This window comes from Paraburkholderia sp. J69-1 (assembly GCF_905220255.1).
GTDB lineage: Bacteria > Pseudomonadota > Gammaproteobacteria > Burkholderiales > Burkholderiaceae > Paraburkholderia.
Genome location: NZ_CAJMZG010000001.1, coordinates 340,033 through 455,375, shown reverse-complemented (window position 1 = coordinate 455,375; position 115,343 = coordinate 340,033). Strand labels below are relative to the sequence as shown.

Here is a 115,343-nt window from a genome sequence, read left to right as displayed (position 1 = left end):
AGGCGCGCGTCTCGCCGCTTTGCTGAAAGCACACGGTTTCACGCCGCACGCGACACCGCTCTACAGCTGGATTGCCGACGCGCGCGCCGCGCAGTGGCAGGAAGCGCTCGCCGCACGCGCGGTCTGGACGCGCCGCTTCGACACGCCCGCGAGTCTGCGCTTCGGCCTGCCGGCATCGGAAGACGAATGGCAGCGCTTCGAAATCGCGCTTGCGCAAGCCGCAAAGGGACTCGGCCGATGATGCGCCGCCAGCTTACCGTTTGCGCCGCTGCGTTCTCGCTCAACCTCGCGCATGCAGCGCCCGTGAGCGCCATCGACGATGAAGGCACGACCGTCACGCTCGCCGCGCCCGCCCAGCGCGTCGTCAGCCTCGCGCCGCATGTCACCGAACTGGTCTACGCGGCAGGCGGCGGTGCGAAACTGGTGGGCGCCGTGAGCTACAGCGATTACCCGCCGCAGGCGCAAAGCGTGCCGCGCGTGGGCGACAATCGCGCGCTCGACCTCGAACGCATCGCGGCGCTCAAACCCGATCTGATCGTCGTCTGGCGTCACGGCAACGCGCAGCAACAACTCGACCGTCTGCGCGAACTGCACATTCCGCTGTTCTTCAGCGAGCCGCATCATCTCGACGATGTCGCGACATCGCTCACGCGTCTGGGCACGCTGTTCGGCACCGAAAAAACCGCGCAGGACGCCGCCAGCGCCTATCGCGGCAAGATCGCGCAGTTGCGCGCGACCTACGCGCAGCGCGCACCCGTGAGCGTGTTCTACGAAGTCTGGGATCGTCCGTTGATGACGATGAACGGCGAATCGATGATCTCCGACGTGATCGCCTTATGCGGCGGGCGCAATGTATTCGCCGCGCTGCGCCCGCTCGTGCCGACGCTGTCGACCGAAGCCGTGCTCGCCGCGAACCCCGACGCGATCGTCACCGCATCGCAAGGCGCCACCGAGCCGGACCAGCCGCTGCCCGCGCTGCAAAGCTGGCGTGCGTGGCCGCAGTTGAAGGCGGTCGCGCGCGGCAACCTCTACGCCATCGACGGCGATCTGCTCACGCGTCCCGGCCCGCGCATCGCGCAAGGCGCGCAGCAACTCTGCGAAGACCTGCAACGCGCCCGCCCGAAATAATCTGCAATCCCGATTAATTGCCGATTTGACTCAGGCGTTCCAGCGCGCCAGCATCCATTCGCCGCTCGCGGATTCCCGCTTCAGCACCACGATCGCCGCCATCTCCAGCGGCCAGCGCACACAACGCTCCAGCGGCGCACCCAGCGCGCGTGCCGCAATCGTGCGGATCACGCCCGCATGCGCGACCGCCCATATCGTTGCGCGCGCATCGTGTTGATCCGCGTCGAGCGATGCGAACCACGCCGATACACGCGCATCGAATTGCGCCACGCTCTCGCCGCCATGATCGCGCGCATGCAGAAAATCGGCGGCCCACGCGTCGATCTGCGAGCGCTCGATGCCGTCCCAGCGCTGCCGTTCCCACGCGCCGAAATCCATCTCCGCGAGACGCGCGTCGTCGTGCGGCACGAGCGCGCCGTGCCCGTCGGCGAGTTGATGGGCAAGCTCGCGCGCCACGCTCGCGCAGCGCGTGAGCGGACTCGTTTCGATACGCGCGGGCGCACGCACGCCCAGCGCATTCAGGCGCGCCAGGATCGAGGCCGCGCCGCTGGCGGCATCGGCGGCGAGCGGCACATCGGAACTTCCGTAGCAGATGCCCGGCTCGATCGCCACGGCCGGATGGCGAATCAGAACGAGATCCATGCAAGCCCCGTCAGATAGATGGCGATTTCGAAAATCTGCTGCGCGAAGCCGAGGCAATCGCCCGTATAACCGCCGATGCGCCGCACGAAGTACCGCGCCAACGCGAAGCGCAGCGCGCCGAGCACGGCGAGCGTCGCCACGCCCGCGCGCCAGTCCGGCCATGCGGGCCAGACAAGCCAAGGCAAGCCGATCGCCGCCGCGAACGCAAGCGCGAGCACGCCCAAGCGCTGCGCAACCGGCTTGGCTTTGCCTTCGGGCCGCACGTAGTCGAGCGACGCCAGATAGCTGATCGCGAACACGCGGCTCGCGGCGTGACCGGCGATCATCAAGGTCGCCGCACGCAGCGGCGGCAGCGACGCGAGCGTTTGCCACTTCAGCGCCAGCGCCACCACCAGCCCGATCGCGCCAAACGCACCGATGCGCGAATCGTGCATGATGCGCAGCACGTCTTCCTTCCTGTACGCGCCGCCAAAGGCATCGAGACAATCGGCGAGACCGTCTTCGTGAAACGCGCCCGTCACCAGCAAGGTCGCGGCCATCGACAGCAGCACCGCCACGCCCGCCGGAAAAACACGCAGCGCGCCCAGATAAACCAGCGCCGCCAGCGCGCCGATCAACAAACCGACCAGCGGAAAATACCGCGCCGCCGCGTTCAGCCAGGCCGGCTCGAAACCGACCCAGCGCGGCACCGGCACACGCGTGAAATAGCCGAGCGCCGTGAAGAAATAGCGCACCTCCATGAGCGGATTCATGGCGCGGGCCGGTTTATCGAAGTCGCTCAATGCCCACGCTCGCTGCGATCATCGACGCCTGCCGACTCGAAGCTCGCCATCTCGTTGAGGAACGCCACGGCCGCACGCAACAGCGGCACCGCCAGCGCCGCGCCGGTGCCTTCGCCCAGACGCAGATCGAGCGAGAGCAGTTCGCGCGCGCCGAAATGATCGAGCATGCGCCGATGCCCCGCTTCGTTCGACGCGTGCGCGAACACGCAGTAATCGCGCACGTGCGGCGAAAGCGCATCGGCGACCACGAGCGCCGACGACGCGATAAAGCCATCGACGAGAATCGCCATGCGCTGACGCGCCGCTTCGAGGTACGCGCCCGCCATCATCGCGATTTCGAAGCCGCCGAAGGTGGCCAGCACGTCGAGCGGTTCGCGCACGTTCGCGTGATGCGCGAGCGCCGCCGCCAGCACGTTGCGCTTCTTCGCGAGGCCCGCGTTGTCGAGACCCGTGCCGCGCCCGACGCATTCGTCGATCGGCACGTTGCACAGACGGCTCATCAAACAGGCCGCCGACGAGGTATTCGCGATGCCCATCTCGCCGAAGCCAATCACGTTCGTGCCGAGCGACGCGTGATGGCGCACGCGCGCCGCGCCCGCTGCGAGCGCGGCGATGGCCTGCTCGCGCGTCATCGCCGCTTCGGTGGCGAAGTTGCGCGTGCCTTGTGCGATCGGCACGGCAATCAGCTTCGCGGTATCGACGGGCGGCAGCGGCGTGGCCACGCCGGCATCGACGATTTCGAGTTCGATGCCGCCTACGCCGCTGAACGCGTTGATCGCCGCGCCGCCCGCGAGGAAGTTCGCGACCATCTGTGCGGTGACGGCCTGCGGATATGGGCTCACGCCTTCGTGCGCGATACCGTGATCGCCCGCGAACACGATCATCGCCGGACGCGTGATGCGCGGGCTGGTCGTGCGCTGGATCATGCCGAGCTGGCGTGCGAGCGCTTCGAGACGGCCGAGACTGCCGGGCGGTTTGGTCTTGGTATCGATGAGATGTTGCAGCGTGTCGCGCAGCGAGGTGTCGAGCGGTTCGACGGCGATCAGATCGGAAAGCGTGGTGGTCATGGCGTTCTTTGCTTACTGTGTTTTCGATGCGTTTTCTGTGTGTGTTGCTTGCGCGAAGGCGTTCTAGCTGTCGTGCGTGTCATCCGTTTGTGCGAGCGCCGGCCGGCACGAGCGCTTCGTGCGGGCCGTCGCGAATCAGCGCGAGCGGATGACCGAACGCTTCGCTCGCGCGCGCTGCCGTGAGCACGTCGCGCACTGGGCCCGCGTAACAGCCGCCGCGGCCATCGAGCAGCAAGGCGTGCGTGGCGTAGCGGCGCGCGAGATTGAGATCGTGACACGACAGCAGCACGGTACGCGCTGCGTCGCGCACCCATCGGCGTAAAGCTTCGAGGCAGGCGATCTGGTGATGCAGATCGAGGTGCGCGAGCGGTTCGTCGAGCAGCAGCAGCGGCGCCTGCTGACACAGTGCCGCCGCCAGCGCCACGCGCTGACGCTCGCCGCCCGAAAGCGACAGCACATCGCGCGCGGCGAAGTCTTCGAGATCCAGTTGCGCAAGCGCCGTGTGCGCGGCAATGCGATCGTCTTCGCTTTCCCAGCCCCAGCCCGCGAGATGCGGATAGCGGTTGAGCAGCACGATATCGAGCACGCTCGCGCTGAAGGCATCGCGCACGTCTTGCGGCATCAGCGCGCGGCGTTGCGCGAGATGCGTGGGCTTCCAGTCGCGCAGCGCGATGCCATCGACTTCGACATGGCCCGCAGCGGGCGCGCGCAAACCGGCAAGCGTGGCGATCAAGGTGGTTTTGCCCGCGCCGTTCGCGCCCGCGATGCACCAGATTTCGCCTGCGTTGAAGGACTGCGTGAGTGTATCGACGAGCGTGCGGGCGCCGACGCGCAACGTCAGCGCGCGCGTGGCGAGCAAGGGATTCGCCTGCGTGCTCATGACCCGCGCCTGCGCAGCAGCATCCACAAGAACACCGGCACGCCCGCGAGCGCGGTCACGACGCCGACGGGCAATTGCGTCGGCGCGGCCACGGTACGCGCGGCGAGATCGGCGGCCATTACGGCGAAGCCGCCCGCGAGCGCGGCTGCGGGCACGAGCATGCGCTGATCGTTACCGAACGCGAGCCGCACCATATGCGGCACGACCAGCCCGACGAAGCCGATGGTGCCGCCCGTCGTCACCGCTGCAGCGGCGGCAAGCGAAGCCGCGAGATACACGCCCACGCGCAGACGCAGCACCGGCACGCCCAGCGCCTGCGCCGCGGCGTCGCCGCGCAGCAGCACGTTCAAACGCGGCGCAACGCTCACGCCGAACACCAGCACGACGGCGAGCGCGAGCCACGCGGGCCACGCCGCGCCAATGCCGTCGAGGTCTCCCGTGAGCCAGAACAGCATGCCGCGCAAACGCGCATCGGGTGCGAGCGTCAGCAACAGCGTGATCAGCGCGCCCCACCCCGCCGCCGTCACCGCGCCCGTGAGCAGCAGACGCGGCGAGCTGTCCTGCGGTTCGCCCCGCCAGAGTTCGCGGCGCGCGAGACCCAGCACGAGCAGGATCGAGATAAACGCGCCCGCACAGGCGCTCGCCTGCACGGCCCACCAGGCGAGGCCGCCGATCATCGCCATCAGCGCGAATGCGGCCGCGCCGCCCGATACGCCCAGCACATACGGTTCGGCGAGCGGATTGCGCAAGAGCACCTGTAATAGCGCGCCGGCGAGCGCGAGCAAAGCTCCGCATGCGAAACCGCCGAGCGCACGCGGCAGGCGCAGTGTGCGCACGATGTCGCTCGCCATGTCGTGGATTCCCGCGTTGGGCCAGAGCGCGTGCAGCGCCTGCCCGAATGTGACCGGCACGCTGCCGATCACGAGCGACGCGAAAAACACCGCACACGCTGCGAGCGACAGCGCAAACCAGATCGACACGGCGCGGCGCGCGTGCATCGCCGGGCGCACCGAAGCGCGCGTCGACACGCCGGGCGTCGCTACGCCGGGCGTCGGGCGTGGCGGCGGCGCTTGTGCGTGGCGCGGTTCGTCGGGGCTTACGGTTCGCATCGTTGAAAGTGAAATCCGGCAGGTCGCAAAACAGGTGCCGCTATTGTCCTTTTTTTTCGCTGGAGAGACGAAAAGACCGCAAAACATGGGGACAAACGTGCTTGCGCAGCTTCTCAGTCTCGTTGCGCGGCACCATCTTTGCCCCTGTTTTCGTGTCGCCTGCGTGACCCGGCCCGGTGGGCGCGGGCACGTGCAGCAACGCGCGATTGCGAGCGTCAACACCGCGTCATTATTGCGCTGCACGCGCTGGCCAGCGCGTAAAAACGTCTCTTTAAAACGCCTCGAAGCACATCGGGCGAGTCAGCATTACCGGGCCGAAACTGCAAGATACTGGCAAGAAGTAGGGTTGTTACGTCTGGAAACGTCGCGGATGTCGGAATACGCGGCAATCCGCGCTAGAATGCCTGTCTTTAGAGGACGCAGCACATGCTCAACGAACTCGAAACACTCTCACAAAACATCGGGCGGCTGATCGAGATCAATCAGCGCCATCATGAAGCACGCGTGGCGCTCGAAGAGCAACTCGCACAATTGCACGCGCAATGCGAAGCGACGCGCGCCGAACTCGAACAGGTGCGTGAAGAACGCAACGCGCTGCAGGCCGAGCGCGATGGTCTCTCCGCCAAGATCGACGACGCGCAGGTTCGCCTCAACGCGATCCTCGAAAAGCTGCCGCGCGCTCGCGGCGGTGCAGACCGCGAGAACCAGCTCGATCTGCTCGAACCGCAGCAGGACGCCGCCGACGACAACGCCGCTCGCCACGGAGAAAATGCATGACGACCAAACAGATCGAAGCGACGATTCTCGGCCAGAGCTATCGCCTCGCCTGCTCGGCGGAAACCGAGGCGGCGCTGCTCGAAGCGGTCGCGCGCGTGGATGCGGAAATGTCGAAGATCCGCAATCACAGCACGGTGCGCGGTCAGGACCGTATCGCAGTCATGGCGGCGCTTTCGCTCGCCTCGGAACTGCTGCGTCTGCAGACCAGCGTGCGTCATGGGGAAGCATTCCCAGCCGAAGAAATCCGTCGTACAATGCGCCAAATGAACGATCAGCTTGGTGCAGTGATCCAGCAATACGGCGTACAGTAAGCACGAAACACGCACGGTGGTCGAAATACAGAATTCGATACACAGTGCTTAAAAGCTGCTGAAGAGTGCGTTAGAATGCAGTTCATCGGAGCGTACACAATACGTTTCGAAACAGGTTTTATCAGCTTCCCTGCCTGGTTCGCCAAGGTCATATATTCCTTGAACCAATGCCATGTGCACGGTTGCGGAAATTTGTAGCACGGGCGTGCGCGTCACTCGTCTGATGTACCCGAAGTGCTGCTAACTGCGACCAATTCTGAACCCTCGGTTCAGGATGCCGGCCTAGCGGCTAAGGCGGGGACCTATTCGAACGGCATCGGACATGTGTCCGGTGCCGTTTTTCATTGGTCCCCACTCTCCTCTCTCTTCCGACGTTCTTCTTCGACTCATGCGCTACTGGCTGATGAAGTCCGAACCCGACGAAGCAAGCATCGACGATCTCGCCAAGGCCCCGCAGCACACGCTGCCGTGGACGGGCGTGCGCAACTATCAGGCGCGCAACTTCATGCGCGACACCATGCAGATCGGCGACGGCGTGCTCTTCTATCATTCGAGTTGCCCGGAGCCTGGCATCGCGGGTCTCGCGCAAGTGTCGTCCACGCCTTACCCGGACCCCACGCAGTTCGATCCGAAAAGCCCTTACTACGACGCGAAATCGACGCAGGAAAACCCGCGCTGGATGCTCGTCGATGTCGTGTTCAAGAAGAAGTCGGCATTGATTGCGCTCGCGACGCTGCGCGAGCATGACGAACTCGCCGACATGCGCGTGCTCGCAAAAGGCAATCGGCTTTCGATCACGCCGGTCACCAAAAGCGAGTGGGACTTCATCACGAAGCGCCTGATGTAAAGCTTCAGGCGCACAGGCGCGGCAATCTGCAAAGATTGCAAAACGCCCTGCCCGCAGCGGGAACCGCGCCCGCTACCCAACGCTCCAAGAACACGCACGGCCGCACACAGCACAGACACGCAGCCGACACACCGCCGCGAACTTGCGCACAATCATGCGCTCGCGCGGCGCACATTCGTGTCGATGCCGAAGTGCCGGCCGCTCGCGATATCCGTTCTGCAAGGAGCCAAAATGAAGAGAACAACCGCCGTCACGCTCGCTGCCGCTTTCGCCGCTGCTGTCCCGCTGGCCATGACGCTCGCACCGCGCGCCGCGTATGCGCAAAGCGATGCGCGCTATCAACCTTCGGGCGTGCTCTCGCTGTCCTCGCAGGCGAGCGCCGAGGTGCCGCAGGACGTCGTCACCATCACGCTGTTCTACGAGCAGGAAGCGAATGATCCGGCCACGCTCACCAGCACGCTCAATCAACGTGCCGATACGGCCTTGCAAAAGGCCAAGGGCGTCGCGGGCGTGACCGCGCGTTCGGGCCAGTTCTCGATCTATCCGTCGACCGATCGCGACGGCCGCATTTCCGCCTGGCGCGGACGCACGGAAGTCGTGCTCGAATCGCATGATTTCGCGGCGGCGTCGAAACTCGCAGGCGATATCTCGTCGGTGATGCAGGTGGGCAACGTGCAGTTCTCGCTCTCGCCGGAAGCGCAACGTGCCGCCGAACAGAAACTCTCGACCCAGGCGATCGCATCGTTTCGCGACCAGGCATCGGCGGCAGCGCGCGCGTTCGGCTACAGCAGCTATTCGATTCGCGACGTGAACGTGGGCCACAACGGCGTCGCGCCGCGTCCGATGATGATGATGAGCGCACGCGCCGCCAGCGCCGACGCGAAGATGGCGCCCATGCCGCTCGAAGGCGGCACATCGACGGTGACGGTGAACGTTTCGGGTTCGGTGCAAATGAAGTAAAACGTACGCACCATAGAAAAAGCCACGGCAAAAACCGTGGCTTTTTTATTGGGCGCGTGCGGCGCAAGCGAATTAACGAACGCGCATTAACTCTTCGCGCCCACCGCCTGCGAAGCCGGGTTGCGCTTCGCGCGGCGATACGCCCAGATCATCAGCAGCACGCCCACGATGATCATCGGCAGCGAGAGCCATTGGCCCATCGACAGACCGAGTGCGAGCAGACCGAGGAAGTCGTCGGGTTCACGCGCGAATTCCACCGTGAAACGCGCGAGACCATAGCCGATCAGGAACAGCGCCGAGATCGCGCCAACCGGACGCGGCTTGCGCGAGAACAGGATCAGCACGATGAAGAGCGCGATGCCTTCGAGCGCGATTTCATAGAGTTCGGACGGATGGCGCGGCAGCAGGTGATACTGCATGAACACTTCGTTCAAATGCCACTTCGCGGCCAGCGCCGGATGCGTTTGCAGCCACGCGGCGTCGTCGTTGGCCGCGCCCGGGAACAGCATCGCCCACGGCGAATCGGGCGAAGTCACACGGCCCCACAACTCGCCGTTGATGAAGTTGCCCAGACGCCCGGCGGCCAGACCCGTCGGCACCATCGGCGCGACGAAATCGGTGACCTGCAGCCACGTGCGCCCGCGTTGCCACGCGAACAGCACCATCGCGAAAGTCACGCCGAGAAAGCCGCCGTGGAACGACATGCCGCCTTCCCAGACCTTGAAGATGTCGAGCGGATGCGCGAAATACCAGCTTGCCTTGTAGAACAGCACATAGCCCAGACGGCCGCCGAGGATGGTGCCGAGCACGCCGTAGAACAGCATGTCGTCGATGTCTTTTGCGGTCCAGCCTTGCGCGGCCACGAAGGGCAGACGCAGGCGCAGGCGGCCGATCACGATCGCGAGAATGAAGCCGACGAGATACATCAGGCCGTACCAGCGCACGGCGAGCGGCCCCAGATGGATGGCGACAGGGTCGAAATTCGGGTGAATGAGCATCGTGGAAAGCGTTCTTGTCGGCGGTGAGCTGTGTAAGCGGATTGCAGGATGCGCCGCGGTTCGCGACGCCGAAGGCAGACATTATCGCCGACGCGAGGGGGCGCGAACCATTTTGCACATCTCGGGCGCTGCGCGAAGTTTAAGGGCCGGATATGAATCCCGCATGCGCGCGCACGATCTCGATAAAGGCCGCCAGCACCGGGCTCACTTCCGCCGCGCGCCACACGAGGCCGGTTTCGATCGTCGGTACGGTTTCGGCCAGCGGCCGGTAGACCACGCCTGTGCGCCGCAAATGGCGCAGCGACTGCGGCACGAGCGCCACGCCCATGCCCGCCGAAACGAGACTCACGATCGTCTGCATCTGGATCGCCTCCTGCCCGACGCGCGGCGCGAGACCGGCCGCGCCGTAACAATCCATGATGGTGTCGTAGAAGCCCGGCGCGAGATGGCGCGGGAACACCACCAGCGGCGCCTCGGCGAGCTCGCGCAGACTCACGGGCGTGTCGCACCAGCCATCGTCCGTGGCGCTGCCGGTGCGCGCCGCCAGCGCTGTGGGCATGGCGATCACCAGCGGCTCGCGCGCCACGCTCAGATACGTCAGATGCGCGGCATGGCGCGGCGGCACGGGCGCGATCACGAGCCCCGCGTCGATGCGGCCGGCCACCAGTTCCTCGACCTGCACGTCGCTCGTGGCCTCGGTCAGTTGCAGGCGCACGCGCGGATAGCCCGCGCCGAACTCGCGCAGCAGCGCGGGCAGCAAACCGTAGTCGGCGGTCGATACGAAGGCCAGCGCGAGCACGCCCGCCTCGCCGCGCGCGAGACTCTGCGCGAGCGGGCGCAACGCTTCGGCGGCGGCCAGCAGACGGCGCACTTCGGGCAGCAGATCGGCGCCCACGGCGGTCAGTTCGACCGAGCGGCGCGTGCGGGCGAACAGATCGACGCCCAGCGTCTCCTCCAGCGCCCGGATCGCCTGCGAGAGCGTCGGCTGTGTCATCGACAGACGCGCGGCGGCGCGGCCGAAGTGCTGCTCCTCGGCCACGGCGACGAAGTAGCGCAACTGGCGCAGGTCGGGAATCGATGTACTCATGGCGTTATTGATACTTTTTACGACTCAATAAGCCGCGAATAATATATTGGACATTGCGCTCGCGACACACCATTCTGTTTTGCACGAGCCGTGCGTATCGTCCAGGTCGCCCAGGCCGCCCAGGTCGCCCAGGTCGCCAACGACACGTCTGCGCCCGGCTCACAAAACACACAACGGAGCGTCCCCATGTCCTACAACCGTCGTTCGAAGCACATCACGCAAGGCGTCGCGCGCTCGCCGAACCGCTCGATGTATTACGCGCTCGGCTACGAGAAGGCCGACTTCGACAAGCCGATGATCGGCGTCGCCAACGGTCATTCGACCATCACGCCCTGCAACGCCGGCCTGCAGCGCCTGGCCGATGCCGCCGTGGCCGCCATCAAGGGCACCGACGCCAATCCGCAGACCTTCGGCACGCCGACGATCTCCGACGGCATGTCGATGGGCACCGAGGGCATGAAGTACTCGCTGGTCTCGCGCGAAGTGATCGCCGATTGCATCGAGACCTGCGTGCAGGGCCAATGGATGGACGGCGTGGTGGTGATCGGCGGCTGCGACAAGAACATGCCAGGCGGCATGATCGCGCTCGCGCGCATCAACGTGCCGGGCATTTACGTGTATGGCGGCACGATCCGCCCGGGGCACTGGAAGGGCAAGGATCTGACCATCGTATCGGCGTTCGAGGCGGTGGGCGAATTCACGGCCGGGCGCATGACCGAAGAGGACTTCGAGGGCGTCGAGAAAAACGCCTGCCCGTCCACGGGTTCGTGCGGCGGCATGTACACGGCCAACACGATGAGTTCGTCGTTCGAGGCGCTGGGCATGTCCCTGCTCTATTCGTCGACGATGGCGAATCCCGATCAGGAGAAGGTCGATTCGGCGGCGGAATCGGCGCGCGTGCTGGTCGAGGCCGTGAAAAAAGACCTCAAGCCGCGCGACATCATCACGAAGAAGTCGATCGAAAACGCCGTGGCGCTGATCATGGCGACGGGCGGCTCGACCAATGCCGTGCTGCACTATCTGGCGATCGCGCACGCCGCGGAAATCGAATGGAACATCGACGACTTCGAGCGCATGCGCAAGCGAGTGCCGGTGATCTGCGACCTCAAGCCTTCCGGTCAATACGTGGCGACCGATCTGCATGAGGCGGGCGGCATTCCGCAGGTGCTCAAGCTGCTGCTCGACGCGGGCATGCTGCATGGCGACTGCATGACCATCACGGGCCGCACGATCGCGGAAGAACTCAAGGACGTGCCCTCGAGGCCGCGCGCCGACCAGAAGGTGATTTATCCGATCGACCAGGCGCTCTACAAGGAAGGCCATCTGGCGATCCTCAAGGGCAATCTCGCCACCGAAGGCGCCGTCGCCAAGATCACGGGGCTGAAGAATCCGGTCATCACCGGTCCGGCGCGGGTGTTCGACGACGAGCAGAGCGCGATGGACGCCATCCTCGCCGACAAGATCAAGGCCGGCGACGTCGTCGTGTTGCGCTATCTCGGGCCGAAGGGCGGGCCGGGCATGCCGGAGATGCTGGCGCCGACTTCGGCGATCATCGGCAAGGGGCTGGGCGAAACGGTCGGCCTGATCACCGACGGGCGTTTCTCGGGCGGCACGTGGGGCATGGTGGTCGGCCACGTCGCGCCGGAAGCGTTCGATGGCGGCACGATCGCGCTGGTGCAGGAAGGCGATTCGATCACCATCGACGCGCACAAGTTGCTGCTGCAACTGAATATCGACGACGCCGAACTCGCGCGCCGCCGCGCCGCGTGGAAGCAGCCCGCGCCGCGTTATACGCGCGGTGTGCTGGCGAAGTTCGCGGCGCTGACGCGACCCGCGAATCTGGGCGCGGTGACGGGCTAGGCGGCGGGCCGCAGCGGGCCTTGAGCGCTAACGCGCTGTTTCATCGGCTGAAATCGTCGGTTAGATCGACAGAAGCGAGACAAATGGGCGCGTAGCCTGGCTGCGCGCCCTTTGCTTCTATAATGCGACGACACAGCCGGCGACCACGCTGGCGGAGACCAGCATGAAACTGAAGTCGCAAGCGAAGAACAAGACAGCGACGCCGGCCGCCCCGCTGGCTCAGATTGCAACGGTAGTGAGATCGGCAGTATGGCTATGCGCGCTGGCAGGCAGCGCCGCCCATGCGCAGAACGGGCCGGCCGCGATGGTCGCCACCAGCGCTCCAGCCGCAACCAGCATGGCAAGCGGACTCGCGCTCGCCCAGCAGCAGAACTGCATGAGCTGTCATTCGGTGACGCGCACCTTCATGGGCCCGGCGCTACGCGATGTAGCGTCGAAGTACTCGGCCCGGCCCGAAGCGCAAACCTATCTCGCGCACAAGATCATGGAAGGCAGCAGCGGCGTGTGGGGCATGGTGCCCATGCCCGCCAACACGCAATTGAGCCCCGGTCAGGCGGCCATGCTGGCGAGCTGGATTCTTACGCTGAAATAACGCAGCAACTCAAACGCAGCAACTCAGGCCGATGGCGGCGTGCCATGCGTCGCGCGCGCGTCCAGTTCCTCGCGCACGGCGGCCTTGACCCAGCCCTTGAGTTCGGTTTCGAGCGCGAGGCCAATCTCGCGCGAGACCTGCCCCACGATCCAGTGCGAATGCTCCTGCATCGCGGCACTGCAGCGTTGCTCGATCACGCCACGGCCTTCGCCGGTCAGCCAACTGAGGGCGCGCCCGCGCAGACGCTCGACGAGTGCATCGGCGTCCTGTGCATAGAGCGCGTAGGTGTCCTGCTGTGCGGACTGAGGCTCGGGTTCCTGCGCGAGCGTCGGCTCGGGCACGGCATGCGCAGCCGCCATGGTTTCGGCAGACGCCGGCGTGGCAACGGGTTCCGGCGCGGCATCCTGCACAGGCTGCTCGACCGGAAGCGCCTGCGCCTCGTGCACCCGCTCGAACGGCGAGCGGGCACGCAACAGATTGCCCGGAACCATGATGTCGCTCAAAAGCGGGATCGGCGCCTCATCAAGATCATGCAACTCGGTCACGATCGCCTCCTTCGGATATCGATCAAACAGAAATCTCAGGCCAGCGGCGGCAAACCCTCACCGGCTGCGTTCAGCCGCCCTGCTTGTAGTTGTTCAGCGTATAACCGCGATCGCGATAGAAGCGATAACGCTCGCGGCCCGACGCCAGTTCCTCGGGCGCATCGCCGATCACTTCGAGCAGACGCTCGAAGCGCGCGAACTGCGGCGGCACCGCGGCGCCCAGATTGAGCAGCACGCGATGATGCGGCGCACGCTCGAGATCCGCAGCCAGCACGATAGGCGTTTGCGCGGCCAGCGCGTTATCGGCCATGCAGTGCGGTACGAACTCGAGCGGCGAGAACGTCCACAGCAGTTCGTCGAACGTGCGCAGGCGCGCCGGCTCGGCCAGCACGACAACCTGCTGGTCGGCCAGATACGCCTTGCGCACGAGACGGCATGCGTACATCAGCGCATCGCCCACATTGGTGTGGAAGTCGATGCGCGTCATGCTTTCACCACCATCGGGTTCAAACTCGATGTCATTGCGCCGCGCGATCGATCAGGAACTGCGCGAGCAAAGGCACCGGACGGCCCGTTGCGCCCTTCGCTGCGCCGCCCTTCCACGCGGTGCCCGCGATGTCGAGGTGGGCCCACGGATAGGCTTCGGTAAAGCGCGACAGGAAGCACGCCGCCGTGACCGCACCGCCCGGACGACCGCCGATATTGGCGATATCCGCGAAGTTCGACTTCAGCTGGTCCTGATACTCGTCGTCGAGCGGCAGGCGCCAGGCCGGGTCGCCGGCTTCGCGCGACGCGTCGAGCAGTTCGCCCGCGAGCGCATCGTCCTTCGAGAACAGACCGCTGTTGTGGTGACCCAGCGCAATGACGCAGGCGCCCGTCAGCGTGGCGATGTCGATCACCGCCGCCGGCTTGAAGCGTTCCACATACGTGAGCGCGTCGCACAGGATCAGACGGCCTTCGGCGTCGGTGTTCAGCACTTCGACCGTGAGACCCGCCATCGTCGTGACGACGTCGCCAGGCTTGGTGGCGTTACCGGCCGGCATGTTCTCGCAGGTGGGAATGACGCCGATCACATTGAGCTTGAGGCCCATTTCGGCCACCGCACGCATCGTGCCCAGCACCGAACCGGCGCCGCACATGTCGTACTTCATCTCGTCCATGCCTTCACCGGGCTTGAGCGAAATGCCGCCCGTGTCGAACGTGATGCCCTTGCCAACCAGCACGACCGGCGCGGCTTTCGCGCTGGCGCCCTGATAGTGCATGACGATGAATTGCGGCGGTTCGACCGAGCCCTTTGTTACAGAAAGAAACGAACCCATCTTGAGCGCTTCGATCTGACGCTGGCCCAGCACTTCGACCTTGAGCTTCCAGTCGCGCGCGAGCTTCTTGGCCGTGGCAGCCAGATAGGTCGGCGTGCAGACGTTGCCCGGCAGGTTGCCGAGGTCGCGCGTGAGATCCATGCCGTTGGCCAGCGCCACGGCCTGCTTGGCGGTGACCTTGGCGACCTTTTCTTCCGCGGCGTCCACGCTGAAGACGACGCGCTTGAGCGCGCGCTGCGTGACGTCCGGCTTGCTCTTCATCTGCGTGAAGCGGTAGGTCTCATTGCGCAGCGCGAGAATCGCGGCGCGCACGCCCCAGTCGCCGGTGCGTTCCTTGATGGGCAACTGCGCGAGCGAGAACGTCACCTGGGCGATGCGCGTGCCGAGAATCGCGCGCCATGCGGCCCGAACCGCTTCGCCATAGGCCTTCTGGCCGAATGCATCCTGCTTGCCGAGGCCGACCAGCAGCACCCGCGAGGCGCCGATACCGGTCACTTCCGGCAGGAACAAGGTCGAACCGGGCTTGCCGTCCATGTCACCGGCCTTGACGACGCGGGCGATCGTGCCGCCGAGTGCGCTGTCGATCACGAATGCCGGGCCGGAGAGGGTTTGCGCTTCGAAGACACCGACCACGACGCAATCCGACTTGCCGGTCAGGAAGGGGCCTTCCCCGCCTTTGCTCCAATCACAGGCTTTTATGCTAAAGTCCATCGCGCTTGTCCTCGGATAAAATCAGGGCTTAGGATGAAAGCCGCAATTATCCGCTATTTTTACCGCGGCGGCTCCTGGGCGGTAGCGCGAGCAGCGCGGCGCCCGGCGCAGGCCGCCCGCCCAGCCCATCTAGAATGATCTTCGAACGTTCCCTGCAGCGCGAACTCGCGTACACGGCTGGCGCCGTGTTCATGGTTCTGCTCACGATCATGCTGACGACGATGATGATCCGCATCGTCGGCTTTGCTGCGTCTGGCCAGATCGACCCGCGCGACGTGCTGGTCCTGATCGGCCTGACCGTGATCGGCTACCTCGCCGTCATGCTCATCGTCACGCTTTTCGTGTCGATCCTGTTTGTGCTCACGCGCTGGTACAAGGATTCTGAAATGGTCGTCTGGCTCGCCTCCGGGGTGAGCCTCACGCGCCTGATCAAGCCGATCGCCGTGTTCTCCACGCCGATCATCCTGTTGATCGTGTTCTTCGCGCTCGTTGGCTGGCCGTGGTCCAACGCGCAGAGCAAGCTGATCCGCGCACGCTTCCAGCAGCGCGACGAAGTCTCGCTGCTCGCGCCGGGCCAGTTCCGCGAATCGCCGACCACGCACCGCGTTTTCTTCATCGAAAGCATGAGCCCCGACCAGGGCCGCGTGGAGAACGTGTTCGTCACGAGCACGGAAAACGGCAAGGTCAACGTGATCGTCTCGAAAACCGGTCACACGGAAACCACCAAGAACGGCGATCGTTTCGTCGTGCTGGAAAACGGCCGCCGCTACGACGGCGAACCGGGCCACCCCGACTTCCGCATCACCGAATTCCAGCGTTACGGCGTGAAGGTCCAGAGCCAGCCCGTGGTCAATACGCCCACGTCTAGCACCACGTCCACGCCGGATCTCCTGCGCAACCCGACCAACGACAACCTCGGCGAATTCGCCTGGCGCGTGGGTCTGCCGCTGATCGCGATCAATCTGATGCTGCTGGCGATCCCGCTCGCGTACCAGAACCCGCGCCGCAGCCGCACCATCAACCTCGTGATGGCCGTGCTGATCTATCTGACCTATTCGAACCTGCTCAACGTCGTGCAGTCGCAGATCGAGCAAGGCAAGCTGTCGTTCGGCGTCGGCCTGGTGTCGCTGCACCTGATTGTGCTCGCGCTTGTCGCCTTTATTTTCTGGCTGCGTGTGCGCAACCGGCCGCTCTTTACCCGCGCGATGTTCCGCCGCGCGTCGCAGGGGAACTGACCGATGCGCATCTACGAGAAATACTTTGCGCGTCAGGTCTATCTGACGTTCATCTTCATTCTGTTCGCCTTCTCCGGCCTGTTCTTCTTCTTCGACCTGATCAACGAGCTGAACTCGGTCGGCCACGGCAACTACAAGTTCACCTACGCGGTGCTGCGCGTGGCGCTGCAGGCGCCCTCGCGGCTCTATGAAATCATTCCGGTCGCCGCGCTGATCGCCGCCATCTACGTGTTCGCGCAGATGGCCGCCAGCTCGGAATTCACCATCTTCCGCGTCTCCGGTCTCGCGACCGGCCAGGCGCTGCGCTCGCTGCTGAAGATCGGCGTGCCGCTCGTGCTGCTCACGTATCTGATCGGCGAAGTGGTCGGTCCTTACACCGATCAGCTTTCCGAGAAAGTCCGTCTGGAAGCGCTCGGTTCGGCGGTGTCGACCGACTTCAAGTCGGGCGTCTGGGTCAAGGACACGCTCACTACGCGCGCGGATGGCCAGCAGGCCACGCGCTTCGTCAACGTGGGCGAGTTGCAGCCGGACGCGACCATCACGAACGTGCGCATCTACGAATTCGATTCGCAGTTCCGCCTTTCGAACGTGCGCGTGGCCAAGAGCGGCAAGTTCCAGCCGCCGGGCCACTGGCTGCTCAAGGACGTGACCGATACCGAGCTGATCGGCGTGCCGCCGCCGCAGAACCAGCCGACCGATGCGCTCGCGCCGGTCTATCGCGCAACGCAGACTTCGACGCCCGAATATTCGCTGCGCTCGGAACTCACGCCGCAGATTCTTTCGGTGCTGCTGGTGTCGCCGGACCGCATGTCGATGTTCAACCTGTTCCGCTACATCCAGCATTTGACGGAAAACCATCAGGACACGCAGCGTTATGAAATCGCGCTGTGGCGCAAGCTGCTCTACCCGTTCGCGGTGTTCGTGATGCTGGTGCTGTCGCTGCCGTTCGCGTATCTGCATACGCGTGCGGGCGTGGTGGGCGTGAAGGTGTTCGGCGGGATCATGCTGGGGATGAGCTTCCAGCTCGTCAACACGCTGTTCTCGCACATCGGCAATCTGAATACCTGGCCCGCGCCGCTCACGGCGGCCACGCCCGGGCTGATCTATCTGGCGCTTGGGCTGCTGGGCTTGAAGTGGGTGGACCGGCACTAGCCGGGTTAGCGCAGACAGGCTCTTTGGGATCGCAAAGATGGCGATGCACGGCATGATTCTCTTCGGCCACGGCGCGCGCGACGCGCGCTGGAAAGAGCCGTTCACGCGTCTCGCGGCCAAGCTGGCCGCTTCGCGTGGCGCGGCCGGTCCCGTCGATCTCGCGTTTCTCGAACTGATGACGCCGGGCCTGCCCGAAGCCATCGACGCACAAGCCGCGCAAGGCTGCACGGTCATCACGGTGGTGCCGGTGTTCTTCGGCCAGGGCGGCCATATCCGCCGCGACCTGCCCGCGCTGATCGCGCAATGCCAGGCCGCGCATCCGCAAGTGCGGATCGATTGCGCAACGGCGGTGGGCGAAGACGATGGCGTGCTCGACGCGATCGTGCAGTACTGCCTCACGCACGAAGCCTGAAAAAACTCCGCCGTAAACGCAGAAGGGCCGCTTTTCAGCGGCCCTTCTGCTTTCTTATGGCACAACCCCCGTCTTGATTCTTTCCTGACGCAGCCTGCGTCTCTCAGGCGGCAACGAGACGGTCGTCGCTCAGATCGCCCTCGCCGGCCTGCTGCCCTGCCCGCTCGGCAAACGCCTCGCCGATCATCAGCAGACTCGGCTGCGCCGCATCGAGCCAGTCCTGCGCCTCGCCGGCCGCCAGCTTCGCCAGCGTCAGCGTCAGCGTGCGTTCGCGCGCCGTGCTGCAGGCCTCGACGATCGCCACTGGCGTGGCGCCCGGGCGACCCGCGTCGATCAACTGCTGCGCGATATCGGGCGCGCTGTCGCGGCCCATGTAGAACACCAGCGAATCGGCGTTGACGTGCTCGCGAATCTCTTCGCTGCCCGCCGCCCGCGAATACGTGGCCAGCGCCACGCTGCGCGAGACACCGCGCAACGTCAGCGAGCGTTGCAGCGTCGCCGCGCTCGCCAGTGCCGCCGTGATGCCCGGCACGATTTCATACTCGATGCCGGCCGCTTCGAGCGCGCGCATTTCTTCGTCGGCGCGACCGAACAGCATCGGATCGCCGCCCTTCAGACGCACGACGATGTCATGCTCGCGCGCCGCATCCACCAGTTGCTTGTTGATGAACTGCTGCGCCGTCGAGCGCTGGCCGCACCGCTTGCCGACCGCGATGAACTTCGCGTCTTGCGGCGCGTAGTCGAGCATCGCCGCCTCGACCAGCGCGTCGTGCAGGACGACCTGCGCCTGCCCGAGCAGGCGCGCGCCGCGCACCGTGATGAGATCCGCCGCGCCCGGTCCGGCGCCGATCAGATAAACCTTACCCATATTTCAGAACCCTGTATCGACCGGAGCGAGCGTGGAGGCGTCGGACGGTCAGGCCGTCAGCGCGCGGATCATGCCCGCAGCCACCGTATGATGCGTTGCCTCGTCGATGAGGACGAACGCGCCGGTGCCGGGGTGCACATCATACAGGTCCGCGACCAGCGGCTTTTGCAGCGTGAGCGAGACGCGGCCGATGTCGTTCATCGCGAGGTTCTGGCGATCGACGGCGTGCGACAGCGTATGCACGTCGAGCACTTCCTTGATCGCGCCGATCTTCGCGAACACCGTGCTGGTGGTCTGCTTGAGCAGGTACTTGCGCTGCGTCGAGAGCGGCTCTTCGTCGAACCAGCAGAGGTCCGCTTCGAGCTTCTTCGCCGGTTGCGTTTCGTCGTTGGCCGGCACGAAGGTGTCGCCGCGCGAAACGTCGACGTCTTCCGCCAGGCGGATCGTCACAGTCTGGCCTGCGAATGCGCGATCGACCTGCGCCGTGCCGCCCGGCACCGGTGCGATGATTTCCGCAACCGTTGCAGCGCGGCCAGCCGGCAGCACCGTGATGGTGTCGCCGAGCTTCACTTCGCCCGCTTCGACACGGCCCATGTAGCCGCGGAAGTCATCGGCGCTCGAACCGTCCTGGCGCGCGACCCACTGCACCGGGAAGCGCAGCGCTTCGCCGCTTGCCTGCGCAACCGGCAGTTGCTCGAGCACGTCGAGCAGCGGCTGGCCCGCGTACCACGGCATACGCTCGCTCAGGCCGACGATGTTGTCGCCCTTGAGCGCCGACACCGGCACGAAACGCACGTTGTCCAGACCGAGCTGGCGCGCGAGTTCGACATAGGCTTCGCGGATCAGGTTGAAGGTCGCTTCGCTGTAATCGACCAGATCCATCTTGTTGATCGCGACGATCACGTGTTGCAGGCCGAGCAGCTTGACGATGGCGCTATGGCGCTTCGTTTGCGGCAGCAGTTGCGTCACGCCGTTCTCGACCGTCACGCGCGTGGGGTCGATCAGGATGATCGCCGCGTGCGCCGTGGAAGCGCCCGTGACCATGTTGCGCGTGTACTGCTCGTGGCCGGGGGTATCGGCGATGATGAACTTGCGCTTCGCCGTCGCGAAGTAGCGGTACGCCACGTCGATCGTGATGCCCTGCTCGCGCTCGGCTTCGAGACCGTCCGTGAGCAGCGAGAGGTCGATTTCGTCGCCGACGGTGCGTTTGTTCTTCGCACGCGAAAGCGCCGAAAGCTGGTCGCTCAAAACGGCCTTGCTGTCGTACAGCAGGCGGCCGATCAGCGTGCTTTTGCCGTCGTCCACGCTGCCTGCGGTGATGAAGCGCAGCACGCCGAGGTCTTCAGGTTGGTGAGTCGTAACCATGTCTAATCTTTCCTCTGCGTGCTCTTAGAAATAACCTTGCTTCTTGCGCTGTTCCATCGCGGCTTCCGACGCCTGGTCGTCCATGCGCGTGGCGCCACGTTCCGTGATTTCGGTCACGGCCGTTTCAGCGATGATCTTCTCGATGTTGTCGGCATCGCTCGCCACCGGGCAGGTGCAGCTGATGTCGCCGACGGTGCGGAAACGCACCTGCGCCATTTCGCTGGTTTCGCCTTCCTTCATCGGCGTGAGCGGCGTGACCGGCACGAGCAGGCCGTTGCGGCGTACGATCTCGCGCTGGTGCGCGTAGTAGATCGACGGCAGTTCGAGCTTTTCGCGCTCGATGTATTGCCACACGTCGAGTTCGGTCCAGTTCGAGATCGGGAACACGCGCAGGTGTTCGCCGTTGTGCAGACGCGCGTTGTACAGGCTCCAGAGTTCCGGGCGCTGCGCCTTCGGGTCCCACTGGCCGAATTCGTCGCGGAACGAGAAGATGCGCTCTTTCGCGCGGGCCTTCTCTTCGTCGCGGCGCGCGCCGCCGATCATCGCCGTGTAGCCGTATTGTTCGATGGTTTCGAGCAGCGTGACCGCTTGCGCCGCATTGCGCGAGTCGGTTTCGCGGCGCAGGCGCACCGTGCCCTTCCTGATCGAATCTTCGACGTGACCGACCACGAGTTCCGCGCCGATTTCAGCCGCACGGCGATCGCGGAAGTCGATCACTTCTTCGTAGTTGTGGCCCGTGTCGATGTGCACGAGCGGGAACGGCAGCGAGGTCTTGCGGTTCGCGCCCAGGCCGAACGCCTTCAGGGCGAGCGCGAGCACGACCACCGAGTCCTTGCCGCCCGAGAACAGCAGCGCGGGCTTGCTGCACTCGGCAACGAGTTCGCGCAGGATGTGGATCGACTCGGCTTCGAGCCAGTCGAGATGGTCCATGCGGTTCGCCGTGACCTGAAGCGGCGCGTTCACTGCGGAGTCGAGCGTCGTGCTCATGTTCGGAATCCTTCGTCTGATCGCGCCCCCGTTCCGGGGAATCAGGGCGCGTTACTCTGTATTCGACTTCGCGGCCGTTCGATGTCCGTTAAAACATCGAAAGCGGCGCGAAAACTTCAATCTTAGCTCGCGTGTCCGATCGGCGAAACTTCCGGGGCAGCTTCGACCACCGGAATCGCGGAAACCGACGTGATGTGCAGCCCGCATTCCTTCGTATCGCGCGACTCCCACCACCAGCGGCCCGCACGGCTGTCTTCGCCGGGACGGATCGCACGCGTGCAGGGTTCGCAGCCGATGCTCGGGTAGCCGCGCGCATGCAGCGGGTTCACCGGCACCGCGAAGGCGCGCAGGTAATCCCAGACATCGGTTTCGGTCCAGTCCGCGAGCGGATTGAACTTGTCGATGTTGCGGGCTTCGTCGCGTTCTTCCTCGTGCAGCTCCGCGCGCGTGACCGACTGCTCGCGGCGCTGGCCCGTGACCCACGCCGACACGCCCGACAGCGCGCGATTGAGCGGCTCGACCTTGCGGATCTCGCAGCAGCGCTTGCGCAGATCGACGCTCTCGTAGAACGCATTCAGGCCATGCTGCGCGACGTATTCGTCGATGGCGTCCTGCTGCGGACGGAACTGCTCGATCTCGTAGCCGTAACGCTCGCGCACCGTGTCGATCATGCCCACGGTTTCCGCGTGCAGGCGGCCGGTGTTGAGCGAGAAGATGCCGATCTTCACGCCGCGCGAGAGGATCGCGTGGGTGAGCAGCATGTCTTCGGCGGCGAGGCTGCTGGCTAGCTTGACGTCGGCGTGACGTGCGGCGATCGAATCGAGCAGTGCGTCGAGGCGCTCGATCTTCGCTTGCAGGTCAGCGGTGACAACGGCTGCGGCGGTGCTCATGCTGCTGCGCCCGCTTGTGCTGCACGGCGGCGGAACAGCGGCGACGGCTCGTCGAACGCGCCCTGGTATTGCACCGTGAATTCGGTGAATGCCTTCAGTGCGTCGTTGATATCCTTGTCGGCGCGCAGTGCGTAGGCGTCGAAGCCGCAGCGCTCGTAAAAGCGCAGCTGGTCGCGCAGCACGTCGCCGATCGCACGGATCTCGCCCTTGTAGCCATAGCGCTCGCGCAGCAGACGCGCGATCGAATAGCCGCGGCCATCGCGGAACACCGGGAAGTCGATCGCGATCAGCGCGATGTTGTCGAATTCGGCGACCACGTCGGCCGGTTCGCTGTCCGGCGCGAGCCACACGCCCAGTTCGTCCTTGCCGCGCGCAGCGAGCGCTTCGCGGTTGGCCTGCCAGTACGCGAACGGAACCAGCACCTTGCCCGCCGGCAGCGCGGCCACATCGGGCAGCACGCCGTCTTCGGCGGCGCGCACGACCTGCCAGCTGTCTTCAACGATCTCGCGGTTTTTGATGATCAATGCCATTGCTTAACTCTCGTATCTCGTTGCGGGCGGATCAGGCGTGGGCCGGCTGGCGCGAGGCGTACACGCGCTCCTTGAACGGGGCCATGCCGATGCGGTCGTACGTGTCGATGAAACGCTCGCCGTCGATGCGGTTTTCGACAAACGTGTCGATCACCTTCTGCACCACGTCGGGCATCTCTTCCGCCGAGAACGACGGGCCGATCACGCGGCCAAGGCGCGCGCCGTTGGCGCCGGTGCCCTGCTCGCCGCCGAGCGTGACCTGATACCACTCCGAACCGTCCTTATCCACGCCCAGCACGCCGATATTGCCGACGTGGTGATGACCGCACGCATTGATGCAGCCCGAGATGTTGAAGGTCAGGTCGCCCAGGTCGTAGACGAAATCGAGGTTGTCGAAACGCTCCTGGATCGCCAGCGCGATGGGGATCGACTTCGCATTCGCGAGCGAGCAGAAGTCGCCGCCCGGGCACGCGATGATGTCGGTCAGCAGACCGATGTTCGCCGTCGCGAAACCTTGTTCCTTGGCCTTTTCCCACAGCGCGAACAGGTCGCGCTTCTTCACATCGGCGAGGATCAGGTTCTGTTCGTGCGAGACGCGGATCTGGCCGAACGAGTATTCGTCGGCCCAGTCGGCCACGGCTTCCATCTGCTTGTCGGTGGCGTCGCCCGGCGCGATGTTGCGCGGCTTGAGCGAGATCGTCACCGACGCATAACCCGGCACGCGATGCGGACGCGCATTGCGCTCGACCCAGCGCGCGAAGGCGCGGTTTTCGAGCAGATGCTTTTCGTAGGACGTATCCGTATCGGCGAGCTTTTCGTAGGCCGGCGGCACGAAGTACTGCGCCACGCGATCGACTTCAGCTTGCGTCAGCGTCGAAGGACCGTCTTTCAGGTGCTGCCACTCTTCTTCCACTTGCTGCGCGAACTTCTCGGGCGAAAGCGCCTTCACGAGAATCTTGATACGCGCCTTGTAGAGGTTGTCGCGGCGGCCGTAGCGGTTGTACACGCGCAGCACGGCTTCGCAGTAGGTCAGCAGATGCTGCCACGGCAGGTTGCGCTTGATGATCGCGCCGATGATCGGCGTGCGGCCCAGACCGCCACCCGCGAGGATGCTGGCGACCACTTCGCCCTGCTCGTTACGTTCGAGGTAGACGCCCAGATCGTGGATCTGCACGGCGGCGCGGTCTTCCTTCGAACCCGAAACGGCGATCTTGAACTTGCGCGGCAGCCACGCGAATTCGGGGTGGAACGTCGACCATTGACGCATGATCTCGGCCCACGGGCGCGGATCGACGACTTCGTCGGGCGTCACGCCCGCGAACTGGTCGGCGGTGATGTTGCGGATGCAGTTGCCCGACGTCTGGATGCCGTGCATCTGGACGGACGCGAGCTTGGCAAGGATTTCAGGCGTTTCTTCGAGCTTGATCCAGTTGTACTGGATGTTCGAACGCGTCGAGAAGTGGCCGTATTCGCGGTCGTGTTCGCGGGCGATCTGGCCGAGCATGCGCAGCTGATCGCTACGCAGATTGCCGTAAGGAATCGCGACGCGAAGCATGTAAGCGTGACGCTGGTAGTAGAGACCGTTTTGCAGACGCAGCGGGCGGAACTCTTCTTCGCTCAATTCGCCCGACAGGCGGCGGCGAACCTGGTCGCTGTATTGCGCGACGCGCTCGTCGACGATGGTCTGGTCGTACTGATCGTATTGGTACATTCGGGGACCCCAGGGTTGTATCAATCGCAGCGTTCCGGTTACGCCGCGTTCTCCGACTTCGACTTAGCTAGTTCTGGTCCTGCTTCCTGGCAACGGGCCGGCGCCTTCAAGTCGCCGGTCATTTGCTAATGACCAAAACAGATATCCATATTGGAAAAGTTGGGGAAATGGTAATAAACTCGCCTTATATTTCAAACGATCTAAAAATCAGGTTGATATGCCAAGGGGTTATATATGAACCTCCACCAGTTCCGCTTCGTGCGCGAGGCCGTGCGCCAGAACTTCAATCTCACCGAAGCGGCCAAGGCACTGTATACAAGCCAGCCAGGCGTTTCGAAGGCGATCATCGAGCTGGAGGACGAATTAGGGGTCGAAATCTTCACGCGCCACGGCAAGCGCGTGCGCTCGCTCACGGAACCGGGCCGGATCATCCTCGCCTCGGTGGAGCGTATTCTGCAGGAAGTGGAGAGCCTCAAGCGGGTTGGCAAGGACTACGCGGCCCAGGATCAAGGCAACCTCGTGATCGCCGCCACCCATACGCAGGCGCGCTACTCGCTGCCGGCGGCCATCGCCGAATTCAAGCGGCGCTTCCCGAAGGTGCATCTGTCGATCCTGCAAGGCAGCCCCACGCAGGTCGCGGAAATGGTGCTGCACGATCAGGCCGATCTCGCGATCGCAACCGAAGCCATCTCCAACTATAAGGAACTGGTTTCGCTGCCCTGCTTCACTTGGCACCACGTCGCGGTGATGCTGCCCGATCACCCGCTGCTCGAGCGCAAGCCGCTTTCGCTCGACGATCTGGCCCAATATCCGCTGATCACCTACGACAACGCGTTCGCGGGCCGCACCAAGATCAACGAGGCGTTCCGCCTGCGTGGTCTGTCCCCGGATATCGTGCTCGAAGCGATCGACGCCGACGTGATCAAGACCTACGTGGAACTGGGTCTGGGCGTAGGCATCATGGCCGACATCGCCTTCAACGCCGAGCGCGACCGCCATCTGCGCGCCGTTCCCGTGGGCCACCTGTTCGGCAGCAACGTGACGCGCGTGGCGCTCAAGCAGGGCGCGTATCTGCGCAGTTATGTCTACACGCTGGTCGAACTGCTCTCGCCGAGCCTGAACCGCAAGCTCATCGAGCAGGCGCTCAAGGGCGAGCACGAGAGCTACGAGCTTTAACAACAGTAAAAGCGCAGCCGGGCTTAGGCCCGGCTGCCGCCGCGCACCGTTCGATGCAGCCGATGTACCGCTAGATAACTAGAACACTTCTCGCTTTTTTCCTTCCTGGAGACCGCTGCATGAAGTCGTATCTGCGTCTGAGTTCGTCCCTGCGTCCGCTCGCCCTGGCCGCCGCCCTCGCGCTGGGCGCCGTCGCCCCCGCCGCGCACGCCGACCTGAAGGTGGGCATCGACCTGTCGAGCACCGGCCCCGCCGCCGCCATCGGCATCACCAGCAAGAATGCGATCCTGATGTGGCCCCCGACCATCGCCGGGCAAAAGGCCGATTACATCGTGCTCGACGACGGCTCCGATCCGGGCGCCGCCGTGCGCAACATCCACAAGCTGATCAACGAAGACCATGTGGATGTGATCGTCGGGCCGAACATCACGCCTGCGGCGCTGGCCGCGCTCGCCCCCATCGCCGAAAGCAAAACGCCGATGATCACGCTCGTGGGTTCGGCTTCCGTGGTCGAACCGCAACAAGGCGCGCGCGTCTGGGCCTTCAAGATGGCGCAGACCGATGCCGCGATGGCCGACGTCATGACGCGCTACATGGCCGCGCACGGCGTCAAGACCGTGGGCTTTATCGGCTTCGCGGACAGCTACGGCGATAGCTGGCTCAACGAATTCACGAAGTTCGCGAAGGAACGCAACATCCAGATCCTGGCGACCGAGCGCTTTAACCGCACCGACGCAAGCGTGACCGGCCAGATCCTCAAGCTGATCGCCGCCAGGCCCGACGCCGTGCTGATTGCCGGCGCGGGCACGCCAACGGTGCTGCCGCAGCGCACATTGGTGGAGCGCGGCTATAAGGGCGCGATCTACCAGACGCACGGCATCGCCACGCCCGAGTTCATCAAGCTGGGCGGCAAGGACGTCGAAGGCACGCTGTTCCCGACCCAGCCCGTTGTGGTCGCGCGCACCCTGCCCGCCGATCAACCGGCGCAGAAAGCCGCACTGGCTTTCGTGGACGCCTACGAGGCGAAGTACGGACCCGGCACGGTCACGCAGTTCGCCGGCGACGCGGCGGGCGTGTATCCGCGTTTGCAGGATGCGGTCACGCGCGCGCTCAAGACCGCGCAGCCGGGCACGGAGGCGTTTCGCGTGGCGCTGCGCAGCGAGCTCGAGCACGCGCACGAAGTGGTCGTACCCAACGGCATGGTCAACACCAGCGAAAAAGATCACGTGGGGCTCGACCAGCGCGCGAGCGTGATGGGCACGATCCGCGGCGGCAAGTTCGTTTATCTGGGGCAGTGAACGGGCTTCACCCCGGCTGACTGCGCGGCGCGCCTCGTGCAAACCGCGCCCCGCCGATCATGACGGGGCGCGTTTCGCTACGCGCCCCACGCCCGTTTGCGCCAAACCACGCCTCGTGCGCGGCCGTATCGACGCGAACCTGCACCACGGCGCTCGCGCCCATTCCCCAGCTTCGCCGCGTGATGGTGGACGCGGCGGCGAAATTCATCTGTATGACATTGGACATGCGGATTCCTTGCAGCGGGTTAAACACGCTGCCAGTTTCGCTGTCCGGCGCGCCGCGCGGTACTCATCCGAATGGCCAGTCGTGCGCCGCCCGATGCGCGTTTTCCCGTGCCGGCCGCAAGGCGCGCCGCAAAAACCCTTTGGTACAATCTCGCGGTTGCCTGGCACTGTTTTTATGCGACGTCGCGTCTGAATGGCGTCGCCAGCGCCGCGCCGGGCCCCTGCCCCGAATCCGCAAGAACCCAACGCCAAGTCACCATGAACATCGAAAAAGCGCGTTTCAACATGATCGAACAGCAGATCCGCCCCTGGGAGGTGCTCGACCAGGACGTGCTGAATCTGCTTTCGGTCGTCAAGCGTGAGCACTTCGTCCCCGCGGCCTACGCCGATCTCGCCTTCGCCGACCTTCAGGTGCCGCTGCCCAACGGCCAGCACATGATGCCGCCGCGCGTCGAGGCCCGCGTGCTGCAGGAACTCGCGGTGAAGAAGCACGAAAGCGTGCTGGAAATCGGCGCCGGTTCGGGCTACATGGCGGCTCTGCTCGCGCATCGCGCACAGAAGGTCGTGACGGTCGAGATCGACACCGAACTCGCCGAATTCGCCCGCGCGAACTTCGTCAAGAACGGCGTGCTGAACGCCGAAGTCGTGCAAGGCGACGGCGCACGCGGCTGGGCGGCGAATGCGCCCTTCGACGTGATCTGCGTCTCGGGCGGCCTGCCGGTCGTGCCGCAGGAACTGCTCGAACAACTGAAGGTGGGCGGCCGTCTGGCGGCGTTCGTCGGCAGCGCGCCGGTCATGGAAGCGCAGATCATCACGCGCATGGACGACAAGCAGTACCGCATCGCCAGCGTTTTCGAAACCTGGGTCGAAGCCCTCGAAAACGCCGTGCAGCCGTCGCGCTTCAAGTTCTAAAATCGGGTTTCACGCCCGCCGCGTCAACACTTCATCAGATTGAGTCTTTCATGCAGATCCTGACCGCCCCCGCCCTCGCCGAATGGCTCGCCGACTCGTCGCGCCCCGCGCCCATCCTGCTCGACGTGCGCGAGCCGTGGGAAATCGAAACGGCGAAGATCGACGGCATCGTCTCGATCCCGATGGCGCAGATTCCCGCGCGTAGCGAAGAACTGGACGACGAAGCCGAAGTCGTCTGCATCTGCCATCACGGCGCGCGCAGCGCCCAGGTCGCGATGTTCCTGGAATCGCGCGGCTTCACGAAGGTGTTCAATCTGCAAGGCGGCATCGACGCCTGGTCGCGTCAGGTCGACCCGAAAGTGCCGACTTACTGATCGCGGCACGATCCGCCGGATCACAACACGCAAAGGGCGCGGCTTGCACAGGCCGCGCCCTTTTTCATTGCGGGCGCGCCTTCAATCCACTTCGCGCAGCACCAGCGCGACGGTCGAAAAAATCTCCTCGATCTGCTTTTCGTCGACGATCAGCGGCGGCGAGAACGCCAGGATATCGCCCGTATAGCGGATCAGCACGCCCTTCTGATAACAGCGCACAAAGGTCTCGTAGGCGCGCGCGCCGGGCGCGCCTTCGCGCGGCTCCAGTTCCACGCCGCCCACCAGCCCCAGATTGCGCACGTCGATTACATGCGGTTCGCCGCGCAGCTTGTGGATCTCGCGCTCGAAGATCGGCGCACTCTGCGCGGCGCGGCCGAACAGACCTTCGCGCTCGTAGAGGTCGATGGTCGCGCAAGCTGCCGCCGCGGCAACCGGATGCCCCGAATACGTGTAGCCGTGAAATAGCTCGATGCCGCCAGGCGCCGCGCCCACGATCTGGTCGTGAATGCGCGCGCTCGCGGCCACGGCGCCCATCGGCACGGCGGCGTTGTTGGTGCCTTTGGCCATCGTCAGCAGATCGGGCGTGACGCCGAAGTAATTGGACGCGAACGGCGCGCCCAGACGGCCCCAGCCGGTGATGACTTCGTCGAAGATCAGCAGGATGTCGTGCTTGTCGCAGATCTCGCGCAGACGCTGCAGATAGCCTTGCGGCGGAATCAGCACGCCGGTCGAGCCCGCCACCGGTTCGACGATCACGGCGGCGATCGTCGAGGCGTCGTGCAGCGCGCACAGGCGTTCGAGATCGTCGGCGAGATGCGCGCCCCACACGGGCTGGCCCTTCGTAAAACCGGCCTCGCGAATATTGAGCGTATGCGGCAGATGATCGACCGAGGGCAGCAACTGCCCCGAGTACATCTTGCGATTGGGCGCGATGCCGCCCACCGAAATCCCGCCGAAGCCCACGCCGTGATAACCGCGCTCGCGCCCGATGAAACGCGTGCGCTGCCCTTCGCCGCGCGCGCGATGAAACGCCAGCGCGATCTTGAGCGCCGTATCCACCGCCTCCGATCCCGAGTTCGTGAAGAAGATGTGCTTGAGATCGCCGGGCGTGTGCTTCGCGATTTTCTCCGCCGCCTCGAAGGCGATCGGGTGGCCCATCTGGAAAGTCGGCGCGAAGTCCATTTCCTCGGCTTGCGCTTTCACCGCCGCGACGATTTCCTCGCGACAGTGTCCCGCGTTCACGCACCAGAGCCCGGCCGTGCCATCCAGCACTTGCCGGGCGTCGTGCGACGTGTAGTACATCCCCTTCGCGCCGACCAGCAGGCGCGGCGCCCTCTTGAACTGCCGGTTCGCGGTGAAGGGCATCCAGAACGCGGACAGATCGGGCAGGCTGGCATTCATCTGCATCTCCTTGGGTTCGGTGAGCCTGGCATTGCACGGCAACGTCGTCAGCGCTTCGCGGCTGCGTCAGACAGACAGCATCGACTTTCAGTGTAGGCAGACACCCGCGCACATGCACATGCACAACGAAGCAGCGCGTCTGCACACCCGCATAAGCACTACGCATCGTCATGCACCGCGGTGCTTTGCGATGGCGCACTGCAACGATGCAACGCGCCCGAACATGCGTCCCGCTGCACCAGATTCGCCCGCCTTTTTGCGCCGTGCAGCACGTCATGCACAGCGTCCATGCCTTGCTGCTGCCGGTGTCGCGCTGATTCAAGCGACTGGCACAACCCTTGCAGTAATAGCCCCGCAACGCTGCAACACAACAACGCAACACGCTGACTCGAACAGGCGGCGCATAACCAGATGCGCCACGACCATGACTTCACCCATAGGGGCAATGCAATGAAACGTCGCAGTCTGTTGAAATTCGGGACGATGTCGGGCGCACTCGCAGTCGCAGGGCGCGTGCCCTTCGCACACGCCGACACCGGCAGCGGCCCCATCAAGGTCGGCATTCTGCATTCGCTCTCGGGCACGATGGCGATCTCCGAGACCTCGCTCAAAGACACCGCGTTGATGACGATCTCCGACATCAACAAGAACGGCGGCGTGATGGGCCGCCAGATCCAGCCCGTGGTGGTGGACCCGGCGTCGAACTGGCCGCTGTTCGCCGAGAAAGCGCGCCAGTTGCTCACGCAGGACAAGGTCGCGTGCGTGTTCGGTTGCTGGACGTCGGTGTCGCGCAAATCGGTGCTGCCGGTGTTCGAAGAACTCAATGGCCTGCTCTATTACCCCGTGCAATACGAAGGCGAGGAAATGTCGCGCAACGTGTTCTACACCGGCGCAGCGCCCAATCAACAGGCCATTCCGGCGGTGGAATATCTGATGAGCGCCGAAGGCGGCAGCGCCAAGCGCTTCTTCCTGCTGGGCACCGACTATGTGTATCCGCGCACGACCAACAAGATCCTGCGCGCCTTCCTGCACTCGAAGGGCGTGAAGGACAGCGATATTCAGGAGGTCTACACGCCGTTCGGTCATAGCGACTATCAGACCATCGTCGCGAACATCAAGACCTTCTCGCAAGGCGGCAAGACCACGGTGATCTCGACCATCAACGGCGATTCGAATGTGCCCTTCTACAAGGAGCTCGGCAATCAGGGCATCAAGGCCACGGACGTGCCGGTGGTGGCGTTCTCGGTGGGCGAAGAAGAACTGCGCGGCATCGACACGAAGCCGCTCGTCGGCCATCTGGCGGCGTGGAATTACTTCATGTCGGTGAAGGGCGCGCAGAACACGAAGTTCAAGGATCAGTTCGAAGCCTGGGTGAAGACCAACAACCTGCCGGGCGGCGCGAAGCGCGTCACCAACGATCCGATGGAAGCGACGTTCGTCGGCATCCATATGTGGAAGCAGGCCGTGGAGAAGGCCAAGAGCACCGATGTCGACAAGGTTCGCACGGCGATGATCGGCCAGAGCGTGGCCGCGCCTTCGGGCTTCACGCTGACGATGGACGGCAATCACCATCTGCACAAGCCGGTGATGATCGGCGAAATTCGCGGCGACGGTCAGTTCAACGTGGTGTGGAAGACCAAAACGGCGATTCGCGCGCAGCCGTGGAGCCCGTTTATCGCCGGCAACGAAGGCAAGCCCGATGTCGTGACGCAAGACGTGCTGCCCGCATTCCTGCGCCGTTCGCGCACGGCATAACAAGCCGGCGATGTTCGATTGAAGCACCGGCGCTTCACGCATAGCGGCTTGCGTGACGCGCGTGATCTGCCCGACGGGACGCGCGGCATCGTACTTCGACTGCAGTTCGACTGCTGTTCGACTGCACATTGCCGCGCGCTCCGCATCAAGAAGAAAACATCATGGCTCTCTCAATCTCGAGGTTTGCCCGCACGGGGCTGCGCCATGCGCTCGCCGCCGCTGCGCTCTTTGCGATGTTTGGCGCAAGCGCGCATGCGCTCGAAGCCGCCGATGTCGCGCCGCTCGGCGCCGATGACTTCGACGCGAAATCCGCCGCCATCGACAAACTCATCGCCACGCACGACGCTGCTTCGCTCGCACTCCTGAAGGCTTTATCGGAAGACAACGTCACCGCGACGGACGCCGGCGAAGTGCTGGTTCAGGACGGCACGGATGGCCAAAGCGCGCGCGACGCGGCAACGGGCAAAGCCGTCGCCGCGAATGTGGCGGCCAGCGCGCAACCGATCACGCTCAACAACCAGTTGCGCTCCAAGGTCGCGGGCGCGCTTTCGGGCCTGCAACTCGCGGCGCCCGATGTGCAAACGCGCCGCGCCGCCATCGCCGAATTGCTGAAGAACCCCGATCCGTCGATGAAGCCGATGATCGACGCGGCCCGCGCGAAGGAAACCGATCCCGCGCTCAAGCGCCGCCTCGACACGCTCTGGGCCATGACGGCGCTGCACGACCCCGACACGGCGACGCGTCTCGAAGCCGCGAAGCTGGTCGCGGCGCGCCACGATCTGGACATGTACGAACTGCTGCGTCCGCTGGTTGCGAAGAACGCAAGCGGCGCCTTCAACGAACCCGATGCCGATGTGCGCGCCACCGCGCAGCAAGGCATCGAGGCGCTCGATTCGATCCAGCGCCGCAGCGAAATCTTCGGCACGCTGTTCGCGGGGCTGTCGCTTGGCAGCGTGCTGCTGCTCGCGGCGCTCGGTCTTGCCATCACCTATGGGCTGATCGGCGTCATCAATATGGCGCACGGCGAGTTCCTGATGATCGGTGCGTACGCAACGTATGTGGTGCAAACGCTGTTCCAGCGCTACGCCCCCGGCGCATTCGACTGGTATCCGCTGCTGGCGATTCCGGCTTCGTTCATCACGGCGGCGCTGATCGGCGCGGTGATCGAGCGGCTGGTGATCCGCCATCTTTATGGCCGTCCGCTGGAGACGCTGCTGACCACCTTCGGCATCAGCCTGATCCTGATTCAGGCCACGCGCATGCTGTTCGGCGCGCAGAACGTGCAGGTCGAAAACCCCGCCTGGATGAGCGGCGGCGTGACCGTGATGCAGAACCTCATCCTGCCGTACAACCGGCTCGCGATTCTGGCGTTCTCGCTGATCGTCGTGGGCATTGCGTGGACCGTGCTGACGAAGACGCGCCTGGGCCTCTTTGTGCGCGCCGTCACGCAGAATCGCCGCATGGCCGCCTGCGTGGGCGTGCGTACTGCACGCGTCGATGCGTGGGCGTTCGCGTTCGGCGCGGGCATCGCGGGTCTGGGCGGCTGCGCGCTGTCGCAGATCGGTAACGTCGGGCCGGACCTCGGCCAGAGCTACATCATCGATTCGTTCATGGCCGTGGTGCTGGGCGGCGTGGGGCAGATCGCGGGCACGGTGATCGGCGGTTTCGGCCTCGGGCTGGTGTCGAAGGCGATCGAGCCGTTCTGGGGCGCGGTGCTCGCGAAGATTGCCGTGCTCGTGCTGATCGTGCTGTTTATCCAGAAGCGTCCGCAGGGGCTGTTCGCCCTCAAGGGCCGTAGCGCGGAGGCTTGAACATGACTGTCGCCACTTCCACTTCGCCGCGTCATACGCTCGGCGCGCACGACAGCGCCGCCGAGACCTTCGCGCTCGGCCTGCCCGCGCGCCCCGCCCTGCTCTCGCGCCGCGCGTGGCTTGCGCTGATCGCGCTCATCAGCGCGATGGGCGTGGGCGTGCCGCTGTGCGCGCTGGTGCTGCCGCAATCGAGCGCGCTGCATCTTTCCGCCTACACGATGACGCTCGTGGGCAAGCTGATGTGCTACGCAATCGCGGCGCTCGCGCTCGATCTCGTCTGGGGTTATTGCGGCATTCTGAGCCTCGGCCATGGTCTTTTCTTCGCGCTGGGCGGCTACGCCATCGGCATGTATCTGATGCGCGAGATCGGCCACGACGGCAAATACGGCAGCGATCTGCCCGACTTCATGGTGTTTCTCGACTGGCATTCGCTGCCGTGGTACTGGCAGGGCACGCAGCACCTGGGCGTCGCGCTGCTGCTGGTCGTGCTGGTGCCCGCCGTGGTCGCGTGGGTGTTCGGCTTCTTCACGTTCCGCTCGCGCGTGAAAGGCGTGTATCTGTCGATCATCACGCAGGCCATGACCTTCGCCGCGATGCTGCTGTTCTATCGCAACGAAACGGGCTTCGGCGGCAATAACGGCTTCACCGATTTCAAACGCATCGCGGGCATGCCGATCACGCATCCGGGCACGCGTACCGTGCTGTTCCTGATGACCTTCGCGGTGCTCGTGCTCGCGTTTCTCGGCGCGCGCGCGATCGTCACCTCGAAGCTCGGCCGCGTGGTGACCGCCGTGCGCGATGGTGAGACTCGCCTCATGTTTCTGGGCTACAGCCCGCTCGGCTACAAGCTCTTTATCTGGACGCTTTCGGCCGTGCTGTGCGGGATTGCCGGTGCGCTTTACGTGCCGCAGGTCGGCATCATTAACCCGAGTGAAATGTCGCCGGGCAACTCGATCGAAATGGCGATCTGGGTGGCCGTGGGCGGACGCGGCACGCTGATCGGCCCGATCATCGGCGCCTTCGCGGTCAACGGCGCGAAGAGCTTTTTCACGGCCTATTTCGCCGAATACTGGCTGTTCTTTCTCGGCCTCATCTTCGTGCTAGTGCCGTTGTTGCTGCCCAACGGCATCATGGGCCTGATCGAAGCGGCGATGAAACGTCTCGGAGGCAAACGCACATGAACGGACACGTTTTGCTCAACGACCCGCTCAATCACAACCCGTTCGACGAAGCGGACACGCTCACCGTTTCGGGCGTGGCCAGCATGGGCCATGTGGTGGAGCCCGGCGCCATCGACATCTCGCACGGCACGATCCTCTATCTGGAAGACGTGACCGTGAGCTTCGACGGCTTTCGCGCGCTCAACCAGCTGTCGCTCGCCATCGACGCGGGCGAGTTGCGCTGCGTGATCGGCCCGAACGGCGCGGGCAAGACCACGATGATGGACGTCATCACCGGCAAGACTTCGCCCGATTCGGGCAAGGTCTTTCTCGGCCAGACGCTCGACCTCACGCGCATGAACGAACCGTCGATCGCGCGCGCGGGCATCGGCCGCAAGTTCCAGAAGCCGACCGTGTTCGAGCAGCATCCGGTGTGGGAAAACCTCGAACTGGCGATGAAGGCCGATAAAGGCTGGTTCGCCACCTTGCGCGCGCGGCTCGACCGCGACGCCCAGGCGAAGATCGAGCAGACGCTGGAAATCATCCGGCTGGAGAGCGATGCGCGGCGTCTGGCGGGCGAGCTTTCGCACGGACAGAAACAGCGGCTCGAAATCGGCATGTTGCTGATGCAAAAGCCGCAACTGCTGCTGCTCGACGAACCCGCCGCCGGCATGACCGACGACGAAACCATGGAACTCGCCGCCCTGCTCAACCGCCTGCGCGGCAGTTGCTCGATGATGGTGGTCGAGCACGACATGGAATTTGTCGCCGCGCTGGCAGGCGAGACCGGCCGCGTCACGGTGATGGCCGAGGGCCGCGTGCTCGCGCACGGCACGCTCGACGAAGTGAAACGCGACGAAACCGTGATCGAATCGTATCTGGGACGCTGAACGCGTCACCACCGGATATCAACGGATATCTTTAGCCATGCTGAATATCGAATCGCTGAACCAGTATTACGGCGGCAGCCACATCCTGCGCAATGTCTCGATGACGGTGCCGCAAGGCGAACTGACCGTGCTGCTCGGCCGCAACGGCGTGGGCAAGACCACGCTGCTGCGCTGCCTGATGGGCGTGGTGCCGACCAAAAGCGGCACGATCGCCTGGGGCGAGCATGCGCTGACGAAACTGCCGACGCATGCGCGTGTCGCGCAGGGGCTTGCGTATGTGCCGCAAGGCCGCGACATTTTTCCGCGCCTGAGCGTCGAAGAAAATCTGCTCGTGGGTGCGGCGAGCAAAAAGCGCATGCCTAAAGGCGTGCCCGAGCATATCTACACGCTCTTTCCCGTGCTCAAGGATATGAAGGCGCGACGCGGCGGCGATCTTTCCGGCGGGCAGCAGCAGCAACTCGCGATCGGCCGCGCGCTGATGAGCGATCCGAAACTGCTGATTCTCGATGAACCGACCGAAGGCATTCAACCGTCGATCATTCAGGATATCGGGCGCACGCTGCGCAGGCTGGTGGAAGAGATGAATCTCACCGTGCTGCTGGTGGAGCAGTATTACGACTTCGCGAAGGCGATTGCGGACCGCTACTGGGTGATGAGTCGCGGCGAGATTGTGGCCGGTGGTGAAGGCGCGCAGATGGACGCAAATGGCGTGCGCGAGTTGATTGCGGTTTGAGGGGCCAGCGAAAAAAGGACTGCTACGCGCGCGCCGGCTTCCCGGCGCCTGATTTTCGTCCGATCGGCGCCCACTGGCACGCGTGCTATCCTCGCCACCTGTCCTAGCTTTCGCACTTCATCGCGCATGTCGCTCCACGAAGATCACGCCGCGCTCGCCAACACCACGTTGCGCAACATCGCCCCGCCGGAATGGGTCGCGAAACTCGAACTCGGCTTCGAGCTGCAGAAGGAAGCGCGCACTGCGCTCACGCACCGGCTGCATGTCGGGCCGTTGCGCGTGCAACGACCGCTGTACCCCGAAGGCGATGCGATCTGCCACGCGGTCATCGTGCATCCGCCAGCCGGCATCGCGGGCGGCGACCGGCTCGATATCGACGTCAACGTCGGCGATGGCGCGCATGCGGTCGTCACCACGCCAGGCGCGACCAAGTGGTACAAATCGAACGGCCGCGTCGCACGCCAGCGCATCAACGTGCGCCTGGGCGCCGGCGCGAAACTCGACTGGCTGCCGCAGAACAATCTCGTCTTCGATCACGCCCACGCCGAACTGGACTTCGCGCTGACGCTCGGCGAAGGCGCCACCGCCATCGGCTGGGATGCCATGCAGCTTGGCCGCCAGGCGGCGGGCGAGCGCTGGTCGGCGGGCATGGTGCGCTCGCTCACGCGCGTCGTGCGCGCAGCCGCACCTGACGCGACGCCCGAAGCCGAAGAACAACTGCTCTGGTTCGAGCGCGCCTTGATCGACGCCGCCGATCCCCTGCGCGACGCACCACAAGGTCTCGCGGGCTACCCCGCTTTCGGCGTGCTGTGGGCGATAGGTCCCGCGTGCAACGACGCGCTCGCGCAAGACCTCGCCGCCACGCTGCCCTTCGACGATGCGCTGCGCTCGGGCGCGAGTTGTGTCGCGCCGGGCGTGCTGCTCGTGCGCGTGGTCGCACGCTCGATGGAACCGCTGCAGAACACGCTGGCGCAATGCTGGTCGCAACTGCGCCCGTTCGTGCATGGCGTCAAGAGTGCGCCGCTGCGTCTCTGGACGACGTAAGCCCCCACGCACCATCACGGCGCACATCCGCGCGCCGATGCACAACATCGCCTCAAAAAAACGCCATCACAGTGCGCCCCAGCACTGTAAATGGTGCATTCACGCTGTCCCCTTCATTGGCACAACCCTTGCTGTCAGCTTGCACTGATTCGCGCGTTTCACGTGCGAGGCTGCAAGCTGGCCGTAACCTGGCTCCCGTAAGCTGATCTGGCACAAATCCAGAGCGCGCGCGTATTCGCTTTGCATCAGCCTTGCCCGCCCGCGCGCGAGAAAAGCACACAGCGATACACAGCGAACACCCAAGACCCAGAACGATGAAGCTCACGCCACGCGAGAAAGACAAGCTCCTGATCTTCACCGCCGCGCTGCTCGCCGAAAGGCGCCGCGCCCGCGGCCTCAAGCTCAATTACCCCGAGGCGGTGGCCTTCATCAGCGCCGCGCTGATGGAAGCGGCCCGCGACGGCAAGACCGTCGCCGAGGTCATGCACTACGGCACCACGCTGCTCACGCGCGACGACGTGATGGACGGCGTGCCCGAGATGATCCCGGACATCCAGGTCGAAGCCACCTTCCCCGACGGCACCAAGCTCGTCACCGTTCACCATCCGATTCCCTGAGCCGCGAGGAACCCACCATGATCCCCGGCGAAATGCTGATCGACGATGGCGAAATCGAACTCAATGTGGGCCGCAAAACCGTGACCGTGACGGTTGCGAACACGGGCGATCGTCCCGTGCAGATCGGCTCGCATTTCCACTTCTACGAAGTCAACGACGCGCTGGCGTTCGATCGCGAGACCACGCGCGGCTTTCGCCTGAACATCGCGGCGGGCACCGCCGTGCGCTTCGAGCCCGGCCAGGAACGCACCGTCGAACTGGTTGCGCTCGCGGGCGATCGCGCCGTCTATGGCTTTAGCGGCAAGGTGATGGGCCCGCTCTGAGCGGCACGCCTGCATCACGTTTCGAATTCATCAGGAATCCGATATGACTTTGAAGATCGGCCGCCGCGCCTATGCGGAGATGTTCGGCCCCACGACCGGCGACCGCGTGCGTCTCGCCGACACCGACCTGCTCATCGAAATCGAGCGCGACTACACCGTCTATGGCGATGAAGTGAAATTCGGCGGCGGCAAGGTGATTCGCGACGGCATGGGCCAGTCGCAGCGCCTGCACGCCGAAGTGGCCGACACCGTCGTCACCAATGCCGTGATCCTCGATCACTGGGGCATCGTGAAAGCCGACATCGGCATCAAGGACGGCCGCGTCTGGCGCATCGGCAAGGCGGGCAATCCCGACGTGCAGCCGGGCGTGACGATTCCGATCGGCGCGTCGACGGAAGTAATCGCGGGCGAAGGCCAGATCGTCACGGCGGGCGGCATCGACACGCATATTCACTTCATCAGCCCGCAGCAGATCGACGAGGCGCTGGCGAGCGGCGTGACCACGATGCTCGGCGGCGGCACGGGCCCGGCGACGGGCACCAACGCCACCACCTGCACGCCGGGTCCGTGGCATATGGAGCGCATGCTGCAGGCCGCCGACGGCTGGCCGATCAATCTGGGCTTTCTCGGCAAGGGCAATGTGAGCCTGCCCAAGCCGGCGGAGGAACAGATCGCCGCGGGCGCCATCGGTCTCAAGCTGCACGAGGACTGGGGCTCGACGCCCGCGGCCATCGACAACTGCCTGACAGTTGCAGACGCAACCGATACGCAGGTGGCGATCCACACCGACACGCTCAACGAATCGGGCTTTCTCGAAGCCACCGTGGGCGCGTTCAAGGGCCGCACGATCCACACGTATCACACCGAAGGCGCGGGCGGCGGCCACGCACCGGACATCATCAAGGTGTGCGGCGAAGCGAACGTGCTGCCCTCCTCGACCAATCCCACGCGCCCTTACACCGTCAACACGCTCGACGAACACCTCGACATGCTGATGGTCTGCCATCACCTCGATCCGTCGATTGCCGAAGATATCGCCTTCGCCGAATCGCGCATCCGCCGCGAGACCATCGCTGCAGAAGACATCCTGCACGATCTTGGCGCGCTATCGATGCTTTCTTCGGATTCCCAGGCAATGGGCCGCGTGGGCGAAGTGATCATCCGCACGTGGCAGACCGCGCACAAGATGAAGGTGCAACGCGGCGCGCTGCCCCAGGACAGTTCGCGCAACGACAACTTCCGCGCGAAACGCTACGTCGCCAAGTACACGATCAATCCGGCGCTCACGCACGGCATCGCGCATGAGGTGGGTTCGATCGAGCCGGGCAAATGGGCCGATCTGGTGTTCTGGGACCCGGCGTTCTTCGGCATCAAACCGTCCCTCATTCTCAAGGGCGGCATGATCGCGCTCGCGCAGATGGGCGACCCGAACGCGTCGATTCCCACGCCGCAGCCGGTGCATTATCGCGAGATGTTCGGCACGCGCGGACGTGCGCTCACGCAGACCTCGCTGACCTTCGTTTCGCAGCTTTCGCTCGATCTGGGCATGCCCGAGCGCTACGGTCTGCAAAAGCGTATCGTGGCGGTACGCAACTGCCGCAACGTCACGAAAGCCGACATGATCCACAACGCGTGGCAGCCGTCGATCAGCGTCGATCCCGAGACCTATCAGGTCGTCGCCGATGGACAATTGCTCACCTGCGAACCCGCCACGGTCCTGCCGATGGCGCAACGCTATTTCCTGTTCTGACGATTTTGAAGTTCTGATATGCGCACGATCGACAAACGACTCACTGCAAAGCTCGCGAACGTGCTGGTCAAGCGCGCGCCCACGCTCACGCTGCCGTACGACATGCGCTGCAAGAGCCGCTTCGCGGCCACGCTCGATAGCGGCGAAGAAGTCGGCATCGTGCTGCCGCGCGGCACGATCCTGCGCGAAGGCGACATGCTGGTCGCCGACGATGGCGGTCTCGTGCGCGTGATCGCGGCCGCACAAAGCGTGCTGCGCGTGCGCGCGCACGAGCGCCTCACGCTCACGCGCGCCGCCTATCACCTGGGCAACCGCCACACGCCCGTGGAAGTGGGCACGGATGAACTGAAGCTCGAAGCCGATCCCGTGCTGGAAGACATGCTCAAGCGCCTGGGCGCGCAGGTCGAGCGCGCGGAGTTGCCGTTCCAGCCCGAAGCGGGCGCGTACGGCGGCGGTCATCGGCATGGCCACGACGAAACCTTTGCCGAAGACTACGCGCTCGCGCAGCGCGTGTTCGACGAGCATCACGGGCACGCGCACGATCACGCACACTCGCACGATCATTCGCACGACCACGCGCATGACCACGACTGCGGGCACGACCACGCGCACTGCGACGGCCACGCGCACGATCACAGCCATGAACATCGCTGAACTCACCGCGCTGCTGCATCTGGCCTCGCCGGCCCTACCGATTGGCGCGTTCAGCTACTCGCAGGGTCTGGAAGCGGCCATCGACATCGGCATGATCGCCAATGCCGACGATGCCGCGCACTGGATCGCCAACGGTCTCGCCAACGTGCTCGCGCCCGGCGAGTTGCCCTACCTCGCGCATCAGCTCGAACGCTGGCGCACGCACGATGCCGAAACCACCCAGGCGCTGATCGACGCCAACGCGGAATTCATCGCCAGCCGCGAGTCGGCGGAATTGCGTCGCGAGACCGCGCAGATGGGCTGGTCGCTGCGTCAGTTGTGCGCGCAACTGGAATGGAGCGATGCCACGCGGCGCGCCACGCTCGAACGCATGACGCCGATCGCGCAGCCCACCGCTTTCGCATTCGCGGCCTGGGCGCACGAGGCCTCCACCGAGGCGACGCTCGCGGCCTACGCCTTCAGCTGGGTCGAGAACCAGACGGCTGCGGCGCTAAAAGCCGTGCCGCTCGGCCAGCTTGCGGGCCAACGCATCGTGGTCGCGCTGCGGCCTCGCATCGAAGACGCCGTGGCCCGCGCGCTCGCCACGCCGCCCGCGTCGATCAATACCTTTGCGCCGCAACTCGGCATCCTGTCCGCGCGGCACGAATCGCAGTATTCGCGGCTATTCCGCTCCTGACCGCAACTGACGCACTGACGCAACCGACCTCATCCGCATCGCACGACTCATGAACAACACACGCACCAAGAAACTGCCGCCGCTGCGCGTCGGCGTCGGCGGCCCGGTGGGCTCCGGCAAGACCACGCTGCTCGAAATGCTCTGCAAGGCCATGCGCGAGCGTTACGACCTGGTCGCCATCACCAACGACATCTATACGAAGGAAGATCAGCGTCTGCTGACGGTCGCGGGCGCCCTGCCCGCCGAGCGCATCATGGGCGTGGAAACCGGCGGCTGCCCGCACACGGCGATCCGCGAAGATGCGTCGATCAACCTCGAAGCCGTCGACCAGATGCTCACGCGCTTTCCCGACGCCGATATCGTCTTTATCGAATCGGGCGGCGACAATCTCGCGGCCACGTTCAGCCCCGAGCTGTCGGACCTGACGATTTACGTGATCGACGTGGCGGGCGGCGAGAAAATTCCGCGCAAGGGCGGCCCCGGCATCACGAAATCGGATCTGCTGGTGATCAACAAGACCGATCTCGCGCCGATGGTGGGTGCGAATCTGGACGTGATGGCCTCGGATGCGCAGAAGATGCGCGGCGAGCGTCCGTTTGTGATGTGCAATCTCAAGGCGCTCGACGGCCTCGATCAGGTGATTGCCTTCATCGAGAAGAAGGGACTGCTGACGGCCTGAGTGTCGTCAGCAGTCTTTGCACCGTAGGCGCTCAAGGCGGCGCTTAAAGATCGAGCGCCGCCGAAGCGTGCTCGGGCAACAGCGTGGTGAGCACGTCCACCGTGCGCGCCGTCGCGCCACGGTGGCGCGCGGCAAACGCGGAGGCCGCCGCGCCCATCGTCACGCGGCGCGACTTGTCTTCGAACAGTTCGCGCAGCGCGCGCGCCAGATCGGCCGGGTCCTGCACCTGCAGCGCCGCGCCTGCGGCCACGGCATCGGCGGTGGCCTGGGTGAAGTTGAACACGTGCGGGCCGATCAGCACCGGCGTGCCCACCGCGCACGCTTCGATCAGATTCTGCCCGCCCAGCGGCAGCAGACTTCCGCCGATAAACGCCAGATCGGCGGCCGCGTAATACGCGCCCATTTCGCCCATCGAATCGCCAAGCAGCACGTTCACGTCCGGCGGCAACGCGCGCACATTCGTCTGCCCTTCCACCGAAGGCGCGGGCGCCCACTGCGAGCGCCGTTCCAGCTTGAAGTTCTTGCGCGTGACGAGGGCCGCGACTTCATCGAAACGCTGCGGATGGCGCGGCACGAGCAGCAGCAGCGCGTCCGGCACCTTGAGTGCGGCGAACGCCTCCAGCACGAGTTCCTCTTCGCCTTCGCGCGTGCTCGCCGCCACCCACACGGGCCGCGTGCCGATCGCCCGGCGCCAGTCGCGCCCGCGCGCGACGAGCGCAGGCGGGCTCGCCATATCGAACTTCAGATTGCCGAGCACCGCCACGTTGCGCGCGCCCAGCGTGCTCAGGCGCTCGGCATCGGCGGGACTTTGCGCCAGCACGCGCGTAAAGCCGCCGAACACTTCGCGCGCGCCCGCGCCAAACTTCGCCGCACGCTTGAACGAACGCGCCGACATGCGCGCGTTGGTCAGCACGAGCGGGACATCGGCGCGCTTGCATTCGTCGATGAGCGTGGGCCACACCTCGGTCTCCATCACGAGACCGAGCGAGGGACGCCAGGTGCGCAGAAAGCGCCGCACCGCATGCGGCATGTCGTACGGCAGATAGCAGCGCAGCACGCGATCGCCGAACAGTTGCTCGCCGGTCGCGCGCCCGCCCGGCGTCATGTGCGTGAGCAGGATGCGCGCATCGGGGCGCGCCGCCAGCAGCGCATCGACCAGCGGCTGCGCCGCGCGCGTCTCGCCGACCGAGACGGCATGCACCCAGATCAGCGGCGTGTCGTCCTCGGGCAGACGCCCGGCGCTATGACCGAAACGCTCGCAGACGTGCTCGCGATAGCCACGCTCGCGGCGCGAACGGATCATCAGCCGCAGCACCGCGAGCGGCGCGATCAGCCACCAGGCCGCGCGATAAATCGCCCTTAGCATCGGGCCTCCGCGCGGGCTTCGGGTGCGCTCGTACTCATCGTCGGCATCAAACCAGTTCCTTGCCCTTGAGGCGTTGCAGAATGCCCAGCGGCGCCCATTCGGGGTGCACCATGTCCTTCGCCGGCAGGAAGAAAGTCTGTTCCATCATGAACTGGCCGGACATGACCGCGTGCGAGGTGTGATCGGAGAAACACACCCAGACGCTGCCCGGCGGAAAGCCGATGGTCTCTTGCGGGCAGGCCTTCTGATAATCGAGATCGGCCTTCATGCCGTCGTGCAGATTGAGCATCAGATGGTCGTACTCGCTGCGCGGCGACTTGGTGATGTGCAGCAGGTTCTGCAGCCACGCCGAGCCCGGCATCTGCGCCTTGATATTCGGCAGGAAGCGCTTTGCCATGTCCTCGAACGGCTCGCCCACGCGCCACACGCGCGGCGCGCCGTTGGGATTGACGTTGGTGAACACGCGCAGGATGCGCTCGCCGTAGTTCGGGCGCGACGGGAACGCGTCCACGTGCAGGCGCGAATCGTCCTTGCGCCACGAGGTTTCGCGCGTTTCCACCTGATGCAGACGCAGGCTCGTGGGCGCCACGCGCAGCTTGCCGGTGTACTCGGGAAAGAGGCCGTCGACGAGCGAGCGCGCGCAGGCCTGATAACGCGCGACCAGCGCGCGCACGGCCGACTGCGTCACCGTATCGCCGAGCACGCCGTGCAGCGCGCCGCCGTTCGGATCGAGGCTGATGTTCTTGCGCTTGGGATCGGCGATGGCCGGATCGAGCAGCGCGCGCTCGCCGCCTTCGATCGCGAATTCCAGCTTGGGAAAATACAGCACCTTGCCCTGCTCGACCGCATCGAGCAGTTGCTCGCGCGGCATCGGCAGACACTGCCCTTGCCAGTCGGCGGAAGTGATTTCGATGATCTGGGATTCGTTCATGGTCGCCTCTGGAAGCGATGGATCTGGATGCCTGGCGGGAAAGTCCGGCGGATCAAGGCGCTGACGCGCGCGGTTGCGCAGGCTGTCAGCGAGGCGGATACCGCCCGTGCCCGGGTTGCGCGCCAGCGCGCCGGACCTCGTAGCTTCGGGACCGGGCGCCGCGCGCGCCGACCCTTATACCGCACGGTCCGCAATGCGCGCCTTGATGCGCCGCAGCCTGTCAGGCTTTTCCGACAAAGAAGCTGGAGCACGTTGCCGCACCCCGCGCGCTTGCGCGCATGGCGCGTTCCACTCAAAGCAGGCCGAAGCCCGCGAGCGCGCCCTTGACCTGGGCGAGCGTGGGCGGCTGGCCAGCCGTGCCGAGATTGACGACATTCGGCGACCAGTAGCCGCCGGTGCGCCAGGCGGTCGCGAAATTGTACAACTCGACGGTCGGGCGCTTCAGCGCCGCCGCGATGTGCACGAGGCCGGTATCGACGCCCACGGTGGCCGCCGCGCCGTCGATCAGGCCGACCACGGCGGGCAGCGACAGCTTCGGCGGCACGATGGCAGCTTCGCCGAACTCGCGCGCAAGGCGCTCGCTGGTCGCGCGCTCGGACTCGCTGCCCCACGGCAGCACGAGCGACGCGCCACGGCGCACCAGCGCCTGGCCCAGCTCGATCCAGTGGGCGTCGGGCCATTGCTTGTCGGCGCGCGACGTGGCGTGCACGAACACGACATAAGGCACCGGCAGGTTCAGGCCGAGGCCCGCGAGCGCCTGGGCGGCGCGGAACGTGTCGATACCGAAGTCGATCTCGTCATTCGGCGACGGCGGCGGCAGTTCGAGTGCGCCCGCCACCAGCTGGCGCGTGCGCTCGACCACGTGGGTGCGCGGCTCGATGCGGATCGAGCGGTCGTAGAAGAAACGCACGGGCCATTCGTAGCCCGCGCCATCGGTACGATTGCCCAGACCAACCAGCGGCCCGCGCGCCCAGCTCGCGACCCAGGCGGTCTTGATCAGCCCCTGGCAGTCGATCACGAGATCGTATTTTTCGGCGGCGAGCGCCCGGCGGAACGCGCCGATCTCGCGCCAGTTGGCGCCCGACAGCAAGCGCTTGCGCCAGCGGCGCAGCGAAAACGGAATGGCACGGCGCACGCCATGCACCAGCTCGACGAGCGACTGGAAGCTTTCCTCGACGAGCCAGTCGATCTGGGCGTCGGGATACCGCCGCCGGATGTCGGCGATGGCGGGCATGTTGTGGACGACGTCGCCAAGCGACGACACGCGCACGATAAGGATCTTTTGCACGCTCAAGGCAAACTCGGACTGATTCAGGCGGACAGGTTAAAAAAGGTGCGCAATTTTAGCGCGCCGCGGGGAGTTGAGCGAAAAAGCGGGGGAAAAGTGCGGATATAAGCGCCAGAACTGCCTTCCCGGCCCCTCCCAATCCTTCCCGCTCTCGCGCGCAGGAGTCGCCAGCATAAACGGCGATCGCAAAACGGATGCCACAAATGGCGCGGCGCCGGGCGGAAAAACCGCACGGCGCCGCGATCAGCGCAATTCAGGCGCTCAGGCGCCCGGCGAGGCTTAGAACGGCAGCTTCGCGTCGGCCTTCTCAGCCAGGATCACGCGCTTGAAGTCGGCCTGAATACGCGCGAGCGCGGCTTCGTTATCGGCTTCGAAACGCATGACGACCACCGGCGTGGTGTTCGACGAACGCGCCAGACCGAAGCCGTCCGGGTATTCCACGCGCAGACCGTCGATGGTGATGACTTCGTCCGCGCCGGTGAACTTCGCGTTTTGCTGGAGCTTGGCGATCAGCGCGAAGTTCTCGCCTTCTTCCAGCTTCAGTTGCAGTTCCGGCGTGGCCGTGGAGTTCGGCAGATCGTTGAGCAGCTTGCTCGGGTCCTGGACGCGCGCGAGGATTTCCAGCAGACGCGCGCCCGTGTACAGGCCGTCGTCGAAACCGTACCAGCGGTCCTTGAAGAACACGTGGCCGCTCATTTCGCCCGCCAGCGGCGCGCCGGTTTCACGCAGCTTCGCCTTCACGAGCGAGTGGCCGGTCTTCCACATCAGCGGCTCGCCGCCCTTGGCCTTGACCCACTTCGCCAGGTTACGCGTGCACTTGACGTCGTAAATGATCTGCTTGCCCGGGTTGCGCGAGAGCACTTCTTCCGCGAACAGCATCAGTTGACGGTCCGGGTAAATGATCTGGCCGTCTTTCGTCACCACGCCCAGACGGTCGCCGTCGCCATCGAACGCGAAGCCGATTTCGGCATCCGTTTCCTTGAGCGCGCGGATCACGTCCTGGAGGTTTTCCGGGTGGGCCGGGTCCGGGTGGTGATTCGGGAAGTTGCCGTCGATGTCCGTGAACAGTTCGACCAGCTCGCAACCCATCGCCTTGAACAGACGCGGCGCGAGATCGCCCGCGACGCCGTTGCCGGTGTCGACCACGATCTTCAGCGGACGCGCGAGCTTCACGTCGCCGACGATGCGCGCGACATATTCATCGGCGATATCGTAGTCGGCATAGGTGCCTGCGCCGGTTTCGAAACGTTTGTCGACGATGCGCTGGTACAGCGCCTGAATCTGCTCGCCGTAGATGGCCTTGCCGCGCAGGACCATCTTGAAACCGTTGTAGTCGGGCGGATTGTGGCTGCCCGTCACGACGATGCAGGAATCGACGCTGCGCTCGCCCGTGGGAAGGTTCAGCGGCACGCTGGCCGCGAAATAGCCAACCGGCGTGGGCACCATGCCCACGTTGACGACGTCGACGCCCGCAGCACGCAGGCCATCGGCCAGCGCGGACGACAGATCCGGACCCGAAAGACGGCCGTCGCGGGCGATCACCACCGCGTCGCCGCCCTGCGCACGCACCTCGCTGCCAAACGCCTGGCCGATGGCGTACGCCGTATCCGTGTCGAGCGTCTTGCCGATCACGCCACGAATGTCATAGGCCTTGAAAATCGATTGAGAAGTCATGATGAGGCTCACCGTGCGATGGAAAGTCGGGGGGTCTATTCGTAACATGTTTTGCTACCGGAACGGGACCGGTCGTTACGAAAAGAGGGATCCGTTACAAACTATAATTGCGGGTTTTCGGCATCCGCCGAAGGTTACGCACCTATTTTAATGCCTCGCCGTTTCTTCCAGACGACAAAATCCGCGCCCGTGCTGGCGTGTGCGCCGACGCGCGATCCAGCGTACTACCCGGCGTGCATGAGGGGACCGCGGGTGCGCACGCGCCGTGCCCATGCGCTTCACGGCGGGTGTCACGCATGCTGAGCCTCAAACGCTTCGCCAACCCCGACGTCACGCGCGCCTTCGCCAACATCGTCTGGCTGGGCCTCGAGCGCGTGACACAGATTGCCGTGGCCATCGTCGTCAGCGGTGTGCTGGCACGCTACTTCGGCCCGGATGTGTTCGGCAAATGGCAGTACGCCAACACGCTGCTGCTGGTGCTCGCGCCCATCACCTGGGTCTGCGGCGCCGAAATTCTCGTGCCGACCATTGTCAACAAACCGCGCGAGGAAACCGGCACGGTGCTCGGCAGCGCGTTTGCCTTGCGCATCGGCGTGTCGGCCGTGGCGCTGCTCGTGACGTGGGGCGGTATCGCGATGGGCGCGACCGATCCGATGGTAGGCGCGATGCTCGCAGGCCTCGCGGTCACGATGTTGTTTCGCGAGCCGTTCGTGGGCGTCATCAATGCGTGGCTGCAGAGCATGACGTACAGCAAGCCGCAATTGCTGGCGAGTATGAGCACCGCCATCGTCAAGGCGCTGCTCGTGTTCCTGCTCGCGCGCGCGGCGTTCACGCCGGGCAGCTTCGGCTGGCTGTGGGCGATCGAATCGGCGGCCATCGGCGCGGTGCTGGTGCTGTATTACCGCAGCCGTCACGGTGGCAAGCTCAACTGGCATGTGGACCGCACGCTCTTCCGGCATTTCGCGACGGCAGGCACGGTGTTCTGGATCGGCCTGATCTGTATGTATCTGTTTCTGAAGCTCGACCGGCTGATGCTCGAACGCACGATTTCTTTCGCCGATCTCGGGCGTTACTCCGCCGCGCAACAGCTCAACGAAAACTGGATCACGCTTGCGCTGATGCTTTCGCAAACCATCGCGCCCGCGTTTGTCTATCGCGTGCAGGAAGCCGCGCAACTCAAGCGTAATCTGGTGCGTCTGTTCGCGATGACGGCTGCGTTGATGGTGGCGGGCGCGCTGGTGCTCGACGCGCTCGCGGGCTTCATCATCCATCGCGTGTTCGGGCCGGATTACGCGCAAGCAATCGGCATCTTCCGCTGGGCCGTGTGGCTCTCGCTGCCCGCGGGCATCGAGGCGATTGGCAATCTGGTGGTGCTCAAATATCAGGCGAAATACGTCCTGCTCGCAAAATGGCTGCTCGCGCTCGCGGTGGCGTTCGTGGTGAACCTCGTGGCGATTGCGCGCATGGGCGCATATGGCGCGCTGGTTGGGCTCGCGATCGGTTATCTCGCGGCGGCGTGCGTGAACTTCTATTACATCCGCTTCAAGCTGGCTTCATGACGAATTCTCCCGCTGCTTCGAACCTGACCCGCACGGGCGCACTTGCTGATGTGGCCGTGCTGATGCCCGCCTATAACGGCCAGGCCGATGTCGAGCGCTCGCTTGCTTCGTTTGCCGAAGACGCGCGTGTCTATGCGCTCGTGGTCGATGACGGCAGCACGCCGCCTATCGTCGCGCCTGAACTGCCGGGCATGCAGATCGAAGTGCTGCGCATGGCGAAGAACGGCGGTATCGAGCGGGCGCTCGAAGCCGGTATGAAAGCGCTGGCCACGCGTGGGTTTCGTTACGCCGCGCGTATCGATGCGGGCGATCTTGCTGCGCCTCTGCGGCTTGAGAAGCAACGTGTGCGCATGGAGGCGGAGCCGAAGCTTGCTGCGCTTGGCACGTGGACGCAGGTGGTCACGCGCGCGGGCGACCCGCTCTTCATGCTGCGCCCGCCCGCCGATGCCCGCACGCTGCGCAAGACGCGCATGCTGCGCTCGCCGCTCGTGCATCCTTCGGTGATGTTGCGTATCGATGCGGTGCTGGATGTAGGCAACTATCGCGTGCAGTATCCGGCGGCTGAAGATCTCGATCTGTTTTTGCGCTTGATGGAGCGCTATGACTGCGCGAATCTGCCGGAGCTTGGGCTGTATTACGAGCTGAACGAAGGCGGCATCAGCGCGACCAAGCGGCGCAAGCAGATCGCTTCGACGCTGCGTTTGCAGGCGCGTTATCTGAATGTGCTGAACTGGCGCGACTGGGCCGGGATTGCGAAAAACCTGCTGCATTTTGTGACGCCTTATGGGGCGTTGCAGAAGGTGAAGCGGGCGTTGTTTGCGGGCTGAAAGAAGTCCCCCGTCAGGAAAAAGAGATTCCGCACACAGGCATGCCGTAGACAGCACCGCTGCGGCGAGCCCTGCGGGCTCAGCCCGCGCTGCGGTCTTGGGCGCAGCGCTACTGAACGCTCACGCACGCCAAACGTATCGTAAGCTGCGGCATAAGGGCCAATTGGATGCTAACGGCACCGCCCCGCTCGCGCCGCTCCCTGGTTTTCCAGGCACCGTGAGCGACAATTTGGCTGACAATCACTGATCGCCAACCCGCGCAGTCGTACTTCCAATCAGAGTTGCAGCCGCACTCTGTACGATGGCCATGTAAGGCGGCATGTTCACCGCCAATCGTAAAGCTCGACTGCGCCTCGACGATTTTGTTCACACCATGCGGACGTCCGTCTGGATAGCGCTCAGGACGATCGACTAAATCGTTAAGACGTGCGATAGACTTGCCATCGATCGTATGGACGTCTGAACCAGTAATCACACGTCCACCATGCGATGTGGAATCGCCTACGACACTGATCGACAGTGCCATAGGTCACCTCGTGTCCGAGTTGTAGGGAAACGAATACGCGCAGCTGCGAAGGCACCGCACGCTCCAATCAGTCACCTTCTTGTTCAGAATTGTCTTCGGGATAGTTTGGATCGCTCGTTGCGATTTTTCCTTTTATGTCCTGCACACGAGCGCGATAAGCATCCACCAGGCACGCCTTATCCGCACATGCATTACGAACCGTCCGAATCCAATTGACCTGGTTTAGCCGTACAGGATCCTGATACGAGATCTCCTTCGAATCGATTAATCGCATGGTGACATATCCGCGATTCACCGTTGCATCGAGTTTCACCAAGTCTGGGTTATTGCAGATCAAGTGTTCAACTTTCGTACTCGCTTTTTTGCAGTCAAAACTCTTTTCTGCGTTTGATGGCGCACTCGTCTGACGCTCAAACGCATATGCCCAGGAACCGTCGAGTAGTATCAATTCGTCGGACGACTTATCGATCGCCACATAGCGAAGCCCCTGACAGAGCGGCGTACCCGCATCGCCGAGAAGATAGATGTCTGTCATCGCGCCACCATTCGCGTGGAACTTGCTGCGCAGAAATTCATTGAACTTTTCCAATGACCCGAACGAATGCGAGATGACGGGGTCAACATAGAAGCTCATCTTTTTTTCGACCTTCACGCTGCACTGGTTGCCAGTCTCGTGATAGGTGAACGCAGTACCATCGAAAGTCAGCAAGCCGGCCAGCGCTGGATTCACTGGCAACGAGAGATGGTGAAAATCACTGCCACGTTCAAACTGGGCAGCACCCGTCATCCGATATTCGTCCTGCGCAGCCGCGTAACCTTGCGAGAGCAACAACATGAGCGGCAAGACCAGCCACCGCTTAAGCTTCTTCATGGTGAAAATTGCCATTGACGTTGATAGTTCAGTGATTAGAGTTAAAAACATTCAAACAAAACATATCGCGCTCCCTTTGTCCTCGAGTATGGTTCTCTATATCCAGAAACTCAACAGGAACACCGGCTGGACCAGGTCGAATCGCTTGGCAAGATCGGCACAACCTAAACGGATATCGATTGGCTGTGCAGCGGCTGCAATCAAAGGCTTCGCACGTGCGTGTGGTTTATGAGGCGGGTCCGCGCGGCTACGGGCTATATCGGCAGTGGGTGCAGCGCGGGTTCGAAAGTATGGTCTGAGCGCCATCGCTGATTCCCGGAAAGCCCAGCGAGCGAGTCAAACTTGCACGCCACGGCCGACGGGCCGCACATGCGCGGCCCGCACTCGGGCGATATCCAAGGCTATGCAGACTCTTTTGCGCTCCCCATGCAGGCAGTGACGCGCAACGGGCGGTGAACTGTGCGGTTTAGGGGTGGCCAACCGATGCCGCGTTCCACGCGTTTGTCCACGACGTCATCGTCCTGGTGATGGCGAGACATTCATCGACAAGGCAACCCGAATGTCTTCGAGCGTCACGGTCACGGATTCCGCACCAGCGTACCGACTGCGCACCGCGGCGAAAGCAAGAATGCACCGCAAGGCGTCATCGGAATCTGCGAGTAAGCGCGCCAGCAACGCAGTGGTGACGCAATCGACGGTGTGATGTGAAATGCCAGCACCGGCTTCTCCCGCCAAGATGCGAAAACGGGCTCGCACATGGGAGGCAATCCCGCTCTCGCTTCTTTCAATGCTCGCACAGGCGGCAACATCTGCTTCTGTGCGAGATCCGCAATCACAGTATTGCTCGCGCGGGTCGCACATCATCGACTCGCATGGTACGCACCGCCTGCCGCAAGGGGTGTCGAGCCGGAATGAGTTCGCTTCGTCATCTTTCATCAGAACGCTCCGCTGATCAGGTGAGGAATGGGGTCTCCCCAGGCCCTGAGGAGATTTGCCTGACCAGTATTCCCCCGAAATTTGCGGATGCAAGTCGGGTGGCGCCGCGAGCGGAGATCAACGAAACCCGCTCAATGTTGTCCAGTTACACGCGCGCCTTTCGGTCTACGTAGTCAGCGGCTGAGCGTGGCGCCCACGCAGATTGGGTCCAGCAAAACGCCGATGTGCGAGCCGTGTGGAATGCGCACCGCACGCATACGTTGAGCAGAACACGAATGAAGGCCTATTTGCCCCGTCTTTCTCCTCAACCTGGGGCGACTGGCGCTGCCACACTTAACGCGTTGTCGAGAAGGTCGCGCAGAGGTGAGGCAAAGCCTGCCCGGTGCATCGGCCTCAATCGTTTTCACTCAATGTTGGGAGAAAGTCTGAATGACGAGCAGGAACAAAATCTCGCGGGCAAAAGCCTGGCGACTGAATGCGCTAGAGACTGCGCTGGTCCAGCCGTTGGGCTTGGTCATGGGGCCATTGCCCACCTACGTGCTCGACGCAATCGCACTCGATCATGCGCTACGCCAGCACTTCAAGCACATTGACTGGGAAGAACATCTTGAACGGTGGGTCAATGATGCCCACTCCCTGCGTACCACGCCGGCCTATCTGAGCAAGCTCAAACGACTGGAGTCGCAACAGGTTTGGCATGCCGAGCGCCCGTGGGGCACGCTCGCCGTTCACGCAGCGCCAGGGACGTGCGGCGAGACCAACCGACCATGCGACAGCATTCACTGTACGCTCTACCTCAAGGTCATGCTGGAGCATCCGTTCATGCTGAGCGAGCACCGCAAGACGCCGGCTGACAAGCAATGGTGGGAACCCGCCTTCCTCCAACCTGACGTACGTCTGACCCGCCTGCTCGAGGCGCACGCCTTTGCCCCCCCCGGACCAGATGCTCTGTACGTCGATGAGGGGCATCACCTTTATGTCGGCTCCACTGTCGGCGTTGACCTTGGCTCGCGCACAACGGCTGCTCGCGCACGCGTGGTCCAGCGCATCGCCCAGTTGTTCAGCACCAAACTTGATCGTGACATCGGCGAGCTCTCGGACGACGCACTTAAAGAGCACCTGCTAACCCATCTGGTGGCCGCTCCGTGCTGATCGATCAGGCATAGACGATCGTTTTACCGAGAGTGCTGGCACACACAAAGTGTCCTCACCTGAATTCACGTTTGTCCGAAAAACCTTCATTTGGGCAAATCGTGAATTAAAAACTCACGAATAGTCAATGCCTTACAGATTGACGCGCGCTTGCTTCGGTCTGATCCCCGTAGTCAGGCGCGCAGCCCGCCCCCTGACCTACCCTGCACGGTACAGGAGGGATTTGCATTTTCGAATCGCTCGTACCATAATCAGCACAAAGTTTTACTCCGCCGTTTAATCGGAAACATGTGAAAAAGCAGGAGCTAAGGCTCCCCCCCTGATCAGGCTCCTGATCAGGCGAAACCAAACCCTTCGTCCTTTTCAGGAAGGAGGGTTGCCGCTGCGTGCCCCCTCCTATTTGTTCAGGCGAGGCACGAGCGGCTTCGACCAATGCAGCAGCAAACTGCTAGCTCGCCACACCAGAAAACCGTGGACAACCCACGGCATTGATGGAACTGACGTCAGGCAATTGCGGCACGAATTACCGTGTCGTGCGTTAGTGACGTAGTACGGTCTGCATCGCGCCACTCAGGCGCCTTCAAGCTATTCAGGCTCGTTCTCAATCGACCGCGCGGCAACACGCGCATGGTCCGATTCACGCAATTCAACTGCCCATGCGTCGCAAGGCGCACGACCGTCAGGCGATTGTTCCGCGCACGTGGACATCGACTACCCCTCCGGGCTCATCAACTCCCAGCATGCAGACCTTTCCCGTGCGCTTTGCACTGGACCTCCAGTTAAACAATCCGGAGTCTGCCCGTCCTTCCAGCGCAATCACACCGCAAAGTCCATCGCCGCTATCCGCACTCCTTGAGCGGTCCGGCTCACTTCGCTGACCGGAAACACAAACTGACACATCGGGTTTCTACCCGCTCCCGTGCGCGAGCGCACCGCGCGCACGGGGGGGTCTCAAGGTGCACGCTGACCTCGATAGGAGTACGAATGGGCAAACGCGCTCAAGGTGTCCACCATGCCACGAAACTGAGCAAACAGCTCGGCGGCAGCCTCGATACGCAGTACCACCGCCGCCTTCACTGGCGCGAATTTTCGCGTTTTTGCAGCGATATCGGCCATACCCTGGCCAGGGTCAACGACGCCCAGCCGTGGATGATCGAATTGTTCATCATGTTCCTCGTGGCGGGCGACATGAAACCTGGCACCCTGGCGAACATCAGGGCATCCCTTGCCGTGATTCACGCCGGTGCGGGTCAGACGTTCGCCTTGTCGATCCATAGCAGGTCGCTGAAACTGGAAAGGCGCGACCGCTCTGGAAAACACCGCTCGCTCACGCCGGATGAATTTCATGAACTGGTGAGTCTTGCAGGAAAAATTGACGAGGGTCTCGTCCATATCATCTCGCTCATGCGCTGGCTCGGTCTGCGAAGTCGCGAAGCCTTGATGTCTGCGCGATCCCTTGAAAGCTGGCGAGACCGGATCCTGGCAGGGGAACTACGCCTGCCGGTTGAGCGTGGCGCGAAGAACGCTCGCCCCCGCGAGACGGAAGTACTTCCTGGAAGAACTGCTCCAACGCTGGCCGCAGTTGAAGCGGCGCTTGCCTTCGCCCAAAGCCGGAACTTCGAATTGATTACCGGCTGCCATGGCGATCTGAAAAGCGCGAAATCCAGGCTTAAGGCCTTGTTTGACCGTCTCCCCATGCGCGGAGAACGAGGCAGTCATTCCCTGAGATACACCTTCGCGCAAGAGTTTGCGAACAGTCGCCTGGACCAGGGCACTCCGCCCCTGGATGTGCTCACCGAGCTCAGTGATCGTCTGGGCCACGGTCCGTCACGGCTGAAGATGATCCTGGATGTCTATTGCCGGGAAATCCGGCACCGGTTCCCCGCCGTCATCCACCTGCCGAGCGATTTTGTAGCCACGACACTCCACCGAAAGACTGACGGCATGCAAACACCTGCACAGCCAGAGCACCCCGCCGGCACGCGGCACGATTTCCCTGATGCCTGCCCCGAATCGTGAACGGACGATGTTCGCGATCCCCGATTGTATTGATTACGTTCACCCTGTCAGCACAACTGATTATGACAACACCCACACGAAGCGACCCGTCCCCCCTCTTTGCCAACGCGACCAGCATGCCGGCGTCGGCACTCGTCCAGGAGGCGCAACGCGTTATCGAACGCTACGAGGACAAACATGCCAGCGCGACACTACTGCCTTACTGGCAGTCCTTTGAGCGTTTTCTCGCCTCACTCGGTGATTGGCCTCAAAGCATTCAGGAGGTATCGCCAGATGCTCTGCGCGCTTACGCGCAGCATCTTGACAGGCAGGCTATTGACGTCGATGAGGCGCTGGTCAAGCTAAGCGCAGTCACGCTCATTTGTTTGCATGCAGGCTACCCCGCACAGGAGCTGCGCTCGGCAGTCATCCCACGTGTACGGCGCCCCACCGAAAACCGCGTCTGGAAATCATTCAGGGCTCGCGAATATCAAAAACTTGAATCCTCCCAGCTTGCCCGCTCCCGCCGACGTCGCATGAACAGACAGGCCAGCGACAACAATATACCGTCGGGTATGAACGGGGTGTCCGACACGTGATCGGTCACCCACACGCACCGTATTTTTACTCCGTCTAACAGGAGAATCATTGAGATGGAACAGCACATCGTGATTTACTTTCAGAGCTCGAGCAACGCTGCACAAGCTTGCGCGGCGCAAATTTTTCACGCCCGCACGGGTGGGCTGCTGCACAGGCTGGGCACGCCCGCGCAATCCAGTGATCAGGACTGCGACGCAGAGCAGCACGCGGGCTTCCCGCTTGACGAGATGTATTGCGAAATGATGACGTCAAGACGTGGCGGAATCTTCGACGTTCCGCACGAACACTGTGCAGCAATCACCACATTCATTCGCAGTCGCATCGGCGTGCTCAAGGAACTCAAGGCCGCGATTGTGTGCGTCTCCGCGGACACCGACTCCCAGACACAGGCGCGCAGCGCCATCGAGACACTGCTCTCTGCGGGACTCGCCGCGAAGCAGCTCCACCTGATGTTCACCGCCCCCGCGGACGATCAAGCGTTCGAGGAAGCGTACGCGGCGATCCTTCAATTCGCCGATCAGGCGCAGATCGTCGTACCGCGCAACGCGGTACTCCCCGCACCGGCCGTGTTCGAAAAAGCCCATCAACTCCAGCTTCCCATCGCTGCCGTCCTGAACGGTGCACGTGACTTCGACGCAGAGCTCGTCGCGGGACGCTTCAACGACGCACCTAAAACGGCGCTCCTGGCGCTGGCTCATCGGGCCATCGCGCAGCGCGAACTGCTCAGCCTCGGTGAAGCACTTGAGCGCGTCGGCGCAGCGCTTGCCCTCACGCGTATCACGGCAGAAGAATGGAAAGCAGAAAACCCTGCTCTCGGGAGTCGAAAGCGTATGAGACAGGTTGCACACTAAGCGCTGACCTGCGAGCTGCCTGACACCAGATCTGCAACTGTCGTGACGCCCTATGGCGCGTTGCAGGAGGTTACGCGGGCGTTGTTTGCGGGTGGATAAGGTACAGGCGAGTTCAGCACGTAAGTCGTGCTGAACTCGCCACAGCTCTTAATCGCGCCCGCGGCGCAGGCGCAGCCGCGGATAAACCAAAGGTAGGGAAAATCTGCGTACGTGGATTCGCCAGCACACCGTTTCACGATCGACATTATCGAGCGCGATCTCCATCAGCAGTCCGCCTTCGTCGCATGCCTTCACACTGCGCAGCCAGCCACCGGTGTGCGTCGCGAGCGTCCGCATTTGCATGTTAAGCAGCGGTACGATCCAGATAGAATCGCTGTGAGGTCGACACCGAGCATGCTATAGAGCTCCGCACGTACGTCGAACGAGAAGTCATTTGACTGCCTGCTCCGACGACGTGCGGCAGGCAGCGGAGTGCTCACCGGTTGGCTCCCGACAGGAGCCTTATATCCAGCGCAGCAATATCGGTAGCAACACCGGCACGACAAACGCTGTGAACACGCCATTCAAACCCATGCCGAGCCCGGCAAACGCGCCCATTTCCTCGCTCACCTGAAACGCGCGCGCAGTGCCGATGCCGTGCGACGCCACGCCGATCGCGAAACCACGCACCTCGGTTTCACGCACGCCGACGACATTCAAAATCCAGCGCGCCGTTACCGCGCCGAACACGCCCGTCGAGATCACGAGCACCGCTGTAAGCGAAGGAATACCGCCGACTTTTTCGGCGACCGCCATGGCGATAGGCGTCGTCACCGACTTCGGCGCAATCGACGCGAGCGTTTGCGGCGTCGCGCCCAGTACTTTCGCAATACCCACCGCCGAAATAATCGCCGTTAGTGAGCCCGCAACCAGACCGCCCAGCAAAGGCAGCGCGGTGCGCCGCAGTTTGTCCCACTGCCGATAAAGCGGCAGCGCCAGCGCGACCGTCGCCGGGCCGAGCAGGAAGTGCACGAACTGCGCGCCTTCAAAGTAGGTTCGATACGGCGTGTCAGTGAGTTTGAGCGCGATCACCACAATCGCCACGGCAATCAACACGGGATTTGCCAGCGGATTGTGCTTAGCGCGCGCGTACACGTTCAGCGCAATCAAATACGCGACCAGCGTGAGCGTGAGGCCAAGCAGCGGGGACGCGGCGAGATAGACCCAGATGGCGTCGAGTTTGTCGAGCGGCAGATGTGAGTTCACGCTGCGCCCTCCCCGGCATGGCGATTTCGTTGTCTGCGCAACAATGCACGCGTGACGAGCGCCGTAACGGCGATGCCGAGCGTCGTGCTCAAAACCAGGCTCGCGATCACCGCGAGCGCTTCGCCGCGTACTGCCTGCGCCGACACCATGATGCCCACGCCCGCAGGAATAAAGAGCAGCGAGAGATGGCGCAGCAGTTCGAGCGCAGTGGGTTCGATCGCTGTAGCGGCAGCGGGCCGCATAATCGCGAAAGCGAACAGCAGCAACATGCCGATAACGGGACCGGGAACGGGCAGCGAGAAAACGTATGAAACGCTCTCGCCGAGACACTGGAAAATCAGCAGGGCGGCAAGGGATCGGAGCATGGTCGGGACGTTGCTGGACTTGGGGCGCGGGCACGCGGGAAAGCGGGCGATGCGCCGCCAAGTTTACAGGAACGTTGCATGCAGGACAGCCGTGCTTCCCTTCTAAGGCACTACATCAAAGAGCCATTTGTTTCGCTCAAGAAAATCGGCTTCACTCGCCGCGATCTGACGGCCCGTCGCGCTCGAGTCGTCGGTTAGAATGCTGCACGCCGCAGCAGACCGCCCTTTCGTGCCGTTTGCGCGCATCGCACGCACACTGCCACGCATCCAGATCGTCCCGCCTGTGAATTCCCGCGCCCAAGACAACGCTCTCCACATCGCCCTCGTCTGCAACACCGCGTGGGCGATTTACACCTATCGACGCGGCCTTCTACGCGCGCTGACACAAAGCGGCGCACGCGTGAGCATCATCGCGCCGCGCGATCGCACCTTCGAGCCGCTCGCGCAGATGGGTTGCGAGTGCATCGATTTGCCGGTCGCCTCGAAAGGCACGAATCCGCTGCACGATCTGCGCACGCTGCTCGCGCTTTTCAAACACTATCGCGCGCTGAAACCCAACGTCGTCTTCCACTACACGATCAAGCCAAACATCTACGGCTCGGTCGCGGCGTGGCTCGCGCGCGTGCCGTCGTTGGCGGTCACCACGGGACTGGGCTACGTTTTCATCCAGAAAAGCCGCGCCGCGCAGGTGGCCAAGCGGCTTTATCGCTTTGCATTCCGCTTCCCGCGCGAAGTCTGGTTTTTGAATCGCGACGATGAAACCGCCTTCCGCGAAGAAAATTTGCTCGCGCATCCTGAGCGCGCGCGCCTGCTGCACGGAGAAGGCGTCGATCTCCTAGACTACGCTTTTGCGCCGCTGCCCGAGCGCGGCGAATTCGTTTTCGTGCTGATCGGCCGTTTGCTGTGGGACAAGGGCGTGGGCGAATACGTCGAAGCCGCGCGTCAGGTGCGAAGCCGCTATCCGCAGGCGCGTTTCCAGTTGCTCGGCCCGGTCGGCGTCGATAACCCCAGCGCGATCTCGCGCGAAGAAGTGGCCGCCTGGGAAAGCGAAGGCGTGATCGAATACCTGGGCGAAACCGCCGACGTGCGCCCCTACATTACGAACGCCGATTGCGTGGTCCTGCCCTCTTATCGCGAAGGCGTGCCGCGCACGTTGATGGAAGCAAGCGCGATGGGCCGCCCGATTGTCGCGACCGACGTGCCCGGTTGCCGCGAAGTGGTCTCTCATGGCGAAAACGGCCTGCTCTGCGAAGCGCGCGATGCGACTTCGCTTACGGTTGCTCTGTCAAAAATGCTCGATATGTCCCCGTCCGAACGCGAAGCCATGGCTGTGCGCGGCCGGAAAAAAATCGAGAAAGAATTCGACGAACGGGTTGTGGTACAACGCTACCGGGACTTGATCCAGGACATTACCGGATCGAGCTTCTAACGATATCGAGAGCACACGGGAATACAGCATGGCAGCGACTCACACCAAAGGCACGATCCTCGTCACAGGCGGCGCGGGCTTCATCGGTTCGCACACCTGCGTCGAGCTGCTCAATGGCGGCTTCGACGTGGTCGCTGTCGACAATCTCGTCAACAGCCGCGAAGAGTCGCTCGCCCGCGTCGAGCGTATTACGGGCAAGCCAGTCGCGTTCTATAACGCCGATGTGCGCGATGCCCAGGCGCTCACGCGTATTTTCGAGGCGCACAAGATCACCGGTGTGATTCACTTCGCGGCGCTCAAGGCCGTGGGTGAGTCGGTGGCTAAGCCCATCGAGTATTACCGCAACAATCTCGACGGCTTGCTCGTCGTGCTCGACGTGATGCGCCAGCATGGCGTGAAGCAGTTTGTGTTCAGTTCTTCCGCAACGGTGTATGGCGTACCCGAGCGCTCGCCCATCGACGAAACCTTCCCGCTTTCTGCGACCAATCCCTACGGCCAATCCAAGCTGATCGCCGAGCAGATTCTGCGCGACGTGGTGATTTCGGACCCGTCATGGCGCATTGCAGTGCTGCGTTATTTCAACCCGGTTGGCGCGCATGAGAGCGGTTTGATCGGCGAAGATCCGGCCGGCATTCCGAACAACCTCATGCCATTCGTCGCGCAGGTTGCGGTGGGCAAGCTGGAAAAGCTGCGTGTGTTCGGCGGCGATTACCCGACGCAGGACGGCACGGGCGTGCGCGATTACATTCACGTGGTCGATCTGGCGCAGGGTCACTTGAAGGCGCTCGACGCACTGGTTGCGCGCGATGAGGGCTTTACGGTCAATCTGGGCACCGGTCGCGGTTACAGCGTGCTGGAAGTTGTGAAGGCGTTTGAAGCGGCTTCGGGCAAACCGGTGCCGTATGAGATCGTCACGCGCCGCCCGGGCGATATCGCTGAGTGCTATGCCAACCCCGCGACGGCAGAGAAGCTGATCGGCTGGAAAGCACAGTTTGGTATCGAGCGCATGTGCGTCGACCACTGGCGCTGGCAGGAAAATAATCCGCGAGGATTTGAGTAAATAGATCTAGAACGGCGCCGAAACGGCGCCGTTTCTTTATGCGCAGCGCGTCACGAGCAATTACATCCGGACAGATTTGTTGCCGTTTATTACGTCGTCGTTACAACAACATTATCGCAGCTAGAATACCCACTCAGTTAAGCCGGTTTTTACATAGTGGGGTGCGAGCAGTGGGAACAGCGATGTCGTCGGGGGCCGTGGTATGGCTGACCGGAATGTCCGGTGCAGGCAAATCGACCATTGCCCAAGCCTTGGTCAAACGATTGCAAACGTTTGCAGTCCGCGCGACCGTGCTCGATGGCGACGTGCTGCGCACCGGCCTGAATGCAGATCTCGGCTTCAGCGAAGCCGACCGCACTGAAAACCTGCGCCGCGTCGCGCACGTCGCCGCCCTGTTCTGCCAGGAAGGCTATGTGGCGATCACCGCCACGATCTCGCCTGAGCTTGAGCACCGCGAAAACGCGCGCAAGATCATCGGCGCGGATTCATTTGTTGAAGTGTTCGTCGATACGCCGCTGCGCGTGTGTGAATCGCGCGATCCCAAAGGGCTTTATAAGCGCGCGCGTGCTGGGCAAATTCCGTCATTTACTGGCATCAGCTCGCCCTACCACGCACCCGAACATGCGGATGTTGTGCTGCACACGGAAAGTATGACGGTTGAACACTGCGTCGAGCGGATCATCGCGCATCTGACGCATGCGCGCGCAGCCCACATCGGGTAATTCAGCGCACCGCGGCAAGCGCGGTGCGATTGCATCTCATCTTTATCTTCTTTCAGAGCCGCTGGAATACTCGCGCGAGCCGGGTTGAGCAGGGCCTACCTTCGGAATTCAATACTCGTTCAGGTGTCGGGCAAACACCGGCACGCGAGGCAAGCCCAAGGTCAATCCGTAGGATCCTGCAGTCACCGCAGCCGCTGCCGGCTGTTCAGTCAGATCCGGTCCGATCAAGAATCTGAAGTTGCCACAGACGACAGGCCGGTTAAACAACAGGCGCACACCCCACGGTGCCGGAAGAAGCCTGAAGTCGTGAACACGTCTCAACTCCTTGCCATCGAGCCAGAGTTGATGTGGGCCAAAGTACACCTCGCTGAATCCACCACTCAGCCCGTGCAGATCGATGAAATCAATCAACGGCCGGTTAGCCGCGCACATCACGTTGACCACCCTGGTGCCATCCGGCGCGGCTTCACGCGTCTGCGAAACACCGTCGATCTCCCGAACCTTGAATTGAACGCAGAGCACCAGGCAAATCAAGGCGACGGCGGAGAAGGCGCGCACCACCCGGGAACTCGCCCCTCCTCCTGAACCGGACCAGATCCAGCGCAACGCCAGCCACGCGAGCAACGCCAGGTAAGGCACAGCCCACTTGAAATAGTGGACGTTATGGAATCGCCACATGCCTTCCGGCAGTAAATCGCCATACGGTGCGTACAACGCGAAGTGAAGCAGGATGGCGAGAGCAAGCACGCGCAGCATTTTGTCGCCGCGAACGATAGCGACGACGATGCCCACTATCGACAGCAGGAGCCACGGATAATGCGTGACCAGCGAAGCCTGCGGTTCGAGATAGGCTGTATTCGTGTCGAACACCAGTGACCAGACTTTTCGGGGCAACTCAGCGATAAAGTAGCCACTGGAGGAGGCCGTCGATTGCATGTAGCCACCGAGCGGACGCCCAAAAATCTTATAGTTGACCGCTGCAAATACCGCCAGCCAGAACATCAGGCCCAGACCCAGGGCGGCGCAAATCGCGAGCACACGCCTCCAGAGTTTCGCCAGTTCTGCCACGCTTCGTGACGGCACCACGAACAATACATACGCCGGGAAGAAGATCGCCGCGAGACCGGCGTCAACTGGGCGCAGCACAATCAGCGCACCGAACAACATCGAAAATACGACAGCCCACAATACCGCACCGCGAGTGGCTTCACCACCACCGCCGATTTTTTTTTGCCGCAACAGGATCAACAGGCAAAGCGAGTAGATCAGCGCAGTTCCTGACGTCGTCCAAGGGATCGCGTAATTCACGATAACGGTGGGCGTGAACCACAGCGCCGCCGCAGTCAGTATGAGAATCTCCACTCGCGAAAGGTACTGATCGGCGAACTTGACGAACGCGTAGACGAAAACCAGCAGCGCAAAACCGTCGAACACGAAGAACGGATGGTTAGGAGTCCAGTGCAGAAAGATGCGACCGATCAGCGGATACAGGACCGGGTAATAGAAGTTATCCGGCAACCAGTGGTGCAAGGCGAGTGCTTTTGCTTCTTTGAGGTATTCCCCCTGATCGAACCAACCCCACCATCCCTGTGGAGCATCCGGGTTATTGCCCGGTAATGCCGGGTGAGCGAGATAGGCGACCGAATAGACAATGAGCGTTCCCCACAGGAACACCCAGGTCGGAATGGTGTATCGATTAAGGCCTCTGGACATGCGCAATTCGATAAAATTTGATTAGCGAATGGTCGGACGTTGCTAATTTTTATGAAAAACGAGGAATTTGGAACCTGTGAAATTGAGCAGCATGCCGGCTATCGAACCGGCTGCAACTGCAACCATCGGATGCCTCCAGGCAAACGCGACATGCAGCACGAGATAAAAATACGTGCCATTGTTAGCCGCCCAGCCTAGCGCATTCGCGAGGACATAACGCACCCACTCGTGATGCGCCGCATAGCGGCTTGCCCCGAATGTATATCGGCGATTCAGGAACCACGTCACTGTGACTGCGGCAGGAAACGCGATTGCCTGTGCGACCAGCGGGCTGCCAAACTGCGTCCACAACCCGACAATGGACGCATTCACTACCAGACCGACAATGCCGACAAGAGCGAAGCGCATGAACTGTTTGACGGACGGGTGCCGCAACGCTTCGCGATAGATCGCCCCCAACCCTCGAACTGCTGGCATGGTGCAGTGATCCCTCGTCAATCGTGGGATTCGATAAACGCCGGATGCTGCAAATAGGCGAGCATGCGAGTTTCCTTGCGTCCGCGCGAGACCGTGTCGAGGATAGTTCCTGTCACCACGCTACAAAAGGCCATCGTCATCAAACCCATCGCGAGCACGGCTGTCGGTAGACGCGGCACGACGCCGTATTGCACATATGTGTCGAGAACGGGCGCAGCGAGGAACAGCGAGGTCGCAGCAAAAATCGCGGACAATGCACCGAAAAACAGCATCGGACGTTCATGGCGCAGGAGCTTGAGAATCAGCATCAAGATGCGCCAGCCGTCGCGATATGTGCGCAACTTGCTCTCAGAACCTTCAGGGCGTCCGCGATAACTGCCCTCCCCGTGCGCAACGGGCAGCGACAGTTCGAGCGCATGAACCGAAAGTTCCGTTTCGATGTCGAAGCCCTGCGACAGCGCAGGAAACGACTTGACAAAGCGGCGCGAGAATACCTTGTAGCCGGACAGCATATCGCGCACGCGGTTGCCGAAAATGCGGCGGACCACACCGGTCAGCAACAGATTGCCAAAGCGATGTCCCCCGCGATAAGCGGCGTTTTCGACTTCACGGCGAACGCAATTGACAAGGTCATAGGGTCCCTCGAGTGCCGACGCGATCATTTGCCCCGCGACGCCTGCATCGTACGTATCGTCGCCGTCCACCATCACATAAAAATCGGCCTCTACGTCGCGAAACATGCGACGTACCACGTGTCCTTTCCCCTGCTGCGTTTCCGTCCGGACGATTGCGCCAGCGGCACGCGCAACTTCAGCCGTGCGATCCGACGAATTGTTGTCGTACACGTAGATCTGCGCGTCCGGAAGCGCCACGCGAAAATCCCGAACGACGCGGGCAATCGTCTTTTCTTCGTTGTAGCAAGGGACCAGAACAGCAATTTGTGGCTTCTGCATGAAGGACCAAACCAGTAATGTGTAGTTGGGCAAATCGTGCCGTCATCGAACCAGCACCATGTGCCAGATCAATTCGCGCAGGTTCGTCTTGTAAGGCCTGACTTACATGCATCAATGCCGCGGTAAGTTTATCGCCGAGATTGTGTGCCGCCATTTCCCCGCAAACGCAATCCGAGCAGCCGAATCCGCTTTGCTCGTCCCATAATGCCCGAGAGTCGCGATAAGACCGAATTAAGCGACGATCAAAGAAGATCGATCGATTACGAGAAAAGCTCGAAGCTGCAACCCCGTATCTCAGATATAACCGTATTCATTAGAGGATTAGCGCAGGCAATCTGACACTCCAGCAGACCTTACATTACAAAGTTTACAACACCGCTAAATCGTTGCGATATGTTACAGACTTCTTACCCAAGTCGGTCCAAAAATTCGAATGACGAAGGAAAATTCGCACTTCGCCCTCTGAAAACTACGCAAAACAACCACAACTACTGCTTCCCATGCCCGCTCACTGCGCAATATTATGGCCTGCGACTTTAAGCCAAAGTGATGGCACGCAGTCGTCCTCGCTCGGCTCCACCTGCGGTGGCGCCTTCGACAATTCAGCAGTGCCTGGCGTCGCTACCGGCCTCTCCATTTCGACCAGCTCGCCTGACGCACTCCCGCATGAATGACCGCGCGCATGGGATCATTGATCCTGCAACTGTGTGTTAGAAACTGTTGACGAGTCAATATCGCAGGCGACAATCCCGCTTCCAGGAGCTTGGGCAAGCTATTAACCCGGAACTCTTCGGACTTCATGAGGTTGCTGATCAGCTCTGCCTACTACTGGCGTGCTGCATCCAGTGCTCTGCAGCACCTGGCTCGGCGTCGCGCTCCAGAAGTCAGGAATACGCTGCTTCCACATCTTGTCTGGTGATCATCGGGACTTGTCTTTCACAGTTTTCCGAATTGATCCAACGAGTATATCCGGTCGAAATCGTCGAGTCGCGCATGACGTGTGTCAGCAAGACTCAATGCGATTCGTAGGCTGACCGCGCCCTCACCGCGCCGCCGACGATTCGTCAGTCACATCAAATTGCCGCCCCAATATCGCAGTGGTACAGTGATGCAAATAAGCTTCCTTTGCTCAAGATGATATCGATCGAAGCACCCACACGATCGTGATTTTCTCACCCTACATCCAATCGAATTCATTTCGCCATGAAAGACAAATCCCCCATTTTCTTTCTGCATATTCCAAAAACCGCTGGAACTTCGGTAACCGCCTTGATAGAAGATAATCTATCACTGACGGACTCATTCAAGCTCCAGGAAATTCGCGACTCATACTATGGAAATACGCTTGATTATGATTCACTGAAGAGTGCGCGTGCAGTATGCGGACATATCCCGCTCTGCATTTCTCACCTGATGGACCAACCCGTGCATACACTTGTATTCTTGCGCACGCCGGCGGAGCTCTCATTCAGCATGTTCAATCATCTCAAGCGAATCGGCGACATCAAAAAGGAAACCTCCTTGGCCGAATTCCTCGATTCGCCGTATGCCGAGGTGATTCTCAACATGCAGACGAAATGGCTTTCTGGACATCAGATTCCAAATATCCCCATTCCAATTGATAGACCACTATTAAATTTCGAAATCAACTTCGGAGCCCATCTCGATCATCTTTTTATCCCGATTGATGAACACTCTCTCATTCAGGCAAAATCAAATCTCGAGCGCATTTCATTTATTGGAATTGTCGAGAAAATGCAAGAATCCATGTCCGCACTGAAGAGTTATTTTGAGCTCAGTAGAAATCCAGTGGATTTTTCTAAAAATGTCGGCGGGCATGATAAAAAAATCGACGACGATATTCTGAAACAGCTAACCGAGCGAAATGGACTCGATAATCAGCTGTATGCGTTCGGCCGGGAGCTATTCGATCAACGAGTCAGCAATAAGATCTCTCGCGCATCTCCGCCCGAGCCAGCCAGAAAATCCTGGGTCGAACTGGATATGAATCACGCGATCCGTCATGACGGATTGCATCACAGAGAACTCTGGCCTCACTGGCACGGCGTGAGGTGGACGTCAGGCATTTCGAGCATCGAGTTGCCGTGCAAACTCGAGCCGTCTGTTGAATATAGCTACGAACTGGTCGCACTCACCAGCATTTCCAATCCAGACATCCAGACTACGCAACTGTTGCTCGACGACGTAAATCTTGACTACGATCTGCACTCTGGAACGGGCGTTTTCCAGTTTCGCGGCGTGATTTCCTCGGCAAGCGGAATGGATCGCCCGATGCTGAAAATTGTTGCGCCCTATGCCCAACGCCCATCGGACCAATCGAACTCGACCGATTCCCGATTGCTTGGTCTTGCAATCAAATCGTTCCGCTTAAAGCCCGTTAGAGCCTGCGCGATCGAGCCCCGTAGCCACGAATGATCTGACCAATAACCGCACGACATGCGGCACGCGATCGGCACAAGTGCAGACCGGTGTGCCGCGCGTCGCGCTTACTTCGGCCCGTCCAGATAGCGCAACAAAGGCGCGACGGCTTCGCTCATCGGCAATGCCGCGAACCTGGCCTCACGCGAGCTTGCCTGCCCCAATGCCTCGAGCGCACCTGCGCGAATCTGAGCAACATCGTGCGGATCGACCTGTACGCACTGCCCTTCCAGCATCTCGCGTGTCCAGTCGCTTTGCGACAGCAACAGCCGGCACCCCATCGCTGCTGCTTCCAGAGCAGACGTACCCGGAAAGTCCAGCGCCAGCTCGACGAACAGGTTACTGTGAGCCAGTGCCGACAAATGCAGTTCCGAGCCAAACGGCATCACAGGTACGAACGTCACGTTGCCGCCAGCCGCCTGACGGCAACGCGCGGCATAGTCAGAATCACGTACGGCGCCCGAAATCACGAGATTAATGTCAAGGTCGCGAAACGCTTCTATCGCCGCCAGTTGGTTCTTCTGCGGCTCGATAATGCCTGGCCAGATCGCATAGCGATCAAGACCGTACGATTCCTGGAACACCTTTGACACCTGCTTGCGCAGGAAGCGCGGCGAGATCAGCGGGGCAAGCCGGATCACCTGCTTGCCTTCGAGGTTGAGATAGCGCGCGAAATGCTCCTCTTCGGCCTGCGACTTGAAAATTACCGCGTCGAATCGCGCGAGCAGTCGCGCCAGCCGCTCCAGATGCTGAGGGTGCGGCGGATTCACGAACCACAGATTCGGCCAGAGGATCAGGTGGCGCCCCGACCCCGCGAGCGCGTCGACGAGCAACTCGGAGCCGTCCTGCATCGAGAAGTGGATCACGTGGTCGTACGCGCTCAGCGAACGCGACGTCGGTCCATAGATGTCGGACATCACGCCCGATGCGTTCAGAAACTCATTGAGCAGCAGGATTTCCTGTTCGCCGCCGCCTCGATAAAGAAAGGCATTGGGCGACGTCGTCAGCAAGATGCGTTTCATTGTCGGTCAGTGCAAGCCGTCAAAGGAATGTGCGTATAGGTCACCGGTTCACCGGCCTTGATGGTCGCGTGCAGCAGATCGCAATTGCCGATTGGGAATGCCGGGTACGCACTGAGGTCGAGCCCGAGCAAACGCAGCAGAATGGAACGCAGCGTGCCTTCGTGGCCAGCTACCAGCACGACATCATCAGCGGCCCAATTCACGGACTCGCGGTCGTACCAGCCAGTCATGCGTGCGACCATTTCTCGAAAGCATTCGCCTTCCGGGTAACGCATGTCCGGGCTCAGCCACGGCTGCCGGAAACGCGCATCCTCCGCCCACAGATCGTCGAGCGTGCGGTGGCTGTGCGCACCCGTGTTCAGTTCGGCAATTTCCGGGGCGATCTGCACCGGCCGATCGTTGCAATCGAGCGCTGCAACGGTATCGCGCGCGCGTGACAACGGTGAGGAGTAAACCCGCGTGAACGGGATACGCGCAAGGTTTTCACAGACGCGCCGCGCCTGTTCGCGCCCGGTCTCCGAGAGCGGGAAATCCTCGGCGCCGCACACCAGTCGACGCTCATTCGCCGTGCTGGCGCCGTGCCGCAGCAGATAGAGTTCCATTCAGAATCCGTAGGTGTTCACAATGCCCACGTCCACGTCGATCGAGCGGTCGCTCATATCGTCGGCGAAGGCGAAATTATTGTTGATCAGTTCGATACGCTCGCGCATGCGTGCGCCGATCGTCTCGACCGAAAAGCCACGCTCTGCGCGGTCGCGAGCATGGGCGGCCTTGTCCAGCCAGTTCGGATAGCGTTCTACCATGTCGGTGAACGCGCGAATCGCATCGTCCATGCTCGGCTCGGCCCAAAGGTCGTCGGCACGATAACGCGGGCGGTTGTGGCCGACAGCCTGCAGTTCATACGCGACAAGCCGCGTATCGGACACATCGCAAAACTCCATGTTGCCGGAATAACCCGTCACGATCACCGGAATGCCGCGGCTCATGGCATCGGAAATCGTCAGCCCGAAGCCTTCGGCGCGATGCAGCGAAACGTAGACATCCGTCTCGTCATAGAGTGCCGCCATTTCGGCAGGTTCAAAATGCCGGTCGATAATTTCAATGTTGCGATGCCGGCGAACGATTGCGTCGAGCTTTTCCGCGAGCAGCGGATCGTATTCGAGATTCTTGACCTTGACGAGCAGCTTGACCGCGGTGTTGTCTTCGAAGGCGTCGAGAAACGCGCGCAACGTGAACAGCGGATTCTTGCGCTCGGCATCGCTGTAGACGTCGAAAATCGTCAGGAAATTCAACGTCTCGAATGCCTCGCCGGCCTGGCGCGCGCGCATTCTGGGCGACACGGCCTGGCTTTCGATCGGATACGGAATCTTGATGACGGGGATGTCGGCGCAACGCGAAACAGCTTCCTGGCATAGCGCGGACGGCGTCCAGATCTCGTCGAAAAATTCCAGCTGACGCGCCCATTGAGCCGGGATCGTCTGCATCTCGTGGACCCAGTAACCGATGTTGTAAAAACCGTTGAGCGAGTCTTCGCCAAGCCGCGAAAAATACAGCGGCACGCGGCGCGCGTTGAAATGAAACAGGTTGACCTTGTGATTCAGCGACGCGAGCAGACGATCGTCGATCGTAGCGTATTCGACGATTTGCGAGGGCGACGGCCGCGACAGCAGATAGACGTCGAAGGGGATCTCAGACGCCTTGAGACAGTCGATATTGAGCGAAGCCACGCGCCCGATGCTGTCTTTAGCCTCGTACGGCCCAAAAAAATTGACGCCTTTTGTCATAAATCAGTTCTGCAATCCGTCATGCATGATGGCTACCCGAAGAGTCGGGGCCATGTGGAGATCTTCGGTTCGCGTATCTTTCGCACGCTGTTGATGGGCGCAACCTGGCACCCGTCATGGCGGCGCAAACGATCGCGGCGCCGCCATCAGTCAATTCAGCCCGCACTGGCGCGCAGGCCTATCGGCATGACCACCTCAGCCCGCAGACGCAACGTTGACGCTGCGCAGGCCCGGCGCAGGCGCCTGGTATTCGGGCACCCAGCGCCGCAGGTCGCGGCGGACTTCATCGTCGCCCGGAATGCGGTGCTGCATCAACCAGGGCAACAGTTGATCGATGAGTTCGTTCGGCACCTCGCGCGCGCGGGCGATGCGCAGCTTCGGGTGCGGAGTGCGGGTCGTCGTTTCGTCGTCTGCGAGCAGTTCTTCGTAGAGCTTTTCGCCCGGCCGCAAGCCGGTGAACACCACGCGAATCTGGCCGCCGCTGAAGCCATAAAGCCGGATCAGATCCTGGGCAAGATCTGCAATACGCACCGGTTGGCCCATGTCGAGAATAAAGATCTCGCCGCCCTCGCCCATGCTCGACGCCTGCAGCACGAGTTGCGACGCTTCCGGGATCGTCATGAAGAAGCGCGTAATTTCCGGATGCGTGACGGTCACCGGGCCACCGTTCGCGATCTGCTCCTGGAACTTCGGAATCACGCTGCCTGCGCTGCCGAGCACATTGCCGAAGCGCACGATCTCGAAACGGGTGCGATGCCGCGCTTCGCGTTGCAGCACGCTGCACACCATTTCCGCGAGGCGCTTGCTCGCGCCCATCACGTTGGTGGGGTTCACGGCCTTATCGGTAGAGATCAGCACGAATCGCGACACCTGGTGGCGAATCGCAGCTTGCGCCACGCGATAGGTGCCAAGCACGTTGTTGCGCACGGCCTGCCAGGCGTTCAGCTCTTCCATCAACGGCACGTGCTTGAATGCGGCCGCATGAAACACGATATGCGGCCGGTAGCTCTGCATGACCTTGTCGACCAGCAACGCATCCTTCACGTCGCCGATGGTAGGCACCACCGCCACATCGGGGAAGCTCGCGCGCAGTTCCTCGTTCAGACGATAGAGCGCGAATTCCGACAGGTCGAAAGCAATCAGTTGCGCCGGCGCGAACGTCAGAATCTGGCGGCACAGTTCCGAGCCGATCGAGCCGCCAGCGCCAGTCACCATGACCACACGATTGGCGAGCAGCTCGCCAACGTGCGCGCCGTCGATATGCACCGGATCGCGGCCGAGCAGGTCTTCGAGATCGATCACACGAATGCTCTTGAGCGCCGCCTGATCTTCGGCCAGCGACTTGATCGCCGGCAGGGTCAGCGCCTTCACGCCTGCGCGCACGCACAGCGTAGCAATCCGGCGATGCACTTCGGGTGAGGCCGACGGCACGGCGATGATCACGTGCTCGACTTTCATCTGCGCGCTCAGGCGCTGCAGGTCGTTGATCGAGCCGAGCACGCGGCAGCCATTGATTTCGCGGCCTTGCTTGACGGCATCATCGTCGAGCAGACCGACGAGCCGCCACTCGCCCGAGCGTTTGAGTTCGCGCACGAGATTGGCGCCTGCCGAACCCGCGCCAACCACGAATACCGGTTTGCCCTGCCCGACCAGGCCGCCGTATCGGTAGAACTCCTTGGCACTGCGATAGAGCGCGCGTGAGCCGCCCATCATGAGGAACAGCAGCATGGGAGAAACGAGCCAGACCGAGCGCGGCACGATAGGCTGCGGCTGCATCAGCGCAGTGCCGATCACGACCGCGAGCGCGCCGACGCATATCGCCTTGGCGATGCGCACGAGATCGGGCAAGCTGGCAAAGACCCACATGCCGCGATAGAGGCCGTAGCTGCGGAACAGTCCCGCGTAAGCGATCAGCACCCAGACCAGAGCGTGCATCCCGCTACGCAGATACGCCTCGGGCACCGGCCCATTGAAGCGGATGACGTAGGCAAGCAGCCACGATGCGGTGACCGCACACAGGTCGAAGGCGAATGCGCCCAGCGAGAGCCAACGGGCTTTGAACTTCTTCATCGATACAGAGCGCTCTCAGGATTCCACAAGACCGGACCGATGACGCGTCCAGCGCCTGTCCACAAATACCCCAGCCACTCCGAGGATCGCCATCCATGCGGCGACCGTCAGCCACTGCAGAACGGGAGAGAAGGACATCGCGAAACAAGCAGTCATTATGCCTGCCGCCATCAGCGAATACCAAATACGTGCCGTGCGGGCGTGTCCGCACCCCATTTGCACCATGCGTTGGTAGTAATGCTCACGATGGGCCTGCCAGATTTTCTCGCCGCGCAGCAGCCGGCGCAGCAAGGTAACAGAGGCATCCGCGATAAATGGCGAGAACACCAGCGCCGGAAACCATACCGGCCAGACGCCGCGCGCCCAGCCCCAATAGCCCAGCGCGCCGGCCAGAAAGCCCAGCGGGATCGAACCGGCATCGCCAAGGAATATGCGGGCCGGATGGAAATTGAATCGCAGGAAGCCGAGCGCCGCGCCAGCCGTGATGGCGCCAGCCAGTGCGAGCGGCACAGCGGCCGGACCGGCCCGCAGCGCGGCGATCGCGTAGGCGCCGAAGCCGAAGAGCGCCATGCCGCCGGCGAGACCATCCGAGCCGTCCATAAAATTGTAAAGATTGACAAGCCAGACCATCAAAAATGCCACGCCGCACAGCAGCCACCAGGGCGCCGCTGCAGGATAAAAGGTCACGAACACTGCAACGGCTGCGATATGCGCACCGAAGCGCGCCCACACGGGCAGGCCGCGACGGTCGTCGATCTGCGACAGTGCCGCGAGCAAGGCGAACAGCAGCGCAGCCAGCCAGAGCGACGGCGCCACGGCGACCGTCAGCAGCGCCACGACGGGCACAATGCCCCAGCCGCCGACGCGCGGCGTGGGGAGCGTATGCAGGGAGCGCTCGTTCGGCACGTCGATGGCAAGGCGCCAGGCGAGGCCGGTCTTGAGCAGGCTCCAGAGAATCAGCATGCACGCCGCGAACGCCGCGAAGGCGCTGCCGGTCACGTACACGATCGGGTTTTGGAACATGAAAGTCTCAACTAAAGCGTGTCAATGCGTCGCGCGATACCACGAGGCGGTTTCCAGCAGCCCTTGCTCCACGGTATAGGGCGGCCGCCAGCCAAGCGTTTCGGTGATGTGGCTACTGTCGACCCGCAACTCGTCGAGCAGACGTCCGACCTGCGCCGAGCGGCCCGTCAGCCGCCCAGCCAGGCGCAGCAGGCCCGGCGGCACCGAGGGAAAGCGGGCCGGCGCCTGGAGTTGCCACGCCAGCATGCGCGCCAGTTCGCTCACTGACAGATCATGTCCGTCCGAGACATGGAACAGGCCGCCAGCGGCACGGCGCTCCGAAGCGCAGTGCACGAGGGCATCGGCGAGGTTATTGACGAAGATCATGCTACGACGCGCCTCGATGCGCCCCAGCGGCAACGGCACACCCCGCGCGATCGCATTCATCAGCTGCAGGAAATTGGCGCGCACAGTCGGGCCATAAACCAGCGGCGGTCGCACGATCACGACTTCCAGGCCGCAGCCGCGTCCGTAGGCAGTGAGCGCGCGCTCCGCTTCGAGTTTCGAGATGCCGTAGGGATCTTCGGGTTGCGGCGGCACGAGCTCGCTGAGCGGCTCGCGGCCTTCGCTGGACTCGCCAACGGCCTTGATGCTGCTGACGAAAACAAACCGTCGCGCACCCGTTCGCCGGGCGGCGCGCGCGACGCGCAACATGCCTTCGACATTGGTTTCGCGATAAGCAGCCAGCGGGTCGATGGAGTGGTCGTTCATCACGTGCACGCGTGCGGCGAGATGAATGACTACGTCGCAGGCGAGGTCCGGCGGACAATGCTGCTCGACATCGGCGAAATCGTTCGCGGGCGCGAGCCATTCGGCCACGCCCGACACCACTGCCCCGCGCTGCCGTACCAACGCCGTCACTTGATCGCCGCGGTCGAGCAGTCGTCGGCTAACAGCGTGGCCGACAAAACCGGTCGCACCGGTCAGTAGAATGCGTTGAGTCATGAATCGCGGTCCCTGGCTTTCAGGAGTGGGTTGATGCGTTCATCCGGCACGCCAGGCGCCCGGACGACGCCCGATCAGCCTGCTCGCCGCGTGCTGGCGACTTCCTCGTACAAGGCGGCGTACTTGTCGCCCAGCGCAACATCCGAAAACAGCCGCTCATAGCGCTCCCGCGCTGCGGCGCCCATGGCGCGAGCCCGGCTTTCGTCGTTCAGCAGCGTGTTCACGGCGGCGGCCAGTTCATCGGGCGACTCGGGGCGAACCACGAAGCCCGTCACACCATGCTCGTTCACATACGAGGTGCCCGTGCCGATCTCGCAACACACCAGCGGCTTGCCAAACATCGCGGCTTCCACGAGCACCATGCCGAAAGCTTCCGAGCGCAACTGCGACGGCAGCACGAGACCACGGCAACGCTGCAGCAGCGCCTGCTTTTCGACGTCCGAAACTTGCCCGGCGAACTGCACGTTGGTGACGCCGCGCTCTTTCGCCAGTTGCTGAAGCCGCTCCATTTCCGGCCCCGATCCTGCGATCACGAGACGCGCGGGAATCGAAGGCGCCGCCTCGATCAGCGTGTGCAGTCCCTTGTAGTAACGCAGCACGCCAAGCGCGAGAAAAAACGGTTCATCGCCGAGAGAAAGGCGCGCGAGCACATCGGATTCGCCTGCGCCCCCGGCTTGCGTGGCGTAATCCGCGATACCCAGCGGAATCACCCGCACACGTTCGGGATTGACGAACTGCGTGAGCACCGGACTCGTTTGCGCATAGGCCGGCGAAGTCGCCACCACAGCCGACATCGAATCCAGCATGCGCCGCATCAACGGTCCATACAGCGCACCCAGCAGCCGTTGCCGCACGACGTCCGAATGGTAGGTCATGACCGCCGGCTTGCTGCGCTCGCCAAGCATGCGCAGCACATCGCCGAACGGCCAGGGAAAGTGAAAATGCAGCACATCTGCCCACGCCGCCCCTGCCCGGAACTGCTGCAGCGCGTCCAGCCCGCCCAGATCGCACGAGGCCGGCGCGGCCCACGATTTCGAGCGGTCGACGCGCGCTTCGGGATACTCGATGCTACGCGGCGAAGGCGTCGGCGACAGCGTGAAGATGCGCGGCTCGACGCCGCGCACACGCGTCGCAAGGCAGATCTGGCGGATGGCTTCTTGCAGACCGCCCGGCGGATCGGGGAAGTACGTGCGATAGACGTGCAGCACCTTCATGCTTGATACATCCAGCGCAAGGTGTCCTCGAGGGAAATGCGTTCGAGCGGGCCAATCGCGGCTTCAAGCTTTTCGTTGGAGCCGCGCAGATAGCGCACTTCCCCGTGGCGCACGAAGGCCGGATTCACCTTGACCTCGATGCGATAACCGGCCATGCGCTCGAGCATCTCGATCGCTTCGCCCAGGCTATGCGCCGTGCCCGAACAGACGTTGTACACCTCGCCGGTGCCTGGCAGCGCCAGCAGCTTCGCGTACGCGTCCACGACCATGCGCACGTCCGAGAAGTCACGCGCGACGTTGAGCGCGCCGAGTTCGATTTCCGGCGCACGGCGGCGGAAATGATCGACGAGCTTGGGCAGCACGAAACGCGGCGACTGGCCCACGCCCGTGTAGTTGAACGGCCGCACGAAGGTGATGGGCAGGCGATCGGACCAGAGCCGCGCCATGTATTCCATCGCCACCTTGCTCACGCCATAGTCGTTCGCGGGCGCCGGCGGCACCGCTTCGGTCAGCGGATCGATCGCCGTATTGCCGTAGATGTTCGCGCTGCTCGCGATCATGATGGAGCGCAGGTCGTTACCCGACTCGGCCAGCGCATCCAGCAGATTGCGCGTGCCGACGACGTTGGTGCGATACATCGTATCGACGTCGCCGTGCGCCACGAACGCGATCGCCGCGAAGTGCACGACGCAGTCGGGACGCACCGTGTCGATCACTTCCGCGATTGCGTCGCGGTCGAGCAGATCGCACTGATACAGCCCCGCCTCCGGCGCGCCCTGGCCATGCGTCATGCCGCTGACCTGGTAGCCCTCGCGACGCAACCGCTCGGCGAGATAACGACCGGTGAACCCTTGTACGCCGGTAATTAAAACGTTCGGCATATCAGAACGAAGCGCCCTTCTCGTTGCGACGCAGGTCGGCTTCGACCATCATCGCGCACAGTTGTTCGAGCGTGGTTTGCGGCTTCCAGCCGAGTTCGCGCGTGGCCTTTGCCGGATCGCCGATAAGCAGGTCGACTTCGGCCGGGCGATGGAATTTCGGGTTGATGCGCACCAGCGTCTTGCCGGTTGCGGCGCACACGGCCGTTTCATTCTCGCCTTCGCCGCTCCACGTCACCGTGATGCCCGCGGCCTTGAACGCCATCGTCACGAAGTCGCGCACGGTTTCCGTACGGTTGGTCGCCAGCACGTAGGTGTCGGGCTTGTCGGCCTGCAGCATGCGCCACATGCCTTCCACGTATTCCTTCGCGAAACCCCAGTCGCGCTTGGCGTCGAGGTTGCCGAGTTCGAGCGTATCGAGCAGGCCGAGCTTGATCTTCGCAACCGAGTCCGTGATCTTGCGCGTCACGAATTCACGGCCGCGCAGCGGCGACTCATGGTTGAACAGAATGCCGCTGCAACCGAAGATGTTGTACGACTCGCGGTAGTTCACCGTGATCCAGTGCGCGTAGAGCTTGGCGACGCCATACGGGCTGCGCGGATAGAAAGGCGTGCTTTCGATCTGCGGCACTGCCTGCACCTTGCCGAACATTTCCGAAGTCGATGCCTGATAGAAGCGGATCTTCGGATTGACGACGCGAATCGCTTCGAGCAGGTTCAGCGGACCCACGCCAGTGATCTCGACGGTCGTGACCGGCTGGTCAAACGACACGCCAACGAAGCTCTGTGCTGCGAGGTTGTAGACCTCGGTTGCGCCGGTGGTCTGCAGCAGGCGGATGCTCGACGAGAGATCGGTCAGATCGTATTCGACCAGATGCAGATTCGGATGATTCTGGATGCCGAGTTCCTCGATACGCCAGAAGTTCACCGAACTGGTACGACGGTAGGTGCCGTAGACCGTATAGCCCTTTTCCAGCAGCAGTTCAGCGAGGTAAGCACCGTCTTGGCCGGTGATGCCGGTGATGATTGCGATCATAAAAAACTCGACAAAAAATTAAGCAGTAATGGGGTGAATCAGATCATGCGTTGTTTGCGTGGTTCATAGAACGCGCATCCAAACCGATCTGCTCCAGAAGTTGCGCAGTGCTCTGCGCCCACGTTAGCCAGGGCATGCCGCTGGAGTCGGGCACATTTCCGAGGCGCGACAGGTCCAGCCAACGCTCGATGGCGTCTGCCAGATCCACACCCTCGTTGGCTTTGAACCAGTAAGCGTGAGCGCCCGCGACTTCGCGGAACACGGCGATATCGCGCGCGACGATGGGCAATCGATGCTGCGCGGCCTCGATCAGCGGCAGTCCGAAACCTTCGTATTCGGAAGCCGCGATCAGTGCCGAGCTGGCGCCATAGACCTGCCCCAGATACTCATCGCTGACACCGTTCAACCAGAAAAGACGCTTGCCGAGTTGCGCATGCGTGGTGATGCGCTCGACCATCGACTCCATCTGCCAGCCGACCTTGCCCACGATGACGAGATTCACATCGGCGCCCTTCGCCCACAGATGATCGAAGGCGTCGAGCGTTTGCGCATAGCCTTTGCGCGGCTCGATCGTGCCGACCATCAGAAAGCTCGGGCGCTCGCCGATCGCGCCCAGCACAGCAGGCGCGTCGTCGGGAAGGCCGCGCGTCGGCACGCTGCTGTCGATATCGGCGCCCAGATGGAAGTGGGTGATTGCCGGCACGCGTCCATGAGCTTGACGCTGCTGCTCGAACCAGTGACGCACGTCGACCGCGACGGCTTCGGAAATGCACACGAGGCTGTCCGCTTCGGCAGCCAGGGCATCGATCCAGTGCGTGAAGGCGAGCGTCATGCCTTCGGTGTGCCAACGGCGATCCATCAACGGCGTCAGATCGTAGACGACGTAGTGGATATGCACACCGGTCTTGCGCATGTGCTGCAGCGTCTGGGTGAACGCCGGGAACAGGTGCGCGGTCAGATCCAGGCCAACAAAAATATCCTGTGCGCCAAAGGTGACCGGCACATCCTGTACGTTTTCGTCCGACTCGCCAAGGAAGCGCGCAATGAACTTGTTCGCGTATTGCAGTCCCTGACCGTCCGGCGTGTAGACCGGCTCGACCCGGTATCCCGGCGGCGGGTTCTTGAGCAGTTGCAGCAGAATGCTGCGCACCACGCGCTGGATGCCAGACTTGGCATCGCGCATCACAAGTTCCGAAATATCGACGAACAACTGGCGCTCGCCATTGAAGGTGCGTACCAGCTTGTTGTTCGCGTCCACGGCGCTGCGCAGCTTGGCCAAATCGCCCTCTTCCGGCGTCAGCGAATCCTGTTGCGCGAGATGTGCAACGATCGCGTCGTAATTGCCATCCTTCGGCGCCGCCGGCTGTGCACGGAACGCCACGCCGTCTTGCGCAAACGCCTTTTCCAGCGCGTCGAGGGCGAGCACCGCAGAGCGTTCCCAGCTAAATCGCGCGGCCGCCGTGAGGCAATGCTCGTGCAATTTCGCGAGGAACTGCTCGTCGGTGAGTGCCTGCTGCATTGCACGCGTGATATCCGGTACGGAGCGCGGATCGAACAACGCGTCGTCGCGGCCAACCACTTCGGGCAGGCTGCTGGTATTCGAAGCGATCAGTGCGGCGCCGCAAGCCATGGCTTCCAGCACAGGCAAACCAAAGCCCTCATACAGCGACGGGAAAACCGAGAGGCGGCACAGACCGTACAAGGCCACCAGATCTTCTTCTGGCAGATAACCCGTGAGTCGCAGTTCCCGCTCGCTCAGACCAGCCGAGCGCGCCTTGTCGACGAGAACCTGGTGCATCCCTTCCGGCAAGCGGCTACCGATTACCAGCTGGAGATCGGCGCGCAACCCATCAGGCAACGCTGCGTACGCCTCGATCAGACGATCGAAATTCTTGCGCGGGTCGAAACCGCCGGGCACGTAAAGAACGAAGGGCGAACTGATGTCGTACTTCGCCAGCACCTGTTTCGCGGCCTCTTCGTCCAGGTTTGCCGGGGCGAATTCGCTGGTAATGGCCGCCGACACGTTGACGACGCGGTCTGCCGGGACGTCCAGCTCCGTCATCGCTTCCTGGCGCGAATAATCCGAGATGGCGAGCATGAAGTCCGAGCGCTTGAGCGCCGCGAACTTACTCATATAAAACTCGCGATACTCCGGCGAAGCGAGATACACATCGCTCATCACGTACGGAATCAGGTCGTAGAGCGTGACCGCCGTGGGAGGCGTGCGCAGCCCGGACGCGACGCCCGTGTTGGCCTCGTCCCCCCAGCCCTCGAACAGGCTGGACAGATGGACGACGTCGGGCTGCAACGCCGCCAGCACCTCCTCGCGCGCCAGTTGCGCGGCCTGCTCGCGCCATTCGCCGCCCGCGCTCATCGCAGCCGTATTGGGCGGACACGCGTAGACCAGGATGCGGTCCTGCGTCAGCAGTTCCGCAAGGGCATTACGCAGAACGGGCACCGTCTCCGGAAACTTACCGTTCAGGACGACGTACAGTTCATGGCCGCGACGTTGCCCTTCGCGCAGCATCGCGCGCGCAAGCGACAAAGAATAACGACCGATACCACGAAACCGGCTTTCACATTGAGCTGATTGGAGGTCAATTACTATTCGCATCTTCGCGTTTCTCCCGGTATTCAACCTCTGTTTGTCGTGCAGTAATCGTGCACGCACCAATGGCCACACCCAGCAGCCGTTCCCCGTTTTGCATGGTGTTTTCCGGCAGCGTGACGCGAAGGGTGACTTCGACATCGTCCTCGCCTGCTGCCGCTACTGCGTCCAGCTCAAATCCGCTCCAATCCGCGCCGACCTGTATCCCGGTCTTCCATGGCGCACCATTCATGTCGATATCGACCGTAGCCGCGCTCAGCGCGTGCCACAAAAAGTGCAATTGACCCGGCTTCATGCGGAAACTGCATTGCGTGCTGGTCCACACGAAATAGCGGAAGGGGTCCGATTCTATGGAAAAGAAACCTTCGCTCCGAGCTATCAGCTGTGACAGAACGACTGCTTCTTCAAAATTCGCCGCGAGGGAATCCTCGAACGACACGTCGCGCAACGCCAGGCCGCGATCGTCGATCACGCTGCCGTCCGTGCGCCGAATGTTGTCGATTGTCACGCGACTGAGCGCGTCGTCGCCTGACTTCGGAACCACGATCTGGAACGGCTTCCAGTGTTGCGCTATCTCGATCTGGCGGGCAATCAGCTCGCCGTTGACACTGATGTCTGCAGTACCGCCTGCCTCCATCCGCCATAGACCACTGATGATACCGGGCTCGCTATCGAAATGCGCAAATCCACGGGTCCATGCAAATGCCGAAGCTCCGTCGCGCTCCATCGTCCGGAAGCCGCCGGCCACGGGCGCACCGGCCGGGCTTTCCAGCAGTTCTTCATAGACGCGGACCAGATCGCCGACCACGTTGTTCCATGTGTAATTGGCGCCCGCGACGATGTTGGCGAGCGCGGCGTGCTTGCGCCCTTGCGCGCAGCCTTGAGCGATCGCCTCACTGATGCCGTCGATATCGTCCCAGCTCACGTATTGCGCGCCGTCACCGAAGTACTCGTAGGTGCAGCCTTCGTTCGTCACCACAATCGGCGCACCGCATGCAAACGCTTCAAGCGCGGCGAGGCCGGGCGTTTCGAGCGTGCTGGGCAGTGCGAAGACCGAACAGGCCGCATAGGCCGAGCGCAACTCGTCGGCATCGTGCGGGATCGGACCCAGATACTTGAGCTGGTCGCCGCCTTCGGCGAAGCACAGCTCGGCGTATTCGGTATCGCGAATATGCCCGGCCAGCACCAGCTTCAATTCCGGATGCTGCTTCATCGCGCGGATCAGATTGAGCTGATTTTTTCGCGGCTCGATGTTGGCGACGTTTAAGACGAAATCCTCAGATATCTCAAATTTTGTGCGAAAGATTTCCGCATCGGTCCGCACGAGAAATTGACGGTCGATGCCGTTGTAGACCGTGGCGAACTTCTCTCGCTCGATATTGAAAACGGTCGCCAGCAGATCGCATTCCGCATTTGAATTGCATACGACCCGGTCGGCCAGAACGAAAATCAGGCGGATCTCGTCGTACGGATAGTTGTCCTTCGTCTCTTGCGTGATCCACAGATTGGGCGACACCACCAGCGGCATGCCAATGCGCTTGATGAAGTTGCAGAAATGCAGCGACCCGCTCATGCAAGAGAAAAAATGCACGAGACCGTGGTCCTTGAATTTCGGCGCCCACATGTCGAGCAGCGTGACATCCACGCTGTGTTCCGGCAGATGCCGGTGATACTGCATAAGCTGCACTTCCCCACCACCAGGAGTGTGAAAAGCCATCGGGTAGGTGTTGAATAATACTTTCATGGGGAATTCGTGCTGTTTGACAGGTCTATTTATCAGCTGATTATTAAATACTACTCATCGTCCAGCGATGGTGCCCAAATCGATGTGCTCCAGCATCCGGTCGATGCGCGCATCCCAGGTATTATCACCCACGAACGCACGTGCCTCGCCCGCGCTCAGGCGGCCTCGGCCCAGCTGCTTTTCAATGGCGGCCACAAAAGCCTCAGGCGTCTCGCCCACTTCGAGCCCCTCGAAGTTGCCGCTCGTGAAATCGAGCGGCGTCGAGACCACCGGCAATCCAGCCGCCAGATATTCAAAGAACTTCATCGGAAACATTGAACGGGTGTAGCCGTTCAGCAACGTCGGCAGCAAGCCCACATCCGCGCCGCGCAGGCAGTCCGGCAAGTCCTCATAGCGCCGGTAGCCCAGAAAATGCACGTTGGGCAGCGCCTTCAGGCGGCCGACCCATTCGCTGCGCTGCCCTTCCCGTTCCTCGCCGATAAAGATCCACTGCCACTGCGGGCGCAAACGCGCGGCCGCGTCGATCAGCGCAAAGTCGACCTTGAAGTCCGACAATACGCCGTGATAGACGAGGCGCGGCGTGCCCAGCGCGGCAATCTGCGCGGGCACCGGCCGGTTCGCATCCATCGCGCGGCCGAAATGTTCGGTATCCACAACGTTCGCGAAGAAATGCGTATTCGCGTTAAAAGGCGCGCATTTGTCGCGCAGCGCGCCCGCCGTCGTGAACACTGCATCGCAACGCGTCAGCAGTTGTTGCTGCTCGGCGTCGAAAGCGTCGACATCCACGCCCGGAATCGCGGCCAGATCGTCTACACAGTGATAGACCATCGCACCGCGTTGCAGATGCTGCACCGCATCGAGCATGAACGGATGGTAGGTCCACACGACCGGATCTTTGAACCGGCGCTGCTTCGCAAATCGCTCGATGCCGCGCCGCAACAACCATTGATTCAGACGGCGGATCATCGGCCGATGATGTGCCGCTGGCATCATCAGCGGCGAGAGCACCCAGATGTTCGGATCGCGCTGCGGCGGCGCGAGAAAGTTCGAAACGAGGCCGCTCCACAAACGCCGCGCGATGCGCTTCCAGTCCTTGCCGCTCGCGATTTTCGGCGCGCGCAGGCCGGGACTTTCTACATACAGCACACGCCAGCCGCGACGCGCGAGCGCCTGCGCCGTGTGCTGCTTGTTGGTCCAGTAAGGCTCGTCCCAATCCGCAGTGGAAAACAAAATACAGTCTCGCGGCGCACTGTCATGCCGATCCTGCCCGCTCACCCGCGCGCCTCCGCCGCGTCGAGCAGACCGGCGACGATACGTTGCGCGGCGTGTCCATCGCCATACGGATTCGCACGATTACGCAGCGCCTCGCGCCGCGCCGGATCGTCGAGCCACGCGCGCGCGGCGGCTTCGATGCGCGCCGGGGTCTGCCCTGCCAGCGTCGCGAAACCGGCATCGACGCCTTCGCGACGCTCGGTGTGACTGCGCATGACGACGACCGGCACGCCAAACGTTGGCGCTTCTTCCTGAATGCCGCCCGAGTCGCTGAGCACGAGCTCGCTCTTGCTAATGAGATAGAGACTCGACTCGTAATCGACGGGGTCCATCAGACGCAGATTGGCGACTTCACCTAGCTCACGCATCACCGGCTCGCGCACCGCCGGATTCAGGTGCACGGGAAATACCCAGCGATGGCCCGAATACTGCCCGCACAGGTCCTTGAGCATCTGGCAGATGCCGCGCAAGGTATCGCCGAAATTTTCGCGACGATGGCAGGTAACGAGCACCTGAGGCGTGCCGTCGGCGGCCCAGTCCGATTGCGCGAGCGCCGGCGGCGCCGAAGCCCAGTTGCGGCGCGCCAGTTCGATCGCGTCGACGACCGTATTGCCCGTCACGATGATGCGCGCGTCGTCGATACCTTCGCGCAGCAGGTTTTCGCGCGAGAGCGCCGTCGGCGCGAAGTGCCGCGTGACGATCTGCGCGAGCAGACGGCGGTTGGCTTCCTCGGGAAACGGATTTGCGAGATCGCCGGTACGCAGCCCGGCTTCCACGTGCGCCACCGCGATGCCACGATGAAATGCGGCAAGACCCGCGCAGTACGCGGTCGTGGTGTCGCCTTGCACCACGACCCAATCGGGACGCTCGCGCTCGAGCACGGCGTCCATTTCCTCGAGAAGCCGCGACGCGAGAATGTTCAGTGAACGGCCGGGACTCATCGTGTCGACGGTCACGTCAGGCGTAATGCCGAACGATCCCAACGCCTGGTTCAGCATTTCGCGATGCTGGCCGCTTGCGCACACGATCGTCTGAGCAACCGGCTGCAGCGCGCGAATCACGGGCGCGAGCTTGATGACTTCCGGGCGTGTGCCGAGTACGACCATGATCCTCATCGTGCGAACCCCTCCGTGCCTGCAGCGATACGTTCGCCGCGATAGTCGAGCGCGAACGGCAGCGTGCTGGCCGCCGCTTCTGGTGCGACGAAACGGAACTGCGCGCCATCGTCGACGATCTGGCACGCACTCTTCGTCACCAGAAAATCGAGCGCGGCGTTTTCGTCGAGGAACAGCGGCCGGCGCGCGCGCGCGCGAATCCAGGCAATCAACTGCTCGTGGGCGCCGATGCGCTCTTCTTCGGTGCGCCAGCCGTACTGGTAGCGCGGCGAAAACGGATGATCGAGATAGCCGAACAGCGTGTTCGTTTCGAACGCGAGATCGAACGCTTCCTTGAACACCGCGAGCGGATCTCCTTCGACGAGCATGCAATCGCCATGCAGCATGGTCTGCTGGCTATGGCCGATAAAACCTTCGGGCATGTTCGCGAGCGCGCCGCCGCGCGCGATCAGGAACTCCGGATCGTTGCGGATGATGCCGCCCACACAGCCTGCATAGCCGACGTCGGCGAGTGCCTGCAGGGCGTAATCGGGGCTTTGATGAAAAGGCGAAACGGCGTAGCGCACGCGCTCGCCCGACACGTCCGCGATGCGTTGCATCGATTCCGCGCCTTCTTTGAACGCAGCTTCGTAACTGCCGCCCCAATTGGGCGCATGCGTGGCGGTGTGCGACAGCAACGCCGTGCCGGATGCCGCAGCGAATTCGCGCAGCATCGGGTAATGCGTATCGTCGTGCAGATTCGAGGTGTGGATCGCCAGCGAGAACGGCACGTTCAGGCGCTGGTACGTCTGCCACAGCGGGCGCGCCGATTCGATATCTTCGTCGCAATCCAGACGCGACGTGATCGCCGCATCGTAGCCGGCGGGAATCTCGCTCACCACGGGCTGGCACGGCAGCGCTTCAGCGCGATGCCCCGACAGGAAATTCTCGATAAGCCGCCATTCGAACGAGTCGCACGGCCCGACATCGCGATTGAACCAAAGCACGCTCGCGTTCGGCAGATCGAACAGCGCGGCGTAGGAAAAACAGCGCTCGCCGCCGATTTCAACGGAGGCGAGGCGCGCGGCTTCGGGCACGTCGACAGGCTCGCGCACGGACCAGATGGAGCCGTCCGCGCGCAATGCGCCGTAGCCGAGGTTGTTCCATTCGTCGGTGAAGTCGAAACGCTCGAACGGACGGCGCCACGCGCGGCCACCGAGCGCAGCAGCCTGCGCGGTATAGACGACGCTCGCCGCGCTCTGCGCGTATTGGCGCGACGCGGCAGACGCACTGCGAGCGGCGTTATCGAATTGCTCGGGCCACGTGCGCGCAGCGCAACCGAGCTTCCGTGCGAGCGCGTGCGGCAGGCGGCCGAACACGACGAGCTTGGACGCGCGTGTTTCCAGCCACGCAACCAGCGCATCGCCCCAGGCGTCGGGTGCATCGACGGCAAACGCCAGCACCGGTGCGCTGTTCGCGCCCAGCGCCGCGCGCGAGAGCGCGTTGGCCTGCGTGCGCGTCACCGAGCGCCGCACGGCGGCAAGCACGAGATTGCCAGCCTGCGCCGACAGTGCGGGATAGAAGACGCCGATCATGCGCTCACCACATGACGGAATTTCGCGCGGCGGCCGACGCGAACGAAGGCATCGTGGCCGACGTATTCGATCGTGAACGCGTCCTGCCAGTAGTGGCGCAGCTTGCGCGTGGTGTCTTCCTCCGTCGCGTGCGGTTCGAGCACGATGCGCAAGGTCGGCGGCGAAGTCCGCAGGTCGATCTGGAACTCCTGAATCCCGCCGACGCGATGGTCGAGCATGTCCTGAATGTGGTGCGTCGGGTGCGCGACGCCGTTGATCGGCACGACGTCGTGAATGCGCCCGACCACATCGGTCAGGAAGAAACCATTGGCACGTTCTTCGACACGGGCGAGGTCGCCGGTCGCGTAACGAATCAGTGGCATGAGGCGGTTGCGATAACCCGTTAGCACGAGTTCGTGCGCGCCATCGGCGCGATCGCCCGCGCCTGCCGGACGGCTTTCCGGCCAGCCTTCGGAATCGAGAATCTGGAAGCCGTTGTCGTGCCCATCGACTTCATACGCGAGCACACCGAGTTCGGCGAGACCATAACGGTCGATGACGCGGCAACGCAGCGCGCGCTCGATCACTTCGCGTTGATGCGGCTCGAGCATTTCGCCGCTCGACTCGAATACGGTGAAGGCCTTGTCGCTGCCGTATTTACGCTCGATATAGCAGGCCAGCGCGTACATCGTCGACGGATGGCCGTGCGCGAGCCAAGGCTTGCGCCGCTTGAGCGTGCGCCACATTTCCTCGAGCCCCGCATCGTCGATACGGTCGAAGAAGATGTTGCTGCGGTTCATCGCAAAGCATTTGAAGTCTTCGCGCGACGGCCACTGCGGCACGACCGCATCGGGGAAACGGCAGGCGAAATGCAGCTCGGAACGATAGCCATGCTTGCCGATGCGCTGGCGTGCATAGAACGTCACCGCCGACGAATAATCGGCCGCTTCCTGATCGTAGAAGATCGTGCAGGACAGGCCCGTCGAGCCGCCGGTCTTGCAGGCGTGATGACGCACTTCTTCAAGCGGACGCGAAAAGAGCCGCGCGCCCTGCTCGCGAATGATGTCCTTGGTCAGGAACGGCAGTTCTTCGAGATAACGCGGGTCCTTGGCTGCCTTGAGCGGATCGAACTGCTTTTCGCGGAACAGGTCGCGGTAATACGGCACGTGTTCGCCAGCGAATTGCAGGATGTCGCCCAGACGCGTCTGCGCAATTGCGCGTCGCTGTGCGAACGGCTGGCGATACCAGCTGCGCAGTTCCGCCACTTTCGGGCGCACATTGCGCTGCTCGCGGCTCTCGGCGATCGGATAGGCGACATAGGCGCCCAGCATTCCCTTCAACAGCCGGAAGGGTTGATGCAGGAACAGCGACTCGCCGTAACGGACGAAAGGATGATCAGCGCGCATGGAATACATGCCTTATTCGAGCCTCAGATGGCGAGCTTGGGGGAAATGAACGGCTTTTTTGCTGCGGCGCGACAGCCGAAGCTGTCACGCGGCAGAACGCGTGTCTGCGGACGCCGGCTGGGACGCTGGCGCGAGATCGGCCTTGAGGACCGGTTCGTCGGCAACGATCTTGCCGTGTTCGAGACTGATCTTGCGCGTGCAGACGCGCTCCACCAGCGCCGGTTCGTGGCTCGCCACGACGACGATCGACGCGTTGCCAACCAGCGTTTCGAGGCGCTGCGCGGCTTTCGCCTTGAAGTCCGCGTCGCCCACGCTCAGCCATTCGTCCATGATCAGGATGTCGGCTTCGATGCTGGTGGACATCGAGAATGCGAGGCGCAGCATCATGCCGCTCGAATACGTGCGAACCGGCAGATTCAGATAGTCGCCGAGATCGGAAAAATCGGCGATTTCGTCGATCTTGCTGCGAATACGCGCCGGTTTCAGACCATCCAGAATGCCGCGCAGATAGATGTTCTCGAAACCGGTTGCGTCCGGATCGAGACCCATCGAGACGTCGAGCAGCGAGGCGATCCGGCCACGCACCTGCAATTTGCCGCGCACTGGCTCGTAGACGCCTGTGAGCGTGCGCAGCAGCGTGGTCTTGCCCGAACCGTTGTGACCGACGAGACCGATACGCTCGCCATCCGAAAACTTGAAGCTCAGTTCGTCGATCGCACGCACGATCGTGTGACGACTGGCGTCCTGACCGATCCGGCCGCCCGTCGTCAGATTCAGCATCGCCTTCTTGAGCGAGCGATGCGAATTTTCGTAAATTGGGAACTCGACTACGATCCCTTCAGCTGCAATGGTCGAACTCATGATGATGTCAAAGCCAGTATGGAACCCGGTTGCGGGTGCGACGCATCAGCAAATGCGCGAACGCAAAGCCGACTATCAGCATGCCCAGTGACCACGCCCACGACTCCCAGAGCAGCGGACGCCCCATCAGCGGCGCACGCACGAGTTCGATCAGGTGATAAAGCGGGTTGTAACTCGCGACCCATGCGCGCGACTTCAGCACTTCCGGCGACCACATCACCGGCGTGAAGAAGAAGGCGACCTGAATCAGGTTCGAAACAATCGGTTGAATGTCGCGAAAGCGCGTGCACAGCACGCCGAGCACCACGCTCAGCCAGACGCCCTGCAGGAACAGCAGGAACAGCGCGACCGGCACCAGCAACAACTCGAAGCCGATCGGACGCTTGAGCACGACGAGCAACACGACAACGACCGGCAAGCTGTGCAGCAGAATGACGAAGTTACGCCAGACGATACGACAGACGTGCACGGTCAACGGTATGCGTATCTGCTTGATGAGATACGCCGAGCCGATGAAGGCATTACACCCTTCGTTCGCCACGGTCGACAAAAAGCCCCACACCACCAGCCCGATCGCGAGATAGGGCAGATATTCGTGGATATCCTGATGCAATAGTTCGGAGTACAACGCACCGAGCACGACCACCATGATGGCCGTGCTGAGCGTGAACCAGAAAGGCCCGATAACCGAGCGGCGATAACGCTGCCGGATGTCGTGCCAGCCAAGCGTGCCCCAGACGCGGACAGCCCGCAGGCCGGCCATCAGGTCATCACGGCCATCGTGGCTGGCCAGATCCTTATTACCTCGATCGATGATAGCGCTACTCATCAGGCCCGCCCGTACACGTCCTCGAAGCGAACGATGTCGTCTTCGCCGAGATATTCGCCGCTTTGCACCTCAATCATCACAAGGCCCACAACGCCGGGATTTTCCAGCCGATGCTTGTGGCCAGCGGGGATATAGGTGGACTCGTTGGTCGACACGAGGAATTCATTGTCGCCATTGACGACCTTTGCCATGCCGCTCACCACGATCCAATGTTCGCTGCGGTGGTGATGCATCTGCAGGCTCAGGCTTGCGCCCGGCTTGACTTCGATACGCTTGATCTTAAAGCGCGGGCCATCTTCGAGGATGGTGTATGTGCCCCACGGGCGATGCACCGTGCGATGCAGCTTGTGCGCCTCATGGCCGCGCGCCTTCAAGGCCGCGTAGATATGCTTGACGTCCTGCGCACGATCGCGGTTGGCGATCAGCAGCGCATCCGGCGTGTCGATCACGATCAGGTTATCGACGCCCACCGCGCCGATCAGACGATCGCGGCTCTGGAAATAACAGTTGTCGACATCGTGCAGCAGCGCCTCGCCTTCGACGCGATTGCCATGGTTGTCGGCCTCGCACAGCTCGCTCACCGCGGTCCACGAACCAATGTCGCTCCAGCCGATCGAGCACGGCACAACGGCTGCCTGGGTGCACTTCTCCATGACTGCATAGTCGATGGAGTTATCCGGCACCATGTTGAAACTGCCAGGCGACAGTTGCACCTGCGTCCAGCCCTCGCCTTCCGACGTGCGGGAGTCGCGCAGGCACGCTTCCGTGCTTTCGAGAATTTCCGGGCAGTGCTGCTTCAGTTCGCGCAGCATCGCTTCTGCCGTAAAGCAGAAAATGCCCGAATTCCAGAGGTATCGACCCGATTCGAGATATTCGCGGGCCTTGTCGAGCGACGGCTTTTCAACGAAGCGCAGCACCGTGTTGCCGTCTGCTTCGATGTAGCCATAACCCGTTTCCGGCGACTCCGGCATGATGCCGAACGTGACGATACGCCCTTCAGCCGCGAGCGCCTGCGCCTTGGCGACGGCGGCTGCGAAAGCGGCTTCGTCGGCGATCAGATGGTCGGCGGCCAGCACCAGCATGGTGGTCTTCGGACCGCTCGTGCGAGCGATATGCAGGGCGGCAGCGGCAACTGCTGCAGCCGTATTGCGGCCGAACGGTTCACAGATATACGAGGTGGCCACGCCATGCTCGTTGACTTCGCGATAATCGTCTTCCGTCTTGAAGAACAGATCGCGGTTTGTCACCGTGAGAATTTGATTCACACCGTCCAGCGAGGCCGCGCGCAAAAATGCCTTCTGCAGCAAGCTTTGACCGTCGGCAAGACGAATGAAGGGTTTCGGATGCGACTCGCGTGACACCGGCCATAGTCGGGAGCCGGCTCCGCCGCACAGAATAATAGGGATCAGACTCACAAATTCCTCTCTGATACGCTGCGCTGTTGATGTATTTTTCGGATGACGATGTTTTCACCCATGGGGCGCGGCTCGTGGCCGCTTCACTAAGACAGCGCTGATCGTGCCAGCCCCCGGACACCCCGCCGATATGGGCCGTTCAGGCACTCCATAGTTACATTCTATCTGCTGTTCAGCAAGCCAGCGATCTGTAATTGCTACAAATTGCAAGTCCAGCACCGCATTATTGCGATAACAATTATGAAGATTTTGCACGGCCGCCGCGGCGTGATACGCGCTTTCCCATATAGGTGCTGATCAATCAACGCTTACATACCAGACAGCAATACGTAACAATTCGGAACCTCAAAGACCTGTTACGCATAAGATTTGAAAGAGGAGCAATAAAAAGGGCGCTTATCGATAACCGACTTCTATCGCCTCCCGCGTAAAAAAGTTCGACCGTTCAATTCCTCTTCCAATGTGTGCGTAAGTTTTGTAACTGAAACGGTGTTATCCGCGTTCAGTCCACTGCCAGTGAATTCCGCACTGCCAAAGAACGTTAGCGAAAATGTTAGCTGACTGACAGATACGCGGAGCCAACACCAAGGACGACTTGTCGCACGTCTGCGCAAAAAAAATGCCCGGACAATGCCGGGCTACATGAGTGATTTGTGGCGTGTTGAAATCCGATTGCAAGTTTGCGCTGTGAGGACAACGCGAAACCTTTCGGAGCAAACCGGATTGTGCGCGCGGAAGCTCCCTGTCCTTCGCAGAATATTGAGGAGTCGAAACGTCTGATGAATGTGGCGTAGCGGCGGTCGTTGACGGCGCTACGGCCCCCGTTCACGCGATTGAACTGTGGCGAATCTGCAACTGAAAACACAACCCGAGCGCCGCTTGCCAGTCCGGCACCTGAAGCCCGAACTGCTGCGCGAGTTTTTCGCATGACAAACGCGAATTGAGCGGACGGCGCGCCGGCGTCGGGTATTGATCGCTGCCGATCGGCTTCACAATCACGCCAACCAGGCCCGCAGCCGCGAAGACCGCCCGCGCGAAACCCGCCCACGACGTCTGGCCGCCCGAAGTCAGGTGATAGACGCCCGAACGCTGCGTCCACCACGCGTCGTCATGCGCGCCGTCGCAATGCAATGCCGCCACATGTGCACTCATCGCCGCGATGGTCGCGCTCCACGTAGGCGCGCCGATCTGATCGTCGACAACGGAAAGTTCGGTGCGCCCTTCCCGCGCGAGCCGCAGCATCGTCAGCAAAAAGTTGCGCCCGGTTGCACCGTACACCCAGCTCGTGCGAAAGATCAGATGTTTGCCGCCGACTGCTTCGATCGCGCGCTCGCCGGCCAGTTTGGTTTCGCCGTAGACGTTGAGCGGACTGGGGGCATCGGTTTCGACGTACGGACGCTCGAGCGCGCCGTCGAACACATAGTCGGTCGAATAGTGCAACAGCAGCCCGCCCGTCCGGCTCGCTTCTTCGGCGAGCACGCGCGGCAGATCGGTATTGATGCGGCGCGCCGCTTCCACATCGCTTTCCGCGCGATCGACTGCCGTATAAGCCGCGGCGTTGACGATCAGATCGGGTCGCAGTTCGCGCATGACCTCGCGCACGCGGTCGAGATCGGCAAGATCGAGGCGCGCACGGTCGAGCGCCACAATGTCTCCCAGGCCCTGCAAAGCACGCAGCGACTCGCCGCCAACCTGCCCGCCCGTTCCTGTGACGACAATCGTCGGCCGTCTTGCGCCTGTCTTGCCTTCGCGAATCCCGCCAGCCATCGCATCACTCATACGTCTGCGCCTGCGCGAGCGGCAAGCCCTGAGCATCCTTTGCAGCGAGCGTAGGCGCGCCGTCGAGCGGCCATTCGATGCCGATCGCCGGATCGCTCCACAGCAAGCTGCGCTCGTGTTCGGGATACCAGTAGTCGGTGGTCTTGTAGAGCATTTCCGCGACGTCCGACACCGCGACGAAACCATGTGCGAAGCCAGGTGGCACCCACAATTGCCGACGGTTTTCCGCAGACAAGGTCACGCCGACCCATTGGCCGAAGGTGGGCGAAGACCGCCGGACGTCGACCGCCACGTCGAACACTTCGCCGGCGATGACTCGCACGAGCTTGCCCTGCGCATGTTCGATCTGATAGTGCAGACCGCGCAGCACGCCCTTGCTCGAGCGCGAATGATTGTCCTGAACGAACTCGACGCCGGCCTGCACTTGCTCGGCGAAAGCGCGGCCATTGAAGCTCTCGAAGAAGAAACCGCGGGCGTCGCCGAACACGCGCGGCTCGATGATTTTGACTTCGCTCAGCGCGGTAGGAATAACCGTGATGCTCATATGACCTGCGACGAAAGAAGATTCATCAAATATTTGCCGTAGCTATTCTTCGCGAGCGGCGCGGCAAGCTGCTGCAACTGCTCAGCGCCGATCCAGTTGCGGCGGAAGGCGATTTCCTCGGGACAGGCAACCATCAGGCCCTGGCGCTTTTGCAAGGTCGCAATGAAAGTGGCCGCTTCGATCAGCGAATCGTGCGTGCCGGTATCGAGCCACGCGAAACCCCGCCCCATGATCTCCACGTCAAGCGCGTTTTCGCGCAGATAGTGCAGATTGACGTCGGTGATTTCGAGTTCGCCGCGCGCAGACGGCTTGATCTGCGCCGCGATATCGCACACGCGATTGTCATAAAAATACAGCCCGGTCACCGCGTAGTTCGAGCGCGGCTTGACGGGCTTTTCTTCGATCGACAGCGCGCGAAAATCCGCATCGAATTCGACCACGCCATAGCGTTCCGGGTCCTGCACGTGATACGCGAACACCGTCGCGCCCGAAGTCTGCGCATTCGCATGTTCGAGCTGGGCTGCGAGATCGTGGCCGTAGAAGATATTGTCGCCAAGGATCAGAGCCGACGGGTCGTTGCCGACGAACGAGCGGCCAATCACGAAGGCCTGCGCCAGACCATCCGGCGAAGGCTGCACCGCGTACTCGAGCTGCATGCCCCATTGACTGCCGTCGCCGAGCATCGCCTGAAAACGCGGCGTGTCCTGCGGCGTGGAAATGATCAGCACCTCGCGTATCCCCGCGATCATCAGCGTGGACAGAGGATAGTAGATCATCGGTTTGTCATAAACCGGCAACAGTTGTTTGGAGACGGCGTGGGTGATCGGATACAGCCGTGTGCCCGAACCACCGGCCAGGATAATGCCTTTGCGAGCCATGCCGCCCCCTTAGTCGCGCTGCGCGTAGTTGGTTTCGATCCAGTTGCGGTAAGCGCCCGAGGCAACCTCGTCGACCCACTCCTGGTGATCCAGATACCAGCGCACCGTTTTCGCGAGACCGCTTTCGAAGGTTTCCACGGGACGCCAGCCAAGTTCGCGCTCGATCTTGCGCGCGTCGATCGCGTAACGGCGGTCGTGACCGGGACGATCGGCTACATAGGTGACCTGATCGCGATACGAACCCGCCTGCTTCGGCTTCATCTCGTCAAGCAGGCGACACAATTCGCCGACCACTTCGAGATTGGTTTTCTCGTTCCAGCCGCCAACGTTATACGTTTCGCCCGGCGTGCCGCGCGCGAGCACTTCGCGGATCGCGCTGCAGTGATCGCCGACATACAGCCAGTCGCGCACGTTGCGGCCATCGCCGTATACCGGCAGCGCCTTGCCCGCCAGCGCATTGGCGATCATCAGCGGGATCAGCTTTTCCGGGAACTGGTTCGGACCGTAGTTGTTCGAGCAGTTGGTGATGAGCGTGGGCAGGCCGTAGGTGTGATGCCAGGCGCGCACGAGATGGTCCGAACCCGCCTTGCTCGCCGAATACGGGCTGTTGGGCGTGTAAGGCGTCGTTTCGGTGAACGGGGCGTCGCTGTCGCCCAGCGAGCCGAAAACTTCGTCGGTCGAGACGTGCAGGAAGCGGAATGCGGCGCGCTCGTCGGCATCGAGCGTGTTCCAGTGCTGGCGCGCGGCCTCGAGCAGCGTAAAGGTGCCGACGAGATTCGTCTGAATGAAATCGGCCGGACCGTGGATCGAGCGATCTACGTGGCTTTCGGCCGCGAAATGGACCACCGCGCGAGGGCGATGTTGCGCGAACAGCGCGTCGAGCGCCGCCCGATCGCAGATATCGACCCGGGCGAACACATGGCCTGGGTGGTCGCGCAACGACGCGAGCGTACTGGCATTGCCCGCATAGGTGAGCTTATCGACGTTGAGAACGGCTTCGCCGGATTGACCAAGCCAGTCGAGCACAAAATTGGCGCCGATGAACCCCGCGCCGCCCGTAACCAGGATCATGAAATTGCCTGACGATCTGTGGTGAATAGAAAGTGTGCGGCGCAGTCTGCCGCCGCGCGATGCGCCGCGCGTAGCGCGATAGAGGCGATACGGGCGGCACGTGATTAGCCCGCCAATTATACTGGCACGGACTTGCCGCCCAGCATCGCATAAATACGATTCGATCCACGTCAAAGCGGCCGCTGCGGCAACGGCCTTCACGTCATGACAGACACCAGCGACGCTTTGCTGCCGCTCTCGTGCCGCAGTGCTGCAAAAGGCGCGCATATTCTGCTATTTTGCAGCGTAGCAATCGCGCAGCAACTCCGTTTTCCATCGTGCCCCAATGACCAACCCTCCTTCTCGCGTCGTCGCCCCTCTTGCTTTTGGTGATCTTCAAGGCTGCCTCACCCCTTTCCGCGCACTGCTGGCCAAGGCGAACCCTTCGCCCGACACGCCGCTCTGGTTTGCGGGCGACCTTGTCAATCGCGGGCCGCAGTCGCTGGAGACCTTGCGCGAACTGATGGCGCTCGGCGAGCGCGCGGTAGCGGTGCTCGGCAATCACGATCTCCATCTGCTGTCGGTCTCGGCGGGCATTCGCAAGGCGAAGAAGGATGACACGATCAACACGATCCTGAGCGCGCCGGACGCGGCCGATCTGCTGCATTGGGTGCGTCATCGCCCGCTCGCGCATTGGGATCAGGGAATGCTGATGGTGCATGCGGGCGTGCTGCCGCAATGGGACTCCGCGCTCGCGATGGAAGCAGCCGAAGAACTTCAGAAAGCATTACGCCGCGACGACTGGAAGACCACGCTCGCGGGTTTGTACGGCAATGCGCCAGCCCGCTGGAGCAAAGATCTCACGGGCATTGATCGCCTGCGCGTCACCTGCAATGCGCTGACGCGCATGCGCTTTTGCGACGCCAGAGGCGAGATGGATTTCACGGTCAGCGGCGGCCTGGATTCGGCCCCCGAAGGCTGCATGCCATGGTTCGATGTGCCGGGACGGCGCACCAGCGACGTCACCGTCGTGTTCGGCCATTGGGCCGCGCTGGGCCTCACGCTGCGCAAGAACGTGATCGGGCTCGATTCGGGTTGCGTGTGGGGCGAGAAGCTATCTGCCGTGCGCCTCGAAGCCGACCCGTATCAACGCGTACTCACGCAGGTGCCGTGCGAAAGCTGCCGGGCCGTAGCGGGAAGTGGCGGCGGCAATTAAGCCGGATCACCCGCTGCGAGCTGGCGCTCAGCCCGCTTGCGCCACACGCTCTGGGGCGCCACGCATCGCCTCCAGCGCCGCCCCCACCGCATCCTGCGCACTCGCCGCCAGCTTGCGCCTATCATCGCCCGGCTCGATCGCGTCGCATACAAACACATGTGCCGTGATCGGCCCGCTCTTGAGCATGGCGTCGAGCGAATCCTTCAGCGACAGATCGTCGATATACGCCGGCGCCGTCGACTGCCTGCCCTGCGCATCCTCGTACATGATGCAGACCGGCTGCACCGGCCGTCCCGCCGAAACCGGCGCCTGGAACATATTCGAGTGAAACGGCTTGAGCGCGAGCCCATCCGTGGTCGTCCCTTCCGGGAACACGCACATCAACTCGCCACGCTCCAGCCGCGAAGCCAGTTCGTGCATGATTCGCCGCGCCTCGCTGCGCTTTTCGCGCTCGATAAACACCGTATCGAGATTCGCCGCGAACCAGCCGATCAGCGGCCAGCTACGCACCTCCGCCTTCGACACGAACGGCGTCGGCCGCCACGCGTTAATCACGTAGATATCGATCCACGAAATATGATTGCTGACGACCAGCGCGCCCGCATCCAGACGTGCCGAATCGTTATGGACAACGAGCTTCATGCCGCACAGGGCGAGCATCCTGAGCGACCAGGCGCGGTTCAGCGCATGACGTTGCTCGGGTGTAGCGCGCGGAAAACGCACGCCGACGGTCCAGGCGCCGCGCAGCAGGTGGCCAAGCAAACGGGCTTTGCGAAAGAAGAGACTCATGGCTGGGTCAGGGTCGAAGTCGGCTTACGGGTATCTCAGTGGCCAGCGCTGTGGCCAGATCAGTGGCGCTCTACATTGCGTTCGAAGCCGATGCGTCCTGCCACCAGCGTCGCGCGCACCACGGCGGGCAAGTCGTAGCCGAGGAACGGCGTATTGTGCCCCTGGCTCCGGAGCGCGCGCGGTTCGACCTGCCAGCGCGCGTGCGCATCGAATACGCAGAGATCGGCGCTCGAACCCACCGCGAGGCGTCCCGCATCCTTGCCGATCACCGCAGCCGGCGCCGACGAAATTCGCGCCAGCGCCTTCGCCAGCGGCAGACTCGCCTCTTCGGCCCACTTCGCGGTCAGCGACAGCAGCAGTTCGAGCCCCGTCGCGCCGGGCGTGGCTTCGGCGAACGGCAGCAGCTTTTCGTCGTCGTCCACCGGCGTGTGCTGCGAGCAGATCGCGTCGATGGTGCCATCGGCCACGCCCGCACGCAGCGCATCGCGATCGCGTTGCTGACGCAGTGGCGGATCGAGGCGGAACTGCGCGTCGAAGTAGCCGATATCGGTATCGGTCAGATGCAGATGATTGGCGGTGACGTCGCAGGTCACGGGCAGGCCTTCGGCCTTCGCCTCGCGCACCAGCGCCACGCCCGCCGCCGACGACAGATGCTGCACGTGCACGCGCGCGCCCGTCACGCGCATCAATTCGAACAGCGTAAAGAGCGCGATGGTTTCCGCGCTGACCGGCACGCCCGACAACCCAAGACGCGAGGCCAGCGCACCGCTCGCCGCTACGCCGCCTTTCGACAGAAACGGGTCCTGCGGACGCAGCCACACCGGGTAGCGATACGTGCTCGCGTACTGCAGGGCGCGCATCAGCACCTGGGTATCGGCGATCGGCGAATCGGCCTGCGTGAAGCCGATACAGCCGGCTTCGGTCAGCGACACCATTTCCGTGATCACAGCGCCCTTCAGACCCACTGTGAGCGCGCCGAGCGGATGCACATTGGCGCGTTCAAGCTTGCCCGCGCGGTATTTGAGCATTTCGACCAGACCGGCTTCGTCGAGCACCGGATCGGTGTCGGGCGGGCACACGAGGCTCGTCACGCCGCCCGCGAGCGCCGCATTCATCTCGGAATCGAGCGTCGCCTTATGTTCGTAGCCCGGCTCGCGCAGACGCGCGCTCAGATCGACGAAACCGGGCGCGACCATCAGCCCGCGCGCATCGATCGAACGCTCGGCCTGAAAACCCGCCGGCGCCGTGCCGACGGCGGCGATCTTGCCACCGTCGATAAAGATGTCCTGCTGCTTTTCGGTGCCCGCGACCGGATCGATCAGCGTGCCGCCTTGAATATGAATCTTCATGCGCTGCCTTCTCTGCTCTTGTCCAGTCGTTAGTCGATGTCTGCGTTCTTGCCGGCGACGATGCCCATCACCGCCATGCGCACCGCGATGCCGAAGCTCACCTGATCGAGGATCACCGACTGCGGGCCGTCCGCGACCTGCGAGTCGATCTCGACGCCACGGTTCATCGGCCCCGGATGCATCACGATCGCATCGGGCGCGGCCAGCGCAAGACGCTCGGGCGTAAGGCCCCAGCTCTTGAAATACTCCTGCGCCGACGGCAGCAGCGCGCCGCTCATGCGCTCGTTCTGCAGGCGCAGCATGATGATCACGTCCACATCCTTCAACCCTTCGTCGAGGTTGTGGAACACGCGCACGCCCATCTGTTCGAGACCGCCCGGCAGCAGCGTGCGCGGACCGATCGCGCGCACTTCCGGCACACCCAGCGTCGTGAGCGCATGGATATCCGAGCGCGCAACCCGCGAATGCAGAATGTCGCCGACGATCGCCACGCGCAGATTGGTGAAATCCTTCTTGTAGTGGCGGATCGTGTACATGTCGAGCAGGCCTTGCGTCGGGTGCGCGTGGCGCCCGTCACCGGCGTTGATCACGTGCACGTGCGGCGCGCAATGCTCGGCGATCAGATACGGCGCGCCGCTCGACGCGTGACGCACGACGAACATATCGGCATGCATCGCCGACAGATTGCCGATGGTATCGAGCAGCGATTCGCCCTTGCTCGTCGACGATGCGTTGATGTTCAGGTTCAGCACATCCGCCGAAAGACGCTTGGCGGCGATCTCGAAGGTCGTGCGCGTGCGCGTCGAGTTCTCGAAAAACAGGTTGAACACCGATTTGCCGCGCAACAGCGGCACATTCTTCACGTCGCGGTCCGAAACGCTCACGAACTGCGTGGCGGTATCGAGCACCTGATTGATGATCGCGCGCGGCAAGCCCTCGATCGACAGCAGATGCTTGAGTTCGCCGTTCTTCGTGAGCTGCGGATTGCCTTTCAGAAAGCCGTAGCGAAACCGCTTGTCGGCGGCATTGGCGGCCGATGCGGGCGTGGGCTGTGTATTCATCGCTTGAGTCCTGCGCGAATGGCTTGCTGGGAGAAATTCAAAAGGTGTGCCGCGTGGCGGGCCAGGCTGATTGGACACATCACGCGGGCAAGGTCAGGCGGGAGGCAGTTCGTCGAGGTATTGCTGCAGGATCACGCAGGCCGCTTCAGCGTCGATATGCTCAACGCGTTCGCCGCGCTCGCGCAGACGCGATTCGGCATCCACCGACGAATAGCGCTCGTCCACCCATTCCACAGGCAGATTGAAGCGTCCGTTGAGCTGATTGCCGAAGCGCTTCGCCTGCTTCGTCATGACGTGCGGCGTGCCGTCGGGATGGGTCGGCAGGCCCACCACGAGACGGTCGGGCTGCCATTCGCGCAGCAGCGCGGCAACGGCTTCAAAACGGGAATCGATGCTGCGGTTCTGGATCACGGTGAGCGCACGGGCGCTGCGCGTGAGCGCATTGCCCAGCGCCACGCCAATGCGCTTTTCGCCATAATCGAAGGCCAGCAGGGTCGCCTCGGCGGCGCCTCGCCCCGCCACGCTCATGCGTGACCCGCTTCGCCCGACAGCATCGTCGAGGAAATGCCGAGCAGCGCGAGCGCCGCTTCGAAACGTTCTTCGGCGGGCACGTCGAACACGATCTTCGGATCGGCTTCGACCGTCAGCCAGCCGTTTTTCGAGATTTCGTCTTCGAGCTGACCCGCGCCCCATCCGGCATGGCCGAGCGTAAGCAGAAACTGATCGGGGCCAGTCCCGCTGGCGACCGCTTCGAGCACGTCCTTCGAGGTGGTCATTTCCAGACCGCCGGGCACGGACATCGACGAGGTGTAGTTAATGCCCGTCTTGGGCGCGTGCAGCACGAAGCCGCGCTCGGTCTGCACCGGACCGCCGAAATAGACGGGCACGTGCAGCAGCGGTTCGATTTCGAGCTTGAGGTCGATGCGGGAAAACAGCGCTTCCAGATCGATATCGGTAGGACGATTGATCACGAGACCGAGCGCACCGCGCTCAGAATGATCGCAAAGGTAGACCACCGTTCCTGAAAACGTGGGGTCCGCCATATTGGGCATGGCGATCAGGAACTGGTTGGTCAGATTGATGCGATCGTTACTTTTGGACATGGTTTGAATTCTAGCAAAGACGATACGGATTGGCGGCGGCCTGCCAGGCCCTGCGGCTGCACCGCGGGCGCCCCGTAGCGCGGGGAATGGCTCACTCTAACATGCTCGCGCGGCACGCCTGCAACGTGGGGTTTTGGCGCGCCACTAGCTGTACACCACTCGCCGTGTGCCACTAGCCATGCGCGACGAACCCGCCGCCGCTGTTGGGCTAGCGCGATGCGAGCGGCGTCGCGGCTGCAGATACACCGACCGCAGCCCCATTTGCTCCACCGACGATCGCCGCGCCGAGCGCACGCACCGCGGCGCCGGAATCGGGCTGCGCGACGCCCGCCGCGACCTTGTGCAGCATGGCGCGCAAGGCTTCATTGGCGTGCTCGACGGCGTCCGTATCCGGGATCGCCAGCGGCGTGGCGCCATACGAACCGTTCTGGTTACCGGCCGCAACCGCTGCGTGCGCAGTGCGCCGCCACGCAAGGCCGAGCGCATCCGCCAGCAGCCCGACGTGCCCCAGGCCCAAGGCCCACGCCGCCGCACCGATCCGGTACGCGGCTTCCGCCGCCACCAGCGCGGCGGCCGGATCGGCGGGTGCGCCAGCCGGGCGCAGCGACAGCGCACGCGTCTGGGTGCCGAGCGCGAGCATCGCGGCATCGGCCGTCTGCAGAAAATCCTCGTAGGCATTGCCGTTGACGACTAGCGCGCCCAGATCCCGCATGGGCGCGACGCGCGTGGCCAGCGCATCGGCACGGGCCGCGCCCTCTTCCCAGAGCGCTTCCGAAGCCTGCGTGCCCGCCACATGCCAATCGACGGTCAGGCCGTAATCGTTCAGCAGCTCGACATCGGCGGTATCTTCCGCAGCCGCGCCGAACAACGCGTAATCGCGCCACAACAGCGCGAGCGCGCTGCGCACGAGCGACTGCGGCACGACGCGCAAACCGCGCACTTGCTCGCCGATCAACAGATTGCAGCGCGCATAAAACCGGCGCACATCTTCGTCGCCCCAATACGCGACGCCATTGCGCAGCACCCGCCCGCAGGCCGAGGCCAGACGCCAGAAGTCGTAGGGATCGTCGCTGGCCAGATCGGCGAAACACGCGTCCATCTCGCCGAAGGCGGCTTGCGCGAGCGCATCGGCGGCACGGTTGCCGTTGGTCTGGCGCGTTTTGAGCGCAGGCAACAGCGCCGATTCGAAGCGCGCCCGCGCCTGCGCGAGAAGCTGGGCCGGCTGCGCCGCCAACGTGGCGACGGCGATCGGACGGCCGTGCAGCGCCACATCCTCATAGGCGAGCGAGACGCCCGGCGCATGTTCGGCGATGGCATCGACAAGCTTGCGCTGGCGCGCGTAGAGCGTCGTCGAACAGGCCAGTTCGCGCAGATTGTGGCGTTCGAGCGCGGCGCAAAGTTCGGTCAAGGCATCGCGAAACGCCTCGCGGATCGCGCCTTCGTCCGGCAAATCGTGGTCCTGCGCAGGCCGCGGCGGCATGCCGGGCGGCGGCGGCGTAGGCACGTATGCCGCAAGCGCCAGCGGCGAGGCGAGCAACAACGTGTCGGCGAAGCGCGCAGCGGCCAGCCAGCCCGCGTCGCGCAGCGTGCGCGCCGCCTGACGCAGCGGTCTTGCGACGTCGCGCTGCTCGTCGAGCGCTTGGCCGGCATTGGCGAGCGCAGCATGCGCGAACGGCACGTGGCCACCACGCGGATTGGGCAGCGCTTCGAAACGGGCGTCTGACGTTGAATGAGGGGTCATGATGCTAAGGCAGCGCCGGGGACGGTTGCGAACGATTGCGAACAGTTGCGAACGGCTGCAGGCGGACCTGCGCGATAACGGGCATCAACGTCCGACAATGACAGATTTCGCATCGTCGAGCCGCGCAGCCGGCCGGCAGCGGTGGCGGAAAGCGCCATTACACCTTCGGCTTGCGCGCTTGACTTGCGCGCTAGAGACACCGGCAGGTCGACGAGCAGCAATTCGCGCGCCTCGCCTGCAGCGGTGGCTGCGTAAAGTCGCGGAAATCTTGCCGCCTGAACCGCAACAAGAATGCAGCAACAACAAAAGTACGCGACACGTTCGCAATGCCGACGCGGCGGCGAACGGGCTTACGCCCCGCGCCGCTGCGGCACGATCGAGGCCAGCCTCAGATCTGGACCATCTCGAAGTCTTCCTTGCGCGCGCCGCATTCGGGGCAGGTCCAGTTGATGGGCACATCTTCCCAGCGCGTGCCGGGCGCAATGCCTTCGTCTGGCAAACCGGCTTCTTCGTCGTAGATCCAGCCGCAGATCAGACACATCCAGCTTTTATATTCCATTCTTATACCGCGTCGAAAAGTCCAAAAAACCGCGCGCCCCGGGCCCAGAATGGAGCGGACGCAGACGGTCGGGAAAATTGCCAGGTACCGGCCAGACGATGATTCCGCACCGGCCAGGTAATAAGAGCCATGATGGTACCGTGTTGCCGTTTTTATGCCTAGCAAGCTTGCCAGGGACAACGCGCTTCCCTGGCGCCGGATCAAGCGAAAAATCCCTCATCCCACCGGCCATCCGTCCCCCGCTACGCCCGACAGACGGCATAATCGAAGCGATAGCAACGCCATAGCAACAGACAAGCAGCCGCAACGAGCCAACCCTTCTTTTCCCGTCCACGTCCATGCCCGGCGACACCCCTCCCATCGTCCTTACCTTCGGCCTTACCGATCCGACCGGCGGCAGCGGCCTGCAAGCCGACTTGCTCACGCTCGCGAGCATGGGCTGCCACGGCGTCAGCGTGCTCACGGGCTACACCGTGCGCGACTCGGCAGGCTGTGACGAAGTCACCGGCCTCGATCCCGAGACCGTCGCCAGCCAGGCGCGCATGCTGCTCGAAGACATGCCCGTGGCGGCCTTCAAGGTCGGCGCCGGCGCGCGCGCGGAAGTGGTCAGCGCGATCGCCGAAGTCGTCGCCGATTACGACGAAGTGCCGCTCGTGCTCGCGCCCGACTTCACGCTCGACGACGAACACGTGCTGGCCGCCGATGAACTGCGCGAAACCGTCACCGATCTGCTGGTGCCGCAAACCACCCTGCTGGTCGCCGATGTCTCCGTGCTGCTAGCGCTCGCGCAACCCGACGGCGACTCAGAGCCGCCGGGCATCGACGCCGCGATCTCGCAACTGCTCGCGACCGGCTGCGAATACATTCTGGCGCTGGAGACGGGTTCGCATCGTCTGGTGAACACGCTCTACAGCGAGGAAGGCCAGGTACGCCAGGATCTCTGGGACCGCACCAACCAGCCGATGCTCGGCGTCACCGACACGCTCGGCTCCGCAATCGCCGCGCTGCTCGCGAACGGTCAGGAACCGCCCGAAGCGGTGCGCGAGGCGCAGGAATATCTCTATCAGGCCGTGCAGAGCGCGTTCCGCCCCGGCATGGGCGCGTGGATGCCCGACCGCTTCTTCTGGGCACGCAGCAACGACGACGAGGATGCGGACGACGCCTCCGGCGACGATGCAGGCGATGCTGGCAAGACCCCGCCAGGCGGCGAAGCGCGACACTGATTGCGGCACTGGGCGAACGAGGCGCGGGCGTCAAGCCCACGCCTCACGTGTTGCGCGGGGGCAGCGCGGATCATTACAAAGAATTACTGGCGCTATACTCCCGCCCTCCAGATAAACATAACGCCGCCCGCGCCGCGCCAAAGCCACACTCGCGCTAGCCCCGCGCGATAGATTGCGATAATCCGCGAGACCGCGCGGTAGCACGCAAGGGCCACTCGCGGCCACGGGCGCACCCCAATACACCGCTACCCCATGTCCCGCACACTTCTGTCGCTGGTCGTACCGTTCTACAACGAGGAAGACTCGATCCCGGTCTTCTTCGCGCAGGTCATTCCCGCGCTCGAAGCCATCGACACGGTCGACTTCGAAATCGTCTGCGTCAACGACGGCAGCAAGGACCGCACGCTGCCGCTGCTCGTGAACGCCACTCAAATCGACGCGCGCGTGCGCGCGATCGATCTCTCGCGCAACTTTGGCAAGGAAGCCGCGCTGTCGGCCGGTCTCGTCGAAGCACGCGGCGATATCGTCGTTCCCTTCGACGCCGATCTGCAAGACCCGCCCGAAGTCATCGCCCAGCTGGTGAGCAAATGGCGCGAAGGTTTCGACGTCGTGCTCGCCAAGCGCGCGGACCGCAGCTCGGACAGCTACATGAAGCGCCAGTCGGCCGGCGGTTTCTATCGCCTGCACAACAAACTGGCCGATGTGAAGATTCCCGAGAACGTCGGCGATTTTCGCCTGATGACGCGCGAAGTGGTCGATACGCTGAACGCGCTGCCGGAATCGCGCCGATTCATGAAGGGCTTGTTCGCGTGGGTCGGTTTTCGTACCGCCGAAGTCACCTACGTGCGCCACGCGCGCGTGGCCGGCACGACGAAATTTTCCGGCTGGAAGTTGTGGAATTTTGCGCTCGAAGGCATCACGAGCTTCAGCACCGTGCCCTTGCGCATGTGGACGTATTTCGGCCTGCTGGTGGCCGTGAGCGCATTTCTCTACGCGGCTTATCTTGTGATCCGCACAATGGTGCGCGGCATCGACGTGCCAGGCTATGCGTCGATCTTCGTGTCGCTGCTGTTTTTCAGCGGCGTGCAGATGATCGGCATCGGCGTGATCGGCGAATATATCGGCCGGATTTATCTGGAGTCCAAGCGCAGACCGCTCTATGTAATTCGCCGGCGCTACGGCAACGGCAGCCGCGAAGAAAGCTGAAAAACCCAGACCCGCATTTTCGCGCGTGCATAAAAAAACCCGCATCGCTGCGGGTTTTTTCTTGAGGGACGCCTTTCAGCATCCCTCTGCATTTCAACGTAATCGCGATTAAAACCGCAATTACATGTCCATGCCCATGCCGCCCATGCCGCCGGGCATGCCGCCGGGCATCGGTGCATCTTCCTTCGCGACTTCAACCACGGCTGCGTCCGTCGTCAGGAGCAGGCCAGCGACCGAAGCTGCGTTTTGCAGTGCCGTGCGCGTCACCTTCGTCGGGTCGACCACGCCTGCTTCGACCATGTCGACGTACTCGCCCGTCGCTGCGTTGTAGCCGTAGTTGCCCGAACCCTGAGCAACTGCTGCCACGACGACCGACGCTTCTTCGCCACCGTTGGTGACGATCTGGCGCAGCGGCTCTTCCATTGCGCGCAGGACGATCTTGATACCTGCGTCCTGGTCTGCGTTGGCGCCCTTCAGGCCCGTCACAGCAACGCGAGCACGGATCAGTGCCACGCCGCCGCCCGGGACGATGCCTTCTTCAACGGCAGCGCGGGTTGCGTGCAGCGCGTCTTCCACGCGTGCCTTCTTTTCCTTCATTTCGACTTCGGTCGCAGCGCCAACCTTGATCACTGCAACGCCGCCTGCCAGCTTGGCAACGCGCTCTTGCAGCTTTTCACGGTCGTAGTCCGACGTCGCTTCTTCGATCTGCGTGCGGATTTGCTTGACGCGCGCTTCGATGCTTGCGGCTTCGCCTGCACCGTCGATGATCGTCGTGTTTTCCTTGCCCACTTCGATGCGCTTCGCTTGACCGAGTTCGTTCAGCGTTGCCTTTTCGAGCGTCAGGCCGGTTTCTTCCGCGACGACTTGACCGCCGGTCAGGATCGCGATGTCTTCCAGCATGGCCTTGCGGCGGTCGCCGAAGCCCGGAGCCTTGACAGCAACCGTCTTCAGGATGCCACGGATGTTGTTGACGACCAGCGTAGCCAGGGCTTCGCCTTCGACGTCTTCAGCGATGATCAGCAGCGGACGGCCAGCCTTCGCGACTTGTTCCAGGATCGGCAGCAGATCGCGGATGTTCGAGATCTTCTTGTCGAACAGCAGGACAAACGGGTTGTCCAGAACGGCGACTTGCTTGTCCGGGTTGTTGATGAAGTACGGCGACAGGTAGCCGCGGTCGAACTGCATACCTTCGACGACTTCGAGTTCGTCTTGCAGCGACTTGCCGTCTTCAACGGTGATGACGCCTTCCTTGCCGACCTTGTCCATCGCTTCAGCGATACGGTCGCCGATCGACGAATCGCTGTTCGCCGAGATCGAGCCGACTTGCGCGATTTCCTTGTTGGTCGTGCAGGGCTTGCTCAGCTTGCGCAGTTCTTCGATTGCCGAAGCAACTGCCTTGTCGATGCCGCGCTTCAGGTCCATCGGGTTCATGCCCGATGCGACGTACTTCATGCCTTCGCGAACGATCGATTGCGCGAGGACGGTTGCCGTCGTCGTGCCGTCGCCTGCGTTGTCGCTGGTCTTGGAAGCGACTTCCTTGACCATTTGCGCGCCCATGTTCTGGAGCTTGTCTTTCAGCTCGATTTCCTTCGCGACCGAGACACCGTCCTTGGTGACCGTCGGGCCGCCGAACGAGCGCTCGAGGACCACGTTGCGGCCCTTCGGACCCAGCGTGACCTTCACTGCGTTGGCGAGAATGTTCACGCCTTCAACCATCTTGGAACGGGCGGAATCGCCGAACACGACGTCTTTAGCTGCCATCTTCTAACTCCTTGAATTCTTGATGAATGTGCGGTGGGCTGAACTTACTTCTGCACCACGGCCATGATGTCTTCTTCGCGCATCACGAGCAGTTCGCTGCCATCGACCTTGACGGTCTGGCCAGCGTACTTGCCGAACAGGACGCGATCGCCGACCTTGACGTCGAGTGCGATCAGGGAGCCCTTGTCGTCACGCTTGCCCGGGCCCGTGGCCAGGACTTCACCTTGATCCGGCTTTTCTGCCGCTGCGTCCGGGATCACGATGCCCGAAGCGGTCTTGGTTTCTTGATCCAGGCGCTTAACGATCACGCGATCATGCAAAGGACGAAGGTTCATGGATAGATCCTCTCTCTTGATTGGGACTTGAAGAGACTCAAGAAAACCTGGTTGGCGAAGCTGCCAGCCAGAGATGTTTGTACACCGAGCGTTGTTAGCACTCTCATGTGGTGAGTGCTAATTATATGGACGCGTAGTGACAAATTCAAGAACGGGGGAGCGAGGAAAATGTGAATACCCAGAACGAGCCTTCCGACGGCCGGCCGGCGAGCACCTAGGCGCACGCAATCTTTTCATTTTTCTTTTAAAAACAGGGAGTTACATCACTAATACAGGCCACGACCAGAAAAAAATGGCGTGATTTCATGGCCAGCGCGACGACGTAATCACACTCGCCGCGTAATCGGAAGGAAAAAAACCTGGGGAAATTCCTGAGATCGATCGATATTAGGGCTCGATCGTTGAGGATGGACCACGCGGAAGTCAGGTCGTCGGCGCTAGAGACCGCAGCGAATGTGCTAGTGAGGGTGATGTGCCTGAGCGAAGAGATACCGCTGCAATGAACAGCGATCAAACCCTCGCCCTGGCATCTGTAACGAAAGTGTCTCCTAGATTTTGACCGGCGGAAACTCCGGCGTTCCAAGGTTTTCGATCTCGATGTAGCGCGGCGGCTCATTTGCCGTGCGCGTGTACAAGCCATCCTTGGTTTTCGCGAAACCAATCCGTTCGAAGTAATCGTGACAGGTCGCATTCCTGCCGGTGTCGATGAGTTCGGCCGTCACCTCGCTACGCGACTTGAGCGCCAGGCGCGTCGCAACCGCACCCACTACCAGTTCCGCGCCCAACCCAAATACACGGCACGACAACACCACCTGAACGATACTGCTACCTTTGATCAGACAGACTGAGATAATGCCGTTGTCGATCAGTTTGTCGCGCAACGACGAAACGACGCAATACCCGCCTTGGCGCAGGAAAGCCTCGAACTCCGACTTTTCCCATCGTTTGCCCGTCGTATTGAACTGATTCGTCTTGTTGATCAGTTCGAAGGCACGATCGAAATACTTGGATCGCGGACTCTCGATCAGGAAAAACGACTGACGCAGTTTGAGCGAGGCAAGCCACTCTTCGCGCGAAACACTGCTCTGCACATCTGCTTGGCTCTCGCGCTGCGAGATGGCGCGCACCAGCTCGGTCCGCCGCGAAGACTCTTCGCTCACAAAAGGCACCTGCGTTTCAGACGAACGCAGAACGATGCGCCTCCAGTCATAGTGATTACCGCCAAGGCAGCGTATTTCCGGAATTGCGGCTTTCACCTCGGACAATTCGCGATCGTTGTCGTCGATAAAAACGCAGTTCGCCGGCAGCAAATTGACTTCCTTGAGAATCTCGCGGATGTTTTGCGATTTCGGCTGCCAGTTAATACGTACGCTGGCGAAATCATCCAATGTGATCGCGCCGCGCCAGATTGCGTTGAACCGCTCAATGGTTGGTGCTTCGTCATTCTTGCTGCAGATGGCCAACAGACCGCCCCGCTTCTTGAAGAACAGCAAGGCTTCAGCGAGCCCGACGGGCCAGCCTTCGATGCGCTGGTCCACGCCCATGCTTTCGCCTTCCGCGGCAACACCGCGCCACATGGTGTCGTCCAGGTCGACGACAATCAGCTTGACCGGATCTCGCTGCTTCGCGACCTTGTAGATGGTTTCGATTCTGGAAAGCAGCAAAAGCGTATATTCGCGCGCCGCGACTTCATAGGTGAGCATATTGCCGATCGCTTTCGGTGCGTTCAGCCGGTTTGCGTCAAGCTTGAAATCCCAATCGTTGATGAAAGAAGCGTGCGTGCTACTGGCCAGCACGTCGTCCTGCAAGTGGCGGCGTCCAATGAAATTCAGAATCTCATTGGAATCAAGGAAGAAGCAGTTATTGGTTTTGCGCACCGCACGAGACAAAAGGCGGTTGATTTCGCGCACGAGATACGCCGGCGAAGTGGGATCGAATGGATCGATCACGTCGCCCATGTAATTGAAGCCAGGTTCGAAAAAAGACAGGAAAAGCACGGGAATCGCCGGGATTTTATTGGCGATCTCCGTGACCTGCTGCGAGAGCATTGCCTCCGTGCGCTCCAGAAGCACGCGCGCTTCTTCCTCCGTGCGAAGCCGGGCGAATACCATGTCGACTTCGGGCTCCGGCGTTTGTGTCACCTCGCTCAGGATATGCCGCAAGGTGAGTCCGACCACGGCCACGTCGTCGTCCGGTGCGGCGGCAGGCACGAGCGTATGGCGCTTCGAGCCCATCAGCACATGCCGTATGGTGTGCCCGGAATTAGCGCTGCGCTTGACGAGCATGTCGACTGCGCACGTGCCAAGCAGAAGGATATTGAGCTTGAGCGGCCCGCTCGCCAGCGGCGTCGGGGGCAGGGGCAAATTCACCTGTCTATCGGCAACGGAGCCGTAAAACAGATCGCGAACAAATTGACGCATTTCACCCCCAGAATCGGACCGTGTCAGTCACGCACCACTTTTATGATCGCTTGCGGCGTCTGCGCAAAACCTGTCTTTCGCCGATGCAAAAACGATTAAAGCAGAGCGGCCGCCCATCCTCTGTGCGCCGACATACACTCCCCGAGCGACATCCAGGCTGGGACGCGCCGTCGCACTCAGGCGGAATAATCCCGAATCTGAATCTTTTGCCTCAGCTTCTTCATGACACGCACCCCGTCCCTGCCAACGATCAATCTCACGAACAAAGGCAGCCAGCCCTTATCGGGCATATTGATTTCGCCAAGCACAATCTTGCTGACAATGCCGAACCGCAACATCACACTTAGTCTCTTGTAAATCAGCACATCAAATATGAATGAAGAGGCGTGCCGCTTCGACATTATTCTTCTGTATTTATTAAAAAATACCAGACTGGGTTCATAGCCCGGCACTTCGGAAATCCTCAAGCCGCCACCATTCAGCGAATACTCAGAAAGTGTATCGTGCACGTAGATAAATTTGCATCCGAGTATGTCTGCGTGTATCGCAAAATCCCAATCCTGATGTCTGCGCAAGAGTCCATCGAAACTGATGAGCGGATACTGATGACGCCACATCATGATGGACGACGTCTGAATATAGCCGCCCTCCAGCAGGATGAAATCGAGCATCGACTGACCGTCGTAGGGGATCGCGTTTCCCGGCATGCGCTGGTTTCCGTCAATCAACATGACGTTGCTAAACAGCACTCTGGCTTCGTGGTCCGGCGGTTTGGGACCGAGTTCTGCAATACACCGCTCGAGCTTGCCGGGAAGCCACCGATCATCCGCGTCCAGGAAGGCGATGAGATCACCAGTTGCTTCCTCGATACCTTTGTTCCTGCACCATGCGGCTCCGCGATTCCTTGTTTCCCGGATCAGCCGCAGCTTGATGTCTGCGCCACAATGACTCGGTAGTTCGAATTGAGAAGCGGACGCATCATCAACAACAATAATTTCCCATGGAACCACCGTCTGGCTGGCTATGGACTCGATTGCGACCCAAAGCAAATCGAGCCTGTTGTAGTGTGGAATCACCACACTGACGTTACAGGCGCCGTCTAAATCGCCGCGCATTCCGCACCTCGAATCTGGATTTCGAAGAATTCTTCACACGAACGACAACATCACTCAATTTGCATCGCAATCCTAACCATTAGCATTGAATGAGAATCCGTTCGTCGATCGATATAGCGTTCCACTGCGCATTACCGTCCACCGCAATTAATTACAATTAATTACGCGAGCATACGTTTTCATGAGAAGAAATGAAAAAACTCAATTCCGCCCACTAATGAGCACTGCCGTCCGGCTTACTGGCGCGGGCACATGGCGTATTTCTTCCAGAACACGCGCATCGGCGCCGTTCGGAATCGCATACAACGGATAACTTTGAAAAAAAGCAGTCGAAACTTGCTCGCGGTGCCTCGTATCGCGTCGCAAAGACTATCGGTATTGCTGATTTCCACGACCGTAGCAAGACTGAAGCGAATACACAGTCGTTACTTTCATACCAGGCAAACGCACGGCAGACGTACGACAACGGCCAGGCGATTGGGTTGCGCGGTGCGAATCCGCCACAAGCTGCACAAAACGATCGGCTCCGTTGCAAACGCTTGTGGCCAGACAACCGAGCGAACTACGCCATCGTATAACGAGGTCCATATCGCTTCCGTGGGCTGCCCAACAATACTGCGCGAGTTTCGGACGAAGAATGAAGGGGCCTCAAACAATCATGGGGGATCGCACGAAAACAGCGCGCAGGCGCACATCGAATGCAAAGTTGCGCCTTATAGAATCGGGCCACGATTGTGTCATCAGTTCAGTTCGCCCCTTCTGCACAGGCTCACAATGTTTTACGCGACTCTCGCACCGCCCGCTGCGCACGAAGTGCATGTCTGGCAGTGGAACCTCGATGTAGACGACGCCAAACGCGACCTGTATTGGGAGACGCTATCGCGCGAGGAGCAGGAGCGCGCCGGCCATTTTTGTTTCGAGCGCCACCGTCGTCGTTTCATTGCGGGACGTGGACAACTGCGCCGCTTGCTTGGCGACTATCTCGATCTCGCGCCACAGGCACTCACGCTCGCCTATGGCCCGGAAGGCAAGCCTTTCTGCGCGAGCCAGCCCGATAACTGGACGCTCCATTTCAACCTGAGCCACAGCGAGAACACCGCAGCACTCGCCATTGCGAACGGGCTAGAGATCGGTATCGATATCGAATGCATTCGCCCGTTCGACGAAAGTATGCCGGTCGAAGTTTTCGCGAAGCGCGAGCGCGCGCACTTCGACGCGCTATTCGACCCGCAGCGCCAGGCGATTTTCTTTGAAACCTGGGCACGCAAGGAAGCCTGTCTGAAGGCACTCGGCACCGGCTTTGTATTGCCGCCCGATCATTTCGAATTCGATCTCTCGCTACGTGGTGACACCACGCCCCGCTATGTCGCGGGCGATGCGAACGAAGCTACGCATTGGCGCGTTCGCGCGCTCACGACGATCGCGAATTGCGCCGGCGCAGTCGCGGCCCGGGACGCGACATGGTCGCTCGTCTTCAAGAACTGACGCCCCTTACGCACCCAGGCACGCGATCTGTGTGGCAGCGCACAGAAGCCCGCAAGGATGCATCTTTATCGCCTCGCCAATGCCCTCCTCTCGCCCATTGCGTAAGGGTCATCCGCAGTGTCGTGCTGCCGCCACGCTCGTGTGTGCGTCGGCGAACGGACAGCCCGCGCACTCAAACTTAAATTTTACTTACAGAAAATTTCGCACCCGCCGTATGAGCAGGGGCGCGCGCAGGCAGCGCAGTAACGGGGCTTTCCTTACGTCGTGAACTCGCCGGGGTGCAATCAGCCACCACAGCGGCGGTGACGAATCGACGATCCAGCAATTTCCAATAGCCGATCAAAACGATTGGGGGACCGGCAAATGTCGCATCGAGACGGAATTTCAGGCGGCGAGGCAAACGACGCTGGCCAGGCACTTCATGTAATTGCGCAGTTCGAGACCACCTGCGCGAGGTTCGGCGATCGTCTCGCCGCCATCGACGCCACTGGCGAAGAGCGCTATGCCGATCTGAACGAACGATCGGCCCGTCTCGCTACCGTCCTGCGGGATCGGGGTCTGCAGCCAGGCGATCGCTGCGCGATCATGGTCCCGCGCAGCCGCGACACGCTGGCGCTGATTCTCGCGATCCTGCGCGTGGGCGCAGTGTATGTACCGCTCGATCCGGCTTATCCGCGCGCGCAACTCGATTTCATCGTGGCGGATTGCGCGCCCCGCTTCGTGATCGCCGACCACGGAGACAATTCACACGGAATCCTGATCGATCTCTCGGAAGTCGTTTCGGCCTCGCACAGTGCTGCACTGGCTACTTCACATGCATGCGGGCGCAACGATCCCGCCTACATCATGTACACGTCGGGCTCGACGGGCAAACCCAAGGGCGTGATCGTCCCGCATCGCGCGATCCTGCGTCTCGTGAACGGCCAGACGTTCACGTCGCTCACGCCGCAGACGCGCTTTCTCAATCTCGCGCCGCTCGCGTTCGACGCAAGCACGCTGGAGATCTGGGGAGCGTTGCTGAACGGCGGCTGCGCGGCCATCGTCAACGAAGTCCAGCCGTCGCTCGACACCATCGCAGCCGAAATTGTACGACTCGGGGCAACCAGTGCGTGGTTCACCGCGGGCCTCTTCAACGCACTCGCCGACTACCGGCTCAACGCATTCGCCCCGCTACAGGAAGTGCTGACGGGCGGCGACGTGCTTTCACCCCTGCACGTGCGCAAAGTCATGGAAGCGCATGCGGGCCTGCAGGTCATCAACGGATACGGTCCCACCGAAAACACCACGTTTTCCTGCTGCCATCGCCTCGCGCGCGACGCAGCGCTTGCAAACGGCGACGCCATCCCAATCGGCCAGGCCATCGCGGGCACCCAAGCCTATATCGTCGACGATAAACTCGCACCGGTCGCCGATGGCGAAACCGGCGAACTCGTGGTGGGCGGTGACGGCGTCGCGCTCGGCTATCTCAATCGCGAAGACCTGACGGCGGAGAAGTTCGTCGACGATATCTTCACGCACGGCGCGAAGCTCTACCGCACCGGCGACCTCGTGCGCCGCCGCGCGGACGGCGCCATCGACTTTCTGGGCCGCAACGACCGGCAGATCAAGATCGCGGGCAAGCGCATCGAACTCGACGAAATCGAACACGCGCTGCGCGCCGCGCCGGGCGTCGCAGACGCGGCCGTGGCCGCCTTCGAAGCACGCAACGGCAAGGCCATCGCAGGCTTCGTCAAGGCCGATATCAACGCGAATACCGCGTCGGCGTTCCTCGACTCGCTGCGCGCGCATCTGAAAGCGGCCCTGCCCGACTACATGGTGCCGGCCGAATTGCGCGCGCTGCCCGAATTCCCGCTCACGCCGAACGGCAAGATCGATCGCAAGGCCCTGCTCGCGCAGATCGCCGTGCCCGCCGCGCCCGCAGCCGGCGCGCAGACACAGAACGACGCAATCGCCGACCGGCTCGCGGCCGTCTTCGACACGCTGCTCGGCAAAACCGTCGAGCGCCGCGCGAACTTTTTTGACCTCGGCCTGCGTTCGCTCGATCTGATGCGCGCCCACGCGATCATCGTGCGCGACGTCACGCCGGATCTCGCGCTGGTGGATCTGTTCCGCCACCCGAATGTCGATGCACTGGCCGCGCATCTGGCCACGCTCGCCACACTCAACACCGCGCAAGGCGGCAAGATCGAAAGCCGGCTCGCAGCACGCAGCGGCGCAGTCGCCGTGATCGGCATGGCCGGGCGCTTTCCGGGCGCGCGCAATGTCGCCGAACTGTGGGCCAATCTGCTCGCGGGTCGCGACTGCATCACGCACTTCGACGTATCCGAACTCGAAGACAGCTTCGACGACGACGCACGCCGCGAAGAACGCTATGTCAAAGCACGGCCGATCCTGCCGGACGTCGACCATTTCGACGCGGGCTTCTTCGGCATGCTGGCGCGCGAAGCCGCGCTGACCGATCCGCAACAGCGTCTGTTCCTGGAAATCGCGTGGGAAGCGTTCGAGGATGCGGGCTACGATCCCGCCGCCGTCGCCGGCGCGGTCGGCGTGTTCGCGGGCACGTCGATGAACACATACTTCCTCAAGCACGTGCTCTCCGATCGCGCCGTGATCGACGAGTTCACGAGCCAGTTCCAGATCGGCGAATATCAGAAGCTGGTGGGCGCGGGCGATTTCGTCGCCACGCGCACGGCTTATAAGCTCGGCCTCAAAGGTCCGGCGATCTCGGTGCAAACGGCCTGTTCGACTTCGCTCACCGCGATCGGTCTGGCGGTCGAGAATCTGCGCGCGGGCCGCTGCGATATGGCGCTGGCCGGCGGTGTCTCGATCACCTTCCCGCAAAAGCGCGGCTACTACTACGAGGAAGGCGGCATGGGCGCCGCCGATGGCGTGTGCCGTCCGTTCGACGCCAACGCAAAAGGCACGGTGTTCGGCAGCGGCGCGGGCGTGGTCCTGCTCAAGCGCCTCGAAGATGCCATCGCCGATGGCGACCCGATCAGCGCCGTGATTCGCGGCGTGGGCATGAACAACGACGGCGCCGACAAGGTCGGCTTCACGGCGCCGAGCGTCGATGCGCAGGCGCGCGCCATCGCCATCGCGCACGCAGAAGCGGATATCGATCCGGCGACGATCGGCTACGTCGAAGCGCATGGCACCGCCACGCCGCTGGGCGATCCGATCGAATTCGCCGGGCTGGTGCAGGCGTTCCGTCTGGGCGGCGTCGAAGGCGGCCAGTTCTGCGCGCTCGGTTCGGCAAAGGCGAACGTCGGGCACCTCGATGCGGCGGCGGGCGTCACCGGTCTGATCGCGGCGTCGCTGGCGCTGCGCGATCGCACGCTGCCGCCGCTGCTGCACTTCCAGTCGCCCAACCCCGGCATCGATGCGGCCCGCAGCCCGTTCTACTTCAACGCCGCCGCGCGCGCGTGGGACGCGGGCGCGACGCCGCGCCGCGCGGGCGTGAGTTCATTCGGTGTGGGCGGCACGAACGTGCACGTGGTGCTCGAAGAAGCGCCCGCGCGCGAACCGGCGCAAGCAAGCTCACAAACCGCGCTGCAAATCCTGCCGCTCTCGGCACGCAGCGCGGCTGCGCTCGAGCGCGCGAAAGCGAATCTCGCGAGGCATCTCGCCGCCCACCCGCAACTTGCGCTGGGCGACGTGGCCGCGACGCTGCAAACCGGTCGCCGCGCCTTC

The 115,343-nt window shown here is 62.6% G+C and carries 104 protein-coding genes, 1 other RNA gene and 2 pseudogenes (2 of these 107 only partly in view); 44 read left to right on the top strand and 63 right to left on the bottom strand.

Features of this window, described 5'->3' with window-relative positions; translation table 11 throughout:
- Both cobD and U5A67_RS02100 read left to right on the top strand, forming a co-directional pair.
- Window positions 1-241 carry the 3' portion of a threonine-phosphate decarboxylase CobD gene (gene cobD, locus U5A67_RS02105; RefSeq protein ID WP_321814342.1) on the top strand. 785 nt of this gene lie to the left of the window's left edge, so 241 of the gene's 1,026 nt are visible here — the last part of the coding sequence; its start codon lies beyond the left edge, outside the window; the stop codon is at window positions 239-241.
- Window positions 238-1,128, top strand: a complete 891-nt coding sequence (locus U5A67_RS02100) for a cobalamin-binding protein (protein ID WP_321814341.1) — start codon at window positions 238-240, stop codon at window positions 1,126-1,128. The genes cobD and U5A67_RS02100 overlap by 4 nt, the downstream gene beginning before the upstream one ends.
- 30 nt (window positions 1,129-1,158) lie before the next feature.
- Here U5A67_RS02100 and cobC read toward each other — a convergent pair whose 3' ends face one another.
- The 5 genes from cobC to U5A67_RS02075 all read right to left on the bottom strand — a co-directional run bounded on the left by cobC (window position 1,159) and on the right by U5A67_RS02075 (window position 5,608).
- Window positions 1,159-1,770, bottom strand: coding sequence for an alpha-ribazole phosphatase family protein (cobC, locus tag U5A67_RS02095; protein WP_321814340.1), 612 nt, complete (start codon window positions 1,768-1,770; stop codon window positions 1,159-1,161).
- Window positions 1,755-2,522, bottom strand: coding sequence for an adenosylcobinamide-GDP ribazoletransferase (locus U5A67_RS02090; RefSeq protein WP_321814438.1), 768 nt, complete (start codon window positions 2,520-2,522; stop codon window positions 1,755-1,757). Before U5A67_RS02090 ends, cobC begins: the two co-directional genes overlap by 16 nt.
- A 26-nt stretch (window positions 2,523-2,548) precedes the next feature.
- On the bottom strand, window positions 2,549-3,619 hold the full coding sequence (gene cobT, locus U5A67_RS02085; RefSeq protein WP_205981171.1) for a nicotinate-nucleotide--dimethylbenzimidazole phosphoribosyltransferase: 1,071 nt from the start codon (window positions 3,617-3,619) through the stop codon (window positions 2,549-2,551).
- A 79-nt stretch (window positions 3,620-3,698) separates the two neighbouring features.
- Entirely contained in the window at window positions 3,699-4,499 is an 801-nt protein-coding gene (locus tag U5A67_RS02080) for an ABC transporter ATP-binding protein (protein ID WP_321814339.1), read from the bottom strand.
- Window positions 4,496-5,608 (bottom strand): FecCD family ABC transporter permease, encoded by a 1,113-nt coding sequence (locus U5A67_RS02075; protein WP_415767606.1) that lies wholly within the window; start codon window positions 5,606-5,608, stop codon window positions 4,496-4,498. Before U5A67_RS02075 ends, U5A67_RS02080 begins: the two co-directional genes overlap by 4 nt.
- A gap of 426 nt (window positions 5,609-6,034) precedes the next feature.
- On the opposite strand from U5A67_RS02075, the gene U5A67_RS02070 reads away from it, so the two are divergent.
- From U5A67_RS02070 to U5A67_RS02050, 5 genes are all read left to right on the top strand, one after another.
- Window positions 6,035-6,385, top strand: a complete 351-nt coding sequence (locus U5A67_RS02070) for an ATPase (protein ID WP_205981174.1) — start codon at window positions 6,035-6,037, stop codon at window positions 6,383-6,385.
- Window positions 6,382-6,696: a cell division protein ZapA gene (locus tag U5A67_RS02065; protein ID WP_205981175.1), complete on the top strand. Its 315-nt coding sequence runs from the start codon at window positions 6,382-6,384 to the stop codon at window positions 6,694-6,696. Before U5A67_RS02070 ends, U5A67_RS02065 begins: the two co-directional genes overlap by 4 nt.
- A gap of 124 nt (window positions 6,697-6,820) precedes the next feature.
- Window positions 6,821-7,001: non-coding RNA, 6S RNA (gene ssrS / locus U5A67_RS02060), on the top strand.
- Between the two features lie 83 nt (window positions 7,002-7,084).
- Window positions 7,085-7,543 carry an EVE domain-containing protein gene (locus tag U5A67_RS02055; RefSeq protein ID WP_205981176.1) on the top strand — a complete coding sequence of 153 codons (459 nt, stop codon included), beginning with the start codon at window positions 7,085-7,087 and terminating at the stop codon, window positions 7,541-7,543.
- A gap of 231 nt (window positions 7,544-7,774) precedes the next feature.
- Window positions 7,775-8,503, top strand: a complete 729-nt coding sequence (locus tag U5A67_RS02050) for an SIMPL domain-containing protein (RefSeq protein ID WP_205981177.1) — start codon at window positions 7,775-7,777, stop codon at window positions 8,501-8,503.
- A gap of 86 nt (window positions 8,504-8,589) precedes the next feature.
- Here U5A67_RS02050 and lgt read toward each other — a convergent pair whose 3' ends face one another.
- Together lgt and U5A67_RS02040 are read right to left on the bottom strand one after the other, a co-directional pair.
- Window positions 8,590-9,501, bottom strand: coding sequence for a prolipoprotein diacylglyceryl transferase (gene lgt / locus U5A67_RS02045; protein ID WP_205981178.1), 912 nt, complete (start codon window positions 9,499-9,501; stop codon window positions 8,590-8,592).
- Window positions 9,502-9,640: 139 nt separating this feature from the next.
- Window positions 9,641-10,588: a LysR family transcriptional regulator gene (locus U5A67_RS02040; RefSeq protein WP_321814338.1), complete on the bottom strand. Its 948-nt coding sequence runs from the start codon at window positions 10,586-10,588 to the stop codon at window positions 9,641-9,643.
- Window positions 10,589-10,774: 186 nt separating this feature from the next.
- On the opposite strand from U5A67_RS02040, the gene ilvD reads away from it, so the two are divergent.
- On the top strand, window positions 10,775-12,448 hold the full coding sequence (gene ilvD, locus U5A67_RS02035) for a dihydroxy-acid dehydratase (RefSeq protein WP_321814337.1): 1,674 nt from the start codon (window positions 10,775-10,777) through the stop codon (window positions 12,446-12,448).
- 304 nt (window positions 12,449-12,752) lie between these two features.
- The gene (locus U5A67_RS02030; protein WP_205981481.1) at window positions 12,753-13,040 is read left to right on the top strand and encodes a c-type cytochrome; all 288 of its coding nucleotides are present in this window, start codon (window positions 12,753-12,755) and stop codon (window positions 13,038-13,040) included.
- 23 nt (window positions 13,041-13,063) lie between these two features.
- Here U5A67_RS02030 and U5A67_RS02025 read toward each other — a convergent pair whose 3' ends face one another.
- From U5A67_RS02025 to U5A67_RS02015, 3 genes are all read right to left on the bottom strand, one after another.
- Window positions 13,064-13,585, bottom strand: a complete 522-nt coding sequence (locus tag U5A67_RS02025; RefSeq protein ID WP_321814336.1) for a DUF2486 family protein — start codon at window positions 13,583-13,585, stop codon at window positions 13,064-13,066.
- A 70-nt stretch (window positions 13,586-13,655) separates the two neighbouring features.
- Complete coding sequence (locus tag U5A67_RS02020; protein ID WP_205981182.1) at window positions 13,656-14,072, bottom strand: DNA polymerase III subunit chi; 417 nt, start codon at window positions 14,070-14,072, stop codon at window positions 13,656-13,658.
- 31 nt (window positions 14,073-14,103) lie between these two features.
- The gene (locus U5A67_RS02015) at window positions 14,104-15,615 is read right to left on the bottom strand and encodes a leucyl aminopeptidase (protein ID WP_205981183.1); all 1,512 of its coding nucleotides are present in this window, start codon (window positions 15,613-15,615) and stop codon (window positions 14,104-14,106) included.
- A gap of 134 nt (window positions 15,616-15,749) precedes the next feature.
- Here U5A67_RS02015 and lptF point away from each other — a divergent pair, with 134 nt between their 5' ends.
- Genes lptF through U5A67_RS02000 form a run of 3 tightly spaced genes read left to right on the top strand, consistent with a single transcriptional unit; the run spans window position 15,750 to window position 18,414 of the window.
- Window positions 15,750-16,850 carry an LPS export ABC transporter permease LptF gene (gene lptF, locus U5A67_RS02010; protein ID WP_321814335.1) on the top strand — a complete coding sequence of 367 codons (1,101 nt, stop codon included), beginning with the start codon at window positions 15,750-15,752 and terminating at the stop codon, window positions 16,848-16,850.
- A gap of 3 nt (window positions 16,851-16,853) precedes the next feature.
- A complete protein-coding gene (gene lptG / locus U5A67_RS02005) occupies window positions 16,854-18,002 on the top strand; it encodes an LPS export ABC transporter permease LptG (RefSeq protein WP_205981185.1) in 1,149 nt (382 codons plus the stop codon).
- A 37-nt stretch (window positions 18,003-18,039) separates the two neighbouring features.
- Complete coding sequence (locus U5A67_RS02000) at window positions 18,040-18,414, top strand: CbiX/SirB N-terminal domain-containing protein (protein ID WP_321814334.1); 375 nt, start codon at window positions 18,040-18,042, stop codon at window positions 18,412-18,414.
- Between the two features lie 103 nt (window positions 18,415-18,517).
- Here U5A67_RS02000 and cobA read toward each other — a convergent pair whose 3' ends face one another.
- The 6 genes from cobA to U5A67_RS01970 form a co-directional block, all read right to left on the bottom strand.
- A complete protein-coding gene (cobA, locus tag U5A67_RS01995; RefSeq protein WP_321814333.1) occupies window positions 18,518-19,282 on the bottom strand; it encodes a uroporphyrinogen-III C-methyltransferase in 765 nt (254 codons plus the stop codon).
- A gap of 48 nt (window positions 19,283-19,330) precedes the next feature.
- Window positions 19,331-20,647, bottom strand: coding sequence for a sulfate adenylyltransferase subunit 1 (locus U5A67_RS01990; RefSeq protein WP_205981188.1), 1,317 nt, complete (start codon window positions 20,645-20,647; stop codon window positions 19,331-19,333).
- A gap of 24 nt (window positions 20,648-20,671) precedes the next feature.
- Window positions 20,672-21,634 carry a sulfate adenylyltransferase subunit CysD gene (cysD, locus tag U5A67_RS01985; protein WP_205981189.1) on the bottom strand — a complete coding sequence of 321 codons (963 nt, stop codon included), beginning with the start codon at window positions 21,632-21,634 and terminating at the stop codon, window positions 20,672-20,674.
- A gap of 122 nt (window positions 21,635-21,756) precedes the next feature.
- Window positions 21,757-22,524, bottom strand: coding sequence for a phosphoadenylyl-sulfate reductase (locus U5A67_RS01980; protein ID WP_321814332.1), 768 nt, complete (start codon window positions 22,522-22,524; stop codon window positions 21,757-21,759).
- Window positions 22,521-23,054, bottom strand: coding sequence for a DUF934 domain-containing protein (locus tag U5A67_RS01975; protein WP_205981191.1), 534 nt, complete (start codon window positions 23,052-23,054; stop codon window positions 22,521-22,523). The genes U5A67_RS01980 and U5A67_RS01975 overlap by 4 nt, the downstream gene beginning before the upstream one ends.
- Window positions 23,055-23,085: 31 nt before the next feature.
- Window positions 23,086-24,765: a nitrite/sulfite reductase gene (locus U5A67_RS01970; protein ID WP_321814331.1), complete on the bottom strand. Its 1,680-nt coding sequence runs from the start codon at window positions 24,763-24,765 to the stop codon at window positions 23,086-23,088.
- Between the two features lie 234 nt (window positions 24,766-24,999).
- On the opposite strand from U5A67_RS01970, the gene U5A67_RS01965 reads away from it, so the two are divergent.
- Together U5A67_RS01965 and U5A67_RS01960 are read left to right on the top strand one after the other, a co-directional pair.
- On the top strand, window positions 25,000-25,941 hold the full coding sequence (locus U5A67_RS01965; protein ID WP_205981193.1) for a CysB family HTH-type transcriptional regulator: 942 nt from the start codon (window positions 25,000-25,002) through the stop codon (window positions 25,939-25,941).
- 119 nt (window positions 25,942-26,060) lie between these two features.
- Window positions 26,061-27,239: an ABC transporter substrate-binding protein gene (locus tag U5A67_RS01960; RefSeq protein ID WP_321814330.1), complete on the top strand. Its 1,179-nt coding sequence runs from the start codon at window positions 26,061-26,063 to the stop codon at window positions 27,237-27,239.
- A 7-nt stretch (window positions 27,240-27,246) separates the two neighbouring features.
- Here U5A67_RS01960 and U5A67_RS01955 read toward each other — a convergent pair whose 3' ends face one another.
- A complete protein-coding gene (locus U5A67_RS01955; protein WP_321814329.1) occupies window positions 27,247-27,465 on the bottom strand; it encodes a hypothetical protein in 219 nt (72 codons plus the stop codon).
- 257 nt (window positions 27,466-27,722) lie between these two features.
- On the opposite strand from U5A67_RS01955, the gene U5A67_RS01950 reads away from it, so the two are divergent.
- On the top strand, window positions 27,723-28,376 hold the full coding sequence (locus tag U5A67_RS01950) for a protein-L-isoaspartate O-methyltransferase family protein (RefSeq protein ID WP_205981196.1): 654 nt from the start codon (window positions 27,723-27,725) through the stop codon (window positions 28,374-28,376).
- A gap of 50 nt (window positions 28,377-28,426) precedes the next feature.
- The gene (locus U5A67_RS01945) at window positions 28,427-28,750 is read left to right on the top strand and encodes a rhodanese-like domain-containing protein (RefSeq protein WP_205981197.1); all 324 of its coding nucleotides are present in this window, start codon (window positions 28,427-28,429) and stop codon (window positions 28,748-28,750) included.
- Window positions 28,751-28,831: 81 nt separating this feature from the next.
- Here U5A67_RS01945 and U5A67_RS01940 read toward each other — a convergent pair whose 3' ends face one another.
- Complete coding sequence (locus tag U5A67_RS01940; protein ID WP_241023168.1) at window positions 28,832-30,151, bottom strand: aspartate aminotransferase family protein; 1,320 nt, start codon at window positions 30,149-30,151, stop codon at window positions 28,832-28,834.
- 450 nt (window positions 30,152-30,601) lie between these two features.
- On the opposite strand from U5A67_RS01940, the gene urtA reads away from it, so the two are divergent.
- From urtA to ureG, 12 genes are all read left to right on the top strand, one after another.
- The gene (gene urtA, locus U5A67_RS01935; protein ID WP_205981199.1) at window positions 30,602-31,906 is read left to right on the top strand and encodes an urea ABC transporter substrate-binding protein; all 1,305 of its coding nucleotides are present in this window, start codon (window positions 30,602-30,604) and stop codon (window positions 31,904-31,906) included.
- 161 nt (window positions 31,907-32,067) lie between these two features.
- Window positions 32,068-33,717 carry an urea ABC transporter permease subunit UrtB gene (urtB, locus tag U5A67_RS01930; RefSeq protein ID WP_321814328.1) on the top strand — a complete coding sequence of 550 codons (1,650 nt, stop codon included), beginning with the start codon at window positions 32,068-32,070 and terminating at the stop codon, window positions 33,715-33,717.
- Window positions 33,718-33,719: 2 nt separating this feature from the next.
- Window positions 33,720-34,898 (top strand): urea ABC transporter permease subunit UrtC, encoded by a 1,179-nt coding sequence (urtC, locus tag U5A67_RS01925; protein ID WP_321814327.1) that lies wholly within the window; start codon window positions 33,720-33,722, stop codon window positions 34,896-34,898.
- A gap of 83 nt (window positions 34,899-34,981) precedes the next feature.
- Window positions 34,982-35,767, top strand: a complete 786-nt coding sequence (urtD, locus tag U5A67_RS01920) for an urea ABC transporter ATP-binding protein UrtD (protein WP_241023189.1) — start codon at window positions 34,982-34,984, stop codon at window positions 35,765-35,767.
- A gap of 37 nt (window positions 35,768-35,804) precedes the next feature.
- The gene (gene urtE / locus U5A67_RS01915) at window positions 35,805-36,500 is read left to right on the top strand and encodes an urea ABC transporter ATP-binding subunit UrtE (RefSeq protein ID WP_321814326.1); all 696 of its coding nucleotides are present in this window, start codon (window positions 35,805-35,807) and stop codon (window positions 36,498-36,500) included.
- Between the two features lie 126 nt (window positions 36,501-36,626).
- Window positions 36,627-37,544, top strand: coding sequence for an urease accessory protein UreD (locus tag U5A67_RS01910; protein WP_321814325.1), 918 nt, complete (start codon window positions 36,627-36,629; stop codon window positions 37,542-37,544).
- Window positions 37,545-37,858: 314 nt separating this feature from the next.
- Window positions 37,859-38,161: an urease subunit gamma gene (ureA, locus tag U5A67_RS01905; RefSeq protein ID WP_065057295.1), complete on the top strand. Its 303-nt coding sequence runs from the start codon at window positions 37,859-37,861 to the stop codon at window positions 38,159-38,161.
- Window positions 38,162-38,178: 17 nt separating this feature from the next.
- Window positions 38,179-38,484, top strand: coding sequence for an urease subunit beta (locus U5A67_RS01900; RefSeq protein ID WP_321814324.1), 306 nt, complete (start codon window positions 38,179-38,181; stop codon window positions 38,482-38,484).
- 43 nt (window positions 38,485-38,527) lie between these two features.
- The gene (gene ureC, locus U5A67_RS01895; RefSeq protein WP_321814323.1) at window positions 38,528-40,234 is read left to right on the top strand and encodes an urease subunit alpha; all 1,707 of its coding nucleotides are present in this window, start codon (window positions 38,528-38,530) and stop codon (window positions 40,232-40,234) included.
- 18 nt (window positions 40,235-40,252) lie between these two features.
- Entirely contained in the window at window positions 40,253-40,888 is a 636-nt protein-coding gene (ureE, locus tag U5A67_RS01890; protein ID WP_205981208.1) for an urease accessory protein UreE, read from the top strand.
- Window positions 40,875-41,564, top strand: a complete 690-nt coding sequence (locus U5A67_RS01885) for an urease accessory protein UreF (RefSeq protein ID WP_321814436.1) — start codon at window positions 40,875-40,877, stop codon at window positions 41,562-41,564. The genes ureE and U5A67_RS01885 overlap by 14 nt, the downstream gene beginning before the upstream one ends.
- 49 nt (window positions 41,565-41,613) lie before the next feature.
- Window positions 41,614-42,243, top strand: coding sequence for an urease accessory protein UreG (ureG, locus tag U5A67_RS01880; RefSeq protein ID WP_205981209.1), 630 nt, complete (start codon window positions 41,614-41,616; stop codon window positions 42,241-42,243).
- Between the two features lie 43 nt (window positions 42,244-42,286).
- Here ureG and waaA read toward each other — a convergent pair whose 3' ends face one another.
- The 4 genes from waaA to U5A67_RS01860 all read right to left on the bottom strand — a co-directional run bounded on the left by waaA (window position 42,287) and on the right by U5A67_RS01860 (window position 47,502).
- On the bottom strand, window positions 42,287-43,609 hold the full coding sequence (gene waaA, locus U5A67_RS01875; RefSeq protein ID WP_321814322.1) for a lipid IV(A) 3-deoxy-D-manno-octulosonic acid transferase: 1,323 nt from the start codon (window positions 43,607-43,609) through the stop codon (window positions 42,287-42,289).
- A gap of 46 nt (window positions 43,610-43,655) precedes the next feature.
- On the bottom strand, window positions 43,656-44,540 hold the full coding sequence (locus U5A67_RS01870) for a Kdo hydroxylase family protein (RefSeq protein ID WP_321814321.1): 885 nt from the start codon (window positions 44,538-44,540) through the stop codon (window positions 43,656-43,658).
- Between the two features lie 292 nt (window positions 44,541-44,832).
- Complete coding sequence (gene waaC / locus U5A67_RS01865; protein ID WP_415767591.1) at window positions 44,833-45,834, bottom strand: lipopolysaccharide heptosyltransferase I; 1,002 nt, start codon at window positions 45,832-45,834, stop codon at window positions 44,833-44,835.
- 273 nt (window positions 45,835-46,107) lie between these two features.
- The gene (locus U5A67_RS01860; protein ID WP_321814320.1) at window positions 46,108-47,502 is read right to left on the bottom strand and encodes a phosphomannomutase/phosphoglucomutase; all 1,395 of its coding nucleotides are present in this window, start codon (window positions 47,500-47,502) and stop codon (window positions 46,108-46,110) included.
- A gap of 296 nt (window positions 47,503-47,798) precedes the next feature.
- Here U5A67_RS01860 and U5A67_RS01855 point away from each other — a divergent pair, with 296 nt between their 5' ends.
- The gene (locus U5A67_RS01855; RefSeq protein ID WP_321814319.1) at window positions 47,799-49,061 is read left to right on the top strand and encodes an oligosaccharide flippase family protein; all 1,263 of its coding nucleotides are present in this window, start codon (window positions 47,799-47,801) and stop codon (window positions 49,059-49,061) included.
- On the top strand, window positions 49,058-49,888 hold the full coding sequence (locus tag U5A67_RS01850; protein WP_321814318.1) for a glycosyltransferase: 831 nt from the start codon (window positions 49,058-49,060) through the stop codon (window positions 49,886-49,888). The genes U5A67_RS01855 and U5A67_RS01850 overlap by 4 nt, the downstream gene beginning before the upstream one ends.
- Window positions 49,889-50,128: 240 nt before the next feature.
- Here the strand turns inward: U5A67_RS01850 and U5A67_RS01845 are convergent.
- Window positions 50,129-50,414: pseudogene (locus U5A67_RS01845) on the bottom strand (PAAR domain-containing protein).
- Between the two features lie 67 nt (window positions 50,415-50,481).
- The gene (locus U5A67_RS01840; protein ID WP_321814317.1) at window positions 50,482-51,285 is read right to left on the bottom strand and encodes a hypothetical protein; all 804 of its coding nucleotides are present in this window, start codon (window positions 51,283-51,285) and stop codon (window positions 50,482-50,484) included.
- A 129-nt stretch (window positions 51,286-51,414) separates the two neighbouring features.
- Here U5A67_RS01840 and U5A67_RS01835 point away from each other — a divergent pair.
- Window positions 51,415-51,581: pseudogene (locus tag U5A67_RS01835) on the top strand (IS110 family transposase); the annotation flags it as partial.
- A 217-nt stretch (window positions 51,582-51,798) separates the two neighbouring features.
- Here the strand turns inward: U5A67_RS01835 and U5A67_RS01830 are convergent.
- Entirely contained in the window at window positions 51,799-52,221 is a 423-nt protein-coding gene (locus tag U5A67_RS01830; protein ID WP_321814316.1) for a hypothetical protein, read from the bottom strand.
- Window positions 52,222-52,650: 429 nt separating this feature from the next.
- Between U5A67_RS01830 and U5A67_RS01825 the strand changes: the two genes are divergently transcribed.
- From U5A67_RS01825 to U5A67_RS01810, 4 genes are all read left to right on the top strand, one after another.
- Entirely contained in the window at window positions 52,651-53,373 is a 723-nt protein-coding gene (locus tag U5A67_RS01825; RefSeq protein WP_321814315.1) for a hypothetical protein, read from the top strand.
- Window positions 53,374-54,357: 984 nt separating this feature from the next.
- On the top strand, window positions 54,358-55,392 hold the full coding sequence (locus U5A67_RS01820) for an integrase domain-containing protein (protein ID WP_321814314.1): 1,035 nt from the start codon (window positions 54,358-54,360) through the stop codon (window positions 55,390-55,392).
- A 29-nt stretch (window positions 55,393-55,421) separates the two neighbouring features.
- The gene (locus U5A67_RS01815; RefSeq protein WP_321959670.1) at window positions 55,422-55,970 is read left to right on the top strand and encodes a hypothetical protein; all 549 of its coding nucleotides are present in this window, start codon (window positions 55,422-55,424) and stop codon (window positions 55,968-55,970) included.
- Between the two features lie 54 nt (window positions 55,971-56,024).
- Complete coding sequence (locus U5A67_RS01810) at window positions 56,025-56,822, top strand: hypothetical protein (protein ID WP_321814312.1); 798 nt, start codon at window positions 56,025-56,027, stop codon at window positions 56,820-56,822.
- A gap of 501 nt (window positions 56,823-57,323) precedes the next feature.
- Here the strand turns inward: U5A67_RS01810 and U5A67_RS01805 are convergent.
- Complete coding sequence (locus U5A67_RS01805; protein WP_321814310.1) at window positions 57,324-58,067, bottom strand: LrgB family protein; 744 nt, start codon at window positions 58,065-58,067, stop codon at window positions 57,324-57,326.
- On the bottom strand, window positions 58,064-58,432 hold the full coding sequence (locus tag U5A67_RS01800; RefSeq protein ID WP_321814309.1) for a CidA/LrgA family protein: 369 nt from the start codon (window positions 58,430-58,432) through the stop codon (window positions 58,064-58,066). Before U5A67_RS01800 ends, U5A67_RS01805 begins: the two co-directional genes overlap by 4 nt.
- Window positions 58,433-58,715: 283 nt before the next feature.
- On the opposite strand from U5A67_RS01800, the gene U5A67_RS01795 reads away from it, so the two are divergent.
- The 3 genes from U5A67_RS01795 to cysC all read left to right on the top strand — a co-directional run bounded on the left by U5A67_RS01795 (window position 58,716) and on the right by cysC (window position 61,643).
- Entirely contained in the window at window positions 58,716-59,861 is a 1,146-nt protein-coding gene (locus tag U5A67_RS01795; RefSeq protein WP_321959669.1) for a glycosyltransferase family 4 protein, read from the top strand.
- Window positions 59,862-59,889: 28 nt separating this feature from the next.
- Complete coding sequence (gene galE / locus U5A67_RS01790; protein ID WP_321814307.1) at window positions 59,890-60,921, top strand: UDP-glucose 4-epimerase GalE; 1,032 nt, start codon at window positions 59,890-59,892, stop codon at window positions 60,919-60,921.
- A 182-nt stretch (window positions 60,922-61,103) separates the two neighbouring features.
- Window positions 61,104-61,643: an adenylyl-sulfate kinase gene (gene cysC / locus U5A67_RS01785; RefSeq protein WP_321814306.1), complete on the top strand. Its 540-nt coding sequence runs from the start codon at window positions 61,104-61,106 to the stop codon at window positions 61,641-61,643.
- A 108-nt stretch (window positions 61,644-61,751) separates the two neighbouring features.
- On the opposite strand, the gene U5A67_RS01780 is transcribed toward cysC, so the two are convergent.
- From U5A67_RS01780 to U5A67_RS01770, 3 genes are read right to left on the bottom strand one after another with little or no spacing between them, the layout of a single operon-like run.
- On the bottom strand, window positions 61,752-63,356 hold the full coding sequence (locus U5A67_RS01780) for a hypothetical protein (RefSeq protein ID WP_321814305.1): 1,605 nt from the start codon (window positions 63,354-63,356) through the stop codon (window positions 61,752-61,754).
- A gap of 42 nt (window positions 63,357-63,398) precedes the next feature.
- Window positions 63,399-63,833 (bottom strand): GtrA family protein, encoded by a 435-nt coding sequence (locus U5A67_RS01775; RefSeq protein WP_205981242.1) that lies wholly within the window; start codon window positions 63,831-63,833, stop codon window positions 63,399-63,401.
- A gap of 17 nt (window positions 63,834-63,850) precedes the next feature.
- Window positions 63,851-64,786 carry a glycosyltransferase family 2 protein gene (locus U5A67_RS01770; protein WP_321814304.1) on the bottom strand — a complete coding sequence of 312 codons (936 nt, stop codon included), beginning with the start codon at window positions 64,784-64,786 and terminating at the stop codon, window positions 63,851-63,853.
- 1,203 nt (window positions 64,787-65,989) lie between these two features.
- Here U5A67_RS01770 and U5A67_RS01765 point away from each other — a divergent pair.
- On the top strand, window positions 65,990-67,222 hold the full coding sequence (locus U5A67_RS01765) for a hypothetical protein (protein ID WP_321814303.1): 1,233 nt from the start codon (window positions 65,990-65,992) through the stop codon (window positions 67,220-67,222).
- A gap of 71 nt (window positions 67,223-67,293) precedes the next feature.
- On the opposite strand, the gene U5A67_RS01760 is transcribed toward U5A67_RS01765, so the two are convergent.
- From U5A67_RS01760 to rfbB, 22 genes are all read right to left on the bottom strand, one after another.
- Window positions 67,294-68,247: a mannosyltransferase gene (locus U5A67_RS01760; protein ID WP_321814302.1), complete on the bottom strand. Its 954-nt coding sequence runs from the start codon at window positions 68,245-68,247 to the stop codon at window positions 67,294-67,296.
- Window positions 68,244-68,849 carry a histidine phosphatase family protein gene (locus U5A67_RS01755; RefSeq protein ID WP_321814301.1) on the bottom strand — a complete coding sequence of 202 codons (606 nt, stop codon included), beginning with the start codon at window positions 68,847-68,849 and terminating at the stop codon, window positions 68,244-68,246. Before U5A67_RS01755 ends, U5A67_RS01760 begins: the two co-directional genes overlap by 4 nt.
- Window positions 68,850-70,031: a glycosyltransferase gene (locus U5A67_RS01750; RefSeq protein WP_321814300.1), complete on the bottom strand. Its 1,182-nt coding sequence runs from the start codon at window positions 70,029-70,031 to the stop codon at window positions 68,850-68,852.
- Between the two features lie 195 nt (window positions 70,032-70,226).
- Window positions 70,227-72,101, bottom strand: a complete 1,875-nt coding sequence (locus tag U5A67_RS01745) for a nucleoside-diphosphate sugar epimerase/dehydratase (protein WP_321814299.1) — start codon at window positions 72,099-72,101, stop codon at window positions 70,227-70,229.
- A 15-nt stretch (window positions 72,102-72,116) separates the two neighbouring features.
- A complete protein-coding gene (locus tag U5A67_RS01740; RefSeq protein WP_415767583.1) occupies window positions 72,117-73,124 on the bottom strand; it encodes an MraY family glycosyltransferase in 1,008 nt (335 codons plus the stop codon).
- Window positions 73,125-73,145: 21 nt separating this feature from the next.
- Window positions 73,146-74,108 carry an NAD-dependent epimerase/dehydratase family protein gene (locus U5A67_RS01735; protein WP_321814298.1) on the bottom strand — a complete coding sequence of 321 codons (963 nt, stop codon included), beginning with the start codon at window positions 74,106-74,108 and terminating at the stop codon, window positions 73,146-73,148.
- A gap of 74 nt (window positions 74,109-74,182) precedes the next feature.
- Window positions 74,183-75,322 carry a glycosyltransferase gene (locus U5A67_RS01730; RefSeq protein WP_321814297.1) on the bottom strand — a complete coding sequence of 380 codons (1,140 nt, stop codon included), beginning with the start codon at window positions 75,320-75,322 and terminating at the stop codon, window positions 74,183-74,185.
- Entirely contained in the window at window positions 75,319-76,203 is an 885-nt protein-coding gene (locus tag U5A67_RS01725; protein ID WP_321814296.1) for an NAD-dependent epimerase/dehydratase family protein, read from the bottom strand. The genes U5A67_RS01730 and U5A67_RS01725 overlap by 4 nt, the downstream gene beginning before the upstream one ends.
- A 1-nt stretch (window position 76,204) precedes the next feature.
- The gene (gmd, locus tag U5A67_RS01720) at window positions 76,205-77,236 is read right to left on the bottom strand and encodes a GDP-mannose 4,6-dehydratase (protein ID WP_321814295.1); all 1,032 of its coding nucleotides are present in this window, start codon (window positions 77,234-77,236) and stop codon (window positions 76,205-76,207) included.
- A 43-nt stretch (window positions 77,237-77,279) separates the two neighbouring features.
- Window positions 77,280-79,850: a glycosyltransferase family 1 protein gene (locus U5A67_RS01715; protein ID WP_321814294.1), complete on the bottom strand. Its 2,571-nt coding sequence runs from the start codon at window positions 79,848-79,850 to the stop codon at window positions 77,280-77,282.
- Window positions 79,834-81,588 carry a glycosyltransferase gene (locus U5A67_RS01710; RefSeq protein WP_321814293.1) on the bottom strand — a complete coding sequence of 585 codons (1,755 nt, stop codon included), beginning with the start codon at window positions 81,586-81,588 and terminating at the stop codon, window positions 79,834-79,836. The genes U5A67_RS01715 and U5A67_RS01710 overlap by 17 nt, the downstream gene beginning before the upstream one ends.
- 54 nt (window positions 81,589-81,642) lie before the next feature.
- Entirely contained in the window at window positions 81,643-82,818 is a 1,176-nt protein-coding gene (locus U5A67_RS01705) for a glycosyltransferase (protein WP_321814292.1), read from the bottom strand.
- Window positions 82,819-82,859: 41 nt separating this feature from the next.
- Window positions 82,860-83,975 carry a non-hydrolyzing UDP-N-acetylglucosamine 2-epimerase gene (wecB, locus tag U5A67_RS01700; RefSeq protein WP_205981258.1) on the bottom strand — a complete coding sequence of 372 codons (1,116 nt, stop codon included), beginning with the start codon at window positions 83,973-83,975 and terminating at the stop codon, window positions 82,860-82,862.
- Complete coding sequence (locus U5A67_RS01695; protein WP_321814291.1) at window positions 83,972-85,549, bottom strand: polysaccharide deacetylase; 1,578 nt, start codon at window positions 85,547-85,549, stop codon at window positions 83,972-83,974. Before U5A67_RS01695 ends, wecB begins: the two co-directional genes overlap by 4 nt.
- Window positions 85,546-86,934 (bottom strand): phenylacetate--CoA ligase family protein, encoded by a 1,389-nt coding sequence (locus tag U5A67_RS01690; RefSeq protein WP_321814290.1) that lies wholly within the window; start codon window positions 86,932-86,934, stop codon window positions 85,546-85,548. Before U5A67_RS01690 ends, U5A67_RS01695 begins: the two co-directional genes overlap by 4 nt.
- An 84-nt stretch (window positions 86,935-87,018) precedes the next feature.
- On the bottom strand, window positions 87,019-87,798 hold the full coding sequence (locus tag U5A67_RS01685; protein WP_321814434.1) for an ABC transporter ATP-binding protein: 780 nt from the start codon (window positions 87,796-87,798) through the stop codon (window positions 87,019-87,021).
- Window positions 87,799-87,802: 4 nt separating this feature from the next.
- Window positions 87,803-88,624, bottom strand: a complete 822-nt coding sequence (locus tag U5A67_RS01680) for an ABC transporter permease (RefSeq protein ID WP_321814289.1) — start codon at window positions 88,622-88,624, stop codon at window positions 87,803-87,805.
- On the bottom strand, window positions 88,624-90,039 hold the full coding sequence (locus U5A67_RS01675) for a mannose-1-phosphate guanylyltransferase/mannose-6-phosphate isomerase (protein ID WP_321814288.1): 1,416 nt from the start codon (window positions 90,037-90,039) through the stop codon (window positions 88,624-88,626). The genes U5A67_RS01680 and U5A67_RS01675 overlap by 1 nt, the downstream gene beginning before the upstream one ends.
- Window positions 90,040-90,864: 825 nt before the next feature.
- Window positions 90,865-91,818 carry a dTDP-4-dehydrorhamnose reductase gene (rfbD, locus tag U5A67_RS01670; RefSeq protein ID WP_321814287.1) on the bottom strand — a complete coding sequence of 318 codons (954 nt, stop codon included), beginning with the start codon at window positions 91,816-91,818 and terminating at the stop codon, window positions 90,865-90,867.
- A complete protein-coding gene (rfbC, locus tag U5A67_RS01665) occupies window positions 91,811-92,362 on the bottom strand; it encodes a dTDP-4-dehydrorhamnose 3,5-epimerase (RefSeq protein WP_321814286.1) in 552 nt (183 codons plus the stop codon). Before rfbC ends, rfbD begins: the two co-directional genes overlap by 8 nt.
- Window positions 92,359-93,240, bottom strand: coding sequence for a glucose-1-phosphate thymidylyltransferase RfbA (rfbA, locus tag U5A67_RS01660; protein WP_205981265.1), 882 nt, complete (start codon window positions 93,238-93,240; stop codon window positions 92,359-92,361). Before rfbA ends, rfbC begins: the two co-directional genes overlap by 4 nt.
- Window positions 93,241-93,249: 9 nt before the next feature.
- Window positions 93,250-94,311 carry a dTDP-glucose 4,6-dehydratase gene (gene rfbB / locus U5A67_RS01655; RefSeq protein WP_321814285.1) on the bottom strand — a complete coding sequence of 354 codons (1,062 nt, stop codon included), beginning with the start codon at window positions 94,309-94,311 and terminating at the stop codon, window positions 93,250-93,252.
- Between the two features lie 325 nt (window positions 94,312-94,636).
- Here rfbB and U5A67_RS01650 point away from each other — a divergent pair, with 325 nt between their 5' ends.
- Window positions 94,637-95,506 (top strand): symmetrical bis(5'-nucleosyl)-tetraphosphatase, encoded by an 870-nt coding sequence (locus U5A67_RS01650; protein ID WP_321814284.1) that lies wholly within the window; start codon window positions 94,637-94,639, stop codon window positions 95,504-95,506.
- 27 nt (window positions 95,507-95,533) lie between these two features.
- On the opposite strand, the gene U5A67_RS01645 is transcribed toward U5A67_RS01650, so the two are convergent.
- The 7 genes from U5A67_RS01645 to U5A67_RS01615 form a co-directional block, all read right to left on the bottom strand.
- Window positions 95,534-96,295 (bottom strand): lysophospholipid acyltransferase family protein, encoded by a 762-nt coding sequence (locus U5A67_RS01645; RefSeq protein WP_321814283.1) that lies wholly within the window; start codon window positions 96,293-96,295, stop codon window positions 95,534-95,536.
- Between the two features lie 59 nt (window positions 96,296-96,354).
- On the bottom strand, window positions 96,355-97,644 hold the full coding sequence (locus tag U5A67_RS01640) for a dihydroorotase (RefSeq protein ID WP_321814282.1): 1,290 nt from the start codon (window positions 97,642-97,644) through the stop codon (window positions 96,355-96,357).
- Between the two features lie 29 nt (window positions 97,645-97,673).
- On the bottom strand, window positions 97,674-98,705 hold the full coding sequence (locus U5A67_RS01635; protein ID WP_321814281.1) for an aspartate carbamoyltransferase catalytic subunit: 1,032 nt from the start codon (window positions 98,703-98,705) through the stop codon (window positions 97,674-97,676).
- A 93-nt stretch (window positions 98,706-98,798) separates the two neighbouring features.
- Window positions 98,799-99,233, bottom strand: a complete 435-nt coding sequence (gene ruvX, locus U5A67_RS01630) for a Holliday junction resolvase RuvX (protein WP_241023174.1) — start codon at window positions 99,231-99,233, stop codon at window positions 98,799-98,801.
- On the bottom strand, window positions 99,230-99,808 hold the full coding sequence (locus tag U5A67_RS01625; protein ID WP_205981271.1) for a YqgE/AlgH family protein: 579 nt from the start codon (window positions 99,806-99,808) through the stop codon (window positions 99,230-99,232). The genes ruvX and U5A67_RS01625 overlap by 4 nt, the downstream gene beginning before the upstream one ends.
- 208 nt (window positions 99,809-100,016) lie before the next feature.
- Complete coding sequence (locus U5A67_RS01620; RefSeq protein ID WP_321814280.1) at window positions 100,017-101,549, bottom strand: hypothetical protein; 1,533 nt, start codon at window positions 101,547-101,549, stop codon at window positions 100,017-100,019.
- Between the two features lie 388 nt (window positions 101,550-101,937).
- On the bottom strand, window positions 101,938-102,108 hold the full coding sequence (locus U5A67_RS01615; RefSeq protein ID WP_006400971.1) for a rubredoxin: 171 nt from the start codon (window positions 102,106-102,108) through the stop codon (window positions 101,938-101,940).
- Window positions 102,109-102,446: 338 nt separating this feature from the next.
- Between U5A67_RS01615 and U5A67_RS01610 the strand changes: the two genes are divergently transcribed.
- Together U5A67_RS01610 and U5A67_RS01605 are read left to right on the top strand one after the other, a co-directional pair.
- Window positions 102,447-103,331, top strand: a complete 885-nt coding sequence (locus U5A67_RS01610; RefSeq protein ID WP_321814279.1) for a hydroxymethylpyrimidine/phosphomethylpyrimidine kinase — start codon at window positions 102,447-102,449, stop codon at window positions 103,329-103,331.
- A gap of 252 nt (window positions 103,332-103,583) precedes the next feature.
- Entirely contained in the window at window positions 103,584-104,537 is a 954-nt protein-coding gene (locus tag U5A67_RS01605) for a glycosyltransferase family 2 protein (protein ID WP_321814278.1), read from the top strand.
- A 120-nt stretch (window positions 104,538-104,657) separates the two neighbouring features.
- Here the strand turns inward: U5A67_RS01605 and groL are convergent, their stop codons facing one another.
- The 4 genes from groL to U5A67_RS01585 form a co-directional block, all read right to left on the bottom strand.
- Complete coding sequence (gene groL, locus U5A67_RS01600) at window positions 104,658-106,298, bottom strand: chaperonin GroEL (RefSeq protein ID WP_205981274.1); 1,641 nt, start codon at window positions 106,296-106,298, stop codon at window positions 104,658-104,660.
- Window positions 106,299-106,342: 44 nt separating this feature from the next.
- A complete protein-coding gene (locus tag U5A67_RS01595) occupies window positions 106,343-106,633 on the bottom strand; it encodes a co-chaperone GroES (protein WP_205981275.1) in 291 nt (96 codons plus the stop codon).
- 548 nt (window positions 106,634-107,181) lie between these two features.
- Window positions 107,182-109,053 carry an HAD-IIIC family phosphatase gene (locus tag U5A67_RS01590; RefSeq protein ID WP_321814277.1) on the bottom strand — a complete coding sequence of 624 codons (1,872 nt, stop codon included), beginning with the start codon at window positions 109,051-109,053 and terminating at the stop codon, window positions 107,182-107,184.
- Between the two features lie 176 nt (window positions 109,054-109,229).
- A complete protein-coding gene (locus tag U5A67_RS01585) occupies window positions 109,230-110,168 on the bottom strand; it encodes a glycosyltransferase family 2 protein (protein WP_321814276.1) in 939 nt (312 codons plus the stop codon).
- 774 nt (window positions 110,169-110,942) lie between these two features.
- On the opposite strand from U5A67_RS01585, the gene U5A67_RS01580 reads away from it, so the two are divergent.
- Window positions 110,943-111,653: a 4'-phosphopantetheinyl transferase family protein gene (locus U5A67_RS01580; RefSeq protein ID WP_321814275.1), complete on the top strand. Its 711-nt coding sequence runs from the start codon at window positions 110,943-110,945 to the stop codon at window positions 111,651-111,653.
- A gap of 363 nt (window positions 111,654-112,016) precedes the next feature.
- Window positions 112,017-115,343, top strand: partial view of a non-ribosomal peptide synthetase/type I polyketide synthase gene (locus tag U5A67_RS01575; protein WP_321814274.1) — the beginning only. It continues 6,588 nt past the right edge of the window; the window shows 3,327 of its 9,915 coding nt (coding positions 1-3,327); the start codon lies at window positions 112,017-112,019; its stop codon lies off the right edge, out of view.

Coding starts and splice junctions, on each gene's coding strand:
- U5A67_RS02100 (WP_321814341.1), top strand. CDS start 238: ATGATGCGCCGCCAGCTTACCGTTTGCGCCGCTGCGTTCTCGCTCAAC.
- cobC (WP_321814340.1), bottom strand. CDS start 1,770: ATGGATCTCGTTCTGATTCGCCATCCGGCCGTGGCGATCGAGCCGGGC.
- U5A67_RS02090 (WP_321814438.1), bottom strand. CDS start 2,522: ATGAATCCGCTCATGGAGGTGCGCTATTTCTTCACGGCGCTCGGCTAT.
- cobT (WP_205981171.1), bottom strand. CDS start 3,619: ATGACCACCACGCTTTCCGATCTGATCGCCGTCGAACCGCTCGACACC.
- U5A67_RS02080 (WP_321814339.1), bottom strand. CDS start 4,499: ATGAGCACGCAGGCGAATCCCTTGCTCGCCACGCGCGCGCTGACGTTG.
- U5A67_RS02075 (WP_415767606.1), bottom strand. CDS start 5,608: ATGCGAACCGTAAGCCCCGACGAACCGCGCCACGCACAAGCGCCGCCG.
- U5A67_RS02070 (WP_205981174.1), top strand. CDS start 6,035: ATGCTCAACGAACTCGAAACACTCTCACAAAACATCGGGCGGCTGATC.
- U5A67_RS02065 (WP_205981175.1), top strand. CDS start 6,382: ATGACGACCAAACAGATCGAAGCGACGATTCTCGGCCAGAGCTATCGC.
- U5A67_RS02055 (WP_205981176.1), top strand. CDS start 7,085: ATGCGCTACTGGCTGATGAAGTCCGAACCCGACGAAGCAAGCATCGAC.
- U5A67_RS02050 (WP_205981177.1), top strand. CDS start 7,775: ATGAAGAGAACAACCGCCGTCACGCTCGCTGCCGCTTTCGCCGCTGCT.
- lgt (WP_205981178.1), bottom strand. CDS start 9,501: ATGCTCATTCACCCGAATTTCGACCCTGTCGCCATCCATCTGGGGCCG.
- U5A67_RS02040 (WP_321814338.1), bottom strand. CDS start 10,588: ATGAGTACATCGATTCCCGACCTGCGCCAGTTGCGCTACTTCGTCGCC.
- ilvD (WP_321814337.1), top strand. CDS start 10,775: ATGTCCTACAACCGTCGTTCGAAGCACATCACGCAAGGCGTCGCGCGC.
- U5A67_RS02030 (WP_205981481.1), top strand. CDS start 12,753: ATGGTCGCCACCAGCGCTCCAGCCGCAACCAGCATGGCAAGCGGACTC.
- U5A67_RS02020 (WP_205981182.1), bottom strand. CDS start 14,072: ATGACGCGCATCGACTTCCACACCAATGTGGGCGATGCGCTGATGTAC.
- U5A67_RS02015 (WP_205981183.1), bottom strand. CDS start 15,615: ATGGACTTTAGCATAAAAGCCTGTGATTGGAGCAAAGGCGGGGAAGGC.
- lptF (WP_321814335.1), top strand. CDS start 15,750: ATGATCTTCGAACGTTCCCTGCAGCGCGAACTCGCGTACACGGCTGGC.
- lptG (WP_205981185.1), top strand. CDS start 16,854: ATGCGCATCTACGAGAAATACTTTGCGCGTCAGGTCTATCTGACGTTC.
- U5A67_RS02000 (WP_321814334.1), top strand. CDS start 18,040: ATGGCGATGCACGGCATGATTCTCTTCGGCCACGGCGCGCGCGACGCG.
- cobA (WP_321814333.1), bottom strand. CDS start 19,282: ATGGGTAAGGTTTATCTGATCGGCGCCGGACCGGGCGCGGCGGATCTC.
- U5A67_RS01990 (WP_205981188.1), bottom strand. CDS start 20,647: ATGGTTACGACTCACCAACCTGAAGACCTCGGCGTGCTGCGCTTCATC.
- cysD (WP_205981189.1), bottom strand. CDS start 21,634: ATGAGCACGACGCTCGACTCCGCAGTGAACGCGCCGCTTCAGGTCACG.
- U5A67_RS01980 (WP_321814332.1), bottom strand. CDS start 22,524: ATGAGCACCGCCGCAGCCGTTGTCACCGCTGACCTGCAAGCGAAGATC.
- U5A67_RS01975 (WP_205981191.1), bottom strand. CDS start 23,054: ATGGCATTGATCATCAAAAACCGCGAGATCGTTGAAGACAGCTGGCAG.
- U5A67_RS01970 (WP_321814331.1), bottom strand. CDS start 24,765: ATGTACCAATACGATCAGTACGACCAGACCATCGTCGACGAGCGCGTC.
- U5A67_RS01965 (WP_205981193.1), top strand. CDS start 25,000: ATGAACCTCCACCAGTTCCGCTTCGTGCGCGAGGCCGTGCGCCAGAAC.
- U5A67_RS01960 (WP_321814330.1), top strand. CDS start 26,061: ATGAAGTCGTATCTGCGTCTGAGTTCGTCCCTGCGTCCGCTCGCCCTG.
- U5A67_RS01955 (WP_321814329.1), bottom strand. CDS start 27,465: ATGTCCAATGTCATACAGATGAATTTCGCCGCCGCGTCCACCATCACG.
- U5A67_RS01950 (WP_205981196.1), top strand. CDS start 27,723: ATGAACATCGAAAAAGCGCGTTTCAACATGATCGAACAGCAGATCCGC.
- U5A67_RS01945 (WP_205981197.1), top strand. CDS start 28,427: ATGCAGATCCTGACCGCCCCCGCCCTCGCCGAATGGCTCGCCGACTCG.
- U5A67_RS01940 (WP_241023168.1), bottom strand. CDS start 30,151: ATGAATGCCAGCCTGCCCGATCTGTCCGCGTTCTGGATGCCCTTCACC.
- urtA (WP_205981199.1), top strand. CDS start 30,602: ATGAAACGTCGCAGTCTGTTGAAATTCGGGACGATGTCGGGCGCACTC.
- urtB (WP_321814328.1), top strand. CDS start 32,068: ATGGCTCTCTCAATCTCGAGGTTTGCCCGCACGGGGCTGCGCCATGCG.
- urtC (WP_321814327.1), top strand. CDS start 33,720: ATGACTGTCGCCACTTCCACTTCGCCGCGTCATACGCTCGGCGCGCAC.
- urtD (WP_241023189.1), top strand. CDS start 34,982: ATGGGCCATGTGGTGGAGCCCGGCGCCATCGACATCTCGCACGGCACG.
- urtE (WP_321814326.1), top strand. CDS start 35,805: ATGCTGAATATCGAATCGCTGAACCAGTATTACGGCGGCAGCCACATC.
- U5A67_RS01910 (WP_321814325.1), top strand. CDS start 36,627: ATGTCGCTCCACGAAGATCACGCCGCGCTCGCCAACACCACGTTGCGC.
- ureA (WP_065057295.1), top strand. CDS start 37,859: ATGAAGCTCACGCCACGCGAGAAAGACAAGCTCCTGATCTTCACCGCC.
- U5A67_RS01900 (WP_321814324.1), top strand. CDS start 38,179: ATGATCCCCGGCGAAATGCTGATCGACGATGGCGAAATCGAACTCAAT.
- ureC (WP_321814323.1), top strand. CDS start 38,528: ATGACTTTGAAGATCGGCCGCCGCGCCTATGCGGAGATGTTCGGCCCC.
- ureE (WP_205981208.1), top strand. CDS start 40,253: ATGCGCACGATCGACAAACGACTCACTGCAAAGCTCGCGAACGTGCTG.
- U5A67_RS01885 (WP_321814436.1), top strand. CDS start 40,875: ATGAACATCGCTGAACTCACCGCGCTGCTGCATCTGGCCTCGCCGGCC.
- ureG (WP_205981209.1), top strand. CDS start 41,614: ATGAACAACACACGCACCAAGAAACTGCCGCCGCTGCGCGTCGGCGTC.
- waaA (WP_321814322.1), bottom strand. CDS start 43,609: ATGCTAAGGGCGATTTATCGCGCGGCCTGGTGGCTGATCGCGCCGCTC.
- U5A67_RS01870 (WP_321814321.1), bottom strand. CDS start 44,540: ATGAACGAATCCCAGATCATCGAAATCACTTCCGCCGACTGGCAAGGG.
- U5A67_RS01860 (WP_321814320.1), bottom strand. CDS start 47,502: ATGACTTCTCAATCGATTTTCAAGGCCTATGACATTCGTGGCGTGATC.
- U5A67_RS01855 (WP_321814319.1), top strand. CDS start 47,799: ATGCTGAGCCTCAAACGCTTCGCCAACCCCGACGTCACGCGCGCCTTC.
- U5A67_RS01850 (WP_321814318.1), top strand. CDS start 49,058: ATGACGAATTCTCCCGCTGCTTCGAACCTGACCCGCACGGGCGCACTT.
- U5A67_RS01840 (WP_321814317.1), bottom strand. CDS start 51,285: ATGAAGAAGCTTAAGCGGTGGCTGGTCTTGCCGCTCATGTTGTTGCTC.
- U5A67_RS01830 (WP_321814316.1), bottom strand. CDS start 52,221: ATGAAAGATGACGAAGCGAACTCATTCCGGCTCGACACCCCTTGCGGC.
- U5A67_RS01825 (WP_321814315.1), top strand. CDS start 52,651: ATGACGAGCAGGAACAAAATCTCGCGGGCAAAAGCCTGGCGACTGAAT.
- U5A67_RS01820 (WP_321814314.1), top strand. CDS start 54,358: ATGGGCAAACGCGCTCAAGGTGTCCACCATGCCACGAAACTGAGCAAA.
- U5A67_RS01810 (WP_321814312.1), top strand. CDS start 56,025: ATGGAACAGCACATCGTGATTTACTTTCAGAGCTCGAGCAACGCTGCA.
- U5A67_RS01800 (WP_321814309.1), bottom strand. CDS start 58,432: ATGCTCCGATCCCTTGCCGCCCTGCTGATTTTCCAGTGTCTCGGCGAG.
- galE (WP_321814307.1), top strand. CDS start 59,890: ATGGCAGCGACTCACACCAAAGGCACGATCCTCGTCACAGGCGGCGCG.
- cysC (WP_321814306.1), top strand. CDS start 61,104: ATGTCGTCGGGGGCCGTGGTATGGCTGACCGGAATGTCCGGTGCAGGC.
- U5A67_RS01780 (WP_321814305.1), bottom strand. CDS start 63,356: ATGTCCAGAGGCCTTAATCGATACACCATTCCGACCTGGGTGTTCCTG.
- U5A67_RS01775 (WP_205981242.1), bottom strand. CDS start 63,833: ATGCCAGCAGTTCGAGGGTTGGGGGCGATCTATCGCGAAGCGTTGCGG.
- U5A67_RS01770 (WP_321814304.1), bottom strand. CDS start 64,786: ATGCAGAAGCCACAAATTGCTGTTCTGGTCCCTTGCTACAACGAAGAA.
- U5A67_RS01765 (WP_321814303.1), top strand. CDS start 65,990: ATGAAAGACAAATCCCCCATTTTCTTTCTGCATATTCCAAAAACCGCT.
- U5A67_RS01760 (WP_321814302.1), bottom strand. CDS start 68,247: ATGAAACGCATCTTGCTGACGACGTCGCCCAATGCCTTTCTTTATCGA.
- U5A67_RS01755 (WP_321814301.1), bottom strand. CDS start 68,849: ATGGAACTCTATCTGCTGCGGCACGGCGCCAGCACGGCGAATGAGCGT.
- U5A67_RS01750 (WP_321814300.1), bottom strand. CDS start 70,031: ATGACAAAAGGCGTCAATTTTTTTGGGCCGTACGAGGCTAAAGACAGC.
- U5A67_RS01745 (WP_321814299.1), bottom strand. CDS start 72,101: ATGAAGAAGTTCAAAGCCCGTTGGCTCTCGCTGGGCGCATTCGCCTTC.
- U5A67_RS01740 (WP_415767583.1), bottom strand. CDS start 73,124: ATGTTCCAAAACCCGATCGTGTACGTGACCGGCAGCGCCTTCGCGGCG.
- U5A67_RS01735 (WP_321814298.1), bottom strand. CDS start 74,108: ATGACTCAACGCATTCTACTGACCGGTGCGACCGGTTTTGTCGGCCAC.
- U5A67_RS01730 (WP_321814297.1), bottom strand. CDS start 75,322: ATGAAGGTGCTGCACGTCTATCGCACGTACTTCCCCGATCCGCCGGGC.
- U5A67_RS01725 (WP_321814296.1), bottom strand. CDS start 76,203: ATGCCGAACGTTTTAATTACCGGCGTACAAGGGTTCACCGGTCGTTAT.
- gmd (WP_321814295.1), bottom strand. CDS start 77,236: ATGATCGCAATCATCACCGGCATCACCGGCCAAGACGGTGCTTACCTC.
- U5A67_RS01715 (WP_321814294.1), bottom strand. CDS start 79,850: ATGCGAATAGTAATTGACCTCCAATCAGCTCAATGTGAAAGCCGGTTT.
- U5A67_RS01710 (WP_321814293.1), bottom strand. CDS start 81,588: ATGAAAGTATTATTCAACACCTACCCGATGGCTTTTCACACTCCTGGT.
- wecB (WP_205981258.1), bottom strand. CDS start 83,975: ATGAGGATCATGGTCGTACTCGGCACACGCCCGGAAGTCATCAAGCTC.
- U5A67_RS01695 (WP_321814291.1), bottom strand. CDS start 85,549: ATGATCGGCGTCTTCTATCCCGCACTGTCGGCGCAGGCTGGCAATCTC.
- U5A67_RS01690 (WP_321814290.1), bottom strand. CDS start 86,934: ATGCGCGCTGATCATCCTTTCGTCCGTTACGGCGAGTCGCTGTTCCTG.
- U5A67_RS01680 (WP_321814289.1), bottom strand. CDS start 88,624: ATGAGTAGCGCTATCATCGATCGAGGTAATAAGGATCTGGCCAGCCAC.
- rfbD (WP_321814287.1), bottom strand. CDS start 91,818: ATGAGTGATGCGATGGCTGGCGGGATTCGCGAAGGCAAGACAGGCGCA.
- rfbC (WP_321814286.1), bottom strand. CDS start 92,362: ATGAGCATCACGGTTATTCCTACCGCGCTGAGCGAAGTCAAAATCATC.
- rfbA (WP_205981265.1), bottom strand. CDS start 93,240: ATGGCTCGCAAAGGCATTATCCTGGCCGGTGGTTCGGGCACACGGCTG.
- rfbB (WP_321814285.1), bottom strand. CDS start 94,311: ATGATCCTGGTTACGGGCGGCGCGGGGTTCATCGGCGCCAATTTTGTG.
- U5A67_RS01650 (WP_321814284.1), top strand. CDS start 94,637: ATGACCAACCCTCCTTCTCGCGTCGTCGCCCCTCTTGCTTTTGGTGAT.
- U5A67_RS01645 (WP_321814283.1), bottom strand. CDS start 96,295: ATGAGTCTCTTCTTTCGCAAAGCCCGTTTGCTTGGCCACCTGCTGCGC.
- U5A67_RS01640 (WP_321814282.1), bottom strand. CDS start 97,644: ATGAAGATTCATATTCAAGGCGGCACGCTGATCGATCCGGTCGCGGGC.
- U5A67_RS01635 (WP_321814281.1), bottom strand. CDS start 98,705: ATGAATACACAGCCCACGCCCGCATCGGCCGCCAATGCCGCCGACAAG.
- ruvX (WP_241023174.1), bottom strand. CDS start 99,233: ATGAGCGTGGCGGGGCGAGGCGCCGCCGAGGCGACCCTGCTGGCCTTC.
- U5A67_RS01625 (WP_205981271.1), bottom strand. CDS start 99,808: ATGTCCAAAAGTAACGATCGCATCAATCTGACCAACCAGTTCCTGATC.
- U5A67_RS01620 (WP_321814280.1), bottom strand. CDS start 101,549: ATGACCCCTCATTCAACGTCAGACGCCCGTTTCGAAGCGCTGCCCAAT.
- U5A67_RS01615 (WP_006400971.1), bottom strand. CDS start 102,108: ATGGAATATAAAAGCTGGATGTGTCTGATCTGCGGCTGGATCTACGAC.
- U5A67_RS01610 (WP_321814279.1), top strand. CDS start 102,447: ATGCCCGGCGACACCCCTCCCATCGTCCTTACCTTCGGCCTTACCGAT.
- U5A67_RS01605 (WP_321814278.1), top strand. CDS start 103,584: ATGTCCCGCACACTTCTGTCGCTGGTCGTACCGTTCTACAACGAGGAA.
- groL (WP_205981274.1), bottom strand. CDS start 106,298: ATGGCAGCTAAAGACGTCGTGTTCGGCGATTCCGCCCGTTCCAAGATG.
- U5A67_RS01595 (WP_205981275.1), bottom strand. CDS start 106,633: ATGAACCTTCGTCCTTTGCATGATCGCGTGATCGTTAAGCGCCTGGAT.
- U5A67_RS01590 (WP_321814277.1), bottom strand. CDS start 109,053: ATGCGTCAATTTGTTCGCGATCTGTTTTACGGCTCCGTTGCCGATAGA.
- U5A67_RS01585 (WP_321814276.1), bottom strand. CDS start 110,168: ATGCGCGGCGATTTAGACGGCGCCTGTAACGTCAGTGTGGTGATTCCA.
- U5A67_RS01580 (WP_321814275.1), top strand. CDS start 110,943: ATGTTTTACGCGACTCTCGCACCGCCCGCTGCGCACGAAGTGCATGTC.